Genomic DNA, 111,313 nt, shown 5'->3' with positions numbered 1-111,313 from the left:
GACTCGCTCGCCGTCGAGGCGCTCCGCTGGATCGAGCGCAACGCCGGGGGCGAGGAGGCCGTCGCCGCCTTCGCCCGGGACCGGATCGAGAGCCAGGGAAGCGCGTACCGAGAGGCCGTCGAGGCGGCCGAGCCCGCGCGGCGGACCGAGGCGCTCGCCGGCGCCCTCACGGCGGACGGGTACGCTGCCACTGCGCGGAACGCGCCGGTCGGCCAGCAGCTCTGCCAGCACCACTGCCCGGTAGCCCACGTCGCCGAGCAGTACCCCCAGCTGTGCGAGGCGGAGACGGAGTTCTTCTCCCGCCTCCTGGGAACGCACGTCCAGCGTCTGGCCACCATCGCGCATGGTGACGGCGTCTGCACCACGTTCATCCCGCACGGCGCCCCACAGACCACCGAATCAGCATCCGCACGTACGGCCGGGAGGAACCCCGCATGACCACCGAGATCAGCCACCCCGAGCTTGAGGGCCTGGGTCGGTACGAGTACGGCTGGGCCGACTCGGACGCGGCCGGCGCCACCGCCAAGCGCGGTCTGAACGAAGACGTCGTCCGCGACATCTCCGCGAAGAAGAACGAGCCCGAGTGGATGCTGAAGCTGCGCCTCAAGGGTCTGCGGCTCTTCGGCAAGAAGCCCATGCCGACCTGGGGCTCCGACCTCTCCGGCATCGACTTCGACAACATCAAGTACTTCGTGCGCTCCACCGAGAAGCAGGCCGCTTCCTGGGAGGAACTGCCCGAGGACATCAAGAACACGTACGACAAGCTCGGCATCCCCGAGGCGGAGAAGCAGCGCCTCGTCGCCGGCGTCGCCGCCCAGTACGAGTCCGAGGTCGTCTACCACCAGATCCGCGAGGACCTGGAGGAGCAGGGCGTCATCTTCGTCGACACCGACACCGCCCTGAAGGAGCACGAGGAGCTCTTCAAGGAGTACTTCGGCACCGTCATCCCGGTCGGCGACAACAAGTTCGCCTCGCTGAACACGGCCGTGTGGTCCGGCGGCTCCTTCATCTACGTGCCGAAGGGCGTGCACGTCGAGATCCCGCTCCAGGCCTACTTCCGCATCAACACGGAGAACATGGGCCAGTTCGAGCGGACGCTGATCATCGTCGACGAGGACGCCTACGTCCACTACGTCGAGGGCTGCACCGCCCCGATCTACTCCTCGGACTCGCTGCACAGCGCCGTCGTCGAGATCGTCGTCAAGAAGGGCGGCCGCTGCCGCTACACGACCATCCAGAACTGGTCGAACAACGTCTACAACCTGGTGACCAAGCGCGCCGTCGCCTACGAGGGCGCCACCATGGAGTGGGTCGACGGCAACATCGGCTCCAAGGTCACCATGAAGTACCCGGCCGTCTACCTCATGGGCGAGCACGCCAAGGGCGAGACCCTGTCCATCGCCTTCGCGGGCGAGGGCCAGCACCAGGACGCCGGCGCCAAGATGGTCCACATGGCCCCGAACACCTCCTCCAACATCGTCTCCAAGTCGGTGGCGCGAGGCGGCGGCCGCACCTCCTACCGGGGTCTCATCGAGATCGGCGAGGGTGCCCCGGGCGCCAAGTCCAACGTGCTCTGCGACGCGCTGCTCGTCGACACCATCTCCCGCTCCGACACGTACCCCTACGTGGACGTGCGCGAGGACGACGTCTCCATGGGCCACGAGGCCACCGTCTCCAAGGTCTCCGAGGACCAGCTCTTCTACCTGATGAGCCGCGGCCTCACCGAGTTCGAGGCGATGGCGATGATCGTCCGCGGCTTCGTCGAGCCCATCGCCAAGGAGCTCCCGATGGAGTACGCGCTGGAGCTCAACCGGCTGATCGAGCTGCAGATGGAGGGCTCGGTCGGCTAAGGCCCTCCGCCCACCCGCAGCGACCGTTTCCCCGTACGCAGGAAGAGAGCAACACGACAGCCATGGCTGAGGCCCAGAACATCCCGGCGGGATCCACCACCGCCGGCTCGATCGCGGTGGCCGCCGAGTCCACCGTCGCCACGCGCATGAGCGCGCCCCCGTCCTTCGACGTCGCGGACTTCCCCGTCCCGCACGGCCGCGAGGAGGAGTGGCGGTTCACCCCGCTGGAGCGCCTGCGCGGTCTGCACGACGGCACCGCGGTCGCCACCGGCGAGGGCGTCAAGGTCGACGTCGAGGCCCCCGAGGGCGTCACGGTGGAGACCGTCGGGCGCGACGACGAGCGCCTCGGCCGGGCGGGCAAGCCCGTCGACCGGGTCGCCGCCCAGGCGTACTCCTCGTTCGAGAAGGCCTCGGTCGTCACCGTCGCCAAGGACGCCGTCCTCACCGAGCCGATCCGCATCGCCGTGCACGGCCACGGCGGAACCGCCTTCGGCCACCAGGTGATCGAGCTCGGCGCCTTCGCCGAGGCCGTCGTGGTCATCGACCACACCGGTGACGCCGTCCTCGCCGCCAACGTCGACTACGTCCTCGGCGACGGCGCCAAGCTCACCGTCGTCTCCGTCCAGGACTGGGACGAGAAGGCCGTCCACGTCGCCCAGCACAACGCGCTCGTCGGCCGCGACGCCTCCTTCAAGTCGGTCGTCGTCACCTTCGGCGGCGACGTCGTCCGCATCCACCCGCGCGTGGCGTACGCGGCCCCCGGCGGCGAGGCCGAGCTCTTCGGCCTCTACTTCACCGACGCGGGCCAGCACCAGGAGCACCGCCTCCTGGTCGACCACAACACCCCGCACTGCAAGTCCAACGTGGCCTACAAGGGCGCGCTGCAGGGCGAGGGCGCACACGCCGTCTGGATCGGTGACGTGCTCATCCAGGCCGCGGCCGAGGGCACCGACACGTACGAGCTGAACCGGAACCTGGTCCTCACGGACGGTGCCCGGGTCGACTCCGTGCCGAACCTGGAGATCGAGACCGGCGAGATCGCCGGCGCCGGTCACGCCTCGGCCACCGGCCGCTTCGACGACGAGCAGCTCTTCTACCTGATGTCCCGCGGCATCCCGGAGATCGAGGCCCGCCGCCTCGTCGTCCGCGGCTTCTTCGCCGAGCTGGTCCAGCAGATCGGCCTGCCCGACGTCCAGGAGCGCCTGCTCGCCAAGATCGAGGTGGAGCTGGAGGCCTCCGTCTGATGGCCTTCGTCCGAGTCTGCGCGCTGAGCGAGCTGGAGACCGACACCCCGAAGCGGGTCGAGGTCGACGGCACGCCGGTGTCGGTCGTCCACACCGAGGGCGAGGTGTTCGCGATCAACGACATCTGCTCGCACGCCAACGTCTCCCTCTCGGAGGGCGAGGTCGAGGACTGCGCCATCGAGTGCTGGCTGCACGGGTCCAGCTTCGACCTGCGCACCGGCAAGCCCTCCGGCCTTCCCGCGACGCGCCCCGTCCCCGTATACCCCGTAAAGATCGAAGGGGACGATGTGCTCGTCTCCGTCACCCAGGAGTCCTGAGTCACCCATGGCTACGCTTGAAATCCACGACCTGCACGTCTCCGTCGAGGCGGAGAACGGCCCCCGCGAGATCCTCAAGGGCGTCGACCTGACCATCAAGCAGGGCGAGACCCACGCCGTCATGGGCCCCAACGGCTCCGGCAAGTCGACCCTGGCGTACTCCCTGGCCGGCCACCCGAAGTACACGGTCACCGGCGGCACCGTCACCCTCGACGGCGAGGACGTCCTGGAGATGTCGGTCGACGAGCGCGCCCGCGCCGGCGTCTTCCTGGCCATGCAGTACCCGGTCGAGGTCCCCGGCGTCTCGGTCTCCAACTTCCTGCGCACCTCCGCCACCGCCGTCCGCGGCGAGGCGCCCAAGCTGCGCACCTGGGTGAAGGAGGTCAAGTCCGCGATGGAGCAGCTCCAGATGGACCCGGCCTTCGCCGAGCGCAACGTCAACGAGGGCTTCTCCGGCGGTGAGAAGAAGCGCCACGAGATCCTCCAGCTCGAACTCCTCAAGCCGAAGATCGCGATCCTCGACGAGACCGACTCCGGCCTCGACGTCGACGCCCTGCGGATCGTCTCCGAGGGCGTCAACCGCGTCCGCGAGACCGGTGAGGTCGGCACCCTGCTGATCACCCACTACACGCGCATCCTGCGCTACATCAAGCCCGACTTCGTGCACGTGTTCGCGAACGGCCGCATCGCCGAGTCCGGCGGCGCCGAGCTCGCCGACGTGCTGGAGAACGAGGGCTACGACAAGTACGTGAAGGGTGGCGCGTCCGCGTGACTTCTGCCCATCAGGGGCTCTCCGGCCTCCTCGACACCGAGGCGATCCGCAAGGACTTCCCCCTCCTGGATCGCACGGTCCACGACGGCAAGAAGATCGTGTACCTCGACTCCGCGGCGACCTCGCAGAAGCCGCGCCAGGTCCTCGACGCGCTCAACACGTACTACGAGCGCCACAACGCCAACGTCCACCGCGGCGTCTACACGGTGGCCGAGGAGGCGACGGCGCTCTACGAGGGCGCGCGCGACAAGGTCGCCGCGTTCGTCAACGCGCCGAGCCGCGACGAGGTGATCTTCACCAAGAACGCCTCCGAGTCGCTCAACCTCGTGGCCAACATGCTGGGCTGGGCCGACGAGCCCTACCGCGTGGACCACGAGACCGAGATCGCCATCACGGAGATGGAGCACCACTCCAACATCGTGCCGTGGCAGCTGCTCTCGCAGCGCACGGGCGCGAAGCTGAAGTGGTTCGGCCTCACCGACGACGGCCGTCTCGACCTCTCGAACATCGAGGAGGTCATCACCGAGAAGACCAAGATCGTCTCCTTCACCCTGGTCTCGAACCTGCTCGGCACGTTCAACCCGGTCGAGACGATCATCCGCCGTGCCCAGGAGGTCGGTGCGCTCGTCTGCATCGACGCCTCCCAGGCGGCCCCGCACATGGTCCTGGACGTGCAGGCGCTCCAGGCCGACTTCGTGGCCTTCACCGGCCACAAGATGTGCGGCCCGACCGGCATCGGCGTGCTGTGGGGACGGCAGGAGCTCCTGGAGGACCTGCCGCCCTTCCTCGGCGGCGGTGAGATGATCGAGACCGTCTCGATGCACTCCTCGACCTACGCGCCGGCCCCGCACAAGTTCGAGGCGGGCACGCCCCCGATCGCGCAGGCCGTCGGCCTCGGCGCGGCCGTGGACTACCTCTCGGCGATCGGCATGGAGAACATCGCGCGCCACGAGCACGCGATCACCGAGTACGCCGTCCGGCGCCTCCAGGAGGTTCCGGACCTGCGGATCATCGGCCCCACCACGGCCGAGGACCGCGGCGCGGCGATCTCCTTCACGCTCGGCGACATCCACCCGCACGACGTGGGCCAGGTCCTCGACGAGCAGGGCATCGCGGTCCGGGTCGGCCACCACTGCGCGCGGCCGGTCTGCCTCCGCTACGGAATTCCCGCGACCACGCGGGCGTCGTTCTATCTGTACTCCACCCCCGCCGAGGTCGACGCCCTGGTCGAGGGACTGGAGCACGTACGGAACTTCTTCGGCTAGGAGACGCTCGTGAAGCTGGATTCGATGTACCAGGACGTCATCCTGGACCACTACAAGCACCCGCACGGGCGCGGTCTCCGGGACGGCGACGCCGAGGTGCACCACGTCAACCCGACGTGCGGCGACGAGATCACGCTCCGCGTGAAGTACGACGGCTCGCGCGTCGAGGACGTGTCGTACGAGGGTCAGGGCTGCTCCATCAGCCAGGCCTCGGCCTCCGTCCTCAACGAGCTGCTCGTCGGCAAGGAGCTGGCCGAGGCGCAGCGGATCCAGGGCACCTTCCTGGAGCTGATGCAGTCCAAGGGCCGGATCGAGCCGGACGAGGCGATGGAGGAGGTCCTGGAGGACGCGGTCGCGTTCGCCGGGGTCTCCAAGTACCCCGCCCGCGTGAAGTGCGCCCTGCTCAGCTGGATGGCGTGGAAGGACGCGACCTCCCAGGCGCTGGGGGACGACGACCAGAAGTCCGAGAGGAAGTCGGCATGACCGAGAACGCCGGGGCCACCATGAAGCCGGCCTCCGAGGAAGAAGTCCGCGAGGCGCTGTACGACGTCGTCGACCCCGAACTGGGCATCGACGTCGTCAACCTGGGCCTGATCTACGGCATCCACATCGACGACTCCAACGTCGCGACGCTGGACATGACCCTGACGTCGGCGGCCTGCCCGCTGACCGACGTGATCGAGGACCAGGCGAAGTCCGCCACGGACGGCATCGTCAACGAGCTGAAGATCAACTGGGTCTGGATGCCGCCGTGGGGCCCGGACAAGATCACGGACGACGGGCGCGAGCAGCTCCGCGCGCTCGGCTTCAACGTCTGACCGAGCCCTTCACGCCGACGGCCGTGCTCCCCTGGAAGACTGGGGAGCATGGCCGTTCGCATGTACCACCTCGCCGTCGACGCCCACGACCTGCCCGCGCAGGCCCGCTTCTGGGCGTCGGTCCTGGACTGGAAGGTCCTCTACGAGGACGAGCACGAGATCGTCATCGGAGCCGACGAGCACGCCCTGCCCGGGATGTGCTTCCTGCCCGTGCCCGAGTCCAAGAGCGTCAAGAACCGGCTGCACATCGACCTCACGCCCGACGACCGGGACGCCGAGGTGGAGCGGATCCTCGCCCTCGGGGCGACCCGGATCGACGTCGGCCAGGGCGAGGACGCGACCTGGGTCACCCTCGCGGACCCCGAGGGCAACGAGTTCTGCGTGCTGCGGCCGAAGCGGTCGCTCACGGACTGAGGGACGGATCCGGGTGCCCGCCGGTCCGTCAGGAGGCGTGCGCCCGGGCCTCCGCCGCCCGAGCGAGCGCCGGTGCCAGGCCCTCCCGGCGGATCCGCTGGTCGATGTAGAGCAGCCCGGACACCAGCGGCGGGAAGAGCGCGGAGAACACCTGGGCGATCAGCGATCCGACGATCGCGATGATCATCATCGGCGCGACCAGGGCGAGCAGCTCCCCGAGCGTCTCCGGCTCCGGGCCGTCGAGGAAGGGCACGCTCATCAGTGCGCCGAGCACCTGCTGGAAGACCATGCTGATGACGCCCGTGATCACGCCGGCCACCATGAGACCGCCGAAGGTCCGCCACCACGCGCCGGTCACCAGGTGCCAGGACCGCCGCAGGGACGCCGTGGCGCCCTGGTGCTCGGCCACCGCCACCGTCGGGGCGAAGACGAGCTTCACCCAGATCCAGGCGACGAGCGGAAGGAACAGCAGGAAGGCGGGAATCAGCAGCAACGACGCGGCCGGGCCGGCGTCCTCGGAGATCACCGCGGCCATCAGGACGGAGACCAGGCCGGCGAGGAGCAGGACGGGCACCAGCATGACCAGCGCGGTCAGGAGGACCGTGCCGAGGACCGCGGGCATCCGCGCCCACGCGCGCCCCCACACGGTCCCGAGCGCCGGACGGCCGCCCAGGACCGCTTCCTGGAGGACCACGGGCACCGCCGCCGACACCACGCCGCTCGCGACCAGCATGACGACCATCGCGACCAGCCAGACGCAGCCGAACGCGATCAGCAGCGGAAGGCCGTCGTCCCACGACGGGGTCACGCCCCTCGGCAGGTCGAACACGCCGGGCACGTGGTCGGCGACGGCCAGGTAGCCGACGCCGGCCGCCGCGCCGACCAGCAGGAGACCGAGCCCGTAGGCGACGGCCGTGACGCCGACGAGCTGCTTCCAGTGACGTCCGAAGGCGGCGAACGCGGCCGTCAGGATCTCGCCGAGACCGAGCGGCCGCAGGGGTATCACGCCGGGCTGCGGCGCCGGAGGCGGAGGGACGTGGCCGTAGCCGTAGGGCCCCGTGGAGTAGGTCATGGACGACACCGTATCGGCAGGCGCCGCGTACACCCGTACGAGAAAAGCGCGCGCACCTGCGGACTTGGCGGCGCGTACCGGCGGCCCGGCTCCGCCGCCGCGCCCCCGGGCGCCGCGAGCGGATCGTGGACGCGGTCCTACGAGGTGTCGAACGGTCCGGATCCGCCCGCGTCTTGGTCGCCCTCGTGGACGGCGTCCGCCTCCGGGGCCTGCTCGCCGAAAGGGAGTACGGCGGGGAGCACCGTACGGCGGGGAGCACGCGCGCGTGACGCCGGGCCCCGGCCCGACCCCCGGCGTCCCGGACGAAGTGCCGAAACCCCCGGTCCCGGGCTCGTCCGAACCGACGGCGCGCCCGACCGACACCTGAGACCGGTTGGCCCGGGCGGGGGCCCGCCGGTTAGGTTTTCCGTCATGACCACTGCTCCTCGCACCACCGGCGCCGTCGCCGCCGGCCTCGCCACCCTCGCCGGCGACGGCACCGTCCTCGACACCTGGTTCCCCGCCCCCGAGCTGACCGACGCGCCCGGCCCCGCCGGCACCGAGCGGCTCACCCCCGACGCGGCCGTCGACGCCCTCGGCGAGGGCGCCGCCAAGGCCCTCGGCGTGGACGCCCGCCGGGGCGTCGAGGTGGTCGCCGTCCGCACCGTCATCGCCTCGCTCGACGAGAAGCCGCTCGACGCCCACGACGCGTACCTGCGCCTGCACCTGCTCAGCCACCGCCTGGTCAAGCCGCACGGCCAGAGCCTGGACGGCGTCTTCGGCCTCCTCGCCAACGTCGCCTGGACCTCGCTCGGCCCGGTCGCCGTCGACGACGTCGAGAAGGTGCGGCTCAACGCGCGCGCCGAGGGCCTGCACCTCCAGGTGACCTCGATCGACAAGTTCCCCCGCATGACCGACTACGTCGCGCCCGCCGGGGTCCGCATCGCCGACGCCGACCGCGTCCGCCTCGGCGCCCACCTCGCCGCCGGCACCACCGTCATGCACGAGGGCTTCGTCAACTTCAACGCCGGCACCCTCGGCACCTCGATGGTCGAGGGCCGCATCTCCGCCGGCGTCGTCGTCGGCGACGGCTCCGACATCGGCGGCGGCGCCTCCACCATGGGCACCCTCTCCGGCGGCGGCAACGTGATCATCTCGATCGGCGAGCGCTGCCTGATCGGCGCCGAGGCGGGCGTGGGCATCGCGCTCGGCGACGAGTGCGTCGTCGAGGCCGGCCTGTACGTCACGGCCGGAACCCGGGTGACGATGCCCGACGGCGAGATCGTGAAGGCCCGCGACCTCTCCGGCGCCTCGAACATCCTCTTCCGCCGCAACTCGGTCACCGGCGCCGTCGAGGCCCGCCCGAACAACGCGGTCTGGGGCGGCCTCAACGAGGTCCTGCACAGCCACAACTGAGGCCCCGCGTCCCACCGGCCGCCCTCGCCCCGTCGCCGGACGGCCGGCAGGGCGGTCGGTCGTCTCCGTGGAGGGCCGCGCGCCGCACACGGCAACCGATCCGGTGACGCTGCGTTATCAGTGCGGGGCGCAGGGCCCCGTACGCAGACGAGGCGAGGAGCCGACATGAGGACGAGGGCCATGGCCACCGGGGTGTTCGCGGCGACGGCGGTCCTGCTGACCGCCGGGACGGCGGCGGCGGACGAGACGCACGTCCACTCCCACAACGGTCCGCACGTCTCGCTGGTCTCCACGGGCCAGATCGACGATCCCCTGGAAGACGTCCTGGAGCACGCGGCGATCCTCGGGCGGACCTACAGCGCCGACTCCGCCTGAGCCGGTCGCGACAGCGCCTCGTGGAGCGCGCGCAGCCCGTCGGCCGTCTCCCGGTCGGCGGGCAGCAGCGGTTCCCGCGGCGGGCCGCCGAGGAGGGCCTTCACCGTCACCGTGCCCGGCAGGCCCGAGGCCATCATCCGCTCGGCGAGCGGCAGCAGCCGGGCGTTGAGCCGGGCTGCCCCGGCGGTGTCGCCCGCGTCGAAGGCGTCGAGCACCGCCCGCAGCTGACGGGGCGCCACGTTCGCCACCGTACTGACGTATCCGGCGCCGCCCACCGCGTACAGCGGCAGGTTCAGCTCCTCGCAGCCCGAGTAGTACGCGAGTCCGGTCTCCGCGATCAGCCGGGCCGAGCCGAGCAGGTCGTACGCGCAGTCCTTCACCGCGACGATCCGCGGGTGCGCGGCGAGCCGCCGCATCGTCGCGGGCTCGACGCGGATCCCGGTGCGGCCGGGGATGTCGTAGACCATCACCGGCAGGCCGGTCGCGTCCGCCACCTTCAGGAAGTGCGCCTCGACGGCCGCCTGCGGAGGGCGGCTGTAGTACGGGGTGACGACGAGCAGCCCGTCCGCACCCGCCTCCTCGGCCGCGCGGGCGAGCCCGGCGGTGTGCGCGGTGTCGGCGGTGCCGACGCCCGCGAGGACCGAGGGGCCGGGGCCGACGGCCTCCCGGACGGCGCGGACGAGCGCGGTCTTCTCGGCGTCGGTGGTGGTCGGCGACTCGCCGGTGGTCCCGTTGAGGACGAGCCCGTCGCAGCCCTCCGCCACGAGCCGGACCGCGAGGACGCCCGCCGCGTCGGGGTCGAGCGCGCCGGCGGGGGTGAACGGGGTGATCATCGCGCAGAGCGCGCGGCCGAAAGGAGGTGCGGTGGTCATGCCGGAAGTCTGGGCGCGGCGGACGGTGAAGGTCCATTTAGATCTTCTTGGCCGAAAGGGTAAGGGTCTCTGAAGGGTGGGGGCACGGGCGGCCTCGCGGCCCGGACTCCCTTGACCTCAACCATGGTCGAGGGAGGACGGTGAAGTCGTCCCCACCGCACGGGGACCCGTGAAACCCCACGAACGGGAGGCCGCCCCATGCACGCCGTCGCGCACCCCCACGCCCGCCCCGACCTCCACCGCCCCGGAGTCGGCGCCGTCCTCGTCAGCACCTGGCGGGTCGGCACGCCCGAACGGCAGCGGGCCGCCGTCGAGGCCGTCCGGAGGACCTGGGAGGCCCGGGAGTGGCCCGACCCGCGGCTGCTCTCGTACAGCGTCTACGCCGGAACGGACGGGGACACGCTGCTGCACTACTCGCAGTGGACGGACGAGCGCGCCTACGACGACTTCGTCCGCACCCACCGCGACGACCGGAACGCCGAGATCGACGCGGCCGTGCCCGGCATCGAGCGGGTCGTCCTGCACCGCTACGCGCCGCCCCGCCCGGCCGGCCCGACCGGCCCGGACGTGCTGCCCGGGGCCGTCTCGGTCGTCGAGTCCGGGGGCGAGGAGGCGATCGCCGCCGGCGGGATCGGGACCCACGTCCACCGGTCCGCCGACGGCACCCGCGTGCTCGCCCTCACCGAGTGGGAGGACGTCCCGGCCGACGGGCCCGCCGGGGCCCGGTGGTACGCGCCCGCGCTGAGCCTCGGCGCGGGCGCGTAGGGACCTGCGGGGGCGCTTACGGACGGAAGCGCAGGACCTGCGGGTCGTGGTCGCTGTCCTGGTCGGCGAACTCCGCGTTGATGTGGACGCTGTCGTACTCGAAGCGGTGGATCCCCGGGCTGGTCAGGATCTGGTCGAGGACCTGGCTGTTGCCCTGGTACACGTACGAGTAGCGCTCGCCGCGCGGCAGCGACTTCACCGCCGGGTACAGCGCGCCGTCCGCCGTCAGCGCCTTCGTGGTGCCGGAGAACTCGAAGTCGTTGATGTCGCCGACCACCAGCACGTCGGCCTGCTTCTCGACCGCGAGGAGCTGCTTCACGAAGCCGTTGACGGCCTGGCCCTGGAGCAGGCGCTTCGCCTCGGAGGAACGGTTCGGCGGCTGGTGGTGGGAGACGATCGACTCGTCCCCGCCCTTCGAGCCGAAGTGGTTGGCGATCACGAAGACCGTGCGGCCCCGGAAGACGAACTCGCCCGCGAGCGGCTTGCGGCTGTCCTCCCAGGCCGTGTTCGCCGGGTCGATCCGGCCGGGGGAGACGGTCAGCTCCGCGTGCCCCTTGCGGCCGGTGACGCCGGTCGCGGTGGTGGCGTCGCCGCCCGGGCGGTCCGTGAAGGAGACCCGGGCCGGGTTGAAGAGGAAGACCTGACGGATGTTGCCGCCGGGCTCGCCGCCGTCCTCGTTGTTCGCCGGGTCGACCGAGCGCCACTCGTACGCCGGGCCGCCGGCCGCCACGATCGCGTCCGTGAACTTCTTCACGGTCTGTCCGGCGCTCACCGTGCCGTCGTTCTTGGCGCCGTTGTCGTCCTGGATCTCCTCCAGGGCGACGACGTCGGGCGAGGCGAGGTTCTCCACGACCGCCTTCGCGAGCGCGTCGAACTTCTCCTGCGGGTCGGTCGGGTCGAGGTTCTCCACGTTGTACGTGGCCACGGCCAGCTCGTTCTTGTGCTGCCGGTCCGTGGTCTCGCGCTCCGGGCCCCGGTCCACGACCGTGCCGAGGGTGCGGGCCGTCAAGGTGTAGCCGCCGTACTGGTTGAAGTCGAGCGGGCCCTCGGTGACGCCGGAGAGCACGTCGCCCACGTTCGCCCGGGGGAACGGCTGCTGGGCGATCGGGACCAGCGACTGGACCTGGAGCCGGCCGGTGTTCTGGTCCTCGTACGAGCCGTAGACCGTGCCGCCGCGCCGGTTGGCGTTCTCCCACGGCTTCACCGTGACCCACAGCTCGGAGTACGGGTCGGTGGCGCCGACCACCCGCGAGGAGCCGATCCGGACGTTGGCGCCCTCCAGGGACTCGTAGTAGTCCAGGGCGTACGTCCGGGGCTTCAGGGTCAGGCCGTTGATCGAGCCGCCCGCGGCCGGGTCGCCCTCCGGCGCGTACGCGTCCGGGACGGACCAGGAGGAGATCGTCACCGGGGCCGGCACCGGGTTGCCCCGCGAGACGACGGTGACGACGGGCTTGGAGAGCTGCGTCAGCGACTGGTTGCCGGAGTTCAGGCCGCCGGGGACGTACTCGGTGACCGTGCCGTTCACGCTCACCGCGTCGCCGACGGCGACGGTCGGGACGGAGCTGGTGAAGACGAAGAGGCCCTCGCTGGTGGCCGGGTCCGCGTCGGGGGTGGGGTCCTGGATCCAGAAGCCGCGCGAGCCGTAGGTGCGGACGCCGGTCACGATGCCCGTGACACCGGTGACCTGCTTCCCGACCAGGGGCGAGACGCGGGTCGTGCCCTGGATGTCGTGGACGCGGACACCGGCGCCGTCCTCGGCGGACGCGCTCGCCGAACCGGCGAGCAGACCGGCGGCCAGGGCGGCGGACACGACGGCGGCGACGGCGGCGGATCTCGGTATGGAGGAAGACATCGGGGGCTCCGAGGGTGCTTGGAGGAACGGCAGATGGATCTACGCGCGTCAATCTCCGCGCAGGGGACCCCACTTGTCAAGGGTCGACGGGTGTACGAAGGCTGACGGATCCGTGAACCGGCGGACGCCCTCCCGGATGCGTCTACGCTGGGACGGCTCTCCGAGACCACCTCTCCGAGCCCCTTCCACCCGATCGCCCCGTACGCGCCGAGGAGACCCCCAGATGTCAGCGGACCACCCCACCCTTCCCCCCGTTCGGCTGCGTGCGGACGCGGAGCTGGCGCGGGACGCCCTGGCCGCCCCCCTCCTCGCCGACGCGGTACGGCTCGCCCGCTGGGCCGGACCGGACACCCGGGTCGACGCGGGCGGCGAACTCGCCGACGAGCAGCTCCCGGCGGCGGCCGAGGTGTTGGAACTCCCCGCCGGCGAGGAGAGCGAGCTCCGGGCGGGCGACGCCTGGCGGCTCGCGGTCGACACCGGTCTCGTGGACGTCGAGGACGGCGAGGCGGCCGACGGGGACGGGGAGGACGTGCCCGGGCGGGCCCGGCCCGGCGAGAACCTGGCGCTCCTCACCGGCGGTTCGCCCCGGGACGTCCTCGCGCTCTGGCTGGACGGCTTCGACGCCGTCTTCGGGGACGCCGTCGCCCCCGTCCTCGACGACCTCGACGACCTCCTCGGGGAGGACGGCGGGATCGACGTCGACGCGCTCGACTGGGACCCCGAGGCCGAGGCCGAGTTCCTGGAGGGCGTGCTCGGCAACCTCTACCTGCTGACCGTCAGCGAGGGCGGGGCCGGCGAGGGCCCGGTGCCGCTGCCCGCGCTCGCCGCGTCGATGGTCGTCCCCGACGACATGGGCGAGCCCACCGACGACGTCCTGGAGCAGGTCTCCGACGCGATGATGCGGCTCGACGAGCAGTTCCGGCTGCTCGAACCGATCGGGCTCGTCGAGTACCAGCCCCTCGACGAGGCGCTGATGGTCGAGGAGGGCGAGGAGCCCGCCGTGTCCGCCGACGACGAGGACGTCACCCGCTACGGGATGGTCCGGCTCACCCCGCTCGGCCTCTACGGCGTCCGGGCCCGGATGCTGGAGGCCGGGGTCGACGCGCCCGCCGTCGGCGACCTGGCCGACAAGGGCGCCGACGCCCTCCTCGACGGCATCGCCGGCTACCCGGAGGCCGCGGCCCGCGAGGAGACGGTCGCCTGGCTGGCCGGCCGCGACGTCCTCGGCGCGGCCCGCGAGCTGCTGCACGCCGCCCGCGGCTCCGACGCGGACTCCCCGCTCCGCCGCCTCCACTGCCAGCAGACGCTCTCCCTGGTGGGCCCGGAGGCGGAGCCCGCCGTGCGGGAGGTCCTGGACGACGCGGAGCTCGGCGGCCTGGCGCGGGTCTGGCTCGCGGAGCGGGGCGCGGCGGACGTGCCCGCGCCGCCGGAGTCGATGATCTTCTGGCTGGCGATCGACACGATCGCGGCCCAGCTCGACGCGGCCGGCGACCTGGAGGAGCTCCAGGAGCTGATCGAGGGCCTCACCGGGCGCCACGGGGGCTTCTTCGAGGCGGCCTGGCGGGTGGAGCACCCGGCGACGGCGGAGGTCCTGGAGGCGATGGGCCGGCTGCACCGGGACAAGACCACGGCGAAGGAGGCCCGCAAGGCCGCTTTCAAGGCCCGGTCGCGGTCCGGTTCCTGACCGTACGTCTCTTCCCGTCGTACGTCTCTTCCCGCCGTACGCGTCTTTCCGTCGTACGTGTCTTTCCGTCGGGCGTCCGGGGTCCCCGGGCGCCCGGCGGTGTTCCGGTGGTGTTCAGGCGGTGTTCGCGGAGGCACGGGAGGGTGGCCCGCGACATCCGGCCACCACAGGGAGACGCCGCCACCATGCCGCTCAACCGCAGAGAGTTCACCCAGCAGTCCGCCGCCGCCGGTGCGGGGCTCGCCCTCACCGGTGTCGTCGGGGCTCTCGCCACCGCCCCCGAGGCGCTCGCGTCCGACGAGCCGCAGGCGCACGGGGCCGGACACGGCCACGGCCACGGGCACGGGCACGGGCACGCGATCGGGTACGGGCCGCTGGTCGCCGACCCGGAGGGGATGCTCGCCCTGCCCGCCGGGTTCTCCTACCGCGTCGTCACCCACAGCGGCGTGACCCGGCTGGAGTCGGGCGAGTTCACCCCCTCCAACCACGACGGCACCGCCGCCTTCGCGGGCCCGCGCGGCACCACGTACCTGGTCAACAACCACGAGCTCAAGGGCCCCCGCTCCAAGTGGACCCACCCCGTCCCGCTCGCCGAGGGCCTCGTCTACGACCCGGCGGCGGCCGGCGGCTGCACCGTCGTCGAGGTGCACCGCGACGGCACCGTCGCCGAGTGGGTCGGCATCGCCGGCACCTCCACCAACTGCGCGGGCGGCCGCACCGACTGGGGCACCTGGCTGACCGGCGAGGAGAACGCCGACCTCGCCGGGGTCAACGGCATGACCAGGGACCACGGCTACGTCTTCGAGGTCGACCCGCGCGACCGCCGCGCCAACCGCGACCCGAAGCCGGTCAAGGCCTTCGGCCGCTACGAGCACGAGGCCGTCGTCGTCGACCCCAAGCGCGGCCACGCCTATCTGACCGAGGACGCGTCCGGCCCCAACGGGCTGTTCTTCCGCTGGGTGCCGCCGAAGGGCTTCGAGCACGGGCGCGGGAAGCTCCGTACCCTCGCCGACGACGCCGGGGTGCTCCAGGCCTTCAAGTGCGTCGACTCCGGGGGCCGGTTCGTCGACGACCTCTCCCGCGCCACCCGGATCGGCACCGTCTACGGCGTGGACTGGGTCGACGTCCCCGACCGCGACGCCCGTACCACCCCCGTCCGCAAGCAGTTCGCGGCCGGGCAGGTCACCCGCGCCCGCAAGCTGGAGGGCATGTGGTGGGCCGACGGCGGCGCCTACGTCGTCTCCTCCTACGCGCGCGACGAGAGCCCGGGCGCCGCGCACGACGGCCAGGTCTGGTTCTACGACCCGAAGCGCCGCACCCTCACCCTCAAGGTGCTGCTCGGCGTGAACGCGAACCCCGACGCGGACGGCGCCTACGACGGCCCCGACAACATCACCGTCTCCCCGTACGGCGGGCTCGTCATCGCCGAGGACGGCGAAGGGGTGCAGCACCTCTTCGGCGCCACCGACTCCGGCCGCACGTACCCGATCGCCCGCAACGACCTCAACGACAGCGAGTTCACCGGCGTCGTCTTCTCGCCCGACGGCGGCACGCTCTTCGCCAACATCCAGGACCCGGGCATCATGGTCGCGATCACCGGCCCCTGGCGCCGCCAGCCCCGCCGCTGAGAGCCGGTGCGCGGAAGGGGCTCCCGGGAACTCCCGGGAGCCCCTCCTCGGACCGGTCGCTCAGAGCGCCTGGGCGGCGGGCTTCACCATGCCCCGGACGGTCCGCGACTTCACGAACTCGCCCATCGCCGTCATCTCCCACTCGCCGGAGAACTGCCTGATCAGCTTCGCCATCATCACGCCGGTCTGCGGCTCCGCGGTGGTCAGGTCGAAGCGGACCAGCTCCTCGCCCGTCGCCGCGTCGATCAGCCGGCAGTAGGCCTTGGCGACCTCGGTGAACTTCTGGCCGGAGAAGGAGTTGACCGTGAAGACGAGACCGGAGACCTCGGCGGGCAGCCGGCCCAGGTCGACCGCGATCACCTCGTCGTCGCCCGCGCCCTCGCCGGTGAGGTTGTCCCCGGAGTGCTTGACCGAGCCGTTGAGGATCGCCAGCTTGCCGAAGTAGCAGCTGTCCAGGTGGTTGCGCTGGGGTCCGTACGCGATGACGGACGCGTCCAGGTCGATGTCCTTGCCCCGGTAGGCGGGCTCCCAGCCGAGGCCCATCTTGACCTGGGAGAGCAGCGGGCGACCGCCCTTGACCAGGGAGACCGTCTGGTTCTTCTGGAGGCTGACCCGGCCCTTGTCCAGGTTGATCTTGCCCGTGGACACGGGGGCGGCCGGGGGCGCGGGCGGGGCCGGGGGCGCGACCCGGGGGTCCACCGGGGCGACGGGCGGGGCGGGAGGAGTCGGGGGCGCCGGGGGCGCGACCTGCGCGGGGGCCGGGGCGGCCGGGGGCGCGGCCGGCTCCTCGTCCACCGAGACGCCGAAGTCGGTCGCGATGCCGGCGAGCCCGTTCGCGTAGCCCTGGCCCACGGCGCGGGCCTTCCACGCGCCGTTGCGCAGATAGATCTCGACGACCACCAGCGCCGTCTCCGTCGCGAGCTGCGGCGGTGTGAAGGTGGCGAGGGGGCTGCCGTCGTCCGCGTTCCGGATCGTCGCCGTGGGCTCGATGCCCTGGAACGTCTGGCCGGCGGCGTCCGGGCTCGCCGTGACGACGACCCTCTCGACGCCGGCCGGCAGGGCGCCGGTGTCGACCAGGATCGCGTCGGGCGCGGTCCCGCCGCCGGAGCGGTAGGTGACGCCGGGCCCGGCCGGCTGGTTGTAGAAGATGAAGTCGTCGTCCGAGCGCACCTTGCCGTTGGCGCCGAGCAGCAGGCCCGAGACGTCGAGCCGCACCGGGGCGGCGACGTCCACCGCCACGCGCGTGGCGGTGAGAGGGATGTTCGAGCCGGGGGTCATAGCGGTCATGCCAGGGCTAACGATCCGGCCCCCTTTGCCGTTCCCTTACCTTCGCCCGGTTCGGCCACTCTGATGACGGGGGTGGTTCCTGGCCTGCCGTTCGTTGCCGAAGCGGTACGAGCCCGTCCAGCGGGCCATGACCAGCTGGGCGTCGCCCGACTCCACCTCCGCCAGGAACTTCTCGGCGCGCCCGCCGCGCAGCACGCCCGCGGCGCGGCCCTGGTGGGTGAGGACGACGGAGCCGTCGCCCCGCCGCTCGTACGTGAATCCATGAGGTCGTGGCATGACGGGCATCCTGCCGTTCCCGGTCAGATCCGTCATATGAATATTCTTTCGACCCATGAGCGCTGTGGGGGCCGGGGGGACGACGGTGGACGCGGACGGGAGTTCGTTCGGGGCGGGGGACGTGGACGGGAGCTCGTTCCGGACGGGGGACGTGGACGAGGCGCGCGAGGAGCTGGACGCGCGGTACTACACGAGCCGCATGGACCTCGTCGAACGCCGGTCGCGTCCCTTCGCCGCGCGGTTCGACACCGTTGTCCTCGGGCCGCTGGTCATCGGCGACCTCAGCTGCGGGGCCGACGTCCGGATGAGCTTCGGGGAGCTGGGCGCCTATCACCTGAACGCCCCCCTGACCGGCACGATGGAGCTGCGTCAGGGCGGCGGTCCGGCCCTCGTCGCGACGGCCGCCGAGGGGCTGCTGCTCGACCCGGCGGGAGACACCTTCCTGGACCGCTGGAGCGGCGACTGCCGGACCCTGGCGGTGAAGATCGGGGCGGCCGCGCTGCGCGAGCGCCTGGAACGGCTGACGGGCCGGCCGCCGCGCGGCCCGCTCGCCTTCGAGCCCCGCCTCGACATCACGCGCGGCCCCGGCCTGAGCTGGGTGCGCCTCGCCCGCCGGGTCGCGTACGAGGCGCTGACCGGGGAGGGCCTCGCCCGGCACGAACTGGTGGCCGGGCCCCTCCAGGAGGCGCTGCTCAACGGGCTGCTCCTGGCCGCCGAGCACCCTTGGCGCGAGGCGCTCGACCGGCCGGGGGAGGCCCGGCGGCCGGCCCCGGTCAAGCGGGCGATGGACGCGGTGCGGGAGCGCCCCGAGCACCCGTTCACCACGACCGAACTCGCCGCCCTGGCCCGGGTGAGCGTGCGCCGCCTCCAGGAGTCCTTCCGGGAGTACGTGGGGATGTCCCCGATGGCGTACGTACGGGAGGTCCGCCTCGACCGGGTCCGCGAGGAGCTGCGGGCGGCCGCGCCGGACGAGGTGAGCGTGAGCGAGGTGGCCTGGCGCTGGGGCTTCGGTCACCAGGGCCGGTTCGCGGCGCGCTACCGCGAGAGGTACGGCGAGCCCCCGTCCCGGACGCTGCGGACGGGGCGCTGACGGGGGAGGGGCGCCGGATCCGACGGCGCGATCGCGCCAAAGCCTTCGGCCGGGGGCGACGGCCGGGGGCGGGCCGTCCGGGGGCGCATTCCCGGACGGGACGTGCTTCCGTTGCTCCGATCCGTCGCGCATTCCGGACAGACCCCGCGTTCCGCGGCTCGCGACGATCTTCGGCCGGGCCTACGGTGAGCGGGTCCGGTCCGCCCACGCGGACGGTCACCCGGACCCGGCCGGCTCCCCCGTATCAGTCCGGCCGGGTCCTGCGTACTTCCGGGCCGTGCTGCTTCGCCGTGCCTCCGCGTCAGGCCGGGCCGCCGTTGGCCGTCAGCAGTTGTCCGTTGACCCACTGGCCCTCGGGCGAGCAGAGGAAGTCCACCAGGTGCGCCGCGTCCCGCGGGGTGCCGAGGCGGCCGAGCGGGGTCTTCCGGACGACCTCCTCCCGCAGCTCCTCCGTCATCCAGCCGGTGTCCACCGGGCCCGGGTCGACGACGTTCGCGGTCACCCCGAGGTGCGCGAACTCATGGGCGGCCGCCAGGACGATGCGGTCCAGGGCGCCCTTGCTCGCCCCGTACGGGAGGTTCCCCACGGTGTGGTCGCTGGTCAGGGCGACGACACGGCCGGTGCCGCGGGCCCCGGTGAAACGCCGGCCGTACTCCCGTACCAGCAGCCAGGACGCGCGTGCGTTGACCGCGAAATGGCGGTCGAAACTCTCGACCGTGGTGTCGAGGAGGCCGGAGTCGACCGACTCGCAGTGGCGCAGGACGAGGGCCGTGACCGGGCGGCCGAGGCGCCGCTCGGCGGTGTCGAAGACGCGCGCGGGGGCCTCGGGGTCGGCGAGGTCGGCCTCGACCGCCTCGGCGGTCGCGCCCCGGCCGGCGAGGTCGCGGAGGATCGCCTCGGTCGCGCCCCGCTCGACGCCCCACTCCATGCGCCGGTCGTAGGGGGTCCAGTGGGTGAGCACGAGGTCCCAGCCCGAGTCCGCGAGACGCCGGGCGACGGCCGCGCCGATGCCGACGGTACGGCCGACCCCGGTCACGAGGGCGAGGGGACGGGGCATGGCTCTCCTTCGGGTCGGTACGGGAGCGGACCCGGAGCGGTTCCTCGACCGGGCGCCGGGCGCCGGGTGCCGGGTGCCTGGTGCCGAGCGCCGGGGCCACTCGCGTGCGGGGTCTTCGTGGCCGTGGACACGCTAGGGAGGTGCCTGACGGGGCGTCAAAGGGGTTTGCGGAAGCGCCCCCTCGCCCACCGGGGAGCCGGAACCCCGTCCCACCCCGCCCCGCCCCGCCCGGCCCCCGTCTCACCAGGCCAGGTCCTCCAAGGCGTCCAGGTCCGGCATCGCCGCCTCCGCCGGTTCCGGGCCGCCCGCGCCCACCCGCAGTTCGGCCCAGATCGTCTTGCCGCGTCGGCCGTACCGCGTGCCCCAGCGCTCCGCGTACTGCGCGACCAGGTAGAGCCCGCGCCCGCCCTCGTCCGTCGCCGCCGCGTGCCGCAGGTGCGGCGAGGTGCTGCTGCCGTCCGAGACCTCGCAGATCAGCGTCCGGTCGTGGAGCAGCCGTACGCGCACCGGGTCCGCGCCGTACCGCACCGCGTTCGTGATCAGCTCGCTGAGGATCAGCTCCGCCGAGAACGCCAGGCCGTCGAGCCCCCACTCCGACAGCTTCGCCGCCGCCGCGTTCCGCACCGGCGACACCGCCGACGGGTCCCGCGCCACCTCCCACTCGGCGATCCGCTCCCGGTCGAGGAGCCGGGTCCGCGCCACGAGGAGCGCGATGTCGTCGCGCGGCGCGGGCGACAGGAGCGTCGCGAAGACGTCCGCGCAGGTCTGCTCCGGACTCCGGTCCGGCCCGGCGAGCGCGGACCGCAGCAGCCCGAGCCCCGCGTCGAAGTCCCGCCCGTGGTCCTCCACGAGGCCGTCGGTGAAGAGCACCAGCTTGCTCCCCTCCGGCAGCAGCAGCTCCGTCGACGCGAACGGCGCCTCGCCCAGACCGAGCCCGAGCGGCAGCCCCGGCGACAGCTCGGGGAACTCCACCCGCCCGTCGGGCGCCACGAGCGCGGGACCGGGATGGCCCGCGCTCGCCACCGTGCACACTCCGGAGGCCGGGTCGTAGATCGCGTACAGACAGGTCGCGCCGGTGATCCCCTCGTCGCGCCGCCGCCCCTCCCCGTCCGTCCCCTCCGTCTCCCGGGAGTCGATCCGGCCCGTCAGCTCGTCCAGGTGCCCGAGGAGCTCGTCCGGCGGCACGTCCAGGGTCGAGAAGTTGTGCACCGCCGTGCGCAGCCGTCCCATGGCCGCCGCCGCGTGCAGCCCGTGCCCCACCACGTCCCCCACCACGAGCGCCACCCGCGCCCCCGGCAGCGGGATCACGTCGAACCAGTCACCGCCCACCCCCGCCTTCGCCGGGAGGTAGCGGTGCGCGACCTCCACCGCGCTCTGGTCCGGCAGCACCCGGGGCAGCAGGCTCCGCTGGAGCGACACCGCCATCGCGTGCTCCCGGGTGAACCGGCGCGCGTTGTCGATCGCGACCGCCGCCCGCGCCGCCAGCTCCTCCGCGAACGACAGGTCCTCCTCGCCGAACGGCTCCTTCGTGTCCGCCCGCCAGAAGTTCGCCATCCCGAGGACCACCCCGCGGGCCAGCAGCGGCACCGTGAGCAGCGAGTGCATCCCGTACGCGAGGGCCTGCGCCGCTCCCTCCGGATCCTGCGCCCGCCAGCCCTCCGCCCCGGCCAGCTCCGGCTGCACCACCGCGTGCCCCGAGGCCAGGGCCATGGCCATCGGGGTGCTGGGGACGTCGAAGCGGACGGTGTCCCCGACCGGCTGGAGCGGCAGGCCCGGCCGCAGCCCGCTCAGCGCCGTCCGCCGCATCTCCGCCGACGCGGCCGCCGTCTCCACGATCTCCGAGGGCTCCTCGCCGCGCAGCACCGGCTCCAGGAGCTCCACCGTGGCGAAGTCCGCGAACCGCGGCACCGCCACCTCCGCCAGCTCCTCCGCCGTCCGAACGACCTCCAGGGTCGTCCCGATCCGGACCCCCGCCTCGTAGAGCAGCTGGAGCCGGCCCCGGGCCACCGCCGCCCGGCCGGACAGCGCGGCCAGCTCGGTGGTGTCCCGCATCGTCATCACGCAGCCGGACTCGGAGCCGTGCGGCAGCGTGGGCCGCACGCTCACCGCGAGCAGCCGGTCGCCCGCCCGGTGCACCTCGTCGGTCGCCGCCTCCCCCGACTCCAGGAGCTCGACCGTACGGGGGTCCAGACCCAGCTCCGAGACGTGCCGCCGCTCGGCCTCCGGCCCGAGGCCGAGCAGCCGGCGCGCCTCGTCGTTGGCGAGCAGCAGCCGGTGGTCGGAGTCCATGATCAGGACGCCCTCCCGGACGGCGTGCAGCACCGCCTCGTGGTGCTCCTTCATCCGGGTCATCTCGGCCGGTCCGAGACCGTGCGTCTGCCGCCGCAGCCGCCGGCTCACCAGGGCCGCCCCGCCCACCGCCACCAGGAGCGCGCCGCCCGCCGCCCCGGCGAGCAGCGGCAGCCGGTCCTGGACGGAGTGCGCGAGGTTCTCCACCTCGATGCCGCTGGTCACCAGGCCGATGATCCTGCCCCGGTCGTTCACCACGGGGACCACGGCCCGCACCGCGTCGTTCGGCGCGCCCTTGAAGACCTCCGTGTACGACTCGCCGTCCACCGTCGCCCGCGAGAGGTCGCCGACCGCCCTGCGGCCGATCAGGTCCGGCTGCGAGTCGGTGTACCGCATCCCGTCGGGGCCCAGGATCGCGATGAAGTCGAGCCGCGTGGCCCGCCGGATCGCCTCCGCCTCGTCCTGGAGCCGCGCCGTCGGATCGGGCGAGGTCAGCGCCGCGTCGATGCCCGGGGCGTTCGCGAGCGCCTCCGCGACCGCGAGCGAGCGGGCCCGGGCGTCCCGCTCGGTGTCCCGCCGCTCCTGGTAGAAGGTGACGAACGCCGCCGCCACGATCACCAGGAGCGCGATCAGCGCCTCCAGGGCGAAGACCTGCCCGGCGACGCTCCGCAGCCCGGTCTCGCGCCCCTTACGGCCCTGCTTCCCCCGCCGCGCCCGCGCCCGCTCCCGGCCGGTGCCGGGGCCCGGGCCGTCCCGCCGCTTCCGCGCGGTCATCCCGTGCTCCGGGCGATCAGGAGTGCCACGTCGTCCGGCGCGCCCGGCCGGCGCAGCGCCCGCAGCAGCAGGTCGCAGGTCTCCTCCAGGGGGCCGCGCGCCTCGTCGAGCAGCCCCACGAGCAGCGCGAGCCGCTCGTCGATCGCCTCGTCCCGGGTCTCGATCAGGCCGTCCGTGTAGAGCACCAGGCGGTCACCGGGCCGGAACGGCACCCGGGCCGTGCGGAAGGTGCCGCCGCCCACCCCCAGCGGCACCCCGGTCGACAGCCGCACCAGCTCGGCCGGGCCGTCCACCGGGACCCGCACGGGCGGCAGGTGGCCCGCGTTCGCGATCCGGCACCGCTCCCTGGCCGGGTCGTGCACGGCGAAGAGACAGGTCGCGATGTAGTGCTCCAGGCCCTCGGTGATCCGGTCCAGGTGCCGCAGGACCTGCGCCGGGGACAGGTCGAGGTCCGCGAACGCGCAGGTCGCCGTCCGCAGCCGGCCCATCGTCGCCGCCGCGTCGATCCCGCTGCCCATCACGTCGCCGACGACGAGCGCCGTCTTGTCGTCGGGCAGCGGGATCACGTCGTACCAGTCCCCGCCGACCTCGCTCGACGCCTGCGCCGGCTGGTAGCGGGCCGCGACCTCCAGGCCCGCCCGCGCCGGCGGCGCCCCCGGCAGCAGACTGCGCTGGAGCGTCACCGCCGAGTTCCGCACGCTCTGGTACCAGCGCGCGTTGTCGATGCTCACCGCCGCCCGGGCCGCCAGCTCCGTCGCGAGCAGCACGTCGTCCCCGTCGAACGGCAGCGCGTTGCGGTCCCGCTTGAGGTCGAGCGCGCCGAGCACCTCGCCGCGCGCGATCAGCGGCACCGCCAGGTACGAGTGGACCCCGGCCCTGGCCAGCATCTCCGCCGCCTCCGGGCTCCGCGCGATCCGCGACAGGTCCCCGGGCCCGACATGCTCCACCAGGACCGGCAGACCGGTGTGCACGCAACGGGTGACCAGCCGGTCCGCCCCGTACATGGCGACCGACCCCGGCGGGTCGGCGGCAGGCAGCGCCTCCGTGGGCCCCGCCGCCTTCACCGCGAGCGCGCGGAACAGCGCCGGGCCCTCCTCCTCCGGTGTCCCCGGCCTGCGCAGCGACAGGACGGAGTCCAGCACGTCGACGGCCGCGACGTCCGCGAGCACCGGCACCACGACCGAGGCCAGCTCGTCGGCGGTCCGCTCCACCTCCAGGGTGGTGCCGACCCGGGCCGAGGCGTCCGCGATGAGCGCGAGCCGCCGCCGGGACCGGTCCGCCTCCGCGTCCGCCCGGTGCCGCTCGGTCACGTCGATCACCGAGGCCGCCACGCCCAGGACCCGGCCCTCGCCCCCTTCGAGGCGGTAGAAGGACACCGACCAGACGTGGTCGCGGCCCGGATCGGCGGGGGTCCGGCCCACCGTGGAGTGGTCGAGCACCGGCTCGCCCGACTCCAGGACCGTCCGCAGCGCCTCCTCCACCCCCGGCGCGTCGATCGCCGGCAGCATGTCGGAGATCCGCCGCCCGGTGTGCAGCGCGGCCGGGATGCCGTTGATCCGCTCCAGGGCCGGGTTCACCAGGACGAACCGCAGCGCGGTGTCGAAGACGGCGAGGCCGATCGGGGACTGCGAGACGAGCCGGTCGGAGAGGGCCAGCTCGGCCTCGACCCGCTCGACGACGGAGTGGTCGGCGGCGATCCCCAGGGCGTAGAGCCCGCCCAGGTCGTCGGTGAGCCGCATGTTGCGGAACTCCACCTGCCGGGTGGAGCCGTCCTTGTGCCGTACGGGGAAGGTGCCCGACCAGGTCGTGCCGGCGGCGAGCACCTCGCCGAAGAGGCGCATCGCCTCCTCCCGGTGGTCGTCGCCGACGATCAGCCGGGCCACGTACCGGCCGAGGGCCTCCTCGGCGCGGAAGCCGAAGAGGTCCTCCGCCTGCGGGCTCCACAGCACGATCCGGCCGCGCGCGTCCACGACGACGGCCGCGACCCCGAGCACGTCGAGCAGCCCCTTGCCGTCCAGGGGCACCCCGACCCGCCCCGCCGTCCCAGGGAAGGAACCGGCCGTCACCCTGCCTCCTCCCGCCGCGCCCGCGCTTTTCCTCCATGCTCCCCGCCCGGAGGCCGCGCCGCACCTAGGAGACGCCCGTACCTTTCCTCTTCTCGTACCGCAGCGCCGCTCCCGTCACGAGCGCGCCGAGCCCCTCCCACAGGCCCACGCCCAGGAAACCGCACGGGGCGCGGCCGGTGACGACGGCGAGGGTGAAGACCGCGCAGGTGAGGAGGCGGAAGGGGACCGTCCAGCGGAAGAACGGCTTCCAGTCGGCGAGCGCGGCCAGGACGTAGTAGACGCCCATGTTGAGCGCGGCCATCGAGGAGGCCGTCAGGAAGACCAGGGTGTGGTCGCCGTCCGCCCGCCCGCCGTCGGGCACCGGCTCGAAGCCCATGACCGTGAGCAGGGCGTCCGGGGCGACGAGGCCGACCACGCCGAGCGCGGAGGCGAGCACGCCGAAGACCGCCATGGTCCAGCCGGACAGGGAACGGGGCAGACGCACGGCGGTCCTCCGCGAGGTGAGAGCGAGGCGAGGCAGACAGGGGTACGGATCGAATGCGTGCTCGGATGTGAGCGCGCCCCTGCATACCGCGTGACGGACCCCGACGGCCAATCGGGCCCCGCTCACCGTCACTTCGGCGCCGCCGTCGCTCCGGAGCCACCGCCGTCGCGCCGGCGTCACGTCACTTCAGCGCCGCCGCCATCATCTTCTGCGCCACCGGCGCCGCCAGGCCGTTGCCGCTGACCTCGGAGCGGGCCGCGCCCGAGTCCTCGATCATCACCGCGACGGCGACCCGCTTCCCGGTCGAGGGGTCCTTCGCGTACGAGGTGAACCAGGCGTACGGCGTCCTGCTGTTGTTCTCGCCGTGCTGCGCGGTGCCCGTCTTGCCGCCGACCTCCGCCCCCGCGACCGCCGCGTTGGTGCCGGTACCCTCCTCCACCACGGTCACCATCGCGCTGCGCAGCTGTTCGGCCGTCGAGGAGGAGACGACCCGCCGGGTGTCCCCGTCCTCGAACGAGGTGAGCGCGTCGCCGTCGGAGTCGACGACCTCCGACACCATGTGCGGGGCCGCGAGGAGGCCGTCGTTGGCGATCGCCGCCGACACCATGGCCATCTGGAGCGGGGTGGCCGTCACGTCGAACTGGCCGATGCCGCTGAGCGCCGTCTGCGCCGGGTCCATCTTCGACGGGTACACGCTCGCGTACGCCCGGACCGGGACGTCCAGCTCGGCGTCGTTGAAGCCGAACCTCTCCGCCGTCGCCCGCACCTTGTCCTGCCCCAGGTCGGCGGCCATCTTGCCGAAGACGTTGTTGCAGGAGTACCGCAGCGCGGTGCGGATCGTGGCGTTCTCGCAGGGCGCGGAGGCGTTCTCGTTCCTCAGCACGGTCCGGGTGTGCGGCAGCGTGTACGGGACGGGGCTCTCCGTCGCCGTGTCCACCGAGTCGTAGAGGCCGTCCTCCAGAGCCGCCGCCGCGACGACCAGCTTGAAGGTGGAACCGGGCGGCAGCGGCTGCCGCAGCGCCCGGTTGACCAGCGGCTTGTCCTCGTCGGTGGTCAGCTCCTTCCACGCGGCGCCGTCATCCGTCCCGGAGATCCTCGACGGGTCGTAGGACGGCGTGGAGGCCAGGGCCAGGATCCGGCCGCTCGCCGGGTCGACGGCGACGGCCGCGCCCTTCTTGTTCCCGAGCGCCCGGTAGGCGGCCTTCTGCACGGCCGGGTCGATCGTGGTGAGGACCGTGCCCGGCTCCTGCCGCTCGCGGGTCACCGCGTCCAGCGGGTTCTTCAGCCGGTCGTCGGTGCCGTCGAGGACGTCGGCGTAGATGCCCTCCAGCTGGGTGGCGCCGTACGCCTGCGAGCTGTAGCCGGTGACCGCCGCGTACAGCTCGCCGTCCGTGTGGGTCCGCCGGTACGCGAGGTCCGTTCCCTCCGTTCTCTCCGAGCCGGTGACCGGGGAGCCGGCCACGACGATGTTCCCGAGCGGCTGCGCGTACTGCGCGATCTTCTTCCGCCGGTTGTTCTGGTCGTCCGCGAGCGCCTTGGCCTCGTACGCCTGCACCCACGTGGCCCGGCCGAGGAGGGCGAGCACGAGGAGCAGCACGAAGACCGAGGTGCGCCTGATCGTCTTGTTCATCGCACTTGTCGGGACGAACGGACCGGCGGCGGACGTTCCGGATGTGTCCCGTTTCTCAGCGAACCTTCATGTCCGGATCCGTGCGATCACCTGTGCGATCATGCGGAGGCCCCGGGGAGGGGCCGGAGACACGTGCGGAACGGGGAGGGGCCGGGAGTGGGCAAGGAGCGGGGCGGTTCGCCGGTGCCGGACGAGGTGTGGGAGGAGTTCCTCCGGACCTCGGCCGACGGGACGGGGAACGCGCCGGAGGAGCCGTCCGCACGCGCCCGCGAGGAGGCGGCCCGGCGGCGGACGGCGCCCCCGGAGCCCGCGCCGTGGCGCGCGCCCACGTCCGCGCCCGTACGGCCCCGGCGCCGGAAGGGCTGGTACGTGGCGGGCTTCGCGGCCGCCCTCGCCCTGCTCTTCGTGGCGGTGGACCCGGGCGGTTTCATCGGCTGGTCCGGCGACGGAGACCGGCCCGGCCCGCCCCTCGCCCAGGAGACGGAGCGGCCGACGGAGGCCCCTCCCGCCGAGGGGGACGGGCGGGCCACCCTCGCCGACCCGTTCTGCGGCTCCCCGGCGGCGCGCTGGGCGAGCGGCACGGCCGGCGTCACCGTGCCCGCCGCCCGGGCCACCGGCTGGATGACGAAGGAGGAGGTGGCGGAGGCCCTCACGCGCACGCGTGACTTCCTCGCCGCGTCCGGCCTGGACCCGGCGGTGCTGCGGGGCGCCCGCCCGGAGAGGGCGATCGCCCTGATGAACCCGCGCCAGGAGGACGCCAGGGCCTTCGTGTCGACCGCGCTGGGCACCCCCGGCGAGGGCCACGACCCGCTGATGCTCTTCAGCCGCTTCGACCCGGCGCAGGCCCGCCTCGTCGGGGACGAGGTCAGGACCCGGGGCCGGCTCTCCTACCGGCAGGGAAGCCTCGGGGCCCTGGAGGTGACCGCCGACGTCACGTACGTGTACCCGGTCGCCCCGGCCGGCGGCGGCGACGAGGTCGTGCGCGTGATCGTGCGGCGGGAGACCGTGGTGAGCTGGGACGACCCGGCGAAGGTGGCCACCGAGAAGGGGACCTTCACCCTCCTGTCGTACAAGCTGGACATGACCAACGGCGGCTGCGGCGACCCCACCGGCTACTTCCGGCCGCAGTTCGGCGGGGGCGCGCCGGAGACCGGCTCGAACGGCCGCACGATCGACCCCTACGCCCGCACGGCACCGGTGGCCGAGGGCGGCACCCGGGCCGGCTGCGCGACGGCTACGCGGTCGTAGCGGTGGGCCGCGCGGTTGTAGGGGTGGGCCGCGTGGTCGTGGCGGTACGGCCACGGTGCGGTTGTGGCGGCACGGACCCGCAGTTGTAGCGGTGGGCCACGCGGTCATGGCGGCAGGCCACGCGGCTGTGGCGGTAAGGCCGGCGGAGGCCCTTGTGGAGACGGCCGGGCCGTCAATAGAGTCCACCGGATCCGCGTTCATCCGCGGGGACTGTGTTCAGATCGGCGAACAGGGGCGTGGCCGTGGCGGCGGAACCGGTGTGGAGCGTGGACCCCCGGACGGGGGAGCCGCGCGAGCGGGTCGCGGTGGAGGCCACGGCGGAGGAGGTCGACCGGGCCGTCCGGGCCGCACACGGCACCCTCGGGGCCCTCGCCGACCGGACCGTACGGGCCGCCCTCCTGCGTACCGCCGCCGACCTCCTGGACGAGTCCCGCGACCACGTCGTGGCGACCGCCGACGCCGAGACGGCCCTCGGGCCCACCCGGCTCACCGGTGAACTCACGCGCACCACGGCCCAGTTGAGGGCCTTCGCCGACGTCGTCGAGGAGGGTTCCTTCCTCGACGTGCGGATCGACCTCCCCGACCCCGGCGCCGTCCCGCCCCGGCCCGACCTGCGCCGCTGGAAGGTCCCGCTCGGCGTCGTCGCCGTCTACGCCGCCAGCAACTTCCCGCTCGCCTTCTCCGTCCCCGGCGGCGACACCGCCAGTGCCCTCGCGGCTGGCTGCCCGGTGGTGGTCAAGGGCCACCCCGACCACCCGGCCACCTCCGAACTCTGCGCCTCCCTCCTGCGCCGGGCCGCCGTCAAGGCCGGCCTCCCCGAGGACGTCGTGGTCCTCGTCCACGGCTTCGACGCGGGCGTCGCGCTCGTACGCCACCCGCTCGTCGCGGCGGCCGGCTTCACCGGCTCCGTGCGCGGCGGCCGGGCCCTCTTCGACGCGGCCGCCGCCCGGCCCGTACCGATCCCCTTCCACGGCGAACTCGGCTCCCTCAACCCGGTCGTGATCACCCCCGCCGCCGCCGGGGAGCGGGCCGCCGCGATCGGTGCCGGGCTCGCCGGCTCCATGACCCTGGGCGCGGGCCAGTTCTGCACCAAGCCCGGCTTCGTCCTGGCCCCCCGGGGCGAGGCGGGCGACCGCTTCCTCGACGCCCTCGCCGCCGGTCTCGGCGACACCGGGCCGTCCGTCATGCTCGACCACCGGATGCGGGACGCCTTCGTCGCCGGGGTCGCCGAGCGCGCCGCGCTCCCCGGGGTCGACACCCCCGTCACCCCGGGCGCGGGCGGCCCGCACACCGTCAGCGCCGGGGTCCTCGCCGTCGACGCCGAGCGGCTCGTCGCGGGCGGCCACCACCTCCTCCTGGAGGAATGCTTCGGCCCGGTCACCGTCGTCGCCCGCTACACCACCCGCGAGGAGGCCGGCGCCGTCCTGGCCCTGCTGCCGGGCAACCTCACGGCCACCCTGCACACCACCGAGACGGCCGAGGACCCCGACGCGGCCCCGCTGCTCGCCGCCCTCATCCCGCTGGCCGGACGCGTCCTCGTCAACGGCTGGCCCACCGGCGTGGCCGTCGCCGCCGCCCAGCACCACGGCGGCCCATACCCGGCCACCACCTCCACCTCCACCTCGGTCGGCGCGACCGCGATCGAGCGCTGGCTCCGCCCGGTCACCTACCAGTCGACCCCCGACCACCTCCTCCCGCCGGAACTCCGCGACGGCAACCCGCTGGGGCTGCCGAGGCGTTGAGCCCCGGGGCTCGGTGGACGCCCGTCCCCGGGCCCTCGCCGGGTCCCCGTCCCCGGGTCCCGGCGGCCGTCCGGCGTCAGGCGCTCCCGAGCACCACCAGCCGCCGCGTCGCCCGCGTCATCGCGACGTACCGGTCCACCGCCCCCGCGACGCCCCCGCCGAACGCCTCCGGGTCGACGAGGACGACCAGGTCGAACTCCAGGCCCTTCGCGAGGGACGGGGTCAGGGACCGGACGCGGGGCCGCTCGCGGAACGCGGGATCGCCGATGACGCAGGCGGTCCCCTCCGCGTGCTCCGCGAGCCAGGCGTCCAGGACCGCGTCCCGGTCCCCGACGGGCCCGTACGCGACGGGGATCCCGGTGCCGCGGACGGACGTCGGCACGTTGGCGTCCGGGAGCGCGGCCCTGATGACCGGCTCCGCCTCCGCCATGATCTCCTCCGGCGTCCGGTAGTTGACGCTCAGGGAGGCCACCTCGATCCGGTCGAGCCCGACCCGCTCCAGGCGCTCCCGCCACGACTCCGTGAAGCCGTGCCGGGCCTGGGCGCGGTCCCCGACGATCGTGAAGCTCCGGGACGGGCAGCGCGCGAGCAGCATCCGCCACTCCGCGTCGGTCAGCTCCTGCGCCTCGTCCACGACGACGTGCGCGAACGGACCGGCGAGCAGGTCGGGTTCGGCGGCGGGCAGCCCGCCCTCGTCGATCAGGCTCTCCTGGAGGTCCCGCCCGCGCAGCATCCCCATGGCGCCCTCGCTCTCGTCGATCACCATGTTCTCCAGCAGGCTCGCGGTGACCTCGGCCCGGCGGGCGCGCTCGGCCGCGACGGCGGCCTCGCGTCGGCGCTCGCGCCGCGACGCCTCCGGGTCGCCGAGCCGCCGGCGGGCCGCGTCCAGGAGCGGCAGGTCGGACACCGTCCACGCGTGCGCGTCCGTACGCCTCAGCCGCCGCACCTCCTCCGGGCCGAGCCGGGGCGCGCACAGGCGCAGGTAGGCGGGGACCGCCCACAGGTCCCCGACGAGGTCGGCCGCCTCGATCAGCGGCCACGCGCCGTGGAGCGCGGCCGTCAGCTCCCGGTCCCGGCGCAGCGACGCCCGGAACTCGTCCTCCGGGACCTCCTCGGCGTGCTTCTCCCGCAGGATCTCGGCCAGCTCCTCCCAGATCTGCTCGCGCGCCTCGTTGTGCGGGGTGCCCTGCTCCGGCGCCTCGAACGCCCGCGCCCAGTCGCGGGCGGTCAGCCGGACCTCGTCCCACGGGGTCGTGACGGTCATCCCCCCGTCCGGGGGCGTCTCGTAGAACCGGACGGCCGCTTCGATCGCCTCCACCATGTCCGCCGACGCCTTCAGGGCGGCCGCCGCCGGGTCGGTCTCGGCCACCGCCTCCGCCCCCTCGGCGACGAGGTCCCGCAGCGTGCAGGTCCGCACCCCGTCCTCGCCGAGGCCGGGCAGGACGTCGGAGACGTAGTCCAGATAGGGCCGGTGCGGTCCGACGAACAGCACGCCGCCCCCGCGCCGCCCGAGGCGCGGGTCCGCGTGGAGGAGGTACGCGGAGCGGTGCAGGGCGACGACCGTCTTGCCCGTGCCCGGACCGCCGTCGACGACGAGCGCGCCCCTGGAGTCCGCCCGTACGACGGCGTTCTGGTCGGCCTGGATGGTGGCGAGCACGTCGCGCATCCGGGGCGAGCGCTCGCCGCCCAGGCTCGCGACGAACGCCGACTGGTCGTCGAGGGCCGCGTGCCCTTCGAGCCCCTCGGCGGTGAACACCTCGTCCCAGTAGTCGGTGATCCGGCCGCCGGTCCAGCGGTACCGGCGCCGGCTGGCCAGCCCCATCGGGTCGGCGTGGGTCGCCGCGAAGAACGGCTCGGCCGCCGGGGAGCGCCAGTCGATCAGCAGCCGGCGCCCGGTGTCGTCGGTGAGCCCGAGCCGCCCGACGTACACCGGCTCGGCGCCGTCCGCGCCGACCATCCGGCCGAGGCACAGGTCGAGGCCGAAGCGGCGCAGGGTCCGCAGGCGCGCGGTCAGGCGGTGGATCTCGGCGTCCCGCTCCATCGCCTCGCGCCCGATGCCGCCCGGCGCCCTCCGCAGGGCGTCGAGCCGCCCGGACAGGTCGGCCACGGACCGTCCCAGGCTCTCCGCGACGTCGGCGAAGTGCCGCTCGTCGGCGGCGATCAGCACCGGGTCGGCCTTGGCGGAGAGCCGCTCGGGAAGGTCGAACGCACGGGTCGCGGCGGTGGGGCCAAGAGGAGTGGACGAAGAGGTGGGCACGTGGTGGGTCTCCCATTTCGCGGTATCTGACCTGGGTCTTTTCGGGTCAGGTCGGCGATTCTGCGGTACGGAGGGGGCCTTGCCGCAAGCCCCCCTGTGCGCTATACCTTGAGAGCGGCGAGGGGAGGGTCCGCTCCCGTGCGCGCCGCCCCTTCAGGCCCGGCGGCGCGGCAGCCGCAGCGAGGCCGGCGCCGTGAGGCCCAGGAATCCCGCCCGGTACGCCGGAGTCTCCGTCCCCACCTTCTCGCGCCCGAGGCCTCGGCACGGCGGACTCCCTGCGCGGCCACCTCCGCCGCCGCACCCGGCTCACCCCGAACGTCCACCGCGCCGCGTTCAGCCGCCTGCTCGGGGGCGACCCGGAAGAACCGGGTGCCGGGAGGCCGGTGGACCCGTAACCGCCCTCCCCGCCCGCGCCTCCCGGGCGTTCACGGCCGGAGGTGCTTCAACGTGAACTCGGGCAGGGCGTACGGGCCGCCCTGCGGGGCCTCGGGACCGGCACCGGAATCGGGATCGGCGTCGGCGAGGTGCGGCGCGTGGGCCTCGGCGTCGTCGAGGGGCGTGTAGGCCAGTTCGGATTCCGAGGGGAGTTCCCAGAAGCGGCGGGTGTTGGCCGAGACGGCGTACACCGTGGCGAAGCGCGTGGAGAGCGGGGCGGCGAGCGCGGCCCGGCAGAAGCCGACGGCGTCGCGGGGGCTGAGCCAGGTCGCCAGGTGGCGCGGTTCCGCGGGCGCCTCCTCGAAGCTGCCGATGCGCAGGCAGATCACGGAAACCCCGAACTTGTCGGCGTACAAACGCCCCAGGGCTTCGACGGCCGCCTTGCTCACCCCGTACAGGCCGTCCGGGCGCACCGGCTCCCGGGGGCCGGTGCGGTGGGTCACGGGGTAGAAGCCGGTCACGCGGTTGCTGCCGGCCAGGACGACCCGGGGGACCGCCGCGCGACGGGCGGCCTCCAGGACGTGATGGGTGCCCAGCACGTTGGCTTCCAAGAGGTGTTCGAGCGGTGCCTCGTCCGGCAGGCCGCCCAGGTGGAGTACGGCGTCCGCGCCCGCGAGCGCGGTCTCGACGGCGGCCGCGTCCCGGAGGTCCACGGTGCGGACCTCCTCGTTCGCGGCCTCGGCCCGGAGCGGAACGCGGTCGAGCAGGACCAAGCGGTCCACTTCGCCGCGCAGTGCCCTGCGCACGACCGAGCCGATGGTTCCCGCCGCCCCGGTGACCACCACTGTCCCCAATCCCACCGCACGCCTCCCCTGTCCGAGCCCGAGGGCCGTGCTCCGGACGAACGGCGATTCTCCCTCTCCCCGCCGGTTGCGACAACCATGTGGAGGCGTTGCGCCAACCGACCTTGTGGTCAGAGTGGTTGAGGCGCAGAAAGCCTCGCCCGCACGCCATGGGGGAGACGCACGGAAGGGGCCGTTCAGAGGGTCAGGAAGGGGCCGCCCCTCCATCCCACGCGATCTTCAAACCGGGGTACAGCCTCCGGGCTTCCGCCATGAAGGCGTACGCACCCGACCCGCGGGCACCCTCCGTGATCTGCGCTCCGCGTTCCTCCGCGACGTCCAGGGCGAGCCTGTAGAGCGCCGCAAAGGTCTCGTCCGGGGTAAGTCCCCGCTCCTCGGTCACCACGTGCCCTGACAATCCATGCAGACGTCGTTCTTTCCGTTGTGGTAGTACGACGCGCTGCCGCAGTACGGGCAGTTGCACAGCTCTGCGAGCCGCTGGACGAGCTTTCGTACGGAAAGGAACATCTCTCCTACCTTTCGGGCGGGTACTCCTGCCAATGTCCATGCTCGTCAACCCACCAGGCGATCGCGCAGTCGAGACACCGGTACCGCCAGCGAGGCAGCCCCGTGGTCGTATCCGCCGGCCTGGAAAGGATGACTCCCGTTCCGCTGCACTTCACGCAACGGACAGGGGGCTTCTGGGTGATCTCCGACATGCCGACAGGCTATCGGGGGTGTTCCCCGCCCCTGCCGGGATCCTGAACAACCCGCGATGCGGGGAGCGACTGGCGGAACCGGTCGTTGCCGGGCTTGGCGCCCTTCTCACCGATCCGCGCCGTCCACTGCCGGCATGTCGCGCCCACGTACGCCTCGGCGGCCTTCGGGTCGGCGGCCTGCCACGCGGGGAAGGCGTTCAGCCACGCGACGGCGTCGTCGGTCGACTGGCCTTCTTCCATGAGCCGTACGGCCGTGTTCGCCATGTCCACCCGGGCCGGGCCGAGAGCGGGCATGGCCCAGTCGACCACGTACGCGTCTCCTCCAGGGGTGCCGGTCATGATGTTGTGCGGGTTGGTGTCCGTGTGCAGGAGGGACGACCCGCTGAGGAGATCGGCGTCACCGTCGTTCAGGAACCCGGTGAAGCGGTCGACAAGTCGGGGGATCGCCAGGTTGGCGTTCCTGAGGTTCTTGTCGTCACCCGTGAAGTGCTGCATTCGGTTCAGGACGAAGGCCGGCGCGCCCAGGTCCTTCGTCCCCGGCGAGAGATCGATGTGCCTCCCGTCGATGTGGACGAACGCAGGCAGTGCCATCCCGCCGCTTTGAAGCTGTGACGGATGGCGGGGCTCACTCCGGCAACCGTCGCGTTGATGCCCTCTTCCGTACGCATCGCTTCCGCGCTGTCCGGATCGTCAAGGCGGACACCCTTGAAGAACAGACGCCCGTTACGGGCCGTTGTGATGACGAATGCCGCCGGGCTGTCGAGTCCGGTGCTCACCCGCTCCGCAGTGCGCACCTTTCCGGTACGCCCCTCTACTTTCCGGTACGCCCCTCTACTTCGTTCCGCAGTTCTGCCGGAAGCTGTTCCCAGTCCACGCGATCTTCCATGGTCCCCACTCGTGCCCGGAGGGGCCGGGTCGCCCCGGCCCCCGTGTGACGGATCCGGTCAGCCCTGCGTGGTGCCGCACTTGCGGCAACGGGTCTTGCCGGACCACCCGACCCACTCGTGGTCGCACTCTCCCAGAATCCACCGCTTCCGCAGGTCGGCAGCCTGATCACCCCGGTACGGTGGAGGGGCTGTTGGACCTGGGGAGGCAAGACATGGGTCCGTCCCGCCGGAGCGTGCTGAGCGTCGCCCTGTTCTCCGTCGCGCTGACGGTCCCGGAGTGGCCTGACGTGGTGGGACGCATGGAGACGGCCCAGCGAGGCACACGGACGCGCATCGGCATGTCGGACGTGCACACGGTATCTGCCATGACGGAACAGCTCTCGTCCATGGACGACCAATTCGGCGGACGCGCCGCCCGCCCCCTTGCCGCGACCTTCCTCGTGAACACGGTCGCTCCGTTCCTGAGGGCGGACGGCCCCGAGGGCGTGCGCAAAGCGATGATGTCCGCGGCCTCCGACCTCTGCTGCCTCACCGGCTACATGGCTGTTGACGAGGGGCTGCACGGTCTCGCGCAGCGCTACTACCTCAAAGCGCTGGAGCTTGCGGGAGCGTCGGAGGACCACCTGACGTACTGCACCACACTTCGCGGAACGAGCGTCCAAGCCGTGGACCTCGGTCAAGGCCCCCTGGCCAAGCGGCTCGCCGACGCCGCGGCGGCGTCCTCGCCGCAGGCTGGACCCCGCATGCGTGCTTTCCTCGCCGGACAGCAGGCTCATGCAGCCGCGCAGACCGGGGACCGGCGATCTGCGCTCATGTACCTGCAGGAAGCCGCCCGTCAGACGTGGGGGCTCGCACTGGACGACTATCCCCTGGTCGACTCGGGGCGTATCGATAAGCGCATGACGGATATGTTCAAGCTGATCCGCCCCCACATCAGAAACCATGCGGCCCAAGCGCTGTACGAGCGTGCTCGTGAAGTCGTCCGACCCGAACTGATCGCCGTGTGACGATAGCGCGGCCATCTCTTTCTGAGCCTTTTCGGCGTTGACGCTCCAGGGCGAGGACGGCTGCGGTGATGACCCGCCTCACATCGTCCCGGTACAGGGAATGAAACGGGCAGGTGGGAGCGTTCCCCGCACGGAACACCCCGTCTTCACCCCCGTCATCCCCCGGAGAGAAACCCATGCGCGTCGAGATCTGGAGCGACATCGCCTGCCCCTGGTGCTACATAGGAAAGGCCCGCTTCGAGAAGGGGCTCGCGGCCTTCGCGCACCGGGACGACGTCGAGGTGGTGCACCGGTCCTTCGAGCTCGACCCCGGCCGTGCCAAGGGCGACACGGCCCCCGTCCTGGAGATGCTGGCGGAGAAGTACGGCCGCACCCTCGACGAGGCCCGGGCCATGGAGGCGCACGTCGCCTCCGACGCGCAGTCCGAGGGGCTCGGCTACCGCACCGAGGGCCGTGACCACGGCAACACCTTCGACATCCACCGGCTGCTCCACCTCGCCAAGGCGCGCGGCCGGCAGAGCGAGCTGCTCGATCTGGCCTACCGGGCCAACTTCGCCGAGGAGCGTTCCGTCTTCGACGCCGGGACCCTGACGGCGCTCGGCGTGGAGGTCGGCCTCGACGAGACCGAGGTCCGGGCCGTCCTCGCCGACGGGAGCGCCTACGCCGACGACGTACGGCAGGACGAGCGCGAGGCCGCCGAACTCGGCGCCAACGGAGTGCCGTTCTTCGTCCTCGACCGCCGTTACGGCGTCTCCGGCGGCCAGCCCGCCGAGGTCTTCACCCAGGCCCTCGAACAGGCCTGGCAGGGCCGCGCCCTCCAGCCGCTCGGCACCGGCGCGGACACCGGCGCCGACGCCGAGGTCTGCGGTCCGGACGGCTGCGAGGTTCCCGGGGCCTGAGCCGGCGTTCCGGCCCCCGGCTCGGATTTCGGCGCCCGCCGACCCGGGCCGGGGCTCCGTACCCCCGCTGACCTGCGGTGATAAGCCGTGCTTGGAAGACCCCCCAGGTGGGGGCGCGATTGACGGGTGATCGCCGGGAATCCAGGGTGGGGACATGGATTCCCCCGACCAGCCGCTCGGCGGCGCCGAGTTCGCGCCCAAGAAGACCTACCTCAACACCTCCGCCTGCGGGCTGATGCCCCGCCGGACCGTCGAGGCCGTCACGCTCCTCGCGCAGGAGACCGCCGACGGGCGCCCCGGCGGGTCCGGGAGCTTCGAGATCGTCGACGAGGCCCGGGCTACGTACGCCCGGCTCGTCGGGGTCGCCCCCGAGCGCGTCGCCGTCGGCAGCTCCGTCGCCGTGCACTGCGGGATGATCGCCCAGTCGCTGCCCGCCGGGTCCGAGGTCCTCTTCCCCGAGGGCGACTTCTCCTCCGTCATCACCCCCTTCACGATCCGCGGCGACCTCGAGGTCCGCTTCGCGCCCCTGGAGCGGCTCGCCGCGTCCGTCCGGCCGGAGACCGCGCTCGTCGCCTTCTCCGCCGTGCAGTCGGCGGACGGCCGGACGGCCGACCTCGCGGCGGTACGGGAGGCCGCGACCGCCCACGGCGCCCGCACCCTCCTGGACGCCACCCAGTCGGCCGGCTGGCTGCCGCTGCGCGCGGGGGAGTGGGACTACACGGTCGCCGGCGGCTACAAGTACCTGCTCTGTCCGCGCGGAGCCTCCTTCCTCACCGTCACCGAGGAGGCGCAGGACTCGCTCCTCGCCATCCACGCCAACTGGGTCACCGGCGAGGACCGGTGGGCCAACAGCTACGGTCCGGTCCGCGAACTCGCCCGTTCCGCGCGCCGGTTCGACGAGCCGATGGCCTTCCTCTCGTACCACGGGGCGGCCCGCTCGCTCGCCCTCCTCGAAGAGGTCGGCATCGAGCGGATCGAGGCCCACGACAAGGGGCTCGCTGCCCGCTTCCGCGCCGGCCTCCGCTCCCTCGGGCACGCGCCGGTCGAGGACGACTCGACGGTCGTCGCGGTCCCCGGCCTCGGGGACCGCGCGGACGCCCTGGAGAGGGCCGGCGTCCTGCTCTCGGCCCGCGGGGGCAATCTGCGGGCCTCCTTCCACCTGTACAACACGACGGCGGACGTGGACCGCGCCCTGGACGTCCTGGGCGGCTGAGACCGGAACCCGACAGCCGGACCCGCCCGGGCCCGTCCGCCCTCAGCGCACCGGCGGACCCTGCGGGCAGTCGCCCGCCTCCTCCGTCTCCCCGCGCAGGTTCTCCGCGACGAGGCCGAGCAGCCGGGACAGCTCCGCCCCGTCCACCGTGGAGAGCCCGTCGAGCGAGCGGGCCTCCAGGTCCCGCCAGGCGTCCTCGACGCCGGCCCGCAGCGCCTGGCCCCGCTCCGTCGCCTCGACCAGGACCGCGCGCCGGTCCGCCGGGTCCGGGCCGCGCCGCACGTGCCCGGACTGTTCGAGCCGCTGGAGCATCTTCGTCACCGTCGACGGGTCCAGGCCCAGGGACTGGATCAGCTCCGACTGCCGGACCGGCCCGCAGTCCCACAGGCGCATCATCATCAGCTCCTGGCCCGGGTAGAGCCCGAGCTCCCGCAGCCGCCGTCCCATGGCGATCCGGTGCATCCGCGCGACCCGCGCCAGGGCGTGGCCGACGGGCCCGCAGCGCGTGGCGGCGAGCGGCGGCTCGGTACAGACGGGGTCGGTTCCGGACACGGGAGCTCCTCGGGACGTCGTCACCCGAAGATTACCTTGGTCGGCCAAGGAATGCGTTACAGTGGCGTCCGGACCAGATGTTTGGCCGACCACATAAACCCGATGTTTGGTCGACCACACACTTTGTGGGAAGGGACCGCCATGACCACCGCCTTCGACCCGATCGACCTCGCCGGCACCCGGCTCGCCAACCGCATCGCCATGGCCCCCATGACCCGCAGCCGGGCCGAGGGCGAGAGCCGCACCCCCACCGCGCTCGTCGCGGAGTACTACGCCCAGCGCGCCTCCACCGGCCTGATCATCACCGAAGGCGTCCAGCCCACCGCCATCGGCCAGGGCTACCCCAACACCCCCGGCCTGCACACCGCCGAGCAGATCGCCGCCTGGCGCGAGGTCACCGACGCCGTCCACGCGAAGGGCGGCCGGATCTTCGCCCAGCTGATGCACGCCGGCCGGATCAGCCACCCCGAGGTCCTCGGCGGCGGCCTCCACCCCGTCGGCCCCTCCGCCGTCGCCCCGGCCGGGCAGCTCTTCGCCGGCACCGGCCTCATCGACTTCGTCGCCCCGCGCGAGCTCACCGCCGACGAGATAACGGAGACGATCGCCGGCTTCGCCACCGCCGCCCGCAACGCCGTCGAGGCCGGCTTCGACGGCGTCGAGGTCCACGGCGCCAACGGCTACCTGATCCAGCAGTTCCTCGCCACCGGCTCCAACCACCGCACCGACGAGTGGGGCGGCCCGGTCGAGAACCGCATCCGCTTCGCCGTCGAGGTCGTCAGGGCCGTCGCCGCCGAGATCGGCCCCGAGCGCACCGGCCTGCGCATCTCCCCGGCCAACACCTACAACGACATCGCCGAGACCGACACCGACGCGATCTACCCGGCCCTCGTCGCCGCCGTCGACCCGATCGGCATCGCGTACCTGCACGTCACCGAGGCCGGGCCCGAGGTCCGCGAGCTGACCCTCGCCCTGCGCAAGGCGTTCTCCGGCACCTTCGTCCTCAACCCGGCCACCGAGGGCCCGACCGGCCCCGACGCCCTCGCCCTGATCGAGGACGGCACCGCCGACCTCGTCGCCTACGGCGCGCTCTTCATCGCCAACCCCGACCTGCCCGCCCGCCTGAAGGCCGGTGGCCCCTACAACACCCCGGACCCCGCCACCTTCTTCGGCGGCGACCACCGCGGCTACACGGACTACCCGGCGCTGTAACCGTCCGGGCGTACGCGGAGGGGACGGGGTCCCGGCACCGGAACCCCGCCCCCTCCCGTCGTACGACGGGCCGTACGGACTACTTCCAGGCCTCCGTCACCGCCCGGCGCGCGCCCTCCAGGTCCACCGCGCGGCCCGTCTCGCCGAGCGCCGCGCCGAGGGCCGCGAGCGAGGACTGCACGGCGCCCGGGGTCGCGTCCACCCCGTAGTGGTTGACCCGGATCATCTCCCCGGACAGCGCCCCGCCGCCCGCGATCAGCGGCAGCGACGGATCGGCCGCGAGCGCCTTCGCCACCAGTCCGGCCGCGTCCACGTCCGCCGGGGTGCGCAGCGTCGTCGCCACCGGGGCCGCTTCTCCCGCCTCGTACACGTACGGCTCCAGACCGCCGCCGAGCGCGAGCGCGCCCGCGCGGGTCGCGGCCGCCGCCGAGGCGTGCCGCGCCATGAGCGCGTCCAGGCCCTCCGCCTCGATCCGCTCCACACAGGCCTCCAGGGCCAGCATCTCCAGCTGCGCCGGGGCGTGCAGCAGCGTCCTGCGGCCGCCGTCGATCCAGCGCTCCTTCCAGTCCAGGAGCGAGAGGTACGAGCGGCGCGGCGCGGCCGGGTTCGCGGCGAACCGCTCCCAGGCCCGCGCGCTCACCGACACCGCGGACACGCCCGCGGGGCCGCCCATCGCCTTCTGCGCGCCGATGATGCACATGTCCACGCCCCACGCGTCCGGCAGCACCGGCTCCGCGCCGATCGACGCCACCGCGTCCAGGTAGAACAGCGCCCCGTGGGCCCGTACGACCTCGCCGATCTCCGCGACCGGGTTGGTGTTCCCGGTCGCCGCCTCGGCGTGCACCAGGGACACGAAGTCGATCTCCGGGTGCTCGGCGAGCGCCCGCTCCACCTGCTCCGCCGTCACCGCCGTGTGGAAGGGCACCTCCAGGTCGACCACGGTCGCGCCGCAGTCCCGCAGCCAGTTCCCGAAGGTCTGCCCGTACGGCCCGGTGACCACGTTCAGCGCGGTCGAACCGGCCCGCGCCCCGCTCCGGATGCACCCTTCGAGCGGCAGCAGCGCCTCGCCCTGGGTGATCACCACGTCCTGCTCCGTGGAGAGCAGCGCGGCCACCCGCCGTTCGATCGAGGCGAAGTGCGCGGCGGTCAGCGGGGCCAGGTCCAGGAGCGGATGCGTCACGGTGGTGCCTTCTCGGGTCGGTGGTACGGCCGTGGCCAGCGTACGCCCACCGCCCCCGCGGGCCCTCGTACAGTGCAGCCATGAGCGATCACGAGGTGCTGCACGTGAAGGGGCGGGTGCTCGTCGGCCCGGAGGACGTACGGGACGAACTCTGGTGCGTGGACGGGCGGATCACCTTCGAACGGCCCCCGGGGGAGGCCCTGGCGGTGACGGGCTGGGTCCTGCCCGGACTCGTCGACGCCCACTGCCACGTCGGCCTCGACCGGCACGGGCCCGTCGACGCGGACACCGCCGAGAAGCAGGCCCTCACCGACCGCGACGCCGGGACCCTGCTCGTCCGGGACGCCGGCTCGCCCTCCGACACCCGCTGGATCGACGACCGCGAGGACCTGCCGAAGATCATCCGCGCGGGCCGGCACATCGCCCGCACCCGCCGCTACATCCGCAACTACGCCCACGAGATCGAGCCCGCCGACCTCGTCGCGTACGTCGGCCGGGAGGCCCGCCGGGGCGACGGCTGGGTCAAGCTCGTCGGCGACTGGATCGACCGCGAGGCCGGCGACCTCACCGCCTGCTGGCCGCGCCCCGAGGTGGAGGCGGCCATCGCGGAGGCGCACCGGCTCGGCGCCCGGGTCACCGCCCACTGCTTCGCGGAGGACTCCCTCCGCGACCTCGCCGAGGCCGGGATTGACTGCATCGAGCACGCCACCGGGCTCACCGAGGACACCATTCCGCTCTTCGCCGAGCGGGGCGTCGCCATCGTCCCGACCCTGGTCAACATCGCGGCCTTCCCGCACCTCGCGGACGGCGGCCAGGAGAAGTTCCCCCGCTGGTCGGCCCACATGCGACGGCTGCACGAGCGGCGGTACGACACGGTCCGCGCCGCCTTCGACGCGGGGGTCCCGGTCTTCGTCGGCACCGACGCGGGCGGCTCCCTCGCCCACGGCCTGGTCGCGGAGGAGGTCGAGGAACTGACCCGCGCCGGCATCCCGCCGGTCGACGCCCTCTCGGCCACCGCCTGGGGGGCCAGGGCGTGGCTGGGGCGCCCCGCCCTGGAGGAGGGCGCCCCAGCCGACCTCGTCGTCTACGGCGAGGACCCGCGCGCGGACGTCCGCGTCCTGGCCGCGCCGCGGCGGATCGTCCTCGACGGGCGGATCGTGGGCTGAAGGGCTGAAGGGCTGAAGGGCTGAAGGGCTGAAGGGCTGAAGGGTCGGCGGATCGGCGGATCGGCGGGTCGGCGGATCGGCGGGCCGCGCGGAGACCAGGAGCCCGCCGGTCAGCGGCTCAGGAACGCCAGCCGGGCCCGCTTCTCCGGGAGGTACACCTCCGGCAGGTCCACCTCGGGCAGCACGACCTCCGGGCCCAGCTCGAAACCGAGCCGCGCCATGCGGGCGACGGCCTTCTCGTTGGCGGCGTCGGGCTCGACCACGATCCGGGTGCGGTCCTTCAGCATGAACGCGATCAGCACCGTGACGAGCCTGCCGGTGAAGCCCGGCTCCGGGGACGCGTTCGGCGCGATGAGGAAGTGCGCGCCGATGTCCCCGGGCAGCACCTCGTAGCACTCGCTCACCCGGTCGGCCTCGGGGTCGTACGTCTGGAGCAGGGCGACGGGCTCGCCGTCCCTGCTGACCAGGAAGCCGTGGTGGGTGGTGAGCGAGTCCAGGTGCGCGTAGATCTCCCGGACCTGCTCGACGGTGGTCCCGACCATGCCCCAGAAGCGGGACCGCTCCGCGTCGACCCAGGAGTGCAGGAGCGGGGCGTCCCGGTCCGGGTCGACGGGTCTGACGGTGACGGTGCCGAAGCCCTCGACGGTCCGGACGTGAACGGCGGTGGTCATCCCTGCTCCTTGGTGAGGTGCTGCCAGTCGGTGGTGACGGGGGCGAGCTCGCCCCTCAGCCACAGCGGGAGTTGGTCCCGGTGGTGGGGGTCGCCGGGCACGCCGGACGCCCCGAAGGGGACGACCCACCCGCTGCGCTCGCGGTCGGCCAGGTCCCAGACGTAGCGGGCGGCGGCGGCGCGCGCGCTGCGGTCGGTCCAGCCGGGCACGCTGGACGTGGAGAGCACGCAGTCGTGGTCCCCGGCGAGCCCCGGCCACCGCGCGTCGTCGGGGTCGGGCAGCGCCTGCCAGGGCGCGAGCCGGTGGGTGGCGCCCCAGGCGGCGGGCGGCTCCCCGGCCGCGACCTCCTCCAGCGCCTCGCGCACGATCCGGTCGACGTCCCCGGCGGGCACGGGCCCGGCGGTGAGCAGGGTCTCCAGGGCGAAGGCCACGCGCGGCCCGAGGGCCAGCCAGGGCCGGAACACCTCGGGGTACGGGGCGGGCTCGCGCAGCGGCGCGAAGGCCTCGTGCGCGGCGAGACGGCGGACGACCGCGCCCCGGACGGCCGCGTACAGCCCGGCGTCGGTGCTCTCCGCGTCCATGCGCCGGTCCCAGGCGAGCAACCGCTCCCGCACGGCCGAGGCGGCGGGGGAGAGGCCCCCGCCGGCGCGCCCGACCGCCGTGAGGAGGCGGGCCGCCGAGGGGTTGTCGGTGTCCGTGTGGACGGCGGTGACGGTCTCCGGGGTCCAGTCGGCCGAGGCGCCGAGCAGCGCGTCGATCCGGTCCGCCCGGTGCGGCGGGGCGAACTCGACGCCCAGCGGCGCGGCCAGGCCCCGGGCGTTGGCCATCACGGCGTGGCCCCGGACCTCGGCGCGGGGCAGCGGGGCGGGCGCGTCCGCCCAGGCGTGCGCGGGATCCCAGGCGGGCACGGTACGCAGGGAGTTGGCCCGGTCGCGTACGGGGACGTGGCCGGCGACCCGGTGCAGCAGCCCGCCCCGGGTGTCGGCGGCCTGGACGACGTTCACCGGCTCGACCCAGCCGTCGAGGGCCGCGTCCACGTCCCCGGCGGTCCGGGCGCGCAGCAGCGCGGGCAGCACCTCGAAACCGAGCCGCCCGGTGACCCGGGGCGGGTGACGCAGGGAGAGGGCCTCCCAGCCGCGCTCCTCGCCGGGGCGGCCGTGCTCCGGGGCGCCGTCGGCCGGGCCCACCAGGCCTCCGCCGACCGGGCCGCCCGCCAGGCCTCCGCCGACCGGGCCGTCCGCCAGGACTCCGTCCACCGGACTGCCCACCGGCGCCCCCGCCGCCGGGCTGTCGCCCGCCGTCCGGGCGTCCGCGGGGGCGGCGTCGACCGGGACTCCGGCCTGCGGGGCGCCGTCCACCGGGGCTTCGGCCTCCGGGACGCCACCGACGGGGATTCCGGCCCCCGGGGCCCCGCCGTCCGGGCCGTCCACCGGAGTGCCGTCCACCGGGGCACCGTCGGCCGGCCCCCCGGCCCCCGGCTCCTCCTCCACGCCGACGATCACCGGTCCCCGGTCCGTCTCGATCACCTCGATCACGACCGGCTCCCCGTCCGCGACCTCGATCGTCTCCGTGTGGGTCGTCGCCGGGCGCCAGCCCTCGGGGCCGAGCGCCTCCACGCCCCCGCCGGGCAGCCGCCGCAGCCGCTCCCGGTACACGTCCTGGTAGTCCGCCATCGCGTTGGTGATCGCCCAGGCCACCGGCCCGGTGTGGCCGAAGTGCGCGAGGCCGGGGACGCCCGGCACGGCGAGGCCCACCACGTCGTACGCGGGGCAGGCGAGCCGGACCTGCTGGTAGACGCCCGGCGCCTCGATGAACCGGTGCGGGTCGCCGGCCACCAGGGCCGCCCCGCTCGCGGTCCGCTCGCCCGCGACCACCCAGCCGTTGGAGCCCGCGGTGCCCGGCCCGTCTGTCGCGAACAGCTCCGTCCACTCCTCGCCGAGCCGCCGCGCGACCTCCTCCCGCCACAGCTTGGTGGGGAACCCCGCGAAGAGGATGTGGGTCGAGAGCCAGACGGCGAGCGGGGTCCACGGCTCCCAGCGGCCGGGCGCGAGACCGGTCTCCGCGAACTCGGGCGCGCGCCGCGCCCCCTCCGCCAGACCGTCGTTGACCCCGTCCACGTACGCGCGTACCCACGCGGCCGTCGGCGCGTCCGTACGCTCCAGCCGCGCGAGACAGCGACGGGCGGTGTCCGCGAGCTTGACCCGCCGGGCGAAGACGTCCCAGCCGAGCTCGCCGGCGCCGAGGAACGCGGCCGTGGTGCCCTGCGCCCGGTGCCGCTCCACCTCCAGCTGCCAGGCGCGGTCACGGGCGGTGACCCGCCCCTGGGCGAAGGCGAGTTCGTCCGGGTCCCCGGCCCGCAGATGCGGAACGCCCCAGGCGTCCCGGTAGACCTCGATGCTCACGGAGAAACCGCTCCCGTCCCTGCTGTCCCATAGATTCTTAGGTTAGGCTGACCTAAATTAATCTATACTAATCACAGGGGTGGGGATCACGGTGGGTCATGGCTGGCAGGGCGCCGTCCTCAAGCTGATGCGCGGCAAGGACTTCACGTTCACCGTGACGGGGGCCGAGCAGGTCACCGAGGACTACCGGCGGGTGCACTTCACGGACGGCGGCCTCCTTGCCGCCGCCGGGGTCCACCCGACGATGTGGGTCCGCGTCTGGTTCGACGGCGACGGCAAGCCGCACCAGCGCGCCTACACCCTCGTCGACCCGGACGCGGAGGCCGGCACCTTCAGCCTGGAGTTCGCCCTGCACGACGGGGTCGCGAGCCGCTGGGCCCGGGACTGCGCCGCCGGCGACACCGTGGAGGCCACCCTCCAGGGCACCGGCTTCGAGGCCCCCGACCCGCTGCCCGGGAGGCTCCTGGTGGTCGGCGACGCGGCCTCCCTGCCCGCGATCAACTCCCTGCTCGACGCCTTCCCCGCCCTCCCGGCCACCGTCTGGTTCGAGACCCAGCACGCCTCCGACGACGAGCTGCCGTTCCGCGTCGACCCCGCGCGGCACGACCTGCGCCGGGTGCCGCGCGAGAAGGGCGGCGCCGAACTGGTCGCCCGCGTGAAGGCCGAACTGCCCGCGCTCGCCGACGCCGCCTCGTACGTCTGGATCGCCTGCGACACCACCACCACCCGCACCCTCGGCGGGTACGCGCGCAAGGAGCTCGCGCTGCCCAAGGAGCGCGTCCACGCCCTCGGGTACTGGCGCGACAGCTGAACGTGCCGGGTTGACGAACCGTTACCCCGGCGCGGAACCGGTCGTTCTCACCCCTGCTCTCCCCCGCTCGCCGTTCCCGTTCGCGCCTGCGTCCGCCCCTTCGTACGAAACACGTGGGACGGGCGGGAACGGTTGTAGCGAAAAGAATCGAAAATGAACGCGGAAACCCCCCTTTGGGGTGAACTGGCTCCAGGTGACTGCCGGTTCACTCTCCGTGCGTAAAGATTCCGGTGTCCCGAGTCGCCGGGACCGCGCCGAGCCACCGTCCCCGTGGTGAGCGGCCGGGCGACGCCGTGTCTCCTGTGGGGGTTCCACCACCTTGAACAGCAACACCTTCCGCATGCCCGTACGCCGTTCCGCGGCCGCCGTCACCGTCGCCGCCCTGGCCGTCGGTCCGGTGCTCCTCGCGGCCCCCGCGGCGCACGCCACGGGCGGCGAAGGGCGCGCCACCGCCGTCGTCCTGCGCACCGGCCTGGACGTCTCCCTCCTCGGCAAGACGGTGAACGTGCCGGTCCGGGCCTCCCTCAACGAGGTCGAGGCGCCGGAGAGCGAGAGCGAGACCGCGCTCTCCGTGAAGGTGCGGGGGGCCGAGAACGGCGAGCCGGTCGACGTCCTCAAGGCCGACGTCGCCACCTCCGAGGCCACCGTGGACGAGGAGAAGGCCGAGGGGCACGTGAACCTCGTCAAGGCGCGCGTGCACGTCCCCGGCCTGCCGCTGCTCTCCCTCGTCGAGGTCGAGAAGGTCACCTCCAAGGCGCTGTGCGAGGTGGGGAAGCAGCCGGTCGCAGAGTCCCATGTCCTCGGCCACGTGACCGTCCTCGGGAAGAGGACCACCCTCTCCGCGGGCGGCCGGACCCGGGTCACCGTGCCGGGCGTCGGCGAGGTCACCCTGGACCTCTCCCGCACCTCCACGACCTCCCGCACCGCCGCGGCGACCGCCCTCGAACTCAAGGTGGAGGTCGACCCGCTGAAGCTGGGCGTCGCCGAGGTCGACGGCACCGTGACCCTCGCCGAGGCGACCTGCGAGACGCCCGAGGGCACGGAGCCGACCGGGAAGCCCACGGAGGAGCCGACGAAGAAGCCGACCGAGAAGCCGACCGGTAAGCCCGCCGAGAAGCCGACGGAGAAGCCCTCCGAGCAGCCCCGGCCCTCCGTCGGACCGAGCGACGACGGCGGCCTCACCACCGACAACGGCGGCGGCACCCCCACCCGGAACCTCGCCGAGACCGGCGGCAGCTCCGCCACCCCGTACCTCGCGGCCGGGGCGCTCGCCCTCGTCGTGGCGGGCGGCGGCGCGCTCGCGCTGACCCGTTCGCGCGCCCGCTCGCGCGGCTGACGGCCCGAGGGAAAGCGCCGGGGGCCGGGGAGGAGAAGCGTCGGGGCCCGGGGAGGGGAGGAGGCGTCGGGGCCCGGGGAAGGCGGTGGTGACGACACCGCCCTCCCCGGGCCCCGGCCCGTTCCCGGGAGCCGGCTCCCGTCTCAGCCGCCCATCAACAGCGCCTGGTCCAGGGCCTGGAGGAAGCGGTTCGTCGTCGCCCGGTCCCGGACCGCGAGCCGCAGCCAGTTCCCGTCGAGTCCCGGGAACGTGTCGCCCCGGCGGGCCGCGAAGCCCAGCGACCGCAGCCGCTCCCGCACCGCGTCCGCCCCGTCGATCCGGACGAGGACGAAGGGGCCCTCGGCCCCCGCCACCGTCCGCACCTCGTCGAACTCCGCGAGCCCGGCGAGGAGATGGGCCCGCTCCGTCCCGATCCGGTACGCCGCGTGCTCGGCCTCCGCGAGCGCCGCCCGCGACATGCAGGCCTCCGCCGCCACCAGGGCGGGCGTCGACACCGGCCACAGCGGCTGCGCCCGCTCCAGGTCCGCGATCGTCCCGGGGGCGGCGAGCACGTACCCGATCCGCAGCCCCGCCAGGCCCCAGGTCTTGGTGAGGCTCCGCAGCACCACGAGCCCCGGCACGTCCGTCCGCCCGGCCAGCGACTCCCGCTCGCCCGGCACCGCGTCCATGAAGGCCTCGTCCACCACCAGGGTCCGCCCCGGCCGGGCGAGCGCGGCGATCGAGGCGGCGGGGTGCAGCACGGAGGTCGGATTCGTGGGGTTCCCGATCACCACCAGGTCCGCGTCCTCCGGGACCGCCGCCGGATCCAGCCGGAAGCCGTCCTCCTCGCGCAGCAGCACCCGGCCCACCGCGTGCCCGGCGTCGCGCAACGCCGCCTCCGGCTCGGTGAACTGCGGGTGCACCACCACCGGCCGCCGCGCCGGCAGTGCCCGCGCGAGCAGCACGAAGGCCTCCGCCGCGCCGGCCGTGAGCAGCACCCGGCTCGGGGGCAGGTCGTGCCGCTCGGCGACCGCGGCCCGCGCGACCCGGCCGTCGGGGTAGGCGGCGAGGCCGGTCAGGGAGTCGGCGATGCGTCTGCGCAGCCAGTCCGGAGGGGTGTCCGTCCGGACGTTGACCGCCAGGTCGATGAGCTTCTCGTCCCTGACCTCGGCGTCACCGTGGTGGCGAAGGTCGTGGGCGTCGGTATGCGTGTGCATGTCCATGGCCGCCGTCGTGTGGGGGGTGGGGATGGTGGGGGGTGAGCCGGGCTCGCCAGCGATGTACCCGTGAGGCAAGGGCAACAACCGTGCGCCCGGGGCGTCTTCGTGCGACCGAACCGGGACGGAAGCGGCGAGAGCGCACGTTACGCGCCGGGTTTTCCGCTTCGGCACGAGCAGCACGGCCCGCGCCCGCGCCACGGACGCCACTGGCCCGCCCGGATCCGCCTCTGCCTCCGGGCCCGTGCCCGCCTCCGAACCCGCACTCACCCCCACCCCCACCCCCGTCCCCCCGCCCGCCGCCAGCAAGGCCGCCGCCTCCGCCACCGAGGCCGTGCCCGTCGCGGTCAGCGGCCGTGCCGACGGGTTCGGTACGGACACGATCGCCAACTCCCCGGCCGCGAAACCCCGCACGGGCACGCCGAGCGCCGCCGCGGCACCGGCGATCCCCGCCTCCGCCGCCCGCACGTCGAGCGTCGCGAGGGACCGGACGGCCGTACGGGACAGCCCCGCCTCCCGCAGGACCTCGTCCACCAGGGCCAGCACCTCGTCCACCGGCACGCCCGGCCGCACGCCCGCACCGAGGTGCGCGGACGCCTCCCGATCCGATAGCAAGACCCCATGGCTGTGGTCGTCGCGCTCGGCGCGTTCCTCATGACGCTCTTCGGAGGATGGGTCGCCGGGCACGTCACCGACCGGCGTCACCTCGTCCTCGGACTCGCCGGCGGGCTCATGCTCGGCGTCGTCGGACTCGACCTCCTGCCCGAGGCCCTGGAGGCCGCCGGGCACGAGGTCTTCGGCGTCCCGGAGGCCCTGCTGCTCTTCGTCGGCGGCTTCCTCTTCGCCCACGTCGTCGAGCGCCTGCTCGCCGTGCGCCGGGCCGCGCACGGCGTCGCGGCCGGCGAGAGGGTCCCCCAGGTCGGCCTCACGGCCGCCGCCGCGATGGTCGGCCACAGCCTCATGGACGGCGTCGCGCTCGGCGCCGCCTTCCACGTCGGCGGCGGCATGGGCGCCACCGTCGCCCTCGCCGTCGTCACCCACGACTTCGCCGACGGCTTCAACACGTACACGATCACGAGCCTCTACGGGAACGCGCGCCGCAAGGCCCTCGCGATGCTCGTCGCGGACGCCGTCGCCCCGGTACTCGGCGCCGCCTCCACCCTGCTGTTCACCCTTCCGGAGGAACTTCTCGGCGGCTATCTCGGCTTCTTCGGCGGCGCCCTGCTCTACCTCGCCGCCGCCGAGATCCTCCCCGAGGCCCACCACGACCACCCCGCCCGCTCCACCGTGCTGTGCACGGCGGCGGGCGTCGGCTTCATCTGGCTCGTGGTGGGGGCCTCCGGCGGCTGACCTCACGCGACCGGACCGTCGGGGATCCGGCCGAGGGCGGCGTCCACGAACCGCGCCGCCACCTCGGGCGCGCCCGCCCAGTGCGTGTGCACGTAACTGGCGTGCACCCCTCCCCGTACGAAGCCCTCCACACGCCGCTCGGGCTGTCGCAGCCCCCACGCGGCCCGCTCCCCGGCGCCCGGCTCGATCACGGTGCGGTGGAACTCGTGGCCCCGCATCCGCGCCCCGGTCGGCGCGAGGACGCTGTCGCTGACGGCGACCGCGTCCCGGTACCCCAGTGTCAGCCGCTCCGACATGCGCGCGTCGGCGTCGAGCACCCCGCACATGGGCGTGCCGTCGAGCGACCGCGCCAGGTAGAGCAGTCCGGCGCACTCGGCGGCGACCGGCGCCCCCGCGGCGGCGAGGCCGGCCACGGCCTTCCGCAGCGGCTCGTTGGCGGACAGCTCGGCCCCGTACATCTCGGGGAACCCGCCCCCGATCACGAGCCCGGAGGTCCCCTCGGGCAGGGCCTCGTCCCGCAGCGGGTCGAAGGTGACGACCTCGGCACCGGCGGCGGTCAGCAGCTCGGTGTGCTCGGCGTACGAGAACGTGAACGCCGCCCCGCCGGCCACCGCGATCCGGGGCCGCGCACCGGCGCCCACCCGCCCGGCGACCGAACGCCCTGCGTCGGGCCGTCCCGCGACCTCCGGCGACCACGCCTCCGCGTGCAGCTCCGGTGCCGACCGCGCGAGCGCGAGCAGCGCCTCCAGGTCGCACCCGGCCAGGACCTGTTCGGCCTGCGCCGCGACCGCCGCCACGGCGGCGGCCTGCCGCTCGGCCACCGGCACGAGCCCCAGGTGCCGCGAGGGCGTCGCCACGGCGGGCGCCCGCCGCAGGACGCCGAGGACCGGCACCCCGGACTCCCCGAGCGCCTCCCGCAGCAGGTGCTCGTGCCGGTCGGTCGCGACCTTGTTGAGGATCACGCCCCCGATCCGCACCTCCGGGTCCCAGGACGCGAACCCGTGCACGAGCGCCGCCACCGAACGCGACTGCGACGACGCGTCCACGACCAGGACCACCGGGGCCTTGAGCAGCTTCGCCACCTGCGCGGTGGACGCCAGCTCGCCCTGGTCGGCGGCCCCGTCGTACAGGCCCATGACCCCCTCGACCACGGCCAGGTCGCAGCCGCGCGACCCGTGCAGGAAGAGCGGCGCCACGAGCCCCGTGCCGCACATGTACGCGTCGAGGTTGCGCCCCGGGCGGCCCGTCGCGAGCGCGTGGTAGCCGGGGTCGATGTAGTCCGGGCCGACCTTGTGCGGGGACACGGCCAGGCCACGGCCCGCGAACGCGGCCATCAGACCGGTCGCGACCGTGGTCTTGCCCGCGCCCGAGGAGGGCGCGGCGATGACGAGACGTGCTACCACTCGATGCCCCGCTGGCCCTTCTGACCGGCGTCCATCGGGTGCTTGACCTTGGACATGTCGGTGACGAGGTCCGCGAAGTCCACCAGCTCCCGCGGCGCGTTGCGGCCGGTGATGACGACGTGCTGCTGCCCGGGCCGGTCGCGCAGCACCTCCACGACCTCGTCGACGTCGATCCAGCCCCAGTGCAGGAGGTAGGCGAACTCGTCGAGGACGTAGAACTTGTACCTCTCCTCCGCGAGGTCCCGCTTGACCTGCTCCCAGCCCTCGCGGGCCTTGTCCTCGTGCGACTGCTCGCCCTCGGCGACCTCGCGCTGGATCCAGGACCAGCCCTCGCCCATCTTGTTCCAGGTGACCGTGCCGCCCTTGCCGGTCTCGCCGAGCGCCTTGAGGGCGTTCTCCTCGCCGACCCTCCACTTGGCGGACTTCACGAACTGGAACACCCCGATCGGCCAGCCCTGGTTCCAGGCGCGCAGCGCCATGCCGAAGGCGGCGGTCGACTTCCCCTTGCCGACGCCCGTGTGCACCATCACCAGCGCGCGGTTGCGGCGCTGACGGGTGGTCAGACCGTCGTCGGGAACGACGGTCGGCTGTCCCTGCGGCATCAAGCGGCCCTCCTGGATGAGTGTCCGGTCCCTCCGGACCGTTCTGCCTGTACGTCCCTGACGAGGCCGGCGATCGAGTCGGCGCGCAGCTCGTCCAGGGTCACGGCGGTGCCGCCGAGTTCACGGGCGAGCTGCCCCGCGAGCCCCAGCCGCACCGGGCCGGTCTCACAGTCCACGACGACCGACGCCGTGCCCTCGGCGGCGTGCAGCCGCGCCGCACGGGCGGCGAGCGCCACCGGATCGCCGGCCGCACGGCCGCCGGTCGCCCGCCCGTCGGTCACCACGACGAGCAGCGGACGGCGCGAGGGATCCCGCAGCCGCTCGACCCGCAGCACGTCGTGGGCCTTGAGCAGCCCGGCCGACAGGGGCGTGCGCCCGCCCGTCGGAAGCTGTTCGAGCCGGGCGGCGGCCGCGTCCACGGACGAGGTCGGCGGCAGCGCCACCTCGGCGTCCCGGCCCCGGAAGGTGACCAGACCGACCTTGTCGCGCCGCTGGTAGGCGTCGAGGAGCAGCGAGAGCACCGCGCCCTTGACCGCGCTCATCCGCTGCCGGGCCGCCATCGAGCCCGAGGCGTCGACCGCGAAGAGCACGAGGTTGCCCTCGCGGCCCTCCCGGGTCGCCTGCCGCAGGTCGTCGCGCCGGACCACGAGCCCCGGGCCCGTCCGCCCCCGCGCCCTCTGGTGCGGGGCGGCGGCCTGCACGGTCGCCGCCAGGTGCAGCTTGGTCAGCGCGCCCCGGGGCCGGGTGGAGCCGGTCGTACGGCCGTGCTCGGTGCGGGCCCGGGAGCGGCGTCCGGCCGCGCCCTCGCCGAGCCCCGGCACGCTGAGCACCTTCGTACGGAAGGGCTCGGCGGCCTTGACGGCGGCCCGCTCGCCGGAACCGGCGCCGGCCCCCTGGGGAGCGGGCGCCCGCTCGGGTACGGGAGCCTCCTCCGGCGCCGGTACGTCCTCGGGCGCGGGCCCGTCGCCCTGCGGCGGAACCCCGCCGCCGTCCGGCCCGTCCCCACCGGGACCGCCGTCCGGACCGCCGTCGCCCGGGCCGTCCGGCTCCGGGTCCGGGTCGGGGTCCTCGTCCGGGCCGGACCCCGGCTCCTCGCCCTTGAACCGCTCCAGGGTCTCGTCGAGCTTGTCCTCGTCGAGTCCGGGCGCGTCGAAGGGCGAGCGCCGGCGGCGGTGGGGGAGGGCCAGGAGCGCGGCCTGCCGCACGTCCTCGGAGGTCACCTCGGTCCGCCCGGCCCAGGCGGCGAGCGCGGTGGCCGTGCGGGCCATGACGATGTCGGCGCGCATGCCGTCCACCTCGAACGCGGCGCAGGTCGCGGCGATCTGGAGCAGGACCGCGTCCCCGAGCGTCACCCGCGGCAGCAGGGCGCGGGCGGCGACGATCCGCCCGCGCAGCTCGGTCTCCTCGCCGGTCCAGCGCGCGGCGAACGCGGCCGGGTCGTCCTCGAAGGCGAGCCGCCGCCGCACGACCTCCACCCGCTGCTCGGGCTCGCGGGAGGCGGCGACCTCCACGGTCAGCCCGAACCGGTCGAGGAGCTGCGGCCGCAGCTCGCCCTCCTCGGGGTTCATGGTCCCGACGAGCAGGAACCGGGCGGCGTGCCGCACGGAGACGCCCTCGCGCTCGACGTTCGAGAAGCCCATGGCGGCGGCGTCGAGGAGGTGGTCGATCAGGTGGTCGCTCAGCAGATTGACCTCGTCGACGTACAGGATGCCCCGGTGGGCGCCGGCGAGGAGCCCCGGCTCGAAGGCCTTCACGCCCTCCGCGAGCGCCTTCTCGATGTCGAGCGAGCCGACGAGCCGGTCCTCGGAGGCGCCGACGGGCAGTTCGACCAGGGCGGTCGGCCGCGACACCCCGTCCCCGGGCTCGTGGGGCCCGTCGGGGCACTGCGGGTCGGGCGCCTCGGGCGCGCACGAGAAGCGGCAGCCCGCGACGACGTCCATGTGCGGCAGCAGCGAGGTGAGGCCGCGCACGATGGTGGACTTCGCCGTCCCCTTCTCACCGCGGACGAGGACACCGCCGATGGCGGGCGAGACGGCGTTGAGCAGCAGGCTCAGCCGCATGTCGTCCATGCCGACGACAGCGCTGAACGGGTAGGAGGCCGAGGCCATCAACGGGTGCCCCTCTCGGGTGAAGTGCGGTGATCGGACGTGGCGGTACGGGCATGCGGGACGATCATGGAGCCGATGGCTCCCCGCACGCGGGGACGGTCTTGGGGCGGCCGGGTCGACGGCCGTGCGGGCTCCGCGCTCCCCGTGCGTACGGGGACACCGTGACCGGCGGTGCTCACGGCGCCCCCGGCGGCACGAACGGCAGCCCCGCCGGGGCGCCCTCCTCGATCAGCCGCAGCAGCGCGTCCGTGTCCGCGTGCTCCTCGATCAGGTCGCCGAGCCGGTCGAGCTGTTCCTCGCGCAGCGCGCCGAACGACGTGTCCGGGGCCGGGACGAACCGGCGCCCGGCCGCCGCCGCGACCTCCCGCAGGAACGCGCGCCGGAAGCCGTCGCTCTCCAGCGAGCCGTGCCAGTGGGTGCCCCACACGGAGCCGACCCGGCACCCGTCCAGGAACGGCTCCCCGCCCCGCACGTCCGCGACGCCGTGGTGGATCTCGTACCCCTCCACCCGCTCGCCGAGCGCCTCGCCGACCGGCCGGGCCAGGGTCTTCGCGGCTTCGAACCGCACCCATACGGGAAGGAGTCCGAGCCCGTCGACCACACCGGCCCGCGACTCGACCTCGTCCTCGATCCGCTCGCCCAGGACTTGGAAGCCGCCGCAGACGCCGAGGACCGGGCGGCCCTCGGCCGCGCGCCGCGCCAGGGCGTCCGCGAGGCCGCGCTCCCGCAGCCAGGCGAGCGCCTTCACCGTGCCGCGCGTGCCCGGTACGACCACGAGATCCGCGTCGACCAGCTCCTCGGGCCGGTCCACGAACCGGACGACCACGCCCGGCTCGGCCGCCAGCGCGTCCACGTCCGTGAAGTTCGACATCAGCGGTACGGCGCACACGGCGACCCGCAGCACGTCCGCGCCGACCGGCGGCGCCACCACCGACTCGCGGACCGCGCCCCGCAGGGAGACGCGCAGCCCGTCCTCCTCGTCGATGCCGAGCCCGTGCGCGTACGGCAGGACGCCGAAGGTCCGGCGCCCGGTCAGGCCGTGCAGCATGTCGAGCCCGGGTTCGAGGAGGCTCACGTCGCCCCGGAACTTGTTCACCAGGTACCCGGCGACGAGCGACTGGTCCTCGGGGGACAGCAGCGCCGTCGTGCCGAAGAACTGGGCGAAGACCCCGCCCCGGTCGATGTCCCCGACCACCACCACGGGCAGCCGCGCGGCCCGCGCCACGCCCATGTTCACGATGTCGGTGCGCCGCAGGTTGATCTCGGCCGGGCTGCCGGCGCCCTCGCAGATCACCGCGTCGTACGTGCTCCGCAGCTCCTCCAGGCACGCCATGACCGGCTCGAACAGCTCCTTCTGTCTCCCTCCGTGCAGGGCCTTTCCGGGGGACGACCCCCCGGACCCCCCGAAGAACCCACGGGCACTCAGCTCACCGACCGGCTTCCCCATCAGGACGACCTGGCTGGAGCGGTCGCTCCCGGGCTTGAGCAGCACCGGGTTCATCAGCGCGGTCGGCTCGACCCGGGCGGCCTGCGCCTGCATGGCCTGGGCCCGCCCGATCTCGGCGCCCTCGCGCGTGACGAAGGAGTTGAGGGACATGTTCTGCCCCTTGAACGGCGCCACCTTCAGGCCCTTGCGGACCAGCCAGCGGCAGATCCCGGCCGTCACGACGCTCTTGCCCGCGTCGGACGTGGTCCCGGCGACGAGCAGACCCCCGCCCCTTCCGCCCCTCATGCGTTCCTCCGCTTCCCGCGCCGCACGGCGTCGGCGATCAGACGGCCGCCCACACAGGCGGCCAGGGTCAGGGCGGTCACCCGGCGCGAGAGCGCCACCGCCCGCTCGACGTCGGCCACCCCGACGGCCCGCCCCTCCCCGTTCAGCACCGGCCGGTGCTCGACGCGCCCGGCGTACGAGAGGGTGCCGCCGAGCCGTACGCCCAGCGCGCCCGCGAAGGAGGCCTCGACCGGGCCCGCGTTGGGGCTCGGGTGCTTCGACGCGTCCGCCCGCCAGGCCCGTACGGCCCCGCGCGGGTTCCCGCCGGCGACGGTCGCGAGCACGGCCGTCAGACGCGCGCCCGGCCAGCCGGCCAGGTCGTCGAGGCGGGCCGAGGCCCAGCCGAAGCGGCGGTACCGGGGCGACTTGTGGCCGACCATCGCGTCCAGGGTGTTGACGGCCCGGAAGCCGACGAGCCCCGGCACGCCCGCGACCGCGCCCCAGAACAGGGCGCCGACCACGGCGTCCGAGGTGTTCTCGGCGACCGACTCGACGACCGCGCGGGCCATCGCGGGGCCGTCCAGGGACTGCGGGTCGCGCCCGCACAGGTGCGGAAGGCGCTCCCGAGCCGTCTCCAGGTCCCCGGCGGCGAGCGCCCCGCCGATCGCGCGGGCCTCCCGGCCCAGGGTCGTACCGCCGACGACGGCCCACACGGAGGCGGCGGTCAGCGCGACGGCGGCGGCCGGACGGTCCCGGACGGACCGGGCGGCGAGGGCGCCGAGGGCGACGGTGGAACCGGCGCAGACGGCGGTGTGCAGGGCCCCCCAGCCGCGGTGGTCGTGGTGGAGACGCCGCTCGACGGCGGCGGCGGTCCGGCCGAACGCGGCGACGGGGTGGCCCCGGCGGGGGTCGCCGAGGAGCAGGTCGACGGCGAGGCCCGCGGCCGCTCCGTACGCGAAGACACCGGTGGCTCTGCTGCGGCCGGGCATGGCGCTATGTCCTCACTCAGGGTCCGCGCCCTGGATCGACGTGACCGGCGGCGAGAGTTCCTGACTCCCGGACCCTGGGGTCCGGTCACAGTGGCGGGACCGTGCCGGATTCGCACCGGACTTCCTCTGCTGCCGCCGTAATGGCCTCGGCAGTCCACCACGCCCCGAGAACGGGCGTCAACCCACCCTTGACCTGCGGCGGCGCACTGTGCGGAGCACCACAGAAAAGGAGCCGGGCGGTCCGCACCCGAAGGTGGGACCGCCCGGCCGGTGGAGCGGGGACCGTCAGACGACGATCAGGTAGATGCCGTACGCCACGGCCGCCAGGCACAGTCCGAAGCAGGCGTAGGCGCCGGTGCGGGCCAGGGCGGCGGAACCGCCGCGCGCGGCGGCCTCCTCCTGCTTGGTGAGGCCGACGATGCCGAGGGAGAAGAGGCCCACCAGGGCGACGGTCGCCACGAGGCTGACTCCGAAGACGGAGCCGAGGGCTGCCCAGTCGATCTTCATGCGGTTCTTTCCTTAGACCTTCGCGGCCGGGGCCGGGGGAGCGGTCGGGTCGGTGGGGGCCGGAGCGAGGATGGTCGCCTTGAGGTCCTCGTCGGTGACGGCGGCGACCGAGCCGGCCGGCGGCGGGGTGACGGCCGCGATGGCGGTGGTCACCACGCCCGCGGGCTCCTCGGCCTCCACGTCGTCGGCCGTGACGTTGTGGTGGTCGACCGGCTTGCGGCGGGAGAGCGCCCAGATGACGCCCGAACCGGCCACCAGCAGGACCGCGACGACGGCGATGCCCCAGGCGCCCTGCTTGGTGAGGAACTCGGCGCCGGCGCCGACCAGGCCCGCGGCGGGCAGGGTCAGGCCCCAGGCGACGAACATCCGGGTCGCGGTCGACCAGCGGACGACACCGCCCTTGCGGCCGAGGCCGGCGCCCATCACGGCACCCGAGCAGGACTGGGTGGTGGAGAGGGAGAAGCCGAGGTGCGAGGAGGCCAGGATGACCGTCGCGGCACTGGTCTGGGCGGCGAAGCCCTGCTGCGGCTGGAGGTCGGTGAGGCCCTTGCCCATGGTGCGGATGATGCGCCAGCCGCCGAGGTAGGTGCCGAGCGCGATGGCGACACCGGCGGAGACGACGACCCACAGGGGCGGGTTCGAGCCGGGGGCGACGACACCCTGGGTGACCAGGGCGAGGGTGATGATGCCCATCGTCTTCTGGGCGTCGTTGGTGCCGTGGGCGAGGGAGACGAGACCGGCGGAGGCGATCTGGCCGGCCCGGTAGCCCTTGGCCGTGGCCTTCGCCTCGGGGTCGGCCTTGATCCGGTACGTCAGCCGGGTGGCGGCCATCGCGGCGAGCCCGGCGACGACCGGCGCGGCGACGGCCGGGATGAGGACCTTGGTGATGATGGTGGAGCCGTTCACGGCCGACCAGCCGGCCGACATGACCGCGGCGCCGATGAGGCCGCCGAAGAGCGCGTGGGAGGAGCTGGAGGGGAGTCCGAGCAGCCAGGTCAGCAGGTTCCAGAGGATGGCGCCGACGAGCGCGGCGAAGATCACCTCTGTCCGGATGCCCTCTTCGTTGATGATCCCGCCGGAGATCGTCTTGGCGACCTCCACGGACAGGAACGCGCCGACGAGGTTGAGCACGGCGGACATGGCCACCGCCGTCTTGGGCTTGAGCGCACCGGTCGAGATGGTCGTGGCCATCGCGTTGGCGGTGTCGTGGAAACCGTTCGTGAAATCGAACACGAGAGCTGTCACGACCACAATGGCGAGCAGCAGCGTGATGTGTTCCATTTACCCAGGCAATCGTTCGACGTCAGTGGCTGGTCGAACGTAAGCAACCTGGATGAACGGAAGATGAACTGGGGCGGGCGGCGTGGTGTCCCTAACCGGTGTCAGGAGATTCCGCTCAGCGCTCCGGAGGGGGCCCGGGGGAGGGGCGTCCAGGATGCGGGCGCCCCGCGACCCCGGGTAATCCGAGCCCTCGCAAGGCCCCGGCGGCCTGTCCCGGTTCCTCCCCCGCCGCCCCGTTCCGCTCCCCGGACCGGACCACCCGACCGGGGGACCCCGCCGAGGAGACCCGCGTCACTCCCCCGAGTGGCGCCTTCCGGATCCGGAGGGCGCCCCTTTCCTCCCGGTACGGCCCTCCGGTGGCACCCGGGCCCCGTCCTGCGGACACTGGGGGTGTGCGCCCGGCTACAGCGACGGCAGCGGCCGTCACCACCCTGCTCGGTGTCGGCGCGGCCGCGGTCGCGGCCGGCCGGTACGCCAGCGACCTCGCCCTCAGGGCGTCGTCGGTCCGTCCCCTGCCCGGCGATCCCCGGCTGACCGTGCACGCCACGGGCCCCGACCGGATCACCCTCACCCGCAGCCTGGCCTCGCTGCGCCCCGGCACGTACGGCATGGAGGGCCCCGGCCTGCACGCCGTCCTCGGCCCCGTCCTCCTCCGGACCCCGCACACCGCCGACACCGTCGTCCGGCGCCTGGAGCGGATCGAGCTCGGCACCCCCGGGCCCGGCGCCCGCGTCCGGCTCACCCCCGGACTCCACCGGGGCACGCCCGCGACCGCCCTCGGGCTCGACCACGAGGACGTGGAGATCCCCGGCGAACTCGGCCCCCTGCCGGCCTGGCTCGTGCCCGCCCCGCGCACCACCTGGGTGATCGCCCTGCACGGCCTCGGCGCCACCCGCGAGCACCCGCTGAACGTCGTCCCCTTCTACCACCGGCACCGGATCCCCGTCCTCGTCCCCGCCTACCGGGGCGACGAGGGCGCCCCGCCCTCCCCGGACGGCCTCACCCACCTCGGCGACTCCGAGTGGCGCGACGTCGACGCCGCCCTCCGCTACGCCGTCCGGCGCGGCGCCCAGAAGGTCGTCCTGCACGGCTGGGGCCCCGGGGCGTCGATGGCCCTGCGCGCCGCCGCCGACTCGGGGGTCCGTGACCGGATCGCCGGCCTCGTCCTCGACTCCCCGGTCCTGGACTGGGAGGTCACCCTCCGCAACCTCGCCTCGGCCCGGCACGTGCCCGGGTTCCTGGTCCCGCTCGCCGTCCGCGCCGCCCGGGGCAGGACGGGCCCGCACGGCGACCTCCTCCAGTTCGCCTCGGGCCCCGGCGCCCTGCGGGCCCCGGCCCTCCTCTTCCACGGCCCCGAGGACGCGATCGCCCCCTGGGAGCCCTCCGTCGAACTCGCCGCCCGCCACCCCGACCTGATCAGCCTCAGAACCGTCCGGGACGCCCCGCACGCGGCGATGTGGAACCCCGACCCGGTCCGCTACGAGGAGTCCCTGCGCCGCTTCCTCACTCCTCTGCTCTGAGACCTCTCCCCGCTCCGAGGCCCCCCTCTGCCCCGAGGCACCCTCCGCGCCGACCGGGGGAGTCCGCCCCGAGGCCTTCGCGGGGTCTTCCCGAAGTCCTCGCGGGACCTCCGCCGGGTCTTCGCCAGGCTTCCGCAGGGTCTCCGCGGGGCCCGTTCCGACGGCGCGGCCGGTTCCGATTGGGCTTTCGGGCCGTCAGCGGGAAGACTGCCCCCGTGACGTCTCGAAAGCCCGATGAACCATTGGCGCGCAACTCCAGACTCCGACTCGTCCGCCCACGGTCGCTGGCCACCGCCCGACGGGCCGTGACGACCCGGCGCACCCGGCCGGCGCCGCGGCCGCCCGAGGGCACTCCGCCCCGCGCGGAACTCGCCCGCCAGGCCCGGCACGTCCTCGCCGACGCCGTACGGATCGCCCGCTGGGCCGCCGTCGAGGGCGGGACCCGGACGGCCCCCCGCACCGGCCCCGACGCCGTCCCCCCGCAGGAACGGGCCGCCGCCGCGCTCGACCTGACGCCCGGCCAGGTCCGGGCCGGCTGGGACCGCGCCCGGCTCGCCGGACTCGTCGAACTCCACGGCGAGACCGTCCGCCCCGGCTGGCGGCTGCACGCCTGGGACCGCGACGACTCCGCCGTGCTGCGCGGCTGGGTCGCCCTCTTCGACGCCTGGTCCCTGGTGCACCCGACCCCCAAGGGGGTCGCCCCGAGCGCCGTCGCCGAGGTCGTCGAGGCCCTCCCGCAGGTGCTCTCGCTGCTCCAGCTCTCCCAGGGCCCGGTCCTCGTCCCGGCCCTCCTCGACCTCCTCGGCCAGCGGGTCGAGGAGCTCCGCGAGGAGCGCTGCGAGGTCCCCGCTCCCGGACAGGCCCCCGCGCCCGAAGAGGTCCCCGCGCCCGAATCGGCCGCCGAGACCCCGCAGGCCCCCGCCGCGGCGGACACCGCCGGGCTCCCCGCCCTCCTCGACTGGGCCCTGGAGGGCCTGGCCGCCGTCGGCGCGCTCACCCTGGACCCCGGCGCCGGCGACCGCCACGCCACCCTCACCCCGCTCGGCAACTGGGCGGTGTGGGTCAAGCTGGAGCAGATCTGCGTCGCCGCGCAGAGCCCCGCGGGCAACATCGAGCAGTCCGCCGGGGACATGCTCCGCGGCTGCGCCCGGCTCACCCCGGGCCCGGCCCGCGACGAGTACCGCGCCTGGCTCGCGGCCCGCACCCTCTCCAGCGCGGTGACCGAGCTCCTCGCCGTCGCCCGGGGCGAGGACGCCCTGCTGCGCGGCCTCGCCTTCGAGGCGCTCCGGGTCGTCGGCGCCCCCGCCGAGGCCGAGGTCCGGGCCGCCGTCGCCGAGCCCCCGCTGCGCCCGTACGCGCTGCTCTGGCTCGCGGAGTACGAGGGCGCCGACCCCGACGACGCCCAGGAGGTGCTCACCCGGGAGGAGGCCACCTGGCTCTGGGTGGACACCGCCGCGGCCGTCGCCGACCACGGCGAGAGCGCGCTGCTCGTCCGCCACCTCGACTCCGCCGTGCAGGGCACCGTCCCCGCGCTGCTCGACGAGGTCCGGGCCGTCGGCCACCCCCGTACCGTCCAGGTCCTGGTCGCCCTCGCCGCCGCCCACCCGGACCCGGCCCTGGCCAAGGCGGTCCGCAGGGCCGCCTTCCAGGTCCACACCGGGGGAGCGTGACGCGGGACCCGGGACGCGGTACGTCCCCGGCGCCCGGCCTTTCCGCCGCGCCGGGGACGTACGTCCCGGGGCCCTTCCGCGAGCGGTGCGACCGCCTCCGCGCTCAGCGGAAGGTGTCGCAGCGGGCCATGTCGCCGGTCTCGTAGCCCGTGTAGAACCACTGCTGCCGCTGCGCCGCCGAGCCGTGGGTCCAGCTCTCCGGCGTCACCCGGCCCTGGAACTTCTCCTGGATCCGGTCGTCGCCCACCGCGGCCGCGGCGTTCAGACCGTCCTGGATGTCCTGGTCGGTGAGCTGCGTCAGCAGCTTCCGGCCCGTCTTCTCGTCGGGCGTGGTCGTCGCGTGCCGCGCCCACACGCCCGCGTAGCAGTCGGCCTGGAGTTCGACCCGCACCGAATTGGAGTCTTCGCCGGTCCGCCCGTCCTGGGCGCGCTCCAGGGTCCCCATCAGGTTCTGCACGTGGTGGCCGTACTCGTGCGCCACCACGTACGCCTGGGCGAAGGGCCCGCCGCTCGCCCCGAACTTGGTGCGCAGCTCGTCGAAGAAGTCCAGGTCGAGGTAGACCTGCCGGTCGCCGGGGCAGTAGAACGGCCCCACCGCCGAGGTCGCCGTGCCGCACGCGGTCCCGACCCGCTGGGTGAAGAGCTTGGTGGAGGCGGTGGTGTAGGTCCCGCCCCGGCGCTCGTACTCGCCCCGCCAGTAGTCCTGCACGCTGTTGACGACGGCGACGATCCGGCAGTCCTCGCGCGTGTTGGCGTCCGAGCCCTTCCTGCAGACCTGGTCCACCTGGCCCGCCGGGGACGAGGTCGCGGCCGGCTGGTCGCCGCCCTCCGAGAGCCCCAGCTGGTCGGGCCCCACCCCGAAGAACAGTCCCAGGACCAGCGCGACGAGACCGACGATCCCGCCGCCGATGGTCGCTCCGCCGCCCGGGATCCGGCTTCCCCGTGAGTCACTGACCTCCGAGGTGTCCAGATCGGCGTTGTCGTCGAACTGCACGGTCCACCACCCTCCGCTGTCCGCCGGGCAGTGACCGCCGCCCTGCGCCGAGTATCGGACGCCCGTGTACCCGGCGCTCCTTGTGCGAAGCGTCGGCGGGAGAGGCGGACCGGCGGGGGGCGCGGGAGGCGCGGACGACGGCGGTCCGCGCCCCGTATGGCCGAAAAGCAGTTGCAAGGGCCCGTTAGACTGGCCGTATGGCCATTCTCCCCGTGCATTAGCGGCGTCGAAGCCCTCCTCCCCGTCCTTCCGCCGTATCCCCACCGCCCTGGAGTCTGTCCGTGATCACCGCTTCCGGCATCGAGCTGCGCGCCGGTGCCCGTGTCCTCATCGAGTCCGCTTCCTTCCGCGTCGCCAAGGGCGACCGCATCGGCCTGGTCGGCCGCAACGGAGCGGGCAAGACCACCCTCACCAAGTGCCTGGCCGGCGAGGGCCAGCCCGCCGGCGGCACCATCGCCCGCTCCGGCGAGGTCGGCTACCTCCCGCAGGACCCGCGCACCGGCGACCTCGACGTCCTGGCCCGCGACCGCATCCTCTCCGCCCGCGGCCTCGACACCCTCCTCAAGAAGATGCGGATGAACGAGGAGCGCATCGCCACCGGCAGCGGCGCCACCCGCGACAAGGCCCTGCGGCAGTACGAACGCCAGGAGACCGAGTTCCTCACCAAGGGCGGTTACGCGGCCGAGGCCGAGGCCTCCACCATCGCCGCCGCCCTCGGCCTGCCCGACCGGGTCATGGGCCAGCCGCTGCACACCCTCTCCGGCGGTCAGCGCCGCCGCGTCGAGCTCGCCCGGATCCTCTTCTCGGACGCCGACACGCTCCTCCTCGACGAGCCCACCAACCACCTCGACGCCGACTCGATCATCTGGCTGCGCGACTACCTGAAGACCTACCGCGGCGGCTTCATCGTCATCTCCCACGACGTCGACCTGGTCGAGACCGTGGTCAACAAGGTCTTCTACCTGGACGCCAACCGCTCCGTGATCGACGTCTACAACATGGGCTGGAAGCTCTACCAGCAGCAGCGCGAGGCCGACGAGAAGCGCCGTAAGCGCGAGCGCCAGAACGCCGAGAAGAAGGCCGCCGCGCTCAACTCGCAGGCCGACAAGATGCGCGCCAAGGCCACCAAGACCGTCGCCGCGCAGAACATGGCCAAGCGCGCCGAGCGGCTGCTCTCCGGCCTGGAGGCGGTGCGCGCCTCCGACAAGGTCGCCAAGCTGCGCTTCCCCGAGCCCGCGCCCTGCGGCAGGACCCCGCTGACGGCCGAGGGGCTCTCCAAGTCGTACGGCTCGCTCGAGATCTTCACCGACGTGAGCCTCGCCATCGACAAGGGCTCGCGCGTCGTCATCCTCGGACTCAACGGCGCTGGCAAGACGACCCTGCTGCGCCTGCTCGGCGGGGTCGAGAAGCCCGACACCGGCGAGGTCACCCCGGGCCACGGCCTCAAGCTCGGCTACTACGCCCAGGAGCACGAGACCCTCGACCCCGACCGGACCGTCCTGGAGAACATGCGCTCGGCCGCGCCCGACCTCGACCTGGTCGACGTGCGCAAGACGCTGGGCTCGTTCCTCTTCTCCGGCGACGACGTCGACAAGCCGGCCGGGGTGCTCTCCGGCGGCGAGAAGACCCGGCTCGCCCTGGCGACCCTGGTCGTCTCCTCGGCGAACGTACTGCTCCTCGACGAGCCCACCAACAACCTGGACCCGGCCAGCCGCGAGGAGATCCTCGGCGCGCTGCGGACCTACAAGGGCGCCGTCGTCCTCGTCACCCACGACGAGGGGGCCGTGGCGGCGCTCGACCCCGAGCGGATCATCCTGCTCCCGGACGGCGTCGAGGACCTGTGGGGCGCGGACTACGCGGACCTGGTGGCCCTGGCCTGACCGCCGGGAAGCCCCGGGGAGCCCCTCCGGGATCCCGAATGATCATTCCGGGCTGGATCATTCGGCTTACGGGTGATCCTTCATCTGAGTGAGGGCGTCTCGTACCCGTCGGCGCGGTGTGCTGCTGAATCCTTCCGGCGGCCCCGCGCCGCACGCGTCTCCCCGGTGCCCCGCTGACCTGGCACTTCCCGCTCCCACCGGCGCGAGGACGTCCTTCCCGTCTTATGGAACACAGGGTTCCGGTCGTGGCGACGGGGTACCCGTCCACCAAGGAAGCGGCACGGACCTTGTCGAATGGGTGGCCAGGAAGGACGGGAGGGGTGATCATGAGAAGTCCAGAGCGCACTTCCCATGAGGAGGCACGGGTGGCCGAGACTCTGAAGAAGGGCAGCCGGGTGACCGGCGCCGCGCGCGACAAGCTCGCGGCAGACCTGAAGAAGAAGTACGACTCCGGTGCGAGCATCCGGGCGCTGGCCGAGGAAACCGGCCGCTCCTACGGATTCGTCCACCGGATGCTCAGCGAGTCCGGGGTCACGCTGCGCGGACGCGGCGGAGCGACACGGGGCAAGAAGGCGGCCTCGGCCTGACAGGGGCGGCCCGACCGGGCCACCGGGTCCCTCGGTGGCCACCCGGTCCACCCCGTGGTGGACCGGGTGGTTACTGTGCAGTCACTTAGCATCGGACTCAGTGCTGCACCGTAACCGGAGGCGCCCCATGACCACGCTCGACGTCCCCGAGCCCGTATTCGACAAGAACGGTGTACGGCTCACCGTCGAGGACGCCGTTGCCACGGTGACCCTGACCAATCCGGCGAAGCGCAACGCCCAGTCTCCCGCTCTGTGGCGGGCGTTGACGGAAGCCGGCCGGTCGTTGCCGGGCAGCGTGCGGGTCGTGGTCCTGCGCGGCGAGGGCAAGTCCTTCTCCGCCGGACTCGACCGGCAGGCGTTCACGCCCGAGGGCTTCGACGGCGAGCCGTCCTTCCTCGACATGGCGCGGGGGTCCGACGAGGACCTCGACGCCGTCATCGCCGAGTACCAGGAGGCGTTCACCTGGTGGCGGCGCGGCGACCTCGTGTCGATCGCGGCCGTCCAGGGCCACGCCATCGGCGCGGGCTTCCAGCTCGCCCTCGCCTGCGACCTGCGGGTCGTCGCCGAGGACGTGCGGTTCGCCATGCGCGAGACCAGCCTGGGCCTCGTCCCGGACCTCACCGGCACGCACCCCCTCGTCTCCCTCGTGGGCTACGCCCGCGCCCTGGAGATCTGCGCCACCGGACGCTTCGTGCACGCCGACGAGGCCGAGCGCATCGGCCTCGCCAACCTCGCCGTGCCCGCCGACCAGCTCGACGCGGCCGTACGGGACCTCGCCGCCGCCCTGCTCGCGGCGCCCCGCGACGCGGTCAACGAGACCAAGGTGCTCCTCCAGGGCGTCTCCGGCCGCTCCTACGAGGATCAGCGCGTCGCCGAGCGCGCCGCCCAGGGCCGCCGTCTGCGCGACCTCGCGGGCCTCGGCGACTGACGCCCCGCCGCCTCAGCGCAGCTCCGACACCAGGACCGTGACCGCGGTCGCCCCACCGGCGGCCGCGGTCGCGGCGTTCCGGGCGGCGCGCGCCACGTCCAGCGGGCGGCGGCCCGCCGTCACGGCCAGCTCGACCCGCAGCGCGTCCGGGCCCCGGCGCACGGGCGGACCCAGCGCGTCCGTCACGCCCGCCACCCCCTCGACCCGCAGCACCGCCAGGGCCACCGGGTCGTCCGTCGCGGGGGAGGGCCGCCCCGGCGGGGGGGCGGCCGGCTCCTCCTCCGGCGCCGCGTCGAGCAGCTCCGTCACCCGCAGGTCCACGCCGGTCACCGTGAGCCCGAGCCCGTCCGCCGCCCCGAGCAGGGCCGTCCGCAGTTCCTCGGTCAGCTCCGGCAGCGGTCGGCCCGCCACCGCCCGGAAGTCCGCGGTGATCCGCAGCGGTCCCGGCGGCAGGCCGCCCGGCGGCACCGGCAGCGGCTCCGGACCCTGCTCCCCGTCGGGATCCAGCCCGACCTGGAGCCTGCCCGGCACCACTCCCCGTACCGCCGTGGCGGTCCGGTCGAGGGCCTGCCGTACCGCCCGTTCCGTGATCCAGGCGCCGTCCTCCGCCGTTCCCAGCGGTAGCAGTCTGCCCGGTGCGAGGCGGTCGCGGACCGCCGCCGTCCAACCCTCGGTCGTCGTCATTCCCCCAGACTGCCGCATTGGCGGAGCAGATTGCGGGAAACGCCCTTAATCTGAGCGGAGAACCCCGAAATAACCCAGAAGGGGCGAAACAGATGACGGACACCACTCACTCCGGCGGCTCCCCGACCGACGAGTCGCGTCGCTCTCCCTTGACCAAGCGGAGCGGCTCCGCCGCCACCCGGGGCAAGACGACCATCGCCGACGGCGTCGTGGAGAAGATCGCCGGCCTCGCCACGCGCGACGTCGACGGCGTCCACGACATGGGCAGCGGCCTCTCCCGCACCTTCGGCGCCGTACGCGACCGGGTCCCTGGAGGCAGCAGCAAGTCGAACGTCACCCGAGGGGTGAAGGCCGAGGTCGGCGAGGTGCAGACCGCGCTCGACCTGGAGATCGTCATCGAGTACGGCTATCCCATCTCCGAGGTCACGGGCGACGTCAGGGAGAACGTCATCTCCGCCGTGGAGCGGATGACCGGCCTCGAGGTCGTGGAGGTCAACATCGCGGTCAGCGACGTGAAGCTGCCCGACGAGGAGGACGACGACGACAACGACGACGACCAGCGCCGTCTCCAGTAGACGCCGGAACTCCGGCGTCCGGAGCCGGTGACAAGGCCAGGAAAGGGACTCGTATGAGCATGGCGGTGGTCGGCCTGCTGGCCGGCATGGCTCTCGGCTTCGCCGGATACTTCGGCGGCTTCGGAGCGTTTCTGCTGATCGCGGCCCTCGGGGTGGTCGGCTTCGTGGCCGGTCGTTTCCTCGAAGGAGACCTCGAACCCCGCGATCTGTTCCGGGGACGCGAACGCGGCGACCGGCGGCGGTGACCCGGGGTGGCGACGGACGTTGCAGCGACCCCGGCGGCGGACACGGCACGGGACCCGGTACGTGACCGGGGAGCGACCGACATCGCCGACCGGGTCGTCGCGAAGATCGCCGCCCGGGCGGCCAGGGAGGCGCTCGACCGCGTCCCGGAGGGAGGCTCGAAGCCCCATGCCTCGGTCGACGTCCACAGGGACGTCGCCCGGGTCTCGGTGAGCCTCGAACTCGACTACCCCTCCGACGTCGGCCGCCAGTGCGGCGCCGTCCGGAGCCGGGTCCGCAACCGGGTGGAACACCTCGTGGGCCTGGAGGTCCACGAGGTGTCCGTCCACGTGGAGCGCCTCCACTCCGCGCTCACCCGCGACGACACACCGAGGGGCCGCCTCTCATGACCACCACCCCGGAACAGGCTCCGCCCTCCGCCCCGGAGGACGAGCCCGGCCCCCCGCCCGCTCCCGCGGCCCGAGCCCGCCGCTTCTGGTCGGTACGGCGCGTCCCGGCGGCCCTGCTCGCGGCCGTCGTCCTCGGCGGAGCCGGACTGCTCCTCTACGACGTGGCGGCCGTACGGGCCGACCAGTCGGCCATGGCCTGGCGCAAGGAGGTCGCCGACGGCCTCGCGACCCGGCCGCTCGACTCCACCTGGGTCCTCGTCGGCGCGTCCCTCGCGGCGCTCCTCGGCCTCTGGCTCCTGTTCCTCGCCCTCACCCCCGGACTGCGCTCCGTCCTCCCCATGCGCCGGGACCACCCCGACGTACGGGCCGGACTCGACCGCAAGGCCGCGGCCCTCATCCTGCGGGACCGGGCCACGGAGGTCTCCGGCGTGCAGTCCGCGAAGGTGCGCGTCCGCCGCTCCAAGGCCGCCGTCCGGGCGGTCTCGCACTTCCGGGACCTCGACGAGGTCCGCACCGACCTGGAGCGGGCGGTCACCACCGGCATCGACGAACTCGGTCTCGCCCGCCCGCCCGCGCCGAAGGTACGGGTGGCCCGGCCGCCCCGGAAGGGATGAGCGAGCCGATGACACCCCCCGAGAAGACCCCGCTCCGCGCGCAGATCCCGGCGCCCCCGGAAGGAGCCCGCAGGTGACCGCCGTCCTCCGCCGCGTCAACCGCGTCCTGCTCGCCCTGGCCGGGCTGGTCCTCGTCGTCCTCGGCGGCTCCGTCCTCGCCGCCGCGGCCGGCCTCGACGTACCGTCCTGGTGGCCCTGGTCGGGCCCCTCCGACGTCCTGCTCACCACCGCCGACCGGCAGCGCTGGCGGGACGAGGGCTGGTGGTGGCCCGTGGTCATCGCCGTCCTCGGCGTGCTCGTCCTGCTCGCCCTCTGGTGGCTGATCGCCCAGTTCCGGCGGGCCAGGCTCGCCGAGGTCGTCGTCGACACCGGCGACGGCGAGGAGGCGGTCCTGCACGGACGTGCCCTGGAGGACGTCCTGGAGGCGGACGCCGCCGCACAGGACGGCGTGGCCCAGGCCCGGGTCTCCCTCACCGGCCGCCGCGCCGCCCCCCGCGCCCGGGTGAGGTTCCAGTTGGAGCCGCACGCCTCTCCGGCCGACGCCCTCACCACCCTCAGCGGCCGGGCCCTCGCCCACGCCCGCACCGCGACGGGCCTGTCGTCCCTGCCCACCGAGGCGCGCCTGCGCGCGGTGAAGCACCGCGCCCGCAGGGTCACCTGAGGACGGAACGCGAAAGCGCCCGCCGGGAGCGACCCGGCGGGCGCTTTCGCGCGACGGCGGCTCAGAACCCGCCGCGGGCCCCGCCGTCCACCGGCAGCATCAGACCGGTCAGGTACGAGGCGGCCGGCGAGAGCAGGAAGGCCGCCGTCCGCCCGAACTCCTCCGGCGTGCCGTACCGGCGCAGCGGGATCGCGGCCTCGTTCGCCGCGCGGGCCGCGTCCGCGTCCCCGGAGAGCGCGTCCAGGGAGCGGACCCGGTCCGTGTCGATCCGGTTCGGCAGGAGCCCGACGACCCGCACCCCGCGCGGCCCCAGGTCGTTGGCGAGGGACTTGGCGAAACCGGCGAGCCCCGGGCGGAGCCCGTTGGAGATCGTCAGGCCCGGGATCGGCTCGTGGACCGAGCCGGACAGGACGAAGCCGATCACCCCGCCCTCCCCGAGCGCCTCGGCCGCCGCGCGGGCCAGCCGCACCGCGCCCAGGAAGACGGTGTCGAAGGCGGCGGCCCACTGCTCGTCGGTGTTGTCCGCCGCGAAGCCGGGCGCCGGGCCGCCGACGCTGATCAGGACGCCGTCGAAGCCGCCGAACCGGGACCGCGCCTCCGCGATCAGCCGGGCCGGGGTCCCCGGGTCGGTGTTGTCGGCCGCGATCCCGGCCGCGCCCGGACCCAGCGCCTCCACGGCCTCGGCGACCGTCTCCTCCTCGCGCCCGGTCACCAGCACCTTGGCGCCCTCCGCGAGCAGCGCCTCCGCCGAGGCCCGGCCGAGCCCCCGCGTCGCGCCGGTCACCACGTACACACGGTCCTTCAGTCCAAGATCCATGGCCCTATCCTGCCGGGTCGGGATCCTCCGCTGCCAGCGCGAGCGCCGTGCCGACCAGGCCGATGTGGCTGAAGGCCTGCGGGAAGTTGCCCAGCTGGCGGCCGGTCGCCGGGTCGTACTCCTCCGCGAGGAGCCCCACGTCGTTGACGAGCGCGACGAGCCGCTCGAAGAGCACCCGCGCCTCCTCGGGCCGCCCCGTCATCCGCAGGGCGTCCGCCAGCCAGAACGAGCAGACCAGGAAGGTCCCCTCCTGTCCCGGCAGGCCGTCCACCGCCGTCGAGTCGGCGCTGTAGCGGCGCACGTAGCCGTCGTGCGTCAGCTCCGCCATGACCGCGTCCACCGTGCCCACCACCCGGGGGTCGTCCGGCGGCAGGAAGCCCACCTGGGGGATCAGCAGGGTGGCGGCGTCCAGCTCCCGCGAGCCGTACGACTGGGTGAAGGTGTTCCGCACGGGGTCGTACGCCCTGGCGCACACCTGGGCGTGGATGTCGTCCCGCATGGCCCGCCAGCGGGCCGCGTCCCCCGGCAGCGACGGATCGGACTCCAGGGTGCGCACGGCCCGGTCGGCGGCCACCCACGCCATCACCTTCGAGTGGGTGAAGTGGCGGCGCGGCCCGCGCACCTCCCACAGCCCCTCGTCGGGCTCCCGCCAGGTCGACTCCAGGAAGCCCAGCAGGCTCAGCTGGAGGTTCCAGGCGTGCCGCTCCGCCGGGATCCCGGCCTCCCGCGCCCGGTTGAGCGAGTCCATGACCTCGCCGTACACGTCGAGCTGGAACTGGTCCACGGCCGCGTTCCCGGTCCGCACCGGCGCCGAGTCGGCGTACCCCCGCAGCCAGGGCAGGGTCGTCTCGGGCAGCCGGCGCTCCCCGGCCGGGCCGTACATGATCTGCAGGTCGGCGGGGTCGCCCGCGACCGAGCGCAGCAGCCAGTCCCGCCAGGCGGCGGCCTCCTCCACGTATCCGGCGGCGAGCAGCGCGCCGAGGGTGAGGGAGGAGTCGCGCAGCCAGCAGGAGCGGTAGTCCCAGTTCCGCACGCCGCCGACCTCCTCCGGCAGGGAGGTGGTGGGGGCGGCGACGATCCCGCCGGTGGGGGCGTACGTGAGCGCCTTCAGGGTGATCAGGGACCGCAGCACCGTCTCCCGGTGGGGCCCCCGGTAGGTGCAGCGGGCCGCCCACTCCCGCCAGTCCGCGAGCGACTGCTCGAGCGCCTCGAAGGGGTCGATCAGGTCGGGGCGCGGCTCGTGCGACGGGTGCCAGGTCAGCACGAAGGCCACCTTCTCGCCGGCGGCGACGGTGAAGGCGGAGCAGGTGGAGAACTGCTGGCCCCAGGTCTTCACGTGCGGCTCGCTGCGCAGCCAGACCGCGTCGGGGCCCGCGACCGCCACCCGGTGCCCGTCCGCCCGGCGCATCCAGGGCACGATCGAGCCGTAGTCGAAGCGCAGCCGCAGGACGGCGCTCATCTCGACGCTGCCCCTGATCCCCTCGACGATCCGCATCACGTCGGGGTACGCGTCCCGCTGCGGCATGAAGTCGACGACCTTGACGGCGCCGGTACGGGTCTCCCAGTACGTCTCCAGGACGAGGGAGTCCTCGGCGTAGCGGCGGGAGGTGCAGGTCGTGGCGCCCTTGGGGGCGATCCGCCAGTGCCCGTTCTCCTCGTCGCCGAGGACGGCGGCGAAGCAGGCGGCCGAGTCGAACCGGGGCAGACACAGCCAGTCGACCGATCCGTCACGGCCGACGAGCGCGGCGGTCTGGAGATCACCGATCATGGCGTAGTCGTCGATGTGTTGCGTCACGCTCGGGCTTTTCCCGGAAGCGGCGCAGGTCAATCAGCGGGACGGTGCGGCCAGGGTCTCCGCGGGGTCCGGTTCCGGCGTCCCGGAGGCGTCGGCGGCGGCCGCGGCCTCCCGGTCGCGCTTCTCGCGGCGCACCAGGATCACCCAGCCGACGGGCACGCCGGCCGCGAAGAGCCACCACTGCACGGCGTACGCCATGTGGGCGCCGATCGAGTCGTGGTCGGGCTCGGGGATCTGCTCCATGGTGCCGCCGGCCGGTTCGGGCGCGGTCTGCTCGACGTAGCCGCCGAGGACCTCGCGGCCGATGAACTCGGCCTGCTGCCGGCTGTCGATCAGCATGACCTGGCGGTCGGGCAGTCCCTTGAGGTCCTTGATGCCGCTGGCGCCGGTCGTCTCGTCGGCCTTGAGGCGGCCGGTGATCGTGACCTCGCCCTTCGGGACGGGCGGCACCGCCGGATAGGAGTGCTGGTCGGCGGCGGCCGGCACCCAGCCCCGGTTGACGATCAGGACCTTCCCGTCCCGCAGGACCAGCGGGGTCAGGACGTGCACGCCGACCCGGTCGTCGGAGGAGGTGCGGCGGCGGACGACCACCTCGTGGGCGCTGTCGAAGGTGCCGGTGGCGGTGACCGGGCGCCAGTAGTCGGCGCGCGGGACGGTGTGGCCGGGGGAGGTGAGCTCCTCGACCGGGACCGGCTCCGCCGCGACGCTGTCCGCGATCAGGGCGTTCTGGGCGACCCGGCGCTCGTGCCGGTGGAACTGCCAGAAGCCCAGCTCGATCATCGTCGGGACGAGGACGAGGGCGATCAGGGTGAGGATCACCCACTGCCGGGACAACAGGAAGCGGTACACCCCATGACCGTACAGCGGGGGCCACGGGGTGCGCGCAGGGGGGTTCGGGGCGCTCGGGGCCGCCCTCCGGAATCGTTTCTTCTCTTCGGGCCCCGTCCTCACACCTTGTCGACGATGCCCACCTTCCCCTCCGCGCGGGCGCAGTGGCCGCCGCAGTACCAGCTGCCCCCGACCTCGACGCCCTGGCCGATGATCTGGACCCGGCAGTGCTCGCAGATGGGCGCCATGCGGTGGATGGCGCAGGCGAAGCAGTCGAAGACGTGCACCGCGCCCTGCGCGTGCACCTCGAACGACATGCCGTAATCGTTTCCGCAGACCTCACAACGTGCCATGCGCCACAGGGTGGGGCTCCCCGCGGGCGCGCGCGGTCCGGCACGCCCGGGGGGCCCGGGGGTGTCACCCGTCTGCCGGGGCCACGTCCCGCAGCAGCTGGGTGTAGGCGGCCTCGTCGACGACGGGCGTGCCGAAGGAGCGGGCCTTGAGGGTCTTGGAGGTGGCCGCGTCCGGGTCGTTGGTGACGAGCAGGCTCGTCAGCCGCGACACGCTGCCGGCCACGTGCAGACCGGCCTCGACGGTGCGGTCCTCCAGGAGCTCGCGGTCGACGGAGGTGTCCCCGGAGAACGCCACCCGCATCCCCTGCCTGAGCGGCTCGCCGGCCTCGTAACGGCCGGGATTGGGGTACGGGCAGGCCGGCCGCCTGCGCGAGGGGCGCCAGCTGTTCGTCCGGTACGCGGGGTACGGGGAGGGGGCCGGGGACGCGGCCCACTCGGTCAGCGGCCGGCACTCCAGGAGCGGCAGGCGCACGCCCTGCTCGGCCGCCGCGTGCAGGCTCGGCCGGAACGCCTCGGCGAGCACCCGCGCGTCGTCCAGCGCGTTGTGCGCCTGGCGCTGCTCGACGCCGAAGTGCGCGGCGAGCGACTCCAGCTTGTGGTTCGGCAGCGGCAGCGACAGCTGCTTGGAGAGCGCGATCGTGCACAGGCGCTGGCGCACGGGCGCGGTGGACTCGGCGCGCGCGTACTCCCGGGCGATCATCTGCCAGTCGAAGATCGCGTTGTGCGCGACGAGCACCCGCCCGTCGAGCCGGGCCGCGAACTCGGCCGCGATCTCCGGGAAGAGCGGCGCGCCCTCCAGGGCGTCGCTGGTCAGCCCGTGGATCCACACCGGGCCGGGGTCGCGCTCGGGGTTGACGAGGGTGTACCAGTGGTCCTCGACGTTCCCCTGGGCGTCCAGCCGGTAGACGGCGGCGGACACGATCCGGTCGTCGCGGGCGAGACCGGTGGTCTCCACGTCGACGACCGCGTACCCCTGCGGGTAGGCGGTCGGCCACGCTGCTGCTGTCGTGCGGTCGTCGAGCATGGTCAATGAGGATACGGGCCGCGACCGACAATCCCCTCCTCGGTGCCCCGGGGGGCCGTTTGCCGGGGGTCGGCGGCCCGCCCGCCGTCGGGACCGGGGGCCCGCCCGCCGGTGCTCCGGAGGCCCGCCCGCCGGGGGGCCGGGAGACGCCGTCGGGTCCGGGGTCCGCCCGGGACTGGGGTCTGCCCGGGTCCGGGGTCTGCCCGGGTCCGGGGTCCGTCCGGGACTGAGGTCCGCCCAGGGCCGGGGTCCGCCCGAGACTGAGGTCCGCCCAGGTCCGGGGTCCGCCCGGGACTGGGGCCCGCCCGGGATCAGGACCCGCTCGGGACCGGGCCTACCCGGGATCGGAGGCCGTCCGGAACCGGGGCCCGCTCCCGCCCTCCCCTCTCTTCCCTCCTTCTCCTCCCCTCCCCTCCCGGCTCCGGGCGGGTCGTTCCGGGGCCGGTGACCCGCCGGGTGCGACCCTCCTCACGTGACCGAACCCCCCGCGCCTCCCGCGTCCTCCGCGCCCGCCGCGCACGACGAGGCCCACGGCGGCGGCCTCGGCTCCCGCCTCAACTGGCTCCGGGCCGCGGTCCTGGGCGCCAACGACGGCGTCGTCTCCACGGCGGGCCTCGTCGTCGGCGTCGCCGGGGCCACCGCGTCCGTCTCCGCGCTGCTCACGGCCGGTCTCTCCGGGCTCCTCGCCGGCTCGATGTCGATGGCGGCGGGGGAGTACGTCTCGGTCTCCACCCAGCGCGACTCCGAGAAGGCCGCGCTCGCCCAGGAGAAGCGCGAGCTGCGCGAACGGCCCGCGGCCGAGCTGGACGAGCTCGCCGCCCTCCTGGCCGCCCGCGGCCTCTCCCCGGGCGTCGCCCGCGAGGCCGCCGAACAGCTCACCGCCCGCGACGCCCTGCGCGCCCACGCGCGCGTGGAGCTGGGCATCGACCCGGACGCCCTCACCAACCCCTGGCACGCGGCCGGCGCCAGCTTCCTCGCCTTCACCGCCGGGGCCCTGCTCCCGCTCCTCGCGATCGTCCTGCCCCCGCCCTCCACCCGCCTCTGGATCACCGTCCTCTCCGTCCTCGCGGCCCTCGCCCTCACCGGCTGGTCCAGCGCCCGCCTCGGCGCCGCCCCCGCCGGCCGCGCGGTCCTCCGCAACGTGGCGGGCGGGGCCCTGGCGATGGCGGTGACGTACGGAGCGGGGTCGCTGCTCGGGGCGGCGGGGGTCTGAGGACGCTCCTTGTCGGAAGGCGCCAAAGCCTGTTGACACCTCGTCTCGCATACATGTCGGTAACGACGTCTGGGCACGCCCCGACCCGCGCCCCTACCGTCTTCGCATGCCGAACCTGCCCGATGTCGTGCTCTGGTCCATCCCGGCGTTCGTCCTGCTGACCGTCCTGGAGATGGTCGGCTACCGGCTCCATCCCGACGACGACGCCGCCGGGTACGAGGCCAAGGACGCCGCCACCAGCATCGGCATGGGGCTCGGGAGTCTCTTCGTCGACCTCCTGTGGAAGATCCCGATCGTCGCGGTCTACACGGCCGTCCACGAGCTCACCCCGCTCCGCGTTCCCGTCCTGTGGTGGACGATCCCGCTGATGCTGCTCGCCCAGGACTTCTTCTCCTACTGGTCGCACCGCGGCCACCACGTCGTCCGGATCCTGTGGGCCTCCCACGTCGTGCACCACAGCAGCCGCAGGTTCAACCTCTCCACCGCGCTGCGCCAGCCCTGGACCGGCTTCACCTCGTGGCCGTTCTACCTGCCGATGATCGCGCTGGGCGTCCACCCGGCCGCCGTGGCCTTCTGCTCCTCGGTCAGCCTCGTCTACCAGTTCTGGATCCACACCGAGCGCATCGACAAGCTGCCCCGGCCCCTGGAGTACGTCCTCAACACCCCGTCCCACCACCGTGTCCACCACGCCTCGCAGGGCGGCTACCTGGACCGGAACTTCGGCGGCATCCTGATCCTCTGGGACCGGATGTTCGGCTCCTGGGCGGCGGAGACCGAACGGCCCGTCCACGGCCTCACCAAGAACATCGAGACGTACAACCCGCTGCGCGTCGCCACCCACGAGTACGCCGCCATCGCCCGGGACGTGCGGGCCGCGAGCGGCTGGGGCGAGCGCGCCGGGCGGATCTTCCGCGGCCCGGGACGGCATCCCGTCACCGCACCCGGGCCCGTCACGACGCCCGCACCCGTCGCCGCGGAGACCACCGCGTGAGCACCCGTACCGCCGGCCCCGCCGCCCCCTCCGGCACCGCCCCCGCCACCGCGCTCTCCCGCGCTCTCCTCGTCGCCTTCGCCCTCGCCGCCGCCGTCGACCTGGTCTCCCTGCTCGCCGGCGCCGAGCCGGGCCACCAGGTCGCCAAGCCGCTCCTGATGCCCCTGCTCGCCGCGTACGCCGTGAGCCGGGGCGCCCCCAAGCCGCTGGTCGCCGCGCTCCTGTTCGGCTGGGCCGGCGACGTCCTCCTGCTCTCCGACGCCGACCGGGCCTTCCTCGCCGGCATGGGCTCCTTCGCCGTCGGACACGTCTGCTACCTGGTCCTCTTCGGCCGTCGGCGCGCGTCCCCGGCGCTCGGCGCCCTGTACGCGGCCGCCCTCGCCGCCACCGTCGTGCCGCTCTGGCCCGACCTGCCCGCCGGGCTGCGGATCCCGGTCGCCGGGTACGCGCTGCTGCTCACCGTCATGGCCTGGCGCGCGAGCTCCCTCGGGCTCCTCGCCGGACTCGGCGGCGCCCTCTTCCTGCTGTCCGACACCCTCATCGCCACCGGCGTCGCCGGGTGGCCCCGGCTCCCGGCGTCCGACTTCTGGGTCATGCTGACCTACGTCGCGGCGCAGTACCTGCTGACGACCGGAGCCCTGCGGGCGATGTACGGTGAAAGTCGTACAAACGTCTGACAGCAGGGATCGACCACCATGCGCGCCACCACCATCCACGCCCCGTTCGACCTGCGCGTGGAGGACGTGCCCGACCCGGTGGTCCAGGACCCCACGGACGTCGTCCTGCGGGTCCTGCGCGCCTGCGTCTGCGGCAGCGACCTGTGGGCCTACCGGGGCGAGTCCGCCCGGCAGCCGGGCCAGCGGATCGGCCACGAGTTCCTCGGCGTCGTCGAGGAGGCCGGAGCCGGGGTCCGCGGCTTCCGCAGGGGAGACCTCGTCGTCGCCCCCTTCGTCTGGTCCGACGGCACCTGTGCGTACTGCGCCGAGGGCCTCCAGACCTCCTGCCCGCGCGGTGGCTTCTGGGGCTCCGTGGGCTCCGACGGCGGCCAGGGCGAGGCCGTCCGCGTCCCCTTCGCCGACGGCACCCTCGTCAAGCTGCCCGCCGAGGCGGCCTCCGACGACCGGCTCCTGACCGCGCTGCTCGCCCTCTCCGACGTCCTGGGCACCGGCCACCACGCCGCCCTCGGCGCCGGCGTGCGGCCCGGCTCCACCGTCGCCGTCGTCGGCGACGGCGCCGTCGGCCTCTGCGGCGTCCTCGCGGCCAAGCGGCTCGGCGCCGAGCGGATCATCGCGCTCGGCCGGCACACCGCGCGCACCGACATCGCCCGTGCCTTCGGCGCCACCGACGTCGTCGCCGAGCGCGGGGAGGCCGCCGAGGCCGCCGTCCGCGAACTCACCGGCGGCCAGGGCGCCCACGGCGTCATCGAGGCCGTCGGCACCGAGCAGTCCATGCGCACCGCCGTCGCCGTCGCCCGCGACGGCGGGTCCATCGGCTACGTCGGCGTCCCGCACGGCAGCGGCACCGGCCTCGACCTGTCCGTCATGTTCAACCGGAACATCGCCCTGCGCGGCGGCGTCGCCCCCGTGCGCGCGTACATCCCGGAACTCCTCCCGGACGTCCTCGACGGCACGATCGACCCCTCCCCGGTCTTCGACCTGACCGTCGGCCTCGACGGCGTCCCCGACGGCTACCGGGCCATGGACGAGCGCACCGCCCTCAAGGTCCTCGTCAAGCCGTAGTCCCCGTCCACACCGGCGCGTCCGCGCCCGGCAGGCCCGGCGGTCGCGACCAGCCCGCCGGGCCGCCCTCGTACGCGACCGGGGACAGCGCGTGCCGCAGCCGCCCGAGCGGGCCCTCCGACTCGACGAGGTACCGCTCGGGGTCGTACGCGGGCAGCGCGTGCGTCAGCCAGTGGCCCGTCCGCGCGAGGGCGAGCCGGACAAGCCGGGTGCCGCCGTCCCGGTCCCGCTCGGTCAGCGACCGCAGGACCGCCGCCGCGAGCAGATAGCCGGTGCCGTGGTCCAGGGCCTGTGCGGGCAGCGCCCCCGGCTCCTCCGCCGAGCCCTCCACGACGCCGATCCCGGTCGCCGCCTGCACCAGGGAGTCGAAGCCGCGCCGCCCGCCCCACGGCCCGTCCTCGCCCCAGGCCGAGACCCGGGCCGTGACGAGCCCCGGGCGGTGGAGGTCGAAGCGGTCGAGCGCGCCCGGCCGGTAGCCGGTCACCAGCACGTCCGCCGCGTCGAGGAGTCCGTCGAAGGTACGCCGGTCCGAGGGCCGCTCCAGGTCGAGGACGGACGTCCGCTTCCCGACGTTCGTCTCCGCGTGCTGGTCCGGCAGCTCCGGACGGCCCGGCGGGTCGATCCGCAGCACGTCCGCGCCGAGCAGCGCGAGCGTCCGGGTCGCCACCGGCCCTGCGAGCACCCGGGTCAGGTCCAGGACCCGCAGGGGCCCCGAACGCGGCCGGGGCGGCGCCTCGTCGAGCCGCTCCCGGGTCAGCAGCGGCCGCGCCGCCACCTCCCGGCCCTGCGGGTGCGCCGCCCACTCCCCGGGCGTGCGCAGGGCGACCGCCAGGCCCCTGGCCCCGTACACCGCCGTCTCCACCCCGACGGCCGTCCGCTCCCCGATCGCCGCCGCCACGTCCTCGGCCGCCGCGTCCTCCGGCGACCCGGGCGGCACGCCGAGGGCGGCGAGCAGCGCCGCCCGGTGGTGCGGGTAGTTGGCGTGGGTGCGGACCCAGCCGTCCGCCGCCCGCCAGAACCGCGACAGGGGCGCGAAGCTCACCGGCGCCCGTCCGTCGATCCGCAGGTGCCGCTCGCTCGTGAAGGCGGTGGCCACGGCCCCGTCGTCCACCCGAACGGGCCCCGGGAGCCCCGCCCGCTCGACCGCCGCGAGCCCCGCCACGGCGACCGACGCCCGTGCCAGGTCCATCACCGGCAGCCGGGCCGGCAGCAGCCCCGGGGGCCCCGTGAACGACACCCGGTCGACCAGGGCGGGATCACCGCCGAGGGCCGCCCACAACAACTCCGTACCCGTGCGCACCGTCGTGTCCATGGTGCCCATGATCCCCACCGCGGCGACCGGCACCACGCGCGAGGGCCCCGGCGCGGCGTACCGCACCGGGGCCCCCGGGGCCTGTCCGGCGGACAGGCCCCAGAGCCGCCGGTTACCGGCGGACCGCGTCGAGCGCGTCGATCAGACCGGCCCCGTAGAAGCCGTTCTTGTTCTTGCCGCCCTCGCAGACCGCGTCGACCTTGCCGTCGCCGTTGATGTCGTACGGGTCGGTGCAGGCGAGCCGGTCGGCCTGCGCGTACAGCAGGGCCTTGAGCGCCGCCGGGCCCGCGTGCGGGTGCCTCGACTTGATGAGCGCCAGGACGCCCGCCGCGTGCGGCGAGGCCATCGACGTGCCGGCCTTGTAGTTGTAACCGCCGTTGACCGTGGTCGACAGGATCCGGCCGTTGACCGCCGGGGCGTCCGGGGTCTGGTACTCGGTGCGGTCACCGCCGGGCGCGGCGATGTCGATCACGCCGCGGCCGTAGTTGGAGTAGGACGCCTTCAGGTCCTTGGCGCCGGTCGCGGAGACCGTGACGACACCGGGGAGCATCGCCGGGTAGTCCAGGCACTCCTTCGGGTCGATGGTCCGGCCGCCCGGCGTGGAGTCGTTCGGGCTGCTGTCGTCGACGATCGAGTCGGCCGCCAGGTCGAACGAGGAGTTGCCGGCCGCCGCCACGTTGACCGTGCCCCTGCGCTCCGCGTAGCGGGTGGCGCGGGTGACGGCCTCGATGAGGGCCTTCTGGTCCGCGTCGTTCTTGCACGCGAACATCCACGGGTCGGTGTAGTAGCTGTTGTTCGTGATGTCGATGCCGTGCTCGGCCGCCCACACGAAGCCGCAGACCACGGCCTCCGTGTAGAAGAAGCCGTCCGGGGTGGACACCTTGATGCCGGCGAGCTTCACGCCCGGCGCGACGCCGGTGACGCCGATCCCGTTCTTCGCGGCGGCGATCGTGCCGGCGACGTGCGTGCCGTGGTCGCTCTCGCCCGCGTTCGGCCGCCACGAGCCGGGGGTGGTGTCCGCCTTGCCGGACACGCAGTTGGCGGACTTCGCGGCGCTGAAGTTCGGCGCCAGGTCCGGGTGGGTGTCGTCCACGCCCGTGTCGATGACGCCGACGGTCACGCGCTTGCTGCCCAGCGTCCGCTGGTGCGCCTTGTCGGCCTTGATCGCCGGGAGGTCCCACTGCAGGGGCTCGAGCGCGTCCTGCTCGTCGGTCGCGCGGGCCGCGGCGGCCTTGGCCTCGGCCTCGGTCAGCACCTGCGCGTCGCTGCCGACGGAGGTGTCGGTCTGCACGGAGAGCGGGGCGGTGCGGGTCGCACCGGCCGACACCACGCCGCGCGCCTTGCGTATCTGCCGCGCGAACTCGGGGTTCTGCGAGTGGACGACGACCACGCCTATCCGGTCGTACGAGACGACGACCGTGCCGCCGGCGGCGGCTATCGCCTTCTTCACCGACTTGGCGGTCGAACGGCCCCCGTCGACGTTCACGACGTACGACAGCTTCGGCCCGTCCGTCGCCACGGCGGCGACCGGGGCGTCGCTCAGCTCCGCCGCCGAGGCGCCGGAGGGAAGGAAGCCGAGCGAGGCCGTGAGCGCGAGGCCGACGGGCAGAGCGAGAGCTCGGCCACGCCTCGATCCCAGATGAGCCATGGGTTCTCCACATCATCCGTATGTACTGCTCGCGCGCGGGTTTGCGCGCGGGCAGGTGCATGACGAGTGAAGCTATCGCTGATCTTCCCGTCCCATCAATGAGTTGAGAAGACTTCATGAAGATCTGCCCGAGAAAATCCTCGGGGTGAACCGCTTCGCTTCCTCCTCCGTGCCGTTGTGCAGGGGAGGGCTCCCCCCGGAGCCCCGGCTCCCGTACCCCCGGTGAGGCCCCCTTCGACCCAGCCGTCCGCCCGCGCGTCACGAGGAGAGTCCGTGGCTACCGAAGCACCGCCGCCAGCCCGAAACGACACGGAGACCCCCCGGGGCCCCGCGTCACCCACCACGGAGCAGTTCGTCGAGGTGCAGCAGGGCGAGGAGTTCGGCGAACTGCGCCGTGCCCACCGCTCGTTCGCCTTCCCCCTCACCCTCGCCTTCATCGCCTGGTACCTGCTGTACGTGCTGCTCTCCAACTACGCGGGCGGCTTCATGGGGACCAAGGTCTTCGGCAACATCAACGTGGCGCTGGTCCTGGGCCTCGGCCAGTTCCTCACCACCTTCGTCATCGCCTGGCTCTACGCGCGGCACGCGGCGAACCGGCTCGACCCCAAGGCCGAGGCCATCAAGTCCCGTATGGAGGGCGACGCATGAGCAACCCCGTCCTGCTCGCGGCGGACAACGCCACCAGCGAGCACCGGCCCCTGATCATCGCCCTGTTCGGCGCCTTCGTGATCGCCACGCTCGTCATCACCGTGTGGGCCGGCCGGCAGACCCGCAGCGCCGCCGACTTCTACGCCGGCGGACGCCAGTTCACCGGCTTCCAGAACGGCCTGGCGATCTCCGGCGACTACATGTCCGCCGCGTCCTTCCTCGGCATCGCCGGCGCCATCGCCCTCTTCGGCTACGACGGCTTCCTCTACTCGATCGGCTTCCTCGTCGCCTGGCTCGTCGCCCTGCTCCTGGTCGCCGAACCGCTGCGCAACTCCGGCCGCTTCACCATGGGCGACGTCCTCGCCTACCGGATGCGCCAGCGTCCGGTCCGCACCGCCGCCGGCACCTCCACCATCGTCGTCTCGATCTTCTACCTGCTCGCGCAGATGGCCGGGGCGGGCGTCCTCGTCTCGCTGCTCCTCGGCATCACCAGCGACGGCGGCAAGGTCGCGATCGTCGCCCTCGTCGGCGTCCTGATGATCGTGTACGTGACCATCGGCGGCATGAAGGGCACCACCTGGGTGCAGATGGTCAAGGCCGTGCTGCTCATCGCGGGCACGCTCCTGATCACCTTCCTCATCCTGTGGAAGTTCCACTTCAACCTGTCGGAGCTGCTCGGCGCGGCCGCCACCAACAGCGGCAAGGGCCAGGCCTTCCTGGAGCCCGGCCTCAAGTACGGCGCCACCGCGACCTCGAAGCTGGACTTCCTCTCGCTCGGCATCGCGCTCGTCCTCGGCACCGCCGGCCTGCCCCACATCCTGATCCGCTTCTACACGGTCCCGACCGCCAAGGCCGCCCGGAAGTCGGTCAACTGGGCCATCGGCATCATCGGCGCCTTCTACCTGATGACGATCGTCCTCGGCTTCGGCGCCGCCGCCCTGCTCGAGAACGCCGACATCGTCGCCTCCAACAAGGCCGGCAACACCGCGGCCCCGCTCGCGGCCCTGGAGATCGGCGGCGGAGCCGGCTCCACGGGCGGCGCGATCCTCCTCGCCGTCATCTCGGCCGTCGCCTTCGCGACCATCCTCGCCGTCGTCGCCGGCCTGACCCTGGCCTCCTCGTCGTCCTTCGCGCACGACATCTACGCCAACGTCATCCGGCGCGGAAAGGCCACCGAGAAGGAGGAGATGCGGGCCGCCCGCTGGGCGACCGTCCTCATCGGCGTCGTCTCCATCGCGCTCGGCGCCCTCGCCCGCGACCTCAACGTCGCAGGGCTGGTCGCCCTCGCCTTCGCGGTCGCCGCCTCCGCCAACCTGCCGACGATCCTGTACTCCCTCTTCTGGAAGCGGTTCACCACCCGGGGCGCCCTGTGGTCGATCTACGGCGGTCTGGTCTCCGCCGTCGTCCTGGTGCTGTTCTCGCCGGTCGTCTCCGGCAAGCCGACCTCGATGTTCAAGGGCGTCGACTTCTACTGGTTCCCGCTGGAGAACCCGGGGCTCGTCTCCATCCCGCTCGGCTTCCTGCTCGGCTGGCTCGGCTCGGTCCTCTCCAAGGAGGAGCCGGACAAGGGCAAGTACGCGGAGCTGGAGGTCAAGTCCCTCACCGGTGTCGGAGCGCACTGAACCGTATACGTTCCGCCCACCGCGGCCGGCCGCGTCGTAGAGTTCTACGACGCGGCCGCGCCGGTCCTCGTGACAATCTGCCCTGCTCGATGTCGGACCACTCGCGTAGGCTCGTGACAGGCGATCGAAACGAACCGATCCACAGACGGGGAGGGGGCCCACCGTGCTCATCGACACCTTCGGGCGGGTCGCCACCGACCTGCGCGTCTCGCTCACGGACCGGTGCAACCTGCGTTGCACCTACTGCATGCCGGAAGAGGGCCTCCAGTGGCTCGCCAAGCCGGATCTCCTCACGGACGACGAGATCGTCCGGCTCATCCGCATCGCGGTCACCGACCTCGGCGTCACCGAGGTCCGCTTCACCGGCGGCGAACCGCTGCTCCGCCCCGGCCTCGTCGGGATCGTCGAGCGCTGCGCGGCCCTGGAGCCCCGCCCCCGGATGTCCCTCACCACCAACGGCATCGGGCTCAAGCGCACCGCGACCGCCCTGAAGGCCGCGGGTCTCGACCGGGTCAACGTCTCGCTCGACACCCTGCGCCCCGACGTCTTCAAGACCCTCACCCGCCGCGACCGGCACCGGGACGTCCTCGACGGCATGGCCGCCGCCCGCGACGCCGGCCTCGTCCCGGTCAAGGTCAACGCCGTCCTGATGCCCGGACTCAACGACGACGAGGCCCCCGACCTGCTGGCCTGGGCGATCGAGGAGGGGTACGAGCTCCGCTTCATCGAGCAGATGCCGCTCGACGCCCAGCACGGCTGGAAGCGCGACGGCATGATCACCGCGGGGGACATCCTGGAGTCCCTGCGGACCCGCTTCGCCCTGACCCCTGAGGGCGCCGAGGAGCGCGGCTCCGCCCCCGCCGAGCGCTGGGTCGTCGACGGCGGACCGCACACGGTCGGCGTCATCGCCTCCGTCACCCGCCCGTTCTGCCGGGCCTGCGACCGCACCCGGCTCACCGCCGACGGACAGGTCCGCACCTGCCTCTTCGCCACCGAGGAGACCGACCTGCGGGCCGCGCTCCGCTCGGAGGCGGGGGACGCCGAGGTCGCGGAGATCTGGAAGAAGGCCATGTGGGGCAAGAAGGCCGGCTCCGGCCTCGACGACCCGAGCTTCCTCCAGCCCGACCGCCCGATGTCGGCGATCGGCGGCTGAGAACCCGTTCCGAGGGCTCGGGGGTTCCGGCCCCCGAGCCGCCGGACGGGCCCTAAGGGGCGGCCGACTCCCAGTCGGCCAGCGGCACGACGTCCTTGAGGAAGCCCCGTACGCCCAGGAACTGCGAGAGGTGCTCGCGGTGCTCCTCGCACGCGAGCCACGTCTTGCGCCGCTCCGGCGTGTGCAGCTTGGGGTTGTTCCACGCGAGCACCCAGACGGCGTCGGCGCGGCAGCCCTTGGCGGAACAGATCGGCTTCTCTTCGCTCACTGGACCCATGATCACCCGGTCATTGTCCAGCAAGGGCGATGCCGAGCAGCCACGGGGGGAGCTGCCCGGCATCGGTCCGTCGCTCCGACGGGGGATGCGGAGCGCGTAGGCAGTATGTCACGGCACATGGGGTGCGGTGCACTGGAACTTCATGATTGATCTGAGCTTTTCTTGAGGTTCCCGGCCACGCTCGGTGATCAGTTCCGGCCGTCCGGGCGGTCCGGTTCCGGGTCGGCGGCCGGCTCTCCCGCGTCGAGCGCGGGCCGCACCGGAGCCGGTACGAACGTGGAGGGAAGGGACGGGGGCGACTCGCGCCCCGCGTTGGCGATCACCACGGCCACATAGGGCAGCAGGATGCCCAGGGCGAGCGCCACGACCGCCACGTGCCGCTCGACGTTCCACAGCACCGCGGCGGCGATCACGGAGAGCGTCCGGACCGTCATCGAGATGACGTACCTCCGCTGCCGCCCCCGGACGTCCTCGGCGAGCCCCTGCCGGGCTCCCGTGATCCGGAAGACCTCGGCTCCGCCACGCTTCGGCATCACCGCTCACCACCCACCGGTCGCGCCGGACCCACCCCGGTCCGGACCTGGTTCCACGGTACGCCCGCCCTCCGGCACGGACGAGACCGGGGCACGTATGGCGCTGTCCGACATGCGGCGTATGACGCGAAGGCCGAGACTGGGCCCACATGCGTACAAGGAGGCGACAATGGGTTGGTTGTGGGCGATCATCGTGGGTCTCGTCCTCGGTCTGATCGCGAAGGCGATCCTGCCGGGCAAGCAGCAGATCCCGCTCTGGCTGACGGTGGTGTTCGGCATCCTCGGCAGCGTCCTCGGAAACGCGGTCGCGACCTGGATCGGGGTGAACGACACCAAGGGCATCGACTGGATCCGCCATCTGCTCCAGCTGATCGGCGCGGTCGTCGTCGTCGGCCTGGGCGACATGCTCTGGGCCTCGATGAAGGGCAACAGGCGGCGGGCCTGAGGCCGGCGAGCACACGAAGAGCCGGGAGGCCCGGTACGGCACGTGGTGTGCCGTACCGGGCCTCCGGTCGTGTCCTGGGGGCGTCAGGCGCCGGTGAACTCGATCGCCGCCAGGTTCTTCTTGCCGCGCCGCAGCACCAGCCAGCGCCCGTGCAGCAGGTCGTCCGCCGACACCTCGGCGTCCTCGGCGGTGACCTTCACGTTGTTCACGTACGCCCCGCCCTCCTTCACCGTGCGGCGCGCCGCCGACTTGCTCGCCACCAGGCCGACCTCGGCGAACAGGTCCACGACCTGGCCGAGCTCCGACACGCGCGCGTGCGGCAGCTCGGACAGGGCCGCGGCGAGCGTCGCACCGTCCAGCCCGGCCAGGTCGCCCTGGCCGAACAGCGCCTTCGAGGCGGCGACGACGGCCGCGCACTGCTCGGCGCCGTGCACCAGGGTCGTCAGCTCCTCGGCCAGCGCCCGCTGGGCCGCCCGGGCCTGCGGCCGCTCGGCGGTCTGCGCCTCCAGCTCCTCCAACTCCTCGCGGGACCTGAAGGAGAGGATCCGCATGTACGTGGAGATGTCCCGGTCGTCCACGTTCAGCCAGAACTGGTAGAACGCGTACGGCGTGGTCATCTCCGGGTCCAGCCAGACGGCCCCGCCCTCGGTCTTGCCGAACTTGGTGCCGTCCGCCTTGACCATCAGCGGGGTCGCGAGCGCGTGGACCTCGGCCCCCGGCTCCAGGCGGTGGATCAGGTCCAGCCCGGCCACCAGGTTGCCCCACTGGTCCGAGCCGCCCTGCTGGAGCACGCAGCCGTAGCGGCGGTACAGCTCCAGGAAGTCCATGCCCTGGAGGAGCTGGTAGCTGAACTCGGTGTAGCTGATGCCCTGCTCGGACTCCAGGCGCCGGGCCACGGAGTCCTTGGTCAGCATCTTGTTGACCCGGAAGTGCTTGCCGATGTCCCGCAGGAACTCGATCGCCGAGAGGCCGGCGGTCCAGTCCAGGTTGTTCACCATGACCGCGGCGTTCTCCCCCTCGAAGGAGAGGAACGGCTCGATCTGGGTCCGCAGCCGGTTCACCCAGTTCGCGACCGTCTCGGGGTCGTTCAGGGTGCGCTCGGCCGTCGGCCGCGGGTCGCCGATCTGCCCGGTGGCCCCGCCGACCAGCGCCAGCGGCCGGTGCCCGGCCCGCTGGAGCCGGCGGACGGTGAGGACCTGGACCAGGTGGCCGACGTGGAGACTGGCCGCGGTCGGGTCGAAACCGCAATAGAACGTGACGGGACCGTCCGCGAGAGCCTTGCGCAGTGCGTCCTCGTCGGTGGACTGGGCGAAGAGCCCGCGCCACTTCAGCTCGTCGACGATGTCCGTCACGATCGTCCGTCTCCTCGGTTGGATGGGGTGATGCCGGGGCCAGTCTAGGCGGGTCAGACCCCCTTGCTGACCGAGCTCATGTTGAAGTCCGGCACCCGCAGGGCGGGCATCGCGGCCCGGGTGAACCAGTCGCTCCACTCGCGCGGCAGCGTCTTCTCCGTACGGCCCGCCTCCGAGGCCCGTGACAGCAGGTCCACCGGCGACTCGTTGAACCGGAAGTTGTTCACCTCGCCGACCACCTCGCCGTTCTCGACGAGGTAGACGCCGTCCCGGGTCAGCCCGGTGAGCAGCAGCGTCGCCGGGTCGACCTCGCGGATGTACCAGAGGCAGGTCAGCAGCAGACCGCGCTCGGTGGCGGCCACCATCTCCTCCAGGGAGCGCTTCCCGCCGCCGTCCAGGATCAGGTTCCCCGCCGCGGGGGCCACCGGCAGCCGGGTGAGCGCCGACGAGTGCCGGGTCGTGACGAGCCGCTCCAGCCTCCCCTCCCGCACCCAGTCGATCGGCCCCACCGGCAGACCGTTGTCGAAGACGGACGAGTCGTCGCCGGAGGAGTGCGCGATCACGAACGGCGCGGACTCCAGGCCCGGCTCGTTCGGGTCGCTGCGCAGCGTCAGCGGGAGCTGCGAGAGCGTCTCGCCGAGCCGGGTGCCGCCGCCGGGCTTGGAGAAGACCGTACGGCCCTCCACCGCGTCCCGGGCGGCGGCGTTCCACTGCTGGTAGATCAGCAGGTCGGCCACGGCGGTCGGCGGCAGCAGCGTCTCGTACCGCCCGGCGGGCAGTTCGATCCGCCGCTCCGCCCAGCCGAGCCGGACCGCGAGGTCGGCGTCGAGCGCCGCCGGGTCGACGTCCTTGAAGTCCCGCGTCGCGCGCCCCGCCCAGGCCGAGCGCGTGCGGTCGGGGGACTTGGCGTTCAGCTCCAGGGTGCCGTTCGGCTGGTCGTGGCGGAGCCGCAGCCCCGTCGACGTGCCCAGGTAGGTGGAGGTCAGCTGGTGGTGGGCGAAGCCGTACAGCTCGCGGCCGCCGGCCCGGGCCCGGGCGAAGGCCTCGCCGAGCGCGGGCGCGAAGTCCCCGAAGACCGCGGAGGAGGTCTCCGCCGGGGCGTCCGTGAAGTCGGGGGAGGCGGACACGTTCTCCACCAGCGGCTGCGCGTCCTCGGCGGGACCGGCGGACCGGGCGGCGTCCTCGGCGGCCCGCACCAGGGGCTCCAGGTCCTCGACGGTCACGGCGGACCGGGACACGACGCCGGAGGCGGTCCCCCGCGCGCCGTCGACGGTCGCGATCACCGTGAGCGTACGGCCCCGGGTCACGCCGTTCGTCGTCAGCGCGTTCCCGGCCCAGCGCAGATTGGCCGACGACTCCTCGTCCGCGATGACGACGCACCCGTCGGCCCGGGACAGCTCCAGGGCCCGCTCGACGATCTCGTACGGCTTGCTGACGCGGCTCATCGACCGGCCTCCTGCGTCGTATTGAGGATGTTGACACCCCGGAAGAGGGCGGAGGGGCAGCCGTGCGAGACGGCGGCGACCTGGCCCGGCTGGGCCTTGCCGCAGTTGAAGGCGCCGCCGAGGACGTACGTCTGCGGGCCGCCGACCTGCTCCATCGAGCCCCAGAAGTCCGTGGTCGTCGCCTGGTACGCGACGTCCCGCAGCTGCCCGGCGAGCCGCCCGTTCTCGATGCGGAAGAAGCGCTGCCCGGTGAACTGGAAGTTGTACCGCTGCATGTCGATCGACCAGGACCGGTCGCCGACCACGTAGATCCCCCGCTCCACGCCCCCGATCAGGTCCTCCGTCGACAGGCCGCCCGGGTCCGGCCGGAGCGAGACGTTCGCCATCCGCTGCACCGGCACGTGCGCGGGGGAGTCCGCGAAGGCGCAGCCGTTCGACCGGCCCAGGCCGGTGAGCCGCGCGATCCGCCGGTCCAGCTGGTAGCCGACGAGCGTGCCGTCCTTCACCAGGTCCCAGGACTGCGCCTCGACGCCCTCGTCGTCGTAGCCGATGGTCGCGAGCCCGTGCTCGGCGGTCCGGTCACCCGTCACGTTCATGATCGAGGAGCCGTACGTCAGCTTGTTCAGCTGGTCGAAGGTGGCGAACGAGGTGCCCGCGTAGGCCGCCTCGTAGCCCAGGGCCCGGTCCAGCTCGGTGGCGTGCCCGATCGACTCGTGGATGGTCAACCACAGGTTCGACGGGTCCACGACCAGGTCGTACCGCCCCGCCTCGACGCTCGGCGCCCGCATCTTCTCGGCGAGCAGCGCCGGGATCTCGTCCAGCTCCTTGTCCCAGTCCCAGCCCGTGCCGGTCAGGTACTCCCAGCCGCGCCCGGCCGGCGGCGCGATCGTCCGCATCGAGTCGAACTCGCCGGTCGTCCCGTCCACGGCCACCGCCGTGAGCTGCGGGTGCAGCCGCACGCGCTGCTGGGTGGTCACGGTCCCGGCCGTGTCCGCGTAGAACTTGTTCTCATGGATGGTGAGCAGCGACGCGTCCACGTGCGCCACGCCCTCCGCCCGCAGCAGCCGCGCGCTCCAGTCGGCGAGCAGGGCGCTCTTCTCCTCGGAGGGCACGGAGAAGGGGTCGATCTCGTACGAGGAGATCCACACCTTGTCCTCGTGCACCGGCTCCGCCGCCAGCTCCACCCTCTCGTCGGAACCGGCCGCCGCGATCACCTTCGCCGACAGCTTGGCCATGGCGACCGCCTGCGAGGCGACCCGGGCCGCCCCGTCCATGGTCAGGTCGACCCCGGAGGCGAATCCCCAGGCCCCGCCGTGCACCACCCGCACCGCGTAGCCGAGGTCCGTGGTGTCGGAGGATCCGGACGGTTTGGCGTCGCGCAGTCGCCACGAGGCGCTGCGCACCCGCTCCAGGCGGAAGTCGGCGTGCTCGGCACCCAGCGCGCGCGCTCGGGCGAGCGCCGCGTCGGCGAGTGCCCGAAGGGGCAGCGCGACGAACGAAGGGTCGATCTGATGGACCACGAGCGGCCTCGCTCTCGGTGATCGGAAGACTCGGAAGACGGTCTCGCGGGACGGTCACGGAACTGCCCGGGAAGTCAATCACGGGAGGGGCGGTCGGGGCGTCGCATTGGCGTGCGCCCTCGGCGGAACCGGTCCCAACCGGCCACCGCGTGCCGGGCATTGGGGCAACGACACAAGGCGAGCCGGTACCCGCCGGGCGGTCCGGCCGCGCCCCGGACCGCGCTCCCCGCCCGGCGGCCCGGCGGTCGGGGAGCGGGGTCCTCCGCCCGGGACCACGCCTCCCGCGCCCCGGAACGCACCCCGCGCGGACCCGGCGGCGGGCCGCCGGCCGGTCGCCCTCCGGGACCTCCGAGCTGTAGGGACCCGACAGTGCGGCCCGTACGCCACTGTCGGAGGTCGATTCCTCATGTCGGGAGCGATGCAGATAGGTTTTCGGCTACCAGACCGCTATCGAAAGGGTGATCCGTTGAGCCGCTCGGTTCTCGTCACCGGAGGAAACCGGGGCATCGGCCTCGCCATCGCCCGCGCGTTCGCCGAGGCCGGCGACAAGGTCGCGTTCACGTACCGCTCCGGCGAGCCGCCGGCCGCCCTGGCCGAGCTGGGCTGCCTGGCCGTGAAGTGCGACATCACCGACGGCGAGCAGGTGGAGCAGGCGTACAAGGAGATCGAGGAGAAGCACGGCCCGGTGGAGGTCCTCGTGGCCAACGCCGGCGTGACGAAGGACCAGCTCCTCATGCGCATGTCCGAGGAGGACTTCACCTCCGTCGTCGACACCAACCTCACCGGCACCTTCCGGGTCGTCAAGCGGGCCAACCGCGGGATGCTGCGCGCCAAGAAGGGCCGCGTCGTCCTGATCTCCTCGGTCGTCGGCCTCCTCGGTTCCGCGGGCCAGGCCAACTACGCGGCCTCCAAGGCCGGTCTGGTCGGCTTCGCCCGCTCCCTCGCGCGCGAGCTGGGCTCCCGCAACATCACCTTCAACGTCGTCGCCCCCGGCTTCGTCGACACCGACATGACCGCGGTGCTCAGCGACGAGCAGCGCGCGGGCATCGTGTCCCAGGTGCCGCTGGGCCGGTACGCGCGGCCCGAGGAGGTCGCCGCCGCGGTGAGGTTCCTCGCCTCCGACGACGCCGCGTACATCACTGGAGCCGTCATCCCGGTTGACGGCGGATTGGGCATGGGTCACTGATCACCATGAGTGGAATCCTCGAGGGCAAGCGCATCCTCATCACCGGTGTGCTGATGGAGTCCTCCATCGCCTTCCACACCGCGAAGCTGGCCCAGGAGCAGGGTGCGGAGATCATCCTCACGGCCTGGCCCCGGCCGACGCTGACCGAGCGCATCGCCAAGAAGCTGCCCCGGCCCGAGAACGTCAAGGTCCTGGAGCTCGACGTCTCCAACGACGAGCACCTCGCGCGTCTGGAGGGCCAGGTCCGCGAGCACCTCGGCGACCGCCTCGACGGCGTCGTGCACTCGATCGGCTTCGCCCCGCAGGACGCGCTCGGCGGCAACTTCCTCAACACGCCGTTCGAGTCCGTCGCCACCGCGATGCACGTCTCGGCCTTCTCCCTGAAGTCCCTGACGATGGCGCTGCTGCCGCTGATGAGCGAGGGCGGCTCCGTCGTCGGCCTCACCTTCGACGCGCAGTACGCCTGGCCGCAGTACGACTGGATGGGCCCGGCCAAGGCCGCCCTGGAGGCCACCAGCCGCTACATGGCCCGTGACCTGGGCAAGCAGGACATCCGCTGCAACCTGATCTCGGCGGGCCCGCTCGGCTCGATGGCCGCCAAGTCCATCCCGGGCTTCGACGGGCTGGCCTCCGTCTGGGACAGCCGCTCCCCGCTGGAGTGGGACCTCACCGACCCGGAGCCGGCCGGCCGCGGCATCGTCGCGCTGCTCTCCGACTGGTTCCCGAAGACGACGGGCGAGATCATCCACGTCGACGGCGGTCTGCACGCGATCGGCGCCTGACGCCTGCCGTACGTACGAGAAGGGCCGTGTGCCCGCCCCCCGGGGGCGGTGCGCGCGGCCCTTCTCCGTCTCCCGAACGCCGAAATCGAACACTCGACTCGAAAAGTAGCCCGAACGACCCCAGACTGGTGCAGAGCGTGAAGGTCTGCTGCTGACGGGGAGGAGGTACGGGCATGCGCGCGATACGTCACGGATTCGGGGCGTTCGCCTCGGTCGCCGTGCTGCTGACCGGGGTCGCCCTCGCCGCCGAGGTGCGCGCGGCACCCGCCCCGGCCCGGGAGCGGCCCGCCCCGGCCGCCGGGGAACCGGAGAACTTCGGTGCCTCCTGCCGCACCGACGTCGAGGGCTCCCGCGTCACGGCCCACTGTCAGAACCCGTACCCGCGCACCGACCGGGTCCGCCTCCACGTCGAGTGCGAGCAGTGGTGGGACGTCGACACCGACAGCGCCCCCGTGGACGTCGGCCCCGCCGACTACGCCCAGCTCACCGGCCGCTGCTGGAAGGAGGTCCGGTCCGCCTGGATCACGCACCAGCCGGCGGACCCGGATCCGTCCGCCGCTCCGGCGCCGGGCTCCGCAGGCACATGAAGGGGTAGCCGGCCGCCTCCGCGCCCGCCCGCTCCGCGTCGCCCTCGCGGATCGCGTCCACCAGGCGCGCGTGGTCCATGTGGTTCTCCGGCCGCAGCTCCTGCCCCACGTCGTCCCGCAGCCACTGCCGCAGCAGATCGCCCAGGTCCGCGTAGAGCTCGGTGAGGACCTCGTTGCCCGAGGCGGCGACGACCGCGTGGTGGAAGGCCGCGTCGGCGGTCACGAACCGCTCCGCGTCCCCCGTCCCCCACGCCTCCTCGCGCCGTACGAGCAGGGCGTCGAGCTGCTTGAGGTCCCGCTCCGTGCGCCGCTCCGCCGCGAACCGCGCGGCGGCGGACTCCAGCGTCGAGCGCAGCTCGGCGACGTGCCGGGGGTCGGAGCCCGCGAAGCGCCGGTGCATGACGCCCGCCAGCTCGCTGGTGGCGGCCACGTACGTGCCGGAGCCCTGCCGGATGTCGAGCAGCCCGTTGTGCGCGAGCGCGCGGACCGCCTCGCGCACCGTGTTGCGGGCCACGCCCAGCTGCTCGACCAGCTCGGGCTCGGTCGGGATGCGCGAACCCACCGGCCACTCGCCGGAGGTGATCTGGTTCCGCAGCTCGGCGATCACCTGGTCGGAGAGACCTGCGCGCCGGGGGTGGCCGAGGGCCATGGAGGCACCTTCCCATTCGTTCGAGATTGGACAACCAATCATCCCATGATTCTATGATGGCTCCATGCCCGACGAGCCGAAGACCCTCGACCACGCCGCCCGACCGGCCGCCACCGCCGGGGATTCTCCCGCACCGGACCACGCCCGCCCCGCCGGTACGGAGCTTCCGGCCGCTCAGACCGGTTCGGCCACCCGGACCGACCCGGCAACCCGGACCGGCCCGGCCTCCCCGGCCACCCCGCCCGCCCCGGACCGGCGCCGGTTCCTCGTCGCGGTCACCGTCGGACTCGTCCTGGCCGCGCTCAACCTGCGCCCCGCCATCACCAGCCTCGGCGCCCTCCTCGAAGAGGTCAGCGAGGGCCTCCACATGAGCGGCACCGTCGCCGGCGTCCTCACCTCCGTGCCGCCGCTCTGCTTCGCGGTCTTCGGCATCACCGCCCCGCGCCTCGCCCGCCGCTTCGGCCCCGCCGCCGTCGTCTGCGCGGGCATGGCCGCGATCTTCACGGGCCTCGTCCTGCGGCCCCTCGCCGGCGGCACCGCCGCCTTCCTCGCCGCCAGCGCCCTCGCCCTCATGGGCATCGCCGTCAGCAACGTCCTGATGCCCGTCATCGTCAAGCGGTACTTCCCCGACCGCGTCGGCACCATGACCGGCCTCTACTCCATGGCGCTCGCCCTCGGCACCTCCGTGGCCGCCGCCGCGACCGTCCCCCTGACCGACGCCCTCGGCGGCGACTGGCGCCTCGGCCTCGGCGTCTGGGCGATCCTCGCCGCCCTCGCCGTCCTGCCCTGGCTCCCGCTCCTGCGCGACCGCGACCACGACCGCGTCTCCGGCGTTTCCCGTGCCTCCCGCACCTCCCGTACGGAAACGGGGGCCGCGGCCGCCGCCGAAGCCCCGGTCCAGGCCGCGCCCCGCGTCACCCGCAGCCGCACCGCCTGGGCCCTCGGCGCCTTCTTCGGCCTCCAGGCCACCGGCGCCTACATCACCATGGGCTGGATGCCGCAGATCTTCCGCGACGCCGGCGTCCCCGCCTCCACCGCGGGCGTGCTCCTCGCCGTCACCATGGTCATGGGCGTCCCGCTCGCCTTCGTCATCCCCCGGCTCGCCACCCGCATGAAGACCCAGGGCCCGATCGTCGTCGCCCTCGCCCTGTGCGGCCTCGGCGGCTACACCGGCCTCTTCCTCGCCCCGGCCGCCGGAGCCTGGGTCTGGGCGGTGCTGCTCGGCGTCTCCAACTGCGCCTTCCCGCTCGCCCTCACCATGATCGGCATGCGCTCGCGCACCGGCACCGGCGTCGTCCGCCTCTCCGCCTTCGCCCAGAGCGTCGGCTACCTCATCTCCATCCCCGGCCCCCTCCTGGTCGGCGTGCTCTACCAGCACAGCGGCGGCTGGGGACTGCCCATCGCGCTCATGGGGGGCCTGATGGTGCCTCAGATGATCGTCGGAATCCTCGCGGGCCGGGACCGGACGGTCGAGGACGAATGCTGAGATGCGAGACTGTTCCCATGCCAGTCCTCGAACCCAACCCCCCGAACGGCCAGAAGAAGCTGCTCGCCGTGTTCGGCGCGATGATCGCCATCACCGTCGTCATCGGCGTCATCGCCTCCATCGCCGCTCCCTGAGCCCCGCCCAGTGAGTCCCGCTCCGTGAATCCCGCCCTATGAACCTCCCCCCCGTGACCTTCCGGCAGGGGGGACAACCCCCGCATCCCCTAGGGGGCGGGTCTCAGGGTCTAGTGGGTGGATCACCGGATGGGCCGCCGTCTCCGCGCTCCGTACGTTGGGAGACGACGGCGAAAGCGGAGACCCATCCACGGAGGCGGCCATGTCGGTCCGTACGCGCAGCGGCACCAGCACCACGGCGACCGGTGTCGACACCCGGCTGTCCTGGTGGGCCCTCGCCCTCCCGGCGGCCGCGTTCGTCGCCCTCCTGCTGCTCATGACCGGGCCGGGAGAGGCCCGCGCGACCGGGGGAGACCCGACGGTCGGACGGCTCCTGGAGCAAGTCCGGCAAACGCTCCCTCTCTGAGTCGGAGCGGACGGTTTCGTGCGAAGCTGTGGACCATGAGCGTCGATACACCCCGCAGGATCGTGCTGCTCCGGCACGCGAAGGCAGACTGGCCCCAGGTGTCCGACCACGAGCGGCCCCTGGCCGAACGAGGCCGCTCGGACGCCCCCGTCGCGGGCCGCAGGCTCGCCGAGACCGGTATCGGCTTCGACCTGGCCCTCTGCTCGACCGCCGTCAGAACCCGCGAGACCTGGAAGCTCGTCGTGCACGAACTGCCGGAGCGCCCCAGGACCGTGTACGAGGACCGGCTGTACGAGGCCTCGCTCGGCGACCTCATCGCCCTGCTCAACGACGTCCCGGACGAGGTCTCCGACCTCCTGGTCATCGGCCACAACCCCGGCGTGCACGCCCTCGCCGACGCCCTCGCGGGCCGGGCCGAGGGCGACGCCGGGTCCCGTATGAACCGCAGCGGCTTCCCGACCTCCGCCTTCGCCGTCCTCGCCTTCGACGGCTCCTGGAAGTCGGTCGAGCACGGCGTCGGCACGCTCGTCGACTTCTGGACCCCGCACGACTGACGAGGGCCGCACCCCTCCCGTACGCACCGGTCTCCGTACGTACGCCCCCGGGTCCTCGTGCGTACGCACCGGTCTCCGTACATATGCACGAGGGCCCGGCCGTCCCCAGGACGACCGGGCCCTCCGCGCCGCGCCGGACCGGCGGCGGCTCAGTGCAGCAGGTCCTCGCCGCCGTCCGCGGCCTCGACCTCCTCGCGCGTGATCCCGAGCAGGTAGAGCACGGTGTCCAGGAACGGCACGTTCACCGCCGTGTCGGCGGCCTTGCGCACCACCGGCTTGGCGTTGAACGCCACCCCGAGCCCGGCCGCGTTCAGCATGTCCAGGTCGTTGGCCCCGTCGCCGATCGCCACGGTCTGCGCCAGCGGCACCCCCGCCTCCGCGGCGAACCGGCGCAGCAGCCGCGCCTTGCCCGCCCGGTCCACGATCTCCCCGGTGACCCGCCCGGTGAGCTTCCCGTCCACGATCTCCAGGGTGTTGGCCGAGGCGAAGTCCAGCCCCAGGCGCTCCTTCAGATCGTCGGTGACCTGGGTGAAGCCGCCGGAGACCACCCCCACCTGGTAGCCGAGCCGCTTGAGCGTACGGATCAGGGTCCGGGCCCCGGGCGTCAGCCGCACCTCGGCGCGCACCTTGTCCACCACCGAGACGTCGAGGCCGGCGAGCAGCGCCACCCGCGCGTGCAGGGACTGCTCGAAGTCCAGCTCGCCGCGCATCGCGGCCTCCGTCACCTCGGCGACCTTGTCCTCGCAGCCCGCGTGCGCCGCGAAGAGCTCGATCACCTCGTCCTGGATCAGGGTCGAGTCCACGTCCATGACGACGAGCCGCTGGGCGCGCCGGTGCAGACCGGCGGAGACCACGGCCACGTCGACCCCGATGGTGTGCGCCTCGACGGCGAGCGCGGTCCGCAGCGGCTCGGTCTCGCAGCCCGAGACCGCGAACTCGACCGCCGTCACCGGGTACTTCGCGAGGCGGAAGACACGGTCGATGTTGCCGCCGGTCTCCGCGATCCTGGCCGCTATGGCCGCCGTCCGCTCCGCCGTGAGCGGGTTGCCCAGCACGGTGACGTGCGAGCGCCCCTCGCCCCGGGGGCGGTTGTCGCCCGTGCCGGAGATGATCTCGGCCTGGAGCTTCAGCGACTCGGCCCAGCTGTGCACGGTCGCCCGGAGCTCGCCCTGCGACGCGACGGTCGGCTCGGTGACGAGCGCGCACAGCACGAGGCGGCCGCGCGAGACGACCTGCTCGATGTCCACGACGTCGACGGAGTAGGCGGCGAGGGTGTCGAAGAGTCCCGCGGTGATCCCGGGGCGGTCCTTCCCGAAGATCTTGACGAGAAGGGTGGGAACGTCCGAGGGGGGAACGTCTGAGGTCTGCGATGCGCTCATGGTGGTTCCACCGTATCGGGCACCGCGCGCCCCCCGGCCCCCCGTCCCGCGTACCGGACACCCGGACGGCCCTCCGGCGACCCGCCCGTGCCCCACCCGCGGCCCTCCCGTGTTCCACCCGCGTTCCCGGCCGCACCCCGCCCGCGCCCCGACTTTCGGAGAGGGGACCGGGCCTGAAATAGTTCCCCCCGGATGTTCGCCATCCCTGGACTCCCAGCGACGGGGGTACATCGGGGGACAAGTAGTGGGGCGTGGAGTGCCAGAACTCGTACTGGAATTGAATGGAAGGACCTGGACCCTCGATCCGTCCAGGTCGTACACCGTGGGCCGGGACCCGCAGGGGGACCTGGTCCTCGACGACGCCAGGGTCTCGTGGCGCCACGCCACGATCAGCTGGAGCGGCCGGAGCTGGGTCATCGAGGACCACGGCTCCACGAACGGCACGTTCGTCCGGGGGCAGCGGGTCCACCAGACGGAGATCGGCCCCGGCTCGGCCGTCCACCTGGGCAACGCGAACGACGGCCCGCGGCTGAATCTCGCCGCCGGAGCCCAGGCCGGGCACCAGCCCCAGCAGCCCGCGCAGCAGCAGTCTGCACAGCAGCAGCAGGCGGCCCGTCCCGTCCCGGCCCACCAGGCCGCGGAGCAGGCCGAGTGGGTCACGCACCAGGCACCGCCGCAGCACCAGCCGCACCAGGCACCGCAGCACCAGCCGCCGCACCAGGTGTCGAAGCACCAGGATCCGCCGCGGCCGAACTGGCAGCAGCAGCCCGCGCAGCCGCAGGTCCCGCACCAGCAGGGGCACGGTCACCCCGGCGCCGCCGCGGGGGCGTCGTCGGCCTACTCCGACCGCAGCCCCACCACGTTCCACGAGCTGTCGCTCGGCCGCGTCATGCGCATCGGCCGTGCCCTCGAGAACGAACTGGTCGTCTCCGACCTCCAGGTCTCGCGCCACCACGCCGAGTTCCACGCGACGCCCGACGGGCGCTTCGAGATCCGCGACCTCGGCTCGCACAACGGCACGTACGTCAACGGCCAGCCGATCCCCAAGGGCGGCACGGCCCTCCTCGGCCCGCAGGACATCGTCGGCGTCGGCCACTCGACCTTCCGCATCGTCGGCGGCCAGCTGGAAGAGTTCGTCGACACCGGCTCGGTCTCCTTCTCGGCCCGACACCTCACGGTCACGGTCGACGGCGGCAAGCAGATCCTCAAGGACGTCACCTTCGGCGTCCCGGAGAAGTCGCTGATCGGCGTCATCGGCCCGTCCGGCTCCGGCAAGTCCACCCTCCTCAAGGCGCTGACCGGCTACCGCCCGGCCAACGAGGGCGACGTCCTCTACGACAACCGGAGCCTCTACAAGCAGTTCGCCGAGCTGCGCCAGCGCATCGGTCTGGTCCCGCAGGACGACATCCTGCACAAGGAGCTGACCGTCCAGAAGGCGCTGCGCTACGCGGCCAAGCTCCGCTTCCCCGGCGACACCGCGACCGCCGAGCGCGAGGCCCGCATCGACGAGGTGCTGCGCGAGCTCAAGCTCGACATCCACAAGGAGAAGAAGGTCACCTCGCTCTCCGGCGGCCAGCGCAAGCGCGTCTCCGTGGCCCTGGAGCTCCTCACCAAGCCCTCGCTGATCTTCCTGGACGAGCCGACCTCCGGCCTCGACCCGGGCATGGACCGCGACGTCATGCAGCTGCTGCGCGGCCTCGCGGACGACGGCCGCACGGTCCTCGTCGTCACCCACTCGGTGGCCGAGCTGGGCCTGTGCGACAAGCTGCTCGTGATGGCGCCCGGCGGCTCGGTGGCGTACTTCGGCCCGCCGGAGGAGGCGCTGAACTTCTTCGGCTACTCCACCTGGGCCGACGTCTTCTCCGCCTTCGAGAACTACCGCGACTACGACTGGGCGGGCCGCTGGAAGGGCTCGCAGCACTACCAGATGTACGCCGCGGACATCGACGCCGTCGCCGCCCAGCCCGTCCAGGTGCCGCAGCAGGCGATGTCCCGCCCGCCGAAGCCGCAGGGCTGGGGCTCCCAGCTGTGGACCCTGATCCGCCGCTACGTCTCGGTGATCGCGTCCGACAAGGGCTTCCTGGGCCTGATGGTGATCCTGCCGGCCGTCCTCGGCGCGGTCTCGGTCGTCATCCCGGCGGACTTCGGGCTCGGCTCGCCGACCCCGCCGTCCCGCTTCAACGGCGACGCCGGAACGATCATGCTGATCCTCGCGGTCGGCATGTGCTTCAGCGGCGCCGCCAACTCGGTCCGCGAACTGATCAAGGAACGGGTCATCTACGAACGGGAGCGCGCCACCGGCCTCTCCCGCTCCGCGTACCTGATGTCCAAGGTGATCGTCCTCGGCCTGATCACGGCCTTCCAGGGCGTTATCATCTGCGGCATCGGCTTCTCCACCCGGGCGCTCCCCGAGGAGGGCCTCTTCATGCCGCCGGCCGTCGAGCTGTGCGTCCAGGTCATCGCCCTGGGCCTCACCTCGATGATGTTCGGCCTGGTGATCTCCGCGCTCGTGAAGACCGCCGAGAAGACCATGCCGCTCCTGGTGATGTTCGCGATCGTCCAGGTCGTCTTCACCGGCATCCTGTTCCAGGTGTACGGCTCGCCCGGCCTGGAGCAGTTCGCCTGGCTGATGCCGTCGCGCTGGGGCATCGCGGGCGCCGGCACCACCCTCGACCTGGGCCGGCTGATGCCGCCGTGGGACCCGAAGAACCCCACGGACACCGACCCCCTGTGGGAGCACACGGCCGGGCAGTGGGGCATGGACCTCGGCGTCCAGCTCCTGATGGCGGCCGTCTTCTGCGTGGTCGTGGCGCGACTGCTGCGCCGCCACGAGCCCGAGGTCATGCGCAAGTAGGCGACCGCGCGACAACGCCCGAGGGCGGCACCCGCACAGGGGTGCCGCCCTTCGGCGTACCGGCGCGCGATCAGTACGCGCTGTTGACGTTGTCCATCGAGCCGTAGCGGTCGGCGGCGTAGTTGCAGGCCGCGACGATGTTGGCGACCGGGTCGTACAGGTCGAACTTGGTGCCCTTGACGTGGTACCGCTCGAAGGTCGGCTGGATGACCTGGAGCAGACCCTTCGAGGGGATGCCGTTGATGGCGTTGATGTCCCAGTTGTTGATGGCCCGGGGGTTGCCGCTGGACTCCCGGATGATGTTGCGGTGGATGCCCGCGTAGGTGCCCGGGATGTCGTGCTTGTCCATGATGAACAGCGCCTCGCGGATCCAGCCGTCGAGGTTGTTCGCGAAGACCGGGGTGCGGGTGACGGAGCGGTTGGCGGCGGCCTTCTCGGCGGCGCGCTTCTCCGCGGCGGCCCGGGCCTTCGCCTTGGCGGCGGCCTGGGCCTTCGCCTGGGCCTGGGCGACGGCCTTGGCCTTCGCGGCCTTGGCCTCGGCGGCGGCCTTCGCCTGGGCGGCCAGGTTCGCCTTCGCCTTGGCCTCCTGCTGAGCCTTCAGACCGAGGGCGGTCTGCTGCTCGTTGAGGCTGGCGGCCAGCGCCTTGGCCTGGGTGCTGTTCGCGTTGTAGGACCACGCGACCTGCTGTGTTCCGGAGAGAGCCTGCGGCTCGGTCTCGGTGGAACCGTTGCCGGGCACCAGGGAGAGCGTGAGCGCGGCGGCACCCAGAGCGGCGACGCCGGCGATCGTGGCCTTGTGGGTCTTCTTCAGACCACGACGACTGTGGCCAAAGGTGTTCGCAGACATGCAGGACTACCTCTTCGAATCGCTGGGGGTCGCTCCGGCCGGGGGCGGCACGCGCCTCACTCGGCGGCGACGGATGCAATTCTTAGCGGCAGCAAAATGCGCTGGCAAAGGTGTGACGTACGAAGCCGGATAGTGGATCGGGGGGTCGAGGGCGGCCCGTGCGGCGTCCTGTGTGCCCGTTTTTCTCCGTCCTTATCCGACCTTAAGGTCTCTACTAAGGAACTTCGTAAGTGACGTGCGTCCTATGCGGCGCCTCACACGGGGGAGACCCCGGAGTCACCCCGAGTTGCTCAAGCAACTCGCACGGTGAGCAGCCTCCTCCGTAGGGAGGAGAAGAGCGCCCCCGAACTCCCGCCGGAGACGGGGACCCCTCGCCACCACGGCGTACGGGCCCCCACGCCCGCCGGAACGGACCCTCCGACCTAGGTCCCGAGGCCCGCCCCGGCCTCGTCCCCGGACGGATACGGACGGTCACACCCCGCCGGTACGGTGAACACATGAGCCATCGACCGAGCTCCGGCCTCACCGCCGTGAGCACCGCGATCCTGGCGATGAGCCGCCACCTGGAGGTCCACGACGTCCTCAAGACGATCGTGGCCTCGGCCCGCGAGCTCCTCGACGCCGAGTACGCGGCCCTGGGCGTCCCCGACGACCACGGCGGCTTCGCCCAGTTCGTGGTCGACGGCGTCAGCGACGAGCAGTGGCGGGCGATCGGCCCGCTGCCCCGCCAGCACGGCATCCTCGCCTCGATGCTCCACAAGGCCGAGCCCGAGCGGCTCGCCGACGTCCGCGAGGACCCCCGCTTCGAGGGCTGGCCCGACGCCCACCCCGAGATGTCCGACTTCCTCGGCCTGCCCGTCAGGGACGGCGACGAGATCCTCGGCGCCCTCTTCCTCGCCAACAAGCGCTGCGCCAAGGAGGACGGCAGCTGCGGCTTCACGGCCGAGGACGAGGAGCTGCTCTCGACCCTCGCCCAGCACGCGGCCATCGCCCTCACCAACGCGCGCCTGTACGAGCGCAGCCGCGAGCTCACCATCGTCGAGGAGCGCTCCCGCCTCGCCCACGAGCTGCACGACGCCGTCAGCCAGAAGCTGTTCTCGCTCCGGCTGACCGCCCAGGCCGCCGCCGCCCTCGTCGACCGCGACCCGGTCCGCGCCAAGGGCGAGCTCCAGCAGGTCGCCGCGCTCGCCGCCGAAGCCGCCGACGAGCTGCGCGCCGCCGTCGTCGAGCTGCGCCCCGCCGCCCTCGACGAGGACGGCCTCGTCCACACCCTCCGTACCCAGATCCAGGTCCTGGACCGGGCCCACTCCGCCCGGGTCACCTTCGAGAGCCCGGGCACCCGCGCCCTGCCGGCCGCCCAGGAGGAGGCCGTCCTCCGGGTCGCCCAGGAGGCCCTGCACAACGCCCTGCGGCACGCGGACGCCGAGCTGGTCCGGGTCTCCCTCACCCGCAGCGGCCAGGGCGCCCGGCTCACCGTCACCGACGACGGCAAGGGCTTCGACCCGCGCACGGTCCGCAGCGCCGGACGCCACCTCGGACTGGTCTCCATGCGGGACCGGGCGGGCGGCGTCGGCGGACGGCTCACCGTCACCTCGGCCCCGGGCGGGGGCACCACGATCGAGATGGAGGTTCCCGGTGGCTGACAAACCGATCCGTGTCCTGCTGGTCGACGACCACCAGGTCGTCCGCCGAGGCCTGCGCACCTTCCTGGAGGTGCAGGACGACATAGAGGTCGTGGGAGAGGCCTCCGACGGCGCCGAGGGCGTCGCCCGCGCCGAGGAGCTCCGCCCCGACGTGGTCCTCATGGACGTGAAGATGCCCGGTACGGACGGGATCGAGGCCCTGAAGCGGCTCCGCGAGCTCGCCAACCCCGCCAGGGTCCTGATCGTCACCAGCTTCACCGAGCGGCGCACGGTCGTCCCCGCCCTCCGCGCCGGCGCCTCCGGGTACGTCTACAAGGACATCGACCCCGACGCCCTGGCCGGCGCGATCCGCTCCGTCCACGCCGGGCACGTCCTCCTCCAGCCCGAGGTCGCCGGCGCGCTCCTCTCCCAGGACGACTCCCACGGCGGTACGGGACGGGGCCCGTCCCTCACGGAACGGGAGCGCGAGGTCCTCGGCCTGATCGCGGACGGGCGCTCCAACCGCGAGATCGCCCGCGCCCTCGTCCTCTCCGAGAAGACGGTCAAGACGCACGTCTCGAACATCCTGATGAAACTCGACCTCGCGGACCGCACCCAGGCGGCCCTCTGGGCGGTGCGCCACGGCCTCACCCGCTGACGCGCCCCCGCCGCGCGCCGGGCGCACGACCGTTCACCCCTTCATACCGTCGTGTGTACGTCCCCCGTTCGGCGCAACCTCCCGGGAGGCGGGGCGTTCTCCATGGCGTGCTGCGGCGGACCGGCCGCAGCGACGACCAGGAGGAAACACCAAGTGAAGAAGCTCAAGAAGGCCGCCGCCCTCACCATGGTCGCCGGCGGCATCGTCGCCGCCGGTGCGGGCGTCGCCTCCGCCGACGCCGGTGCCGAGGGTGCGGCCGTCCACTCCCCGGGCGTCGCCTCCGGCAACCTGGTGCAGGTCCCGGTCCACGTCCCCGTGAACGTCTCCGGCAACACGGTCGACGTGATCGGCCTGCTCAACCCGGCCTTCGGCAACGGCGCCGTCAACGACTGACCCGCCGCCGCGACCCCCGGCCCCGGACGATCCCCCCGGAGCCGGGGGTTTCCCCCGTCTCCACCGAACCCGCCGGGGACCGTCGCGAAAGCCCCCTCAGAACCCCCGCTCCCGCTCCCTCTCCTCCACGTACGCGTTGTACGCGGCGACCCGCGCCCGCCGGGCCACCCGCTCCACCGGCCGCAGCGCCTCCCCCCGCGCCGCGATCTCCGACGCGCTCACCGCGCCCCCGTGCCCGTGGTCGTACGCCAGGTCCACGAGCAGGCCGATCCGCTGCGCCAGCTCCAGGACCCGGACCGCGCGCGGCGGGTAGCCCGGGGCCAGGACCTCGCGGCCCGCCTCCGACCGCGCCCGGTACGCCTCCCGCGCCGCGTCCGCCGCCGGGCCCGAGGCCGCCACGTCGAGCCGGGTCAGCACCGCCGTCGCGTCCCGCAGCGCCTCCGCCAGCTCCCGTTCCGCCTCGCCGAGCGACGGCACGTCCGCCGGCGGCGCCTCCCGCACCGCGAGACACCGCCACACCACCGCCACGTGCACGTCCCCCGCCGGACCCGCCTCCGCGACCTCCGGCACGAGCCCGTACGGCGCGCCGAACCCCACCACGGCCTCCTCCGCCTCCAACGCGCGCGCGTTGAAGTCCGGCGGCCCGCTCAGCCCCAGCGGATGCCCCGGCGCCGGCAGCGCCACCCGCCACCCGGTCACCCCGAGCCGCCGCAGCCGCCCCAGGGCCAGCGTCAGCCCCACCGGCCCCGCCTCACCCGGCAGCCCCTCCACGCGGTGCACCGCGTCCTCCCCGACAATGGCCGACGCCGCCTCGTCCGGCGACACCGCTCCGGCCAGCAGGGCATTGCCCCATGCGGCCAGACGTCCTGAGCGTGGTTCCGAAAGCATCCCCCCAGACTAAGGAACCGGGGGAAACACCAGGGCCTGTCCGGCCCGCTCCGTCGATAACGTAGGTTTTCCCCTGGACGCCGCGCCCGCCGGCGCAAGGCGACGACACTCGACCGCAAGGGGAGACAACGCGCTCATGAGCGATGTACTGGAGCTGGTGGACGTATCCGTGGTCCGCGACGGACGGGCTCTGGTGGACGACGTCTCCTGGTCGGTCAAGGAGGGCGAACGCTGGGTGATCCTCGGCCCCAACGGCGCCGGCAAGACCACCCTCCTGAACGTCGCCTCCAGCTACCTCTTCCCCACCAAGGGCACCGCCCGCATCCTGGGCGAGCAGCTCGGCGGCGTCGGCACCGACGTCTTCGAACTCCGCCCCCGCATCGGCATGGCCGGCATCGCCATGGCGGAGAAGCTCCCCAAGCGCCAGACCGTCCTCCAGACCGTCCTCACCGCCGCGTACGGCATGACGGCCACCTGGAACGAGGACTACGACCCGGTCGACGAGGACCGCGCCAAGGCCTTCCTCGACCGCCTCGGCATGAACGACTACCTGGACCGCAGGTTCGGGACCCTCTCCGAGGGCGAGCGCAAGCGCACCCTGATCGCCCGCGCGATGATGACCGACCCGGAGCTCCTCCTCCTCGACGAGCCCGCCGCCGGCCTCGACCTCGGCGGCCGCGAGGACCTGGTCCGCCGCCTCGGCCGCCTCGCCCGCGACCCGTACGCCCCCTCCATGATCATGGTCACCCACCACGTGGAGGAGATCGCCCCCGGCTTCACCCACGTCCTGATGATCCGTCAGGGCAGGGTCCTCGCCGCCGGCCCCGTCGAGACCGAGCTCACCTCCCGCAACCTCTCCCTCTGCTTCGGCCTCCCGCTGATCGTCGAGCGCCTGGAGGACCGCTGGACCGCCCGCGGCCTGCCGCTGAAGTGACCGGCCGGGCGCCGTGACCGCACAGCACCGCGCCCTGTCCCGGAAGCACCCCACCGCCCTACCATGACCGTGTGGACATCGACGCGTGGGTGTGGTGGCTGATCGTCGCGGTGGGGCTCGGCATTCCCCTGGTCCTCACCGCGATGCCGGAATTCGGCATGTTCTCCGTGGGAGCGGTCGCGGGAGCGGTGACCGCCGCCCTCGGCTTCGGCATCGTCCCCCAAGTACTCGTCTTCGTCGTCGTCTCCGTGGCGCTCGTCGCGGTGGTGCGCCCGCTCGCCGCCCGCCACCGGGGCGACAGCCCCGGCCTCTCCAGCGGCGTCGACGCCCTGAGAGGGCGTCAGGCCGTCGTCCTGGAACGGATCGACGGCGGCGGCGGGGGCCGCGTCAAACTCGCCGGAGAGATCTGGTCCGCCCGCGCGCTCGACGCCGGACAGACCTTCGAACCGGGCGAACAGGTCGACGTCGTCGAGATCGACGGCGCTACCGCCGTGGTCATGTGACCGAACCTCGCCCATGACGTTCCGGCGTCTGCGAGACTCGATCATCGAAAGCAAACCGGCAGTCAACCGGCAGCGAAGGGCACGGGGAACACGATGTCAGCAGTCATCATCGTCCTGATCATTCTGGTGGTGCTCGTCTTCATCGCCCTGATCAAGACGATCCAGGTCATCCCGCAGGCGAGCGCGGCGATCGTCGAGCGCTTCGGCCGCTACACCCGCACGCTCAACGCCGGACTGAACATCGTCGTCCCGTTCATCGACTCGATCCGCAACCGGATCGACCTGCGCGAACAGGTCGTCCCCTTCCCGCCGCAGCCGGTGATCACCCAGGACAACCTGGTCGTGAACATCGACACGGTCATCTACTACCAGGTCACCGACGCCCGGGCCGCCACCTACGAGGTCGCCAGCTACATCCAGGCCATCGAACAGCTCACCGTCACCACCCTCCGCAACATCATCGGCGGCATGGACCTGGAACGGACCCTCACCTCCCGCGAGGAGATCAACGCGGCCCTGCGCGGCGTCCTCGACGAGGCCACCGGCAAGTGGGGCATCCGAGTCAACCGCGTCGAGCTCAAGGCCATCGAGCCCCCGACCTCCATCCAGGACTCGATGGAGAAGCAGATGCGCGCCGAGCGCGACAAGCGCGCCGCCATCCTCACCGCCGAGGGCACCCGCCAGTCCGCGATCCTCACCGCCGAGGGCGAGAAGCAGTCGCAGATCCTGCGCGCCGAGGGCGAGGCCAAGGCCGCCGCACTGCGCGCCGAGGGCGAGGCCCAGGCCGTCCGCACGGTCTTCGAGGCCATCCACGCCGGCGACCCCGACCAGAAGCTCCTCTCCTACCAGTACCTCCAGATGCTCCCGAAGATCGCCGAGGGCGACGCCAACAAGCTCTGGATCGTGCCCAGCGAGATCGGCGACGCCCTCAAGGGCCTCTCCGGCGCCTTCGGCAACATCGGAGCCGGCACCCCCGGCTTCAACACCCGGACCGGCGCGCCCGAAAGGCGAGACGAACCGCCGGTTGACTGACACGTACACGTAATCCTCGTGCATGATCGGTACGAGCCCCTCGACCCCGACGCCCTCGGAGCGGGGAGGCGACCCACCGATCCTGTAAGGAGATGGCGTTGTCCATCTGGGAAGCCCTGGCGGTCTTCGCCGCCGGCATCGGCGCCGGCACCATCAACACCATCGTGGGATCGGGAACGCTGATCACGTTCCCGGTCCTCCTGGCGACCGGACTGCCACCGATCACCGCCAACGTCTCCAACGCCCTCGGCCTCGTCCCCGGCTCCGTCAGCGGCGCCATCGGCTACCGCCGCGAACTCAAGGGCCAGAGGAAGCGCATCCTCCGCCTCGGCGCCGCCGCCCTCGTCGGCGGCCTGATCGGCGCGATCCTGCTCCTCGCCCTCCCGTCCGACGCCTTCGACGCGATCGTCCCCGTCCTCATCGGACTCGCCCTCGTCCTGGTCCTCCTCCAGCCCCGCATCGCGGCGGCCGTGCAGCGCCGACGCGAGCGGACCGGGTCCGAGGCGCACCCCGACGGCGGCCCCGCCCTCCTCGTCGGCCTCCTCCTCGCCAGCGTGTACGGCGGATACTTCGGTGCAGCCCAGGGCGTGCTCTACCTCTCCCTCATGGGCCTGCTGCTCCACGACGACCTCCAGCGCGTCAACGCCGTCAAGAACATCCTCGGAGCCCTCGTCAACGGCGTCGCCGCCGTCTTCTTCCTCTTCGTCGCCGACTTCGACTGGACGGCCGTCCTCCTCATCGCCGTCGGCTCCACGATCGGCGGCCAGCTCGGCGCCAAGGTCGGACGCAGGCTGTCGCCCACCGTCCTGCGCGGGGTGATCATCGCCGTCGGCGTCGTCGCCATCCTCCAGCTGACCCTCGGGTGACACGGAAGGGCCCGCCTCCCATCGGGGAGACGGGCCCTCGCACACACGGCATACGCATGGAATCCGCGGGTACGCGTCTATGCGGCGGAGCGGGCCAGCCACTCCGGCAGCGCGGACCGCTCGCTCGCCCGCAGCGCGAGCAGCATCGCGTCCGCCGGAGTCGGCTCGAACGGCTGGTGCAGCAGCGGCATCCCCGCCTGCTCCGGCGTCCGGTCGGCCTTGCGGTGATTGTCCTCGGCGCAGGACGCCACCGTGTTCAGCCAGGTGTCCCGGCCCCCCTGGGCCCGCGGCACGACGTGGTCGACCGTCGTCGCCCGTTTCCCGCAGTACGCGCACCGGTGCTGGTCCCGGACCAGCACCCCCCGTCTCGACCACGGCGCCTGTCTTCGGAAGGGCACCCGGACGTACCGGCAGAGCCTGATCACCCGGGGCACCGGCAGATCGACGGCGGCACCGCGCACCCGCAGCTCGGGATGGGCCTGCTCGACGACGGCCTTGGCCTGCAGCACGAGCACCACCGCACGGTTCAGAGTGACCGTCGACAGCGGCTCGAAGCTCGCGTTGAGTACCAGCGTGTCCCGCATGTTGCCCACCTCCCGTGTGCCGGCCCACCCCCTGGCGGGCTTGGATCAACGATGGCCGGGCCGGCCGGGTCGGACAACGCAATTTCCCGCGAAACAAAAGGTGCCCGCTTCTGATCTCTCCAAGACCAGAAGCGGGCAAACAACAAACGAACGATCAGCCTGCCGCGGGAGCCGCGTACTCACCGACCAACTGCGCACGGCCCAGCGTGTGGAACCGCAGGTTGAACCCGACCGCCGCCGGCGACGCGTCGGCGTCCGGCCCGAGCTTCTCGGCGTCCACCGCGTACACCGTGAAGACGTAGCGGTGCGCCGGGTCCCCGGCCGGGGGAGCGGCGCCGCCGAACTCCTTCGCGCCGTAGTCGTTCCGGGCGTGCACGGCACCGGCCGGCAGCCCCTCGAACGCACCCGACCCGGCACCGGCCGGCAGCTCCGTCACCGACGCCGGGATGTCGAACAGCACCCAGTGCCAGAACCCGCTGCCCGTCGGGGCGTCCGGATCGAAGCAGGTGACGGCGAAGCTCTCGGTCTCCGCCGGGAACCCCTCCCAGCGCAGCTGCGGCGAGGTGTTCCCCTCCGCGTACACCTGAGCGTCCTTCAGGACCCCGCCCGGCGCGATGTCGTCGCTCACCACGGTGAACGCCGGCACCGGCGGATGGAAGTCGTGGGGGAGCGGCGCCCTCTTGCCCTCGGACACGTAGAAACCCTCCGTATCGCCCGTCGCCGCCGCGGCCGTCCTGCCTCGCGGCCCGATGCCCCGGCGGCCTTACGGACCCGAGCCTAGAGCCAGTTGCGACGGCCGCCGACCTCGGCGAGCCACTGGTTCAGGTAAGCCGCCCAATCGGTGGTGTGGAAGTCGTGCAGCCCCACCTTGAAGGACCGGTAGGAGTCGCTGCCCTCGGTGAACAGGCCCGGCTTCTTGTCCATCTCCAGGACGACGTCCATCTCGCGGTCGTCGGCGACGAAGCTGACCTCGACCTGGTTCAGGCCGTGGTACTGCTGCGGCGCGAAGAACTCGATCTCCTGGTAGAAGGGCAGCTTCTGCCGCGTCCCCCGGATGTGACCCCGCTCCATGTCCGCGCTCTTGAACCGGAAGCCCAGCTGGAGGAAGGCGTCCAGGATCGCCTGCTGCGCGGGCAGCGGGTGCACGTTGACCGGGTCCAGGTCACCGGAGTCCACGGCGCGGGCGATCTCCAGCTCCGTGGTCACACCGATGTGCATGCCGCGCAGCTGCTGCCCGGACACGGCGGTGATCGGCGTCTCCCACGGGATCTCCAGCCCGAACGGCACCACGTGCACCGCACCGGCCTGCACCTGGAAGGCCCCGCCGAGGCGCACCTTCACGAACTCGATGTCCTGCTTGTGCTCCTGGTCGCCGCCCTCGACCTCGACGCGCGCCTGGAGCCCGACGGACAGCCCCTCGATCTGCTGGTCGACGCTGCCGCCCTGGATCCGCACCTCACCCTGGACGACCCCGCCCGGAACCACGTTCTCCTCGGTGAGCACCGTCTCCACGGTGGCCCCACCGGCACCCAGGCTCGCGAGCAGCTTCTTGAATCCCATGGCTTTCACTCCTTCTGGTCCTGACCCCTACATACGCGCGAAGACGGTAACCGGTTCCGCGCCGGCCCCCATTACGCTCGGACGCCATGAACGAGAGCCCCGACCGTACGCCGCTCCCGCGGTCCTTCTTCGACCGCCCCGTCCTGGAGGTCGCCCCCGACCTCCTGGGACGCACCCTCGTCCGCACCACGGAGGAGGGACGGATCGAACTGCGCCTCACGGAGGTGGAGGCGTACGCCGGTGAGATCGACCCGGGCTCGCACGCCTTCCGTGGACGGACGGCCCGCAACGCCGTCATGTTCGGCCCGCCCGGACACGTGTACGTGTACTTCACCTACGGCATGTGGCACTGCCTCAACCTGGTGTGCGGCCCTGAGGGCAGCGCGAGCGGGGTCCTGCTGCGCGCGGGGGAGATCGTGAGCGGCGCCGAGCAGGCCCGCCCCCGCCGCCGCTCGGCCCGCAAGGACGAGGAGCTGGCCAAGGGCCCGGCCCGCCTGGCCACCGCCCTCGACGTCGCGCTCTCCCTGAACGGGGAGGACGCATGCGGCGACCCGGACGCCCCGCTCACCGTCCTCACCGGCATCCCGCCGGCCCCGTCCCTCGTCCGCAGCGGCCCCCGCACGGGCGTCGGCGGCGAGGGCGCCCCGCACCCCTGGCGCTTCTGGATCGAGGGCGACCCGACGGTGAGCCCGTACCGCGCCCACACCCCCCGCAAGAGGCGCCTTGACTCCGGCCGACGAAGTGCGTAATGTGGCCCGAGCCGCTGGATCAGGGCCTGCTTCTTCAAGCACCCCCTGCAGTGGCCACCCACTACTCATGAAGATTCCCTCGGCGAGGGCGTATTTCGGCGTGCCGTAATGCGTTTCAAATGACTCGATTATGAGTCACCGGGGAAATCCGCTAAAGTAGTGACCACGCCGGAAGGGCCCGGAGCGAAAGCGAATGGGACCGGAAAGCACCGAGGAAATCGGATCGGAAAGATCTGATAGAGTCGGAGACGCAAGACCGAA

107 protein-coding genes and 1 riboswitch (1 of these 108 cut by a window edge) are annotated in these 111,313 nt (G+C 73.3%); of the genes, 59 read left to right on the top strand and 48 right to left on the bottom strand.

All coding sequences use genetic code 11. The annotated features are described in order from the left end of the window. From ACFY7E_RS16105 to ACFY7E_RS16065, 9 genes are all read left to right on the top strand, one after another. Positions 1–438 carry the 3' portion of a helix-turn-helix transcriptional regulator gene (locus tag ACFY7E_RS16105; protein ID WP_389485189.1) on the top strand. The gene continues 288 nt to the left of window position 1, outside the view, so the window shows 438 of its 726 coding nt (coding positions 289–726); its start codon lies beyond the left edge, outside the window; the stop codon is at positions 436–438. Beyond that, positions 435–1,850, top strand: coding sequence for a Fe-S cluster assembly protein SufB (sufB, locus tag ACFY7E_RS16100; RefSeq protein WP_389485187.1), 1,416 nt, complete (start codon positions 435–437; stop codon positions 1,848–1,850). The genes ACFY7E_RS16105 and sufB overlap by 4 nt, the downstream gene beginning before the upstream one ends. A gap of 62 nt (positions 1,851–1,912) precedes the next feature. Further along, a complete protein-coding gene (gene sufD, locus ACFY7E_RS16095; RefSeq protein WP_389485185.1) occupies positions 1,913–3,094 on the top strand; it encodes a Fe-S cluster assembly protein SufD in 1,182 nt (393 codons plus the stop codon). Beyond that, positions 3,094–3,411, top strand: a complete 318-nt coding sequence (locus ACFY7E_RS16090) for a bifunctional 3-phenylpropionate/cinnamic acid dioxygenase ferredoxin subunit (protein WP_030205123.1) — start codon at positions 3,094–3,096, stop codon at positions 3,409–3,411. Before sufD ends, ACFY7E_RS16090 begins: the two co-directional genes overlap by 1 nt. A gap of 7 nt (positions 3,412–3,418) precedes the next feature. Further along, the gene (sufC, locus tag ACFY7E_RS16085) at positions 3,419–4,183 is read left to right on the top strand and encodes a Fe-S cluster assembly ATPase SufC (protein WP_030692513.1); all 765 of its coding nucleotides are present in this window, start codon (positions 3,419–3,421) and stop codon (positions 4,181–4,183) included. Beyond that, the gene (locus tag ACFY7E_RS16080; RefSeq protein WP_383330603.1) at positions 4,180–5,448 is read left to right on the top strand and encodes a cysteine desulfurase; all 1,269 of its coding nucleotides are present in this window, start codon (positions 4,180–4,182) and stop codon (positions 5,446–5,448) included. The genes sufC and ACFY7E_RS16080 overlap by 4 nt, the downstream gene beginning before the upstream one ends. 9 nt (positions 5,449–5,457) lie before the next feature. Continuing rightward, positions 5,458–5,931, top strand: coding sequence for a Fe-S cluster assembly sulfur transfer protein SufU (gene sufU, locus ACFY7E_RS16075; RefSeq protein WP_389485182.1), 474 nt, complete (start codon positions 5,458–5,460; stop codon positions 5,929–5,931). Beyond that, positions 5,928–6,266, top strand: coding sequence for a metal-sulfur cluster assembly factor (locus ACFY7E_RS16070; RefSeq protein ID WP_024757177.1), 339 nt, complete (start codon positions 5,928–5,930; stop codon positions 6,264–6,266). The genes sufU and ACFY7E_RS16070 overlap by 4 nt, the downstream gene beginning before the upstream one ends. Positions 6,267–6,314: 48 nt before the next feature. After that, positions 6,315–6,680, top strand: coding sequence for a VOC family protein (locus tag ACFY7E_RS16065; protein ID WP_389485180.1), 366 nt, complete (start codon positions 6,315–6,317; stop codon positions 6,678–6,680). Between the two features lie 28 nt (positions 6,681–6,708). On the opposite strand, the gene ACFY7E_RS16060 is transcribed toward ACFY7E_RS16065, so the two are convergent. Further along, entirely contained in the window at positions 6,709–7,752 is a 1,044-nt protein-coding gene (locus ACFY7E_RS16060) for an oxidoreductase (protein ID WP_389485178.1), read from the bottom strand. 411 nt (positions 7,753–8,163) lie between these two features. Between ACFY7E_RS16060 and dapD the strand changes: the two genes are divergently transcribed. After that, positions 8,164–9,147, top strand: coding sequence for a 2,3,4,5-tetrahydropyridine-2,6-dicarboxylate N-succinyltransferase (gene dapD / locus ACFY7E_RS16055; protein ID WP_383442709.1), 984 nt, complete (start codon positions 8,164–8,166; stop codon positions 9,145–9,147). Positions 9,148–9,312: 165 nt separating this feature from the next. Next, positions 9,313–9,522 (top strand): hypothetical protein, encoded by a 210-nt coding sequence (locus ACFY7E_RS16050; RefSeq protein ID WP_383442712.1) that lies wholly within the window; start codon positions 9,313–9,315, stop codon positions 9,520–9,522. Here the strand turns inward: ACFY7E_RS16050 and dapA are convergent. Further along, a complete protein-coding gene (gene dapA / locus ACFY7E_RS16045) occupies positions 9,501–10,394 on the bottom strand; it encodes a 4-hydroxy-tetrahydrodipicolinate synthase (RefSeq protein ID WP_389485175.1) in 894 nt (297 codons plus the stop codon). The two genes, ACFY7E_RS16050 and dapA, sit on opposite strands and share 22 nt — an antisense overlap. A gap of 198 nt (positions 10,395–10,592) precedes the next feature. On the opposite strand from dapA, the gene ACFY7E_RS16040 reads away from it, so the two are divergent. Then, positions 10,593–11,159 carry an antibiotic biosynthesis monooxygenase gene (locus ACFY7E_RS16040; protein ID WP_389485173.1) on the top strand — a complete coding sequence of 189 codons (567 nt, stop codon included), beginning with the start codon at positions 10,593–10,595 and terminating at the stop codon, positions 11,157–11,159. 16 nt (positions 11,160–11,175) lie between these two features. On the opposite strand, the gene ACFY7E_RS16035 is transcribed toward ACFY7E_RS16040, so the two are convergent. Then, a complete protein-coding gene (locus ACFY7E_RS16035; RefSeq protein WP_389485171.1) occupies positions 11,176–13,011 on the bottom strand; it encodes an endonuclease/exonuclease/phosphatase family protein in 1,836 nt (611 codons plus the stop codon). A gap of 223 nt (positions 13,012–13,234) precedes the next feature. Here ACFY7E_RS16035 and ACFY7E_RS16030 point away from each other — a divergent pair, with 223 nt between their 5' ends. Beyond that, a complete protein-coding gene (locus ACFY7E_RS16030) occupies positions 13,235–14,695 on the top strand; it encodes a hypothetical protein (protein WP_389485169.1) in 1,461 nt (486 codons plus the stop codon). A gap of 185 nt (positions 14,696–14,880) precedes the next feature. Then, positions 14,881–16,323 carry an alkaline phosphatase PhoX gene (locus tag ACFY7E_RS16025; RefSeq protein WP_389485167.1) on the top strand — a complete coding sequence of 481 codons (1,443 nt, stop codon included), beginning with the start codon at positions 14,881–14,883 and terminating at the stop codon, positions 16,321–16,323. Between the two features lie 60 nt (positions 16,324–16,383). On the opposite strand, the gene ACFY7E_RS16020 is transcribed toward ACFY7E_RS16025, so the two are convergent. Both ACFY7E_RS16020 and ACFY7E_RS16015 read right to left on the bottom strand, forming a co-directional pair. Continuing rightward, on the bottom strand, positions 16,384–17,610 hold the full coding sequence (locus ACFY7E_RS16020) for a TerD family protein (protein ID WP_389485165.1): 1,227 nt from the start codon (positions 17,608–17,610) through the stop codon (positions 16,384–16,386). Positions 17,611–17,646: 36 nt separating this feature from the next. After that, positions 17,647–17,886 (bottom strand): hypothetical protein, encoded by a 240-nt coding sequence (locus ACFY7E_RS16015; protein WP_389485162.1) that lies wholly within the window; start codon positions 17,884–17,886, stop codon positions 17,647–17,649. 55 nt (positions 17,887–17,941) lie between these two features. Here ACFY7E_RS16015 and ACFY7E_RS16010 point away from each other — a divergent pair, with 55 nt between their 5' ends. Further along, a complete protein-coding gene (locus tag ACFY7E_RS16010) occupies positions 17,942–18,976 on the top strand; it encodes an AraC family transcriptional regulator (RefSeq protein ID WP_389485160.1) in 1,035 nt (344 codons plus the stop codon). Positions 18,977–19,277: 301 nt separating this feature from the next. Here ACFY7E_RS16010 and ACFY7E_RS16005 read toward each other — a convergent pair whose 3' ends face one another. The 5 genes from ACFY7E_RS16005 to ACFY7E_RS15985 all read right to left on the bottom strand — a co-directional run bounded on the left by ACFY7E_RS16005 (position 19,278) and on the right by ACFY7E_RS15985 (position 27,276). Then, positions 19,278–20,033, bottom strand: a complete 756-nt coding sequence (locus ACFY7E_RS16005) for an SDR family oxidoreductase (RefSeq protein ID WP_389485158.1) — start codon at positions 20,031–20,033, stop codon at positions 19,278–19,280. 240 nt (positions 20,034–20,273) lie between these two features. Beyond that, positions 20,274–23,096 carry a SpoIIE family protein phosphatase gene (locus tag ACFY7E_RS16000; protein WP_389485156.1) on the bottom strand — a complete coding sequence of 941 codons (2,823 nt, stop codon included), beginning with the start codon at positions 23,094–23,096 and terminating at the stop codon, positions 20,274–20,276. After that, on the bottom strand, positions 23,093–25,162 hold the full coding sequence (locus ACFY7E_RS15995) for a SpoIIE family protein phosphatase (protein WP_389485154.1): 2,070 nt from the start codon (positions 25,160–25,162) through the stop codon (positions 23,093–23,095). The genes ACFY7E_RS16000 and ACFY7E_RS15995 overlap by 4 nt, the downstream gene beginning before the upstream one ends. Before the next feature lie 64 nt (positions 25,163–25,226). After that, positions 25,227–25,613: a hypothetical protein gene (locus tag ACFY7E_RS15990; RefSeq protein WP_389485624.1), complete on the bottom strand. Its 387-nt coding sequence runs from the start codon at positions 25,611–25,613 to the stop codon at positions 25,227–25,229. A gap of 214 nt (positions 25,614–25,827) precedes the next feature. After that, the gene (locus ACFY7E_RS15985; protein WP_389485152.1) at positions 25,828–27,276 is read right to left on the bottom strand and encodes a peptidoglycan D,D-transpeptidase FtsI family protein; all 1,449 of its coding nucleotides are present in this window, start codon (positions 27,274–27,276) and stop codon (positions 25,828–25,830) included. Between the two features lie 156 nt (positions 27,277–27,432). Between ACFY7E_RS15985 and ACFY7E_RS15980 the strand changes: the two genes are divergently transcribed. Together ACFY7E_RS15980 and ACFY7E_RS15975 are read left to right on the top strand one after the other, a co-directional pair. Further along, entirely contained in the window at positions 27,433–28,524 is a 1,092-nt protein-coding gene (locus ACFY7E_RS15980) for a hypothetical protein (protein WP_389485150.1), read from the top strand. 242 nt (positions 28,525–28,766) lie between these two features. Beyond that, positions 28,767–30,266, top strand: coding sequence for an aldehyde dehydrogenase (NADP(+)) (locus ACFY7E_RS15975; protein WP_389485148.1), 1,500 nt, complete (start codon positions 28,767–28,769; stop codon positions 30,264–30,266). 76 nt (positions 30,267–30,342) lie between these two features. Here the strand turns inward: ACFY7E_RS15975 and helR are convergent, their stop codons facing one another. From helR to ACFY7E_RS15950, 5 genes are all read right to left on the bottom strand, one after another. Further along, entirely contained in the window at positions 30,343–32,523 is a 2,181-nt protein-coding gene (gene helR / locus ACFY7E_RS15970; RefSeq protein WP_389485146.1) for an RNA polymerase recycling motor ATPase HelR, read from the bottom strand. Between the two features lie 425 nt (positions 32,524–32,948). Then, positions 32,949–33,758 (bottom strand): NAD-dependent epimerase/dehydratase family protein, encoded by an 810-nt coding sequence (locus tag ACFY7E_RS15965; RefSeq protein ID WP_389485144.1) that lies wholly within the window; start codon positions 33,756–33,758, stop codon positions 32,949–32,951. Between the two features lie 187 nt (positions 33,759–33,945). Next, entirely contained in the window at positions 33,946–34,146 is a 201-nt protein-coding gene (locus ACFY7E_RS15960) for a hypothetical protein (protein ID WP_389485142.1), read from the bottom strand. Then, positions 34,140–34,268 carry a hypothetical protein gene (locus ACFY7E_RS15955; RefSeq protein WP_389485140.1) on the bottom strand — a complete coding sequence of 43 codons (129 nt, stop codon included), beginning with the start codon at positions 34,266–34,268 and terminating at the stop codon, positions 34,140–34,142. Before ACFY7E_RS15955 ends, ACFY7E_RS15960 begins: the two co-directional genes overlap by 7 nt. A 200-nt stretch (positions 34,269–34,468) precedes the next feature. Further along, positions 34,469–35,050: a phosphotransferase gene (locus tag ACFY7E_RS15950; protein ID WP_389485138.1), complete on the bottom strand. Its 582-nt coding sequence runs from the start codon at positions 35,048–35,050 to the stop codon at positions 34,469–34,471. 475 nt (positions 35,051–35,525) lie between these two features. On the opposite strand from ACFY7E_RS15950, the gene ACFY7E_RS15945 reads away from it, so the two are divergent. The 3 genes from ACFY7E_RS15945 to ACFY7E_RS15935 all read left to right on the top strand — a co-directional run bounded on the left by ACFY7E_RS15945 (position 35,526) and on the right by ACFY7E_RS15935 (position 38,465). Further along, entirely contained in the window at positions 35,526–36,353 is an 828-nt protein-coding gene (locus ACFY7E_RS15945) for a hypothetical protein (protein WP_389485136.1), read from the top strand. A 176-nt stretch (positions 36,354–36,529) separates the two neighbouring features. Beyond that, entirely contained in the window at positions 36,530–37,252 is a 723-nt protein-coding gene (locus ACFY7E_RS15940; RefSeq protein WP_389485134.1) for a DsbA family oxidoreductase, read from the top strand. A 154-nt stretch (positions 37,253–37,406) separates the two neighbouring features. Then, complete coding sequence (locus tag ACFY7E_RS15935; RefSeq protein WP_389485132.1) at positions 37,407–38,465, top strand: aminotransferase class V-fold PLP-dependent enzyme; 1,059 nt, start codon at positions 37,407–37,409, stop codon at positions 38,463–38,465. A 42-nt stretch (positions 38,466–38,507) separates the two neighbouring features. Here ACFY7E_RS15935 and ACFY7E_RS15930 read toward each other — a convergent pair whose 3' ends face one another. Further along, positions 38,508–39,017, bottom strand: a complete 510-nt coding sequence (locus tag ACFY7E_RS15930) for a MarR family winged helix-turn-helix transcriptional regulator (protein WP_389485131.1) — start codon at positions 39,015–39,017, stop codon at positions 38,508–38,510. Between the two features lie 141 nt (positions 39,018–39,158). On the opposite strand from ACFY7E_RS15930, the gene ACFY7E_RS15925 reads away from it, so the two are divergent. After that, complete coding sequence (locus ACFY7E_RS15925; RefSeq protein ID WP_389485129.1) at positions 39,159–40,226, top strand: alkene reductase; 1,068 nt, start codon at positions 39,159–39,161, stop codon at positions 40,224–40,226. Between the two features lie 79 nt (positions 40,227–40,305). Here the strand turns inward: ACFY7E_RS15925 and ACFY7E_RS15920 are convergent, their stop codons facing one another. After that, positions 40,306–41,406 carry a pyridoxal-phosphate-dependent aminotransferase family protein gene (locus ACFY7E_RS15920; RefSeq protein WP_389485126.1) on the bottom strand — a complete coding sequence of 367 codons (1,101 nt, stop codon included), beginning with the start codon at positions 41,404–41,406 and terminating at the stop codon, positions 40,306–40,308. Positions 41,407–41,486: 80 nt separating this feature from the next. Here ACFY7E_RS15920 and ACFY7E_RS15915 point away from each other — a divergent pair, with 80 nt between their 5' ends. Further along, positions 41,487–42,572 carry an amidohydrolase family protein gene (locus ACFY7E_RS15915; protein WP_389485124.1) on the top strand — a complete coding sequence of 362 codons (1,086 nt, stop codon included), beginning with the start codon at positions 41,487–41,489 and terminating at the stop codon, positions 42,570–42,572. A 110-nt stretch (positions 42,573–42,682) separates the two neighbouring features. Here ACFY7E_RS15915 and ACFY7E_RS15910 read toward each other — a convergent pair whose 3' ends face one another. Beyond that, positions 42,683–43,243, bottom strand: a complete 561-nt coding sequence (locus ACFY7E_RS15910; RefSeq protein WP_389485122.1) for a GNAT family N-acetyltransferase — start codon at positions 43,241–43,243, stop codon at positions 42,683–42,685. Continuing rightward, on the bottom strand, positions 43,240–45,645 hold the full coding sequence (locus ACFY7E_RS15905; protein WP_389485120.1) for a penicillin acylase family protein: 2,406 nt from the start codon (positions 45,643–45,645) through the stop codon (positions 43,240–43,242). The genes ACFY7E_RS15910 and ACFY7E_RS15905 overlap by 4 nt, the downstream gene beginning before the upstream one ends. 91 nt (positions 45,646–45,736) lie before the next feature. On the opposite strand from ACFY7E_RS15905, the gene ACFY7E_RS15900 reads away from it, so the two are divergent. Both ACFY7E_RS15900 and ACFY7E_RS15895 read left to right on the top strand, forming a co-directional pair. Continuing rightward, positions 45,737–46,456, top strand: coding sequence for a siderophore-interacting protein (locus ACFY7E_RS15900; RefSeq protein ID WP_389485621.1), 720 nt, complete (start codon positions 45,737–45,739; stop codon positions 46,454–46,456). A 319-nt stretch (positions 46,457–46,775) separates the two neighbouring features. Further along, the gene (locus tag ACFY7E_RS15895) at positions 46,776–47,792 is read left to right on the top strand and encodes an SCO1860 family LAETG-anchored protein (RefSeq protein ID WP_389485117.1); all 1,017 of its coding nucleotides are present in this window, start codon (positions 46,776–46,778) and stop codon (positions 47,790–47,792) included. A 143-nt stretch (positions 47,793–47,935) separates the two neighbouring features. On the opposite strand, the gene cobC is transcribed toward ACFY7E_RS15895, so the two are convergent. Next, positions 47,936–49,522: an Rv2231c family pyridoxal phosphate-dependent protein CobC gene (gene cobC / locus ACFY7E_RS15890; RefSeq protein ID WP_389485619.1), complete on the bottom strand. Its 1,587-nt coding sequence runs from the start codon at positions 49,520–49,522 to the stop codon at positions 47,936–47,938. Positions 49,523–49,609: 87 nt separating this feature from the next. Here cobC and ACFY7E_RS15885 point away from each other — a divergent pair, with 87 nt between their 5' ends. Further along, complete coding sequence (locus ACFY7E_RS15885) at positions 49,610–50,338, top strand: ZIP family metal transporter (RefSeq protein ID WP_389485115.1); 729 nt, start codon at positions 49,610–49,612, stop codon at positions 50,336–50,338. Between the two features lie 2 nt (positions 50,339–50,340). Here the strand turns inward: ACFY7E_RS15885 and ACFY7E_RS15880 are convergent, their stop codons facing one another. The 7 genes from ACFY7E_RS15880 to ACFY7E_RS15850 all read right to left on the bottom strand — a co-directional run bounded on the left by ACFY7E_RS15880 (position 50,341) and on the right by ACFY7E_RS15850 (position 58,939). Continuing rightward, a complete protein-coding gene (locus ACFY7E_RS15880) occupies positions 50,341–51,741 on the bottom strand; it encodes a cobyrinate a,c-diamide synthase (protein WP_389485113.1) in 1,401 nt (466 codons plus the stop codon). Continuing rightward, on the bottom strand, positions 51,735–52,343 hold the full coding sequence (gene cobO / locus ACFY7E_RS15875; protein ID WP_389485111.1) for a cob(I)yrinic acid a,c-diamide adenosyltransferase: 609 nt from the start codon (positions 52,341–52,343) through the stop codon (positions 51,735–51,737). Before cobO ends, ACFY7E_RS15880 begins: the two co-directional genes overlap by 7 nt. Continuing rightward, positions 52,343–54,451 (bottom strand): putative cobaltochelatase, encoded by a 2,109-nt coding sequence (locus ACFY7E_RS15870; protein ID WP_389485109.1) that lies wholly within the window; start codon positions 54,449–54,451, stop codon positions 52,343–52,345. Before ACFY7E_RS15870 ends, cobO begins: the two co-directional genes overlap by 1 nt. A 175-nt stretch (positions 54,452–54,626) precedes the next feature. Next, positions 54,627–56,183, bottom strand: coding sequence for a cobyric acid synthase (locus ACFY7E_RS15865; protein WP_389485108.1), 1,557 nt, complete (start codon positions 56,181–56,183; stop codon positions 54,627–54,629). After that, on the bottom strand, positions 56,180–57,151 hold the full coding sequence (locus tag ACFY7E_RS15860; RefSeq protein ID WP_389485106.1) for a cobalamin biosynthesis protein: 972 nt from the start codon (positions 57,149–57,151) through the stop codon (positions 56,180–56,182). The genes ACFY7E_RS15865 and ACFY7E_RS15860 overlap by 4 nt, the downstream gene beginning before the upstream one ends. A 34-nt stretch (positions 57,152–57,185) precedes the next feature. Next, positions 57,186–57,317: riboswitch (cobalamin riboswitch) on the bottom strand. Between the two features lie 119 nt (positions 57,318–57,436). Continuing rightward, positions 57,437–57,658 (bottom strand): hypothetical protein, encoded by a 222-nt coding sequence (locus tag ACFY7E_RS15855; RefSeq protein WP_053642102.1) that lies wholly within the window; start codon positions 57,656–57,658, stop codon positions 57,437–57,439. A 12-nt stretch (positions 57,659–57,670) separates the two neighbouring features. Further along, positions 57,671–58,939 carry an anion permease gene (locus ACFY7E_RS15850; protein WP_389485103.1) on the bottom strand — a complete coding sequence of 423 codons (1,269 nt, stop codon included), beginning with the start codon at positions 58,937–58,939 and terminating at the stop codon, positions 57,671–57,673. A 392-nt stretch (positions 58,940–59,331) separates the two neighbouring features. Between ACFY7E_RS15850 and ACFY7E_RS15845 the strand changes: the two genes are divergently transcribed. Next, on the top strand, positions 59,332–60,459 hold the full coding sequence (locus ACFY7E_RS15845; RefSeq protein ID WP_389485101.1) for an alpha/beta hydrolase: 1,128 nt from the start codon (positions 59,332–59,334) through the stop codon (positions 60,457–60,459). Positions 60,460–60,674: 215 nt separating this feature from the next. After that, positions 60,675–62,129 carry a hypothetical protein gene (locus tag ACFY7E_RS15840; RefSeq protein ID WP_389485098.1) on the top strand — a complete coding sequence of 485 codons (1,455 nt, stop codon included), beginning with the start codon at positions 60,675–60,677 and terminating at the stop codon, positions 62,127–62,129. A 103-nt stretch (positions 62,130–62,232) separates the two neighbouring features. Here ACFY7E_RS15840 and ACFY7E_RS15835 read toward each other — a convergent pair whose 3' ends face one another. Further along, positions 62,233–63,123, bottom strand: a complete 891-nt coding sequence (locus ACFY7E_RS15835) for a neutral zinc metallopeptidase (protein WP_389485096.1) — start codon at positions 63,121–63,123, stop codon at positions 62,233–62,235. A 281-nt stretch (positions 63,124–63,404) separates the two neighbouring features. Here ACFY7E_RS15835 and ACFY7E_RS15830 point away from each other — a divergent pair, with 281 nt between their 5' ends. The 3 genes from ACFY7E_RS15830 to ACFY7E_RS15820 all read left to right on the top strand — a co-directional run bounded on the left by ACFY7E_RS15830 (position 63,405) and on the right by ACFY7E_RS15820 (position 66,518). Beyond that, positions 63,405–65,003: an ABC-F family ATP-binding cassette domain-containing protein gene (locus ACFY7E_RS15830; protein WP_389485094.1), complete on the top strand. Its 1,599-nt coding sequence runs from the start codon at positions 63,405–63,407 to the stop codon at positions 65,001–65,003. Positions 65,004–65,368: 365 nt separating this feature from the next. Beyond that, a complete protein-coding gene (locus ACFY7E_RS15825; RefSeq protein WP_006123601.1) occupies positions 65,369–65,590 on the top strand; it encodes a helix-turn-helix domain-containing protein in 222 nt (73 codons plus the stop codon). A gap of 127 nt (positions 65,591–65,717) precedes the next feature. Next, positions 65,718–66,518, top strand: coding sequence for an enoyl-CoA hydratase/isomerase family protein (locus tag ACFY7E_RS15820; RefSeq protein WP_389485092.1), 801 nt, complete (start codon positions 65,718–65,720; stop codon positions 66,516–66,518). 12 nt (positions 66,519–66,530) lie between these two features. Here the strand turns inward: ACFY7E_RS15820 and ACFY7E_RS15815 are convergent, their stop codons facing one another. Beyond that, positions 66,531–67,202 (bottom strand): hypothetical protein, encoded by a 672-nt coding sequence (locus ACFY7E_RS15815; RefSeq protein ID WP_389485089.1) that lies wholly within the window; start codon positions 67,200–67,202, stop codon positions 66,531–66,533. 92 nt (positions 67,203–67,294) lie between these two features. On the opposite strand from ACFY7E_RS15815, the gene ACFY7E_RS15810 reads away from it, so the two are divergent. From ACFY7E_RS15810 to amaP, 5 genes are all read left to right on the top strand, one after another. Then, positions 67,295–67,777, top strand: a complete 483-nt coding sequence (locus ACFY7E_RS15810) for an Asp23/Gls24 family envelope stress response protein (protein WP_365550130.1) — start codon at positions 67,295–67,297, stop codon at positions 67,775–67,777. Positions 67,778–67,830: 53 nt separating this feature from the next. Continuing rightward, entirely contained in the window at positions 67,831–68,022 is a 192-nt protein-coding gene (locus tag ACFY7E_RS15805) for a hypothetical protein (protein WP_365550133.1), read from the top strand. 6 nt (positions 68,023–68,028) lie between these two features. Further along, entirely contained in the window at positions 68,029–68,409 is a 381-nt protein-coding gene (locus tag ACFY7E_RS15800) for an Asp23/Gls24 family envelope stress response protein (RefSeq protein ID WP_389485086.1), read from the top strand. Beyond that, a complete protein-coding gene (locus ACFY7E_RS15795) occupies positions 68,406–69,023 on the top strand; it encodes a DUF6286 domain-containing protein (RefSeq protein ID WP_389485084.1) in 618 nt (205 codons plus the stop codon). The genes ACFY7E_RS15800 and ACFY7E_RS15795 overlap by 4 nt, the downstream gene beginning before the upstream one ends. 73 nt (positions 69,024–69,096) lie before the next feature. Continuing rightward, positions 69,097–69,684, top strand: coding sequence for an alkaline shock response membrane anchor protein AmaP (gene amaP / locus ACFY7E_RS15790; protein WP_389485081.1), 588 nt, complete (start codon positions 69,097–69,099; stop codon positions 69,682–69,684). A gap of 61 nt (positions 69,685–69,745) precedes the next feature. Here amaP and ACFY7E_RS15785 read toward each other — a convergent pair whose 3' ends face one another. The 5 genes from ACFY7E_RS15785 to ACFY7E_RS15765 form a co-directional block, all read right to left on the bottom strand. Further along, a complete protein-coding gene (locus ACFY7E_RS15785; RefSeq protein WP_389485079.1) occupies positions 69,746–70,501 on the bottom strand; it encodes an SDR family oxidoreductase in 756 nt (251 codons plus the stop codon). Positions 70,502–70,505: 4 nt separating this feature from the next. Next, positions 70,506–72,296 (bottom strand): glycoside hydrolase family 15 protein, encoded by a 1,791-nt coding sequence (locus ACFY7E_RS15780; protein ID WP_383438726.1) that lies wholly within the window; start codon positions 72,294–72,296, stop codon positions 70,506–70,508. 33 nt (positions 72,297–72,329) lie between these two features. Continuing rightward, on the bottom strand, positions 72,330–73,145 hold the full coding sequence (locus ACFY7E_RS15775) for an SURF1 family protein (protein WP_389485076.1): 816 nt from the start codon (positions 73,143–73,145) through the stop codon (positions 72,330–72,332). A 98-nt stretch (positions 73,146–73,243) separates the two neighbouring features. Further along, complete coding sequence (locus ACFY7E_RS15770) at positions 73,244–73,477, bottom strand: hypothetical protein (RefSeq protein WP_078968305.1); 234 nt, start codon at positions 73,475–73,477, stop codon at positions 73,244–73,246. Positions 73,478–73,541: 64 nt separating this feature from the next. Beyond that, positions 73,542–74,507, bottom strand: a complete 966-nt coding sequence (locus ACFY7E_RS15765) for a DEDDh family exonuclease (protein ID WP_389485074.1) — start codon at positions 74,505–74,507, stop codon at positions 73,542–73,544. A 466-nt stretch (positions 74,508–74,973) separates the two neighbouring features. Here ACFY7E_RS15765 and ACFY7E_RS15760 point away from each other — a divergent pair, with 466 nt between their 5' ends. The 4 genes from ACFY7E_RS15760 to ACFY7E_RS15745 all read left to right on the top strand — a co-directional run bounded on the left by ACFY7E_RS15760 (position 74,974) and on the right by ACFY7E_RS15745 (position 78,444). Next, positions 74,974–75,714: a VIT family protein gene (locus ACFY7E_RS15760; RefSeq protein ID WP_389485071.1), complete on the top strand. Its 741-nt coding sequence runs from the start codon at positions 74,974–74,976 to the stop codon at positions 75,712–75,714. 106 nt (positions 75,715–75,820) lie between these two features. Beyond that, positions 75,821–76,705 carry a sterol desaturase family protein gene (locus ACFY7E_RS15755; protein ID WP_389485069.1) on the top strand — a complete coding sequence of 295 codons (885 nt, stop codon included), beginning with the start codon at positions 75,821–75,823 and terminating at the stop codon, positions 76,703–76,705. Beyond that, positions 76,702–77,382 (top strand): lysoplasmalogenase, encoded by a 681-nt coding sequence (locus ACFY7E_RS15750; protein WP_389485066.1) that lies wholly within the window; start codon positions 76,702–76,704, stop codon positions 77,380–77,382. The genes ACFY7E_RS15755 and ACFY7E_RS15750 overlap by 4 nt, the downstream gene beginning before the upstream one ends. A gap of 18 nt (positions 77,383–77,400) precedes the next feature. Then, positions 77,401–78,444 carry a zinc-dependent alcohol dehydrogenase family protein gene (locus ACFY7E_RS15745; RefSeq protein WP_389485064.1) on the top strand — a complete coding sequence of 348 codons (1,044 nt, stop codon included), beginning with the start codon at positions 77,401–77,403 and terminating at the stop codon, positions 78,442–78,444. Here the strand turns inward: ACFY7E_RS15745 and ACFY7E_RS15740 are convergent. Together ACFY7E_RS15740 and ACFY7E_RS15735 are read right to left on the bottom strand one after the other, a co-directional pair. Further along, positions 78,434–79,756, bottom strand: a complete 1,323-nt coding sequence (locus tag ACFY7E_RS15740; RefSeq protein ID WP_389485061.1) for a CoA transferase — start codon at positions 79,754–79,756, stop codon at positions 78,434–78,436. The two genes, ACFY7E_RS15745 and ACFY7E_RS15740, sit on opposite strands and share 11 nt — an antisense overlap. A 112-nt stretch (positions 79,757–79,868) precedes the next feature. Beyond that, entirely contained in the window at positions 79,869–81,404 is a 1,536-nt protein-coding gene (locus ACFY7E_RS15735) for a S8 family serine peptidase (RefSeq protein WP_383438701.1), read from the bottom strand. Between the two features lie 273 nt (positions 81,405–81,677). On the opposite strand from ACFY7E_RS15735, the gene ACFY7E_RS15730 reads away from it, so the two are divergent. The 3 genes from ACFY7E_RS15730 to moaA all read left to right on the top strand — a co-directional run bounded on the left by ACFY7E_RS15730 (position 81,678) and on the right by moaA (position 84,827). Next, positions 81,678–82,052, top strand: coding sequence for a DUF485 domain-containing protein (locus tag ACFY7E_RS15730; RefSeq protein WP_383438699.1), 375 nt, complete (start codon positions 81,678–81,680; stop codon positions 82,050–82,052). Next, positions 82,049–83,674: a cation acetate symporter gene (locus tag ACFY7E_RS15725; RefSeq protein ID WP_389485058.1), complete on the top strand. Its 1,626-nt coding sequence runs from the start codon at positions 82,049–82,051 to the stop codon at positions 83,672–83,674. Before ACFY7E_RS15730 ends, ACFY7E_RS15725 begins: the two co-directional genes overlap by 4 nt. Positions 83,675–83,837: 163 nt before the next feature. Then, positions 83,838–84,827 (top strand): GTP 3',8-cyclase MoaA, encoded by a 990-nt coding sequence (gene moaA / locus ACFY7E_RS15720; protein ID WP_389485056.1) that lies wholly within the window; start codon positions 83,838–83,840, stop codon positions 84,825–84,827. Positions 84,828–84,879: 52 nt separating this feature from the next. On the opposite strand, the gene ACFY7E_RS15715 is transcribed toward moaA, so the two are convergent. Together ACFY7E_RS15715 and ACFY7E_RS15710 are read right to left on the bottom strand one after the other, a co-directional pair. Next, positions 84,880–85,104, bottom strand: coding sequence for a hypothetical protein (locus ACFY7E_RS15715; RefSeq protein ID WP_356546507.1), 225 nt, complete (start codon positions 85,102–85,104; stop codon positions 84,880–84,882). A gap of 188 nt (positions 85,105–85,292) precedes the next feature. Next, the gene (locus ACFY7E_RS15710) at positions 85,293–85,637 is read right to left on the bottom strand and encodes a DUF3099 domain-containing protein (RefSeq protein ID WP_389485053.1); all 345 of its coding nucleotides are present in this window, start codon (positions 85,635–85,637) and stop codon (positions 85,293–85,295) included. A 169-nt stretch (positions 85,638–85,806) separates the two neighbouring features. On the opposite strand from ACFY7E_RS15710, the gene ACFY7E_RS15705 reads away from it, so the two are divergent. Next, entirely contained in the window at positions 85,807–86,082 is a 276-nt protein-coding gene (locus tag ACFY7E_RS15705; RefSeq protein WP_383442768.1) for a GlsB/YeaQ/YmgE family stress response membrane protein, read from the top strand. A gap of 83 nt (positions 86,083–86,165) precedes the next feature. On the opposite strand, the gene tyrS is transcribed toward ACFY7E_RS15705, so the two are convergent. From tyrS to ACFY7E_RS15690, 3 genes are read right to left on the bottom strand one after another with little or no spacing between them, the layout of a single operon-like run. Then, positions 86,166–87,434, bottom strand: coding sequence for a tyrosine--tRNA ligase (gene tyrS, locus ACFY7E_RS15700; protein ID WP_389485051.1), 1,269 nt, complete (start codon positions 87,432–87,434; stop codon positions 86,166–86,168). A 53-nt stretch (positions 87,435–87,487) separates the two neighbouring features. Next, a complete protein-coding gene (locus ACFY7E_RS15695; protein ID WP_389485048.1) occupies positions 87,488–88,879 on the bottom strand; it encodes a metallopeptidase TldD-related protein in 1,392 nt (463 codons plus the stop codon). Beyond that, a complete protein-coding gene (locus ACFY7E_RS15690) occupies positions 88,876–90,399 on the bottom strand; it encodes a TldD/PmbA family protein (protein WP_389485045.1) in 1,524 nt (507 codons plus the stop codon). The genes ACFY7E_RS15695 and ACFY7E_RS15690 overlap by 4 nt, the downstream gene beginning before the upstream one ends. 466 nt (positions 90,400–90,865) lie before the next feature. Between ACFY7E_RS15690 and fabG the strand changes: the two genes are divergently transcribed. The 3 genes from fabG to ACFY7E_RS15675 all read left to right on the top strand — a co-directional run bounded on the left by fabG (position 90,866) and on the right by ACFY7E_RS15675 (position 92,954). Continuing rightward, positions 90,866–91,585: a 3-oxoacyl-[acyl-carrier-protein] reductase gene (gene fabG, locus ACFY7E_RS15685; protein WP_389485042.1), complete on the top strand. Its 720-nt coding sequence runs from the start codon at positions 90,866–90,868 to the stop codon at positions 91,583–91,585. 5 nt (positions 91,586–91,590) lie between these two features. After that, positions 91,591–92,367 carry an enoyl-ACP reductase FabI gene (gene fabI, locus ACFY7E_RS15680; RefSeq protein ID WP_389485040.1) on the top strand — a complete coding sequence of 259 codons (777 nt, stop codon included), beginning with the start codon at positions 91,591–91,593 and terminating at the stop codon, positions 92,365–92,367. A 173-nt stretch (positions 92,368–92,540) separates the two neighbouring features. Continuing rightward, positions 92,541–92,954, top strand: a complete 414-nt coding sequence (locus ACFY7E_RS15675) for a hypothetical protein (protein WP_389485037.1) — start codon at positions 92,541–92,543, stop codon at positions 92,952–92,954. Here ACFY7E_RS15675 and ACFY7E_RS15670 read toward each other — a convergent pair. Then, the gene (locus tag ACFY7E_RS15670; protein ID WP_389485035.1) at positions 92,890–93,603 is read right to left on the bottom strand and encodes a FadR/GntR family transcriptional regulator; all 714 of its coding nucleotides are present in this window, start codon (positions 93,601–93,603) and stop codon (positions 92,890–92,892) included. The genes ACFY7E_RS15675 and ACFY7E_RS15670 overlap by 65 nt on opposite strands. Before the next feature lie 64 nt (positions 93,604–93,667). Here ACFY7E_RS15670 and ACFY7E_RS15665 point away from each other — a divergent pair, with 64 nt between their 5' ends. The 4 genes from ACFY7E_RS15665 (at position 93,668) to ACFY7E_RS15650 (ending at position 96,183) form a co-directional block, all read left to right on the top strand. Then, complete coding sequence (locus ACFY7E_RS15665; RefSeq protein ID WP_389485032.1) at positions 93,668–95,089, top strand: CynX/NimT family MFS transporter; 1,422 nt, start codon at positions 93,668–93,670, stop codon at positions 95,087–95,089. Between the two features lie 17 nt (positions 95,090–95,106). Then, positions 95,107–95,223, top strand: a complete 117-nt coding sequence (locus ACFY7E_RS15660; RefSeq protein WP_260321902.1) for an SGM_5486 family transporter-associated protein — start codon at positions 95,107–95,109, stop codon at positions 95,221–95,223. A gap of 202 nt (positions 95,224–95,425) precedes the next feature. Continuing rightward, entirely contained in the window at positions 95,426–95,629 is a 204-nt protein-coding gene (locus tag ACFY7E_RS15655) for a hypothetical protein (protein ID WP_389485028.1), read from the top strand. A 35-nt stretch (positions 95,630–95,664) separates the two neighbouring features. After that, entirely contained in the window at positions 95,665–96,183 is a 519-nt protein-coding gene (locus tag ACFY7E_RS15650; RefSeq protein ID WP_389485026.1) for a SixA phosphatase family protein, read from the top strand. 149 nt (positions 96,184–96,332) lie between these two features. Here the strand turns inward: ACFY7E_RS15650 and serB are convergent, their stop codons facing one another. Continuing rightward, positions 96,333–97,562: a phosphoserine phosphatase SerB gene (gene serB, locus ACFY7E_RS15645; protein ID WP_389485023.1), complete on the bottom strand. Its 1,230-nt coding sequence runs from the start codon at positions 97,560–97,562 to the stop codon at positions 96,333–96,335. A 244-nt stretch (positions 97,563–97,806) separates the two neighbouring features. Between serB and ACFY7E_RS15640 the strand changes: the two genes are divergently transcribed. Then, positions 97,807–100,416, top strand: coding sequence for an FHA domain-containing protein (locus ACFY7E_RS15640; RefSeq protein WP_389485021.1), 2,610 nt, complete (start codon positions 97,807–97,809; stop codon positions 100,414–100,416). Positions 100,417–100,486: 70 nt separating this feature from the next. On the opposite strand, the gene ACFY7E_RS15635 is transcribed toward ACFY7E_RS15640, so the two are convergent. Further along, on the bottom strand, positions 100,487–101,263 hold the full coding sequence (locus ACFY7E_RS15635; protein ID WP_389485018.1) for a transglycosylase SLT domain-containing protein: 777 nt from the start codon (positions 101,261–101,263) through the stop codon (positions 100,487–100,489). 497 nt (positions 101,264–101,760) lie between these two features. On the opposite strand from ACFY7E_RS15635, the gene ACFY7E_RS15630 reads away from it, so the two are divergent. The 3 genes from ACFY7E_RS15630 to ACFY7E_RS15620 all read left to right on the top strand — a co-directional run bounded on the left by ACFY7E_RS15630 (position 101,761) and on the right by ACFY7E_RS15620 (position 103,936). After that, positions 101,761–102,906: a GAF domain-containing sensor histidine kinase gene (locus ACFY7E_RS15630; protein WP_389485015.1), complete on the top strand. Its 1,146-nt coding sequence runs from the start codon at positions 101,761–101,763 to the stop codon at positions 102,904–102,906. Beyond that, complete coding sequence (locus tag ACFY7E_RS15625; RefSeq protein WP_389485012.1) at positions 102,899–103,543, top strand: response regulator; 645 nt, start codon at positions 102,899–102,901, stop codon at positions 103,541–103,543. Before ACFY7E_RS15630 ends, ACFY7E_RS15625 begins: the two co-directional genes overlap by 8 nt. Positions 103,544–103,696: 153 nt before the next feature. After that, positions 103,697–103,936, top strand: a complete 240-nt coding sequence (locus tag ACFY7E_RS15620; RefSeq protein WP_389485009.1) for a chaplin — start codon at positions 103,697–103,699, stop codon at positions 103,934–103,936. A 96-nt stretch (positions 103,937–104,032) separates the two neighbouring features. Here ACFY7E_RS15620 and ACFY7E_RS15615 read toward each other — a convergent pair whose 3' ends face one another. Beyond that, positions 104,033–104,824 carry a hypothetical protein gene (locus ACFY7E_RS15615; RefSeq protein ID WP_389485007.1) on the bottom strand — a complete coding sequence of 264 codons (792 nt, stop codon included), beginning with the start codon at positions 104,822–104,824 and terminating at the stop codon, positions 104,033–104,035. 136 nt (positions 104,825–104,960) lie between these two features. Between ACFY7E_RS15615 and ACFY7E_RS15610 the strand changes: the two genes are divergently transcribed. The 4 genes from ACFY7E_RS15610 to ACFY7E_RS15595 all read left to right on the top strand — a co-directional run bounded on the left by ACFY7E_RS15610 (position 104,961) and on the right by ACFY7E_RS15595 (position 108,159). Further along, the gene (locus tag ACFY7E_RS15610; protein WP_389485004.1) at positions 104,961–105,758 is read left to right on the top strand and encodes an ABC transporter ATP-binding protein; all 798 of its coding nucleotides are present in this window, start codon (positions 104,961–104,963) and stop codon (positions 105,756–105,758) included. 71 nt (positions 105,759–105,829) lie between these two features. After that, positions 105,830–106,261, top strand: coding sequence for an NfeD family protein (locus ACFY7E_RS15605; protein WP_389485002.1), 432 nt, complete (start codon positions 105,830–105,832; stop codon positions 106,259–106,261). 93 nt (positions 106,262–106,354) lie between these two features. Next, the gene (locus ACFY7E_RS15600; protein ID WP_365550228.1) at positions 106,355–107,293 is read left to right on the top strand and encodes an SPFH domain-containing protein; all 939 of its coding nucleotides are present in this window, start codon (positions 106,355–106,357) and stop codon (positions 107,291–107,293) included. A gap of 92 nt (positions 107,294–107,385) precedes the next feature. Then, positions 107,386–108,159, top strand: coding sequence for a sulfite exporter TauE/SafE family protein (locus ACFY7E_RS15595; protein WP_389484999.1), 774 nt, complete (start codon positions 107,386–107,388; stop codon positions 108,157–108,159). Between the two features lie 77 nt (positions 108,160–108,236). Here the strand turns inward: ACFY7E_RS15595 and ACFY7E_RS15590 are convergent, their stop codons facing one another. From ACFY7E_RS15590 to ACFY7E_RS15580, 3 genes are all read right to left on the bottom strand, one after another. Next, on the bottom strand, positions 108,237–108,743 hold the full coding sequence (locus tag ACFY7E_RS15590; RefSeq protein WP_389484997.1) for an HNH endonuclease: 507 nt from the start codon (positions 108,741–108,743) through the stop codon (positions 108,237–108,239). 154 nt (positions 108,744–108,897) lie between these two features. After that, on the bottom strand, positions 108,898–109,437 hold the full coding sequence (locus ACFY7E_RS15585) for a YbhB/YbcL family Raf kinase inhibitor-like protein (protein WP_389484995.1): 540 nt from the start codon (positions 109,435–109,437) through the stop codon (positions 108,898–108,900). An 83-nt stretch (positions 109,438–109,520) separates the two neighbouring features. Next, the gene (locus tag ACFY7E_RS15580; protein ID WP_383446182.1) at positions 109,521–110,303 is read right to left on the bottom strand and encodes a sporulation protein; all 783 of its coding nucleotides are present in this window, start codon (positions 110,301–110,303) and stop codon (positions 109,521–109,523) included. 86 nt (positions 110,304–110,389) lie between these two features. Between ACFY7E_RS15580 and ACFY7E_RS15575 the strand changes: the two genes are divergently transcribed. Continuing rightward, a complete protein-coding gene (locus ACFY7E_RS15575; RefSeq protein WP_389484992.1) occupies positions 110,390–111,052 on the top strand; it encodes a DNA-3-methyladenine glycosylase in 663 nt (220 codons plus the stop codon). The last annotated feature ends 261 nt before the right edge of the window (positions 111,053–111,313 follow it).

Source organism: Streptomyces sp. NPDC012825 (genome assembly GCF_042900925.1).
In the GTDB taxonomy this organism is placed as follows: domain Bacteria; phylum Actinomycetota; class Actinomycetes; order Streptomycetales; family Streptomycetaceae; genus Streptomyces.
Note: the sequence above shows the minus strand (reverse complement) of the source record. Positions and strands in the feature narration are given on the sequence as shown.

Coding starts and splice junctions, on each gene's coding strand:
- sufB (WP_389485187.1), top strand. CDS start 435: ATGACCACCGAGATCAGCCACCCCGAGCTTGAGGGCCTGGGTCGGTAC.
- sufD (WP_389485185.1), top strand. CDS start 1,913: ATGGCTGAGGCCCAGAACATCCCGGCGGGATCCACCACCGCCGGCTCG.
- ACFY7E_RS16090 (WP_030205123.1), top strand. CDS start 3,094: ATGGCCTTCGTCCGAGTCTGCGCGCTGAGCGAGCTGGAGACCGACACC.
- sufC (WP_030692513.1), top strand. CDS start 3,419: ATGGCTACGCTTGAAATCCACGACCTGCACGTCTCCGTCGAGGCGGAG.
- ACFY7E_RS16070 (WP_024757177.1), top strand. CDS start 5,928: ATGACCGAGAACGCCGGGGCCACCATGAAGCCGGCCTCCGAGGAAGAA.
- ACFY7E_RS16065 (WP_389485180.1), top strand. CDS start 6,315: ATGGCCGTTCGCATGTACCACCTCGCCGTCGACGCCCACGACCTGCCC.
- ACFY7E_RS16060 (WP_389485178.1), bottom strand. CDS start 7,752: ATGACCTACTCCACGGGGCCCTACGGCTACGGCCACGTCCCTCCGCCT.
- dapD (WP_383442709.1), top strand. CDS start 8,164: ATGACCACTGCTCCTCGCACCACCGGCGCCGTCGCCGCCGGCCTCGCC.
- ACFY7E_RS16050 (WP_383442712.1), top strand. CDS start 9,313: ATGAGGACGAGGGCCATGGCCACCGGGGTGTTCGCGGCGACGGCGGTC.
- dapA (WP_389485175.1), bottom strand. CDS start 10,394: ATGACCACCGCACCTCCTTTCGGCCGCGCGCTCTGCGCGATGATCACC.
- ACFY7E_RS16040 (WP_389485173.1), top strand. CDS start 10,593: ATGCACGCCGTCGCGCACCCCCACGCCCGCCCCGACCTCCACCGCCCC.
- ACFY7E_RS16035 (WP_389485171.1), bottom strand. CDS start 13,011: ATGTCTTCCTCCATACCGAGATCCGCCGCCGTCGCCGCCGTCGTGTCC.
- ACFY7E_RS16030 (WP_389485169.1), top strand. CDS start 13,235: ATGTCAGCGGACCACCCCACCCTTCCCCCCGTTCGGCTGCGTGCGGAC.
- ACFY7E_RS16025 (WP_389485167.1), top strand. CDS start 14,881: ATGCCGCTCAACCGCAGAGAGTTCACCCAGCAGTCCGCCGCCGCCGGT.
- ACFY7E_RS16020 (WP_389485165.1), bottom strand. CDS start 17,610: ATGACCGCTATGACCCCCGGCTCGAACATCCCTCTCACCGCCACGCGC.
- ACFY7E_RS16015 (WP_389485162.1), bottom strand. CDS start 17,886: ATGCCACGACCTCATGGATTCACGTACGAGCGGCGGGGCGACGGCTCC.
- ACFY7E_RS16010 (WP_389485160.1), top strand. CDS start 17,942: ATGAGCGCTGTGGGGGCCGGGGGGACGACGGTGGACGCGGACGGGAGT.
- ACFY7E_RS16005 (WP_389485158.1), bottom strand. CDS start 20,033: ATGCCCCGTCCCCTCGCCCTCGTGACCGGGGTCGGCCGTACCGTCGGC.
- ACFY7E_RS16000 (WP_389485156.1), bottom strand. CDS start 23,096: ATGACCGCGCGGAAGCGGCGGGACGGCCCGGGCCCCGGCACCGGCCGG.
- ACFY7E_RS15990 (WP_389485624.1), bottom strand. CDS start 25,613: ATGGCGGTCTTCGGCGTGCTCGCCTCCGCGCTCGGCGTGGTCGGCCTC.
- ACFY7E_RS15985 (WP_389485152.1), bottom strand. CDS start 27,276: ATGAACAAGACGATCAGGCGCACCTCGGTCTTCGTGCTGCTCCTCGTG.
- ACFY7E_RS15955 (WP_389485140.1), bottom strand. CDS start 34,268: ATGTTCCTTTCCGTACGAAAGCTCGTCCAGCGGCTCGCAGAGCTGTGC.
- ACFY7E_RS15950 (WP_389485138.1), bottom strand. CDS start 35,050: ATGGCACTGCCTGCGTTCGTCCACATCGACGGGAGGCACATCGATCTC.
- ACFY7E_RS15940 (WP_389485134.1), top strand. CDS start 36,530: ATGCGCGTCGAGATCTGGAGCGACATCGCCTGCCCCTGGTGCTACATA.
- ACFY7E_RS15935 (WP_389485132.1), top strand. CDS start 37,407: ATGGATTCCCCCGACCAGCCGCTCGGCGGCGCCGAGTTCGCGCCCAAG.
- ACFY7E_RS15925 (WP_389485129.1), top strand. CDS start 39,159: ATGACCACCGCCTTCGACCCGATCGACCTCGCCGGCACCCGGCTCGCC.
- ACFY7E_RS15915 (WP_389485124.1), top strand. CDS start 41,487: ATGAGCGATCACGAGGTGCTGCACGTGAAGGGGCGGGTGCTCGTCGGC.
- ACFY7E_RS15910 (WP_389485122.1), bottom strand. CDS start 43,243: ATGACCACCGCCGTTCACGTCCGGACCGTCGAGGGCTTCGGCACCGTC.
- ACFY7E_RS15885 (WP_389485115.1), top strand. CDS start 49,610: ATGGCTGTGGTCGTCGCGCTCGGCGCGTTCCTCATGACGCTCTTCGGA.
- cobO (WP_389485111.1), bottom strand. CDS start 52,343: ATGCCGCAGGGACAGCCGACCGTCGTTCCCGACGACGGTCTGACCACC.
- ACFY7E_RS15870 (WP_389485109.1), bottom strand. CDS start 54,451: ATGGCCTCGGCCTCCTACCCGTTCAGCGCTGTCGTCGGCATGGACGAC.
- ACFY7E_RS15865 (WP_389485108.1), bottom strand. CDS start 56,183: ATGAGGGGCGGAAGGGGCGGGGGTCTGCTCGTCGCCGGGACCACGTCC.
- ACFY7E_RS15860 (WP_389485106.1), bottom strand. CDS start 57,151: ATGCCCGGCCGCAGCAGAGCCACCGGTGTCTTCGCGTACGGAGCGGCC.
- ACFY7E_RS15855 (WP_053642102.1), bottom strand. CDS start 57,658: ATGAAGATCGACTGGGCAGCCCTCGGCTCCGTCTTCGGAGTCAGCCTC.
- ACFY7E_RS15850 (WP_389485103.1), bottom strand. CDS start 58,939: ATGGAACACATCACGCTGCTGCTCGCCATTGTGGTCGTGACAGCTCTC.
- ACFY7E_RS15820 (WP_389485092.1), top strand. CDS start 65,718: ATGACCACGCTCGACGTCCCCGAGCCCGTATTCGACAAGAACGGTGTA.
- ACFY7E_RS15815 (WP_389485089.1), bottom strand. CDS start 67,202: ATGACGACGACCGAGGGTTGGACGGCGGCGGTCCGCGACCGCCTCGCA.
- ACFY7E_RS15810 (WP_365550130.1), top strand. CDS start 67,295: ATGACGGACACCACTCACTCCGGCGGCTCCCCGACCGACGAGTCGCGT.
- ACFY7E_RS15805 (WP_365550133.1), top strand. CDS start 67,831: ATGAGCATGGCGGTGGTCGGCCTGCTGGCCGGCATGGCTCTCGGCTTC.
- ACFY7E_RS15795 (WP_389485084.1), top strand. CDS start 68,406: ATGACCACCACCCCGGAACAGGCTCCGCCCTCCGCCCCGGAGGACGAG.
- ACFY7E_RS15785 (WP_389485079.1), bottom strand. CDS start 70,501: ATGGATCTTGGACTGAAGGACCGTGTGTACGTGGTGACCGGCGCGACG.
- ACFY7E_RS15770 (WP_078968305.1), bottom strand. CDS start 73,477: ATGGCACGTTGTGAGGTCTGCGGAAACGATTACGGCATGTCGTTCGAG.
- ACFY7E_RS15755 (WP_389485069.1), top strand. CDS start 75,821: ATGCCGAACCTGCCCGATGTCGTGCTCTGGTCCATCCCGGCGTTCGTC.
- ACFY7E_RS15745 (WP_389485064.1), top strand. CDS start 77,401: ATGCGCGCCACCACCATCCACGCCCCGTTCGACCTGCGCGTGGAGGAC.
- ACFY7E_RS15740 (WP_389485061.1), bottom strand. CDS start 79,756: ATGGACACGACGGTGCGCACGGGTACGGAGTTGTTGTGGGCGGCCCTC.
- ACFY7E_RS15735 (WP_383438701.1), bottom strand. CDS start 81,404: ATGGCTCATCTGGGATCGAGGCGTGGCCGAGCTCTCGCTCTGCCCGTC.
- ACFY7E_RS15725 (WP_389485058.1), top strand. CDS start 82,049: ATGAGCAACCCCGTCCTGCTCGCGGCGGACAACGCCACCAGCGAGCAC.
- ACFY7E_RS15715 (WP_356546507.1), bottom strand. CDS start 85,104: ATGGGTCCAGTGAGCGAAGAGAAGCCGATCTGTTCCGCCAAGGGCTGC.
- ACFY7E_RS15710 (WP_389485053.1), bottom strand. CDS start 85,637: ATGCCGAAGCGTGGCGGAGCCGAGGTCTTCCGGATCACGGGAGCCCGG.
- ACFY7E_RS15705 (WP_383442768.1), top strand. CDS start 85,807: ATGGGTTGGTTGTGGGCGATCATCGTGGGTCTCGTCCTCGGTCTGATC.
- ACFY7E_RS15695 (WP_389485048.1), bottom strand. CDS start 88,879: ATGAGCCGCGTCAGCAAGCCGTACGAGATCGTCGAGCGGGCCCTGGAG.
- fabI (WP_389485040.1), top strand. CDS start 91,591: ATGAGTGGAATCCTCGAGGGCAAGCGCATCCTCATCACCGGTGTGCTG.
- ACFY7E_RS15675 (WP_389485037.1), top strand. CDS start 92,541: ATGCGCGCGATACGTCACGGATTCGGGGCGTTCGCCTCGGTCGCCGTG.
- ACFY7E_RS15670 (WP_389485035.1), bottom strand. CDS start 93,603: ATGGCCCTCGGCCACCCCCGGCGCGCAGGTCTCTCCGACCAGGTGATC.
- ACFY7E_RS15665 (WP_389485032.1), top strand. CDS start 93,668: ATGCCCGACGAGCCGAAGACCCTCGACCACGCCGCCCGACCGGCCGCC.
- ACFY7E_RS15660 (WP_260321902.1), top strand. CDS start 95,107: ATGCCAGTCCTCGAACCCAACCCCCCGAACGGCCAGAAGAAGCTGCTC.
- ACFY7E_RS15655 (WP_389485028.1), top strand. CDS start 95,426: ATGTCGGTCCGTACGCGCAGCGGCACCAGCACCACGGCGACCGGTGTC.
- ACFY7E_RS15650 (WP_389485026.1), top strand. CDS start 95,665: ATGAGCGTCGATACACCCCGCAGGATCGTGCTGCTCCGGCACGCGAAG.
- serB (WP_389485023.1), bottom strand. CDS start 97,562: ATGAGCGCATCGCAGACCTCAGACGTTCCCCCCTCGGACGTTCCCACC.
- ACFY7E_RS15635 (WP_389485018.1), bottom strand. CDS start 101,263: ATGTCTGCGAACACCTTTGGCCACAGTCGTCGTGGTCTGAAGAAGACC.
- ACFY7E_RS15630 (WP_389485015.1), top strand. CDS start 101,761: ATGAGCCATCGACCGAGCTCCGGCCTCACCGCCGTGAGCACCGCGATC.
- ACFY7E_RS15615 (WP_389485007.1), bottom strand. CDS start 104,824: ATGCTTTCGGAACCACGCTCAGGACGTCTGGCCGCATGGGGCAATGCC.
- ACFY7E_RS15610 (WP_389485004.1), top strand. CDS start 104,961: ATGAGCGATGTACTGGAGCTGGTGGACGTATCCGTGGTCCGCGACGGA.
- ACFY7E_RS15600 (WP_365550228.1), top strand. CDS start 106,355: ATGTCAGCAGTCATCATCGTCCTGATCATTCTGGTGGTGCTCGTCTTC.
- ACFY7E_RS15595 (WP_389484999.1), top strand. CDS start 107,386: ATGGCGTTGTCCATCTGGGAAGCCCTGGCGGTCTTCGCCGCCGGCATC.
- ACFY7E_RS15590 (WP_389484997.1), bottom strand. CDS start 108,743: ATGCGGGACACGCTGGTACTCAACGCGAGCTTCGAGCCGCTGTCGACG.
- ACFY7E_RS15580 (WP_383446182.1), bottom strand. CDS start 110,303: ATGGGATTCAAGAAGCTGCTCGCGAGCCTGGGTGCCGGTGGGGCCACC.
- ACFY7E_RS15575 (WP_389484992.1), top strand. CDS start 110,390: ATGAACGAGAGCCCCGACCGTACGCCGCTCCCGCGGTCCTTCTTCGAC.